Source organism: Hydrogenophaga bisanensis, assembly GCF_042665135.1.
GTDB lineage: Bacteria > Pseudomonadota > Gammaproteobacteria > Burkholderiales > Burkholderiaceae_C > Hydrogenophaga > Hydrogenophaga bisanensis.
The window spans coordinates 1-111,290 of record NZ_JBHTBX010000002.1; the positions used below are offsets into that span (position 1 = coordinate 1).

The 111,290-nt window shown below is 65.7% G+C and carries 108 protein-coding genes, 1 other RNA gene and 3 pseudogenes (1 of these 112 running past the window's edge); 73 read left to right on the forward strand and 39 right to left on the reverse strand.

Features of this window, described 5'->3' with window-relative positions; genetic code table 11:
- Positions 1-135 precede the first annotated feature (135 nt).
- Positions 136-333: pseudogene (locus ACFQNJ_RS02630) on the reverse strand (phage integrase N-terminal SAM-like domain-containing protein); the annotation flags it as partial.
- Positions 334-468: 135 nt separating this feature from the next.
- Between ACFQNJ_RS02630 and ACFQNJ_RS02635 the strand changes: the two are divergent.
- From ACFQNJ_RS02635 to ACFQNJ_RS02710, 16 genes are all read left to right on the forward strand, one after another.
- Positions 469-786, forward strand: a complete 318-nt coding sequence (locus tag ACFQNJ_RS02635) for a hypothetical protein (protein WP_382253635.1) — start codon at positions 469-471, stop codon at positions 784-786.
- An 86-nt stretch (positions 787-872) separates the two neighbouring features.
- Positions 873-1,280, forward strand: coding sequence for a hypothetical protein (locus ACFQNJ_RS02640; protein ID WP_382253637.1), 408 nt, complete (start codon positions 873-875; stop codon positions 1,278-1,280).
- Between the two features lie 155 nt (positions 1,281-1,435).
- On the forward strand, positions 1,436-2,083 hold the full coding sequence (locus ACFQNJ_RS02645) for a hypothetical protein (RefSeq protein ID WP_382253639.1): 648 nt from the start codon (positions 1,436-1,438) through the stop codon (positions 2,081-2,083).
- 733 nt (positions 2,084-2,816) lie between these two features.
- Positions 2,817-3,377 carry a GNAT family N-acetyltransferase gene (locus ACFQNJ_RS02650; RefSeq protein ID WP_382253640.1) on the forward strand — a complete coding sequence of 187 codons (561 nt, stop codon included), beginning with the start codon at positions 2,817-2,819 and terminating at the stop codon, positions 3,375-3,377.
- Positions 3,378-3,978: 601 nt separating this feature from the next.
- On the forward strand, positions 3,979-4,512 hold the full coding sequence (locus ACFQNJ_RS02655; RefSeq protein ID WP_382253642.1) for a DUF1579 domain-containing protein: 534 nt from the start codon (positions 3,979-3,981) through the stop codon (positions 4,510-4,512).
- A 588-nt stretch (positions 4,513-5,100) separates the two neighbouring features.
- Positions 5,101-5,541, forward strand: coding sequence for an SRPBCC family protein (locus ACFQNJ_RS02660; RefSeq protein ID WP_382253644.1), 441 nt, complete (start codon positions 5,101-5,103; stop codon positions 5,539-5,541).
- Positions 5,542-5,611: 70 nt separating this feature from the next.
- The gene (locus tag ACFQNJ_RS02665) at positions 5,612-6,463 is read left to right on the forward strand and encodes an arginase family protein (protein ID WP_382253646.1); all 852 of its coding nucleotides are present in this window, start codon (positions 5,612-5,614) and stop codon (positions 6,461-6,463) included.
- A gap of 23 nt (positions 6,464-6,486) precedes the next feature.
- On the forward strand, positions 6,487-6,825 hold the full coding sequence (locus tag ACFQNJ_RS02670; protein ID WP_382253648.1) for an ankyrin repeat domain-containing protein: 339 nt from the start codon (positions 6,487-6,489) through the stop codon (positions 6,823-6,825).
- Positions 6,826-6,891: 66 nt separating this feature from the next.
- Positions 6,892-7,341 carry a hypothetical protein gene (locus tag ACFQNJ_RS02675; protein WP_382253649.1) on the forward strand — a complete coding sequence of 150 codons (450 nt, stop codon included), beginning with the start codon at positions 6,892-6,894 and terminating at the stop codon, positions 7,339-7,341.
- Complete coding sequence (locus tag ACFQNJ_RS02680) at positions 7,338-7,982, forward strand: SMI1/KNR4 family protein (protein WP_382253651.1); 645 nt, start codon at positions 7,338-7,340, stop codon at positions 7,980-7,982. The genes ACFQNJ_RS02675 and ACFQNJ_RS02680 overlap by 4 nt, the downstream gene beginning before the upstream one ends.
- A 29-nt stretch (positions 7,983-8,011) precedes the next feature.
- Positions 8,012-8,290 (forward strand): hypothetical protein, encoded by a 279-nt coding sequence (locus ACFQNJ_RS02685; RefSeq protein WP_382253652.1) that lies wholly within the window; start codon positions 8,012-8,014, stop codon positions 8,288-8,290.
- 61 nt (positions 8,291-8,351) lie between these two features.
- Positions 8,352-8,903, forward strand: a complete 552-nt coding sequence (locus ACFQNJ_RS02690; protein ID WP_382253654.1) for a dihydrofolate reductase family protein — start codon at positions 8,352-8,354, stop codon at positions 8,901-8,903.
- Positions 8,900-9,205 (forward strand): hypothetical protein, encoded by a 306-nt coding sequence (locus ACFQNJ_RS02695; RefSeq protein ID WP_382253656.1) that lies wholly within the window; start codon positions 8,900-8,902, stop codon positions 9,203-9,205. Before ACFQNJ_RS02690 ends, ACFQNJ_RS02695 begins: the two co-directional genes overlap by 4 nt.
- Positions 9,205-9,672 (forward strand): methyltransferase family protein, encoded by a 468-nt coding sequence (locus ACFQNJ_RS02700; RefSeq protein ID WP_382253658.1) that lies wholly within the window; start codon positions 9,205-9,207, stop codon positions 9,670-9,672. Before ACFQNJ_RS02695 ends, ACFQNJ_RS02700 begins: the two co-directional genes overlap by 1 nt.
- Positions 9,673-9,731: 59 nt before the next feature.
- On the forward strand, positions 9,732-9,914 hold the full coding sequence (locus tag ACFQNJ_RS02705; protein ID WP_382253659.1) for a hypothetical protein: 183 nt from the start codon (positions 9,732-9,734) through the stop codon (positions 9,912-9,914).
- 128 nt (positions 9,915-10,042) lie between these two features.
- A complete protein-coding gene (locus ACFQNJ_RS02710; RefSeq protein WP_382253661.1) occupies positions 10,043-10,333 on the forward strand; it encodes a hypothetical protein in 291 nt (96 codons plus the stop codon).
- Between the two features lie 18 nt (positions 10,334-10,351).
- On the opposite strand, the gene ACFQNJ_RS02715 is transcribed toward ACFQNJ_RS02710, so the two are convergent.
- Positions 10,352-11,101, reverse strand: coding sequence for a type 1 glutamine amidotransferase (locus ACFQNJ_RS02715; protein ID WP_382253663.1), 750 nt, complete (start codon positions 11,099-11,101; stop codon positions 10,352-10,354).
- A gap of 87 nt (positions 11,102-11,188) precedes the next feature.
- Positions 11,189-11,992, reverse strand: a complete 804-nt coding sequence (locus ACFQNJ_RS02720; RefSeq protein ID WP_382253664.1) for a crotonase/enoyl-CoA hydratase family protein — start codon at positions 11,990-11,992, stop codon at positions 11,189-11,191.
- Positions 11,993-12,144: 152 nt separating this feature from the next.
- On the opposite strand from ACFQNJ_RS02720, the gene ACFQNJ_RS02725 reads away from it, so the two are divergent.
- From ACFQNJ_RS02725 to ACFQNJ_RS02750, 6 genes are read left to right on the forward strand one after another with little or no spacing between them, the layout of a single operon-like run.
- The gene (locus ACFQNJ_RS02725; RefSeq protein ID WP_382253666.1) at positions 12,145-13,020 is read left to right on the forward strand and encodes a branched-chain amino acid ABC transporter permease; all 876 of its coding nucleotides are present in this window, start codon (positions 12,145-12,147) and stop codon (positions 13,018-13,020) included.
- Positions 13,021-13,031: 11 nt separating this feature from the next.
- Entirely contained in the window at positions 13,032-14,108 is a 1,077-nt protein-coding gene (locus tag ACFQNJ_RS02730) for a branched-chain amino acid ABC transporter permease (RefSeq protein WP_382253668.1), read from the forward strand.
- Positions 14,105-14,953, forward strand: a complete 849-nt coding sequence (locus ACFQNJ_RS02735; protein ID WP_382253670.1) for an ABC transporter ATP-binding protein — start codon at positions 14,105-14,107, stop codon at positions 14,951-14,953. The genes ACFQNJ_RS02730 and ACFQNJ_RS02735 overlap by 4 nt, the downstream gene beginning before the upstream one ends.
- Positions 14,950-15,738: an ABC transporter ATP-binding protein gene (locus ACFQNJ_RS02740; protein WP_374640933.1), complete on the forward strand. Its 789-nt coding sequence runs from the start codon at positions 14,950-14,952 to the stop codon at positions 15,736-15,738. Before ACFQNJ_RS02735 ends, ACFQNJ_RS02740 begins: the two co-directional genes overlap by 4 nt.
- Positions 15,739-15,742: 4 nt before the next feature.
- Positions 15,743-17,599, forward strand: coding sequence for an AMP-dependent synthetase/ligase (locus tag ACFQNJ_RS02745; RefSeq protein ID WP_382253673.1), 1,857 nt, complete (start codon positions 15,743-15,745; stop codon positions 17,597-17,599).
- A gap of 43 nt (positions 17,600-17,642) precedes the next feature.
- On the forward strand, positions 17,643-18,809 hold the full coding sequence (locus ACFQNJ_RS02750; protein WP_382253675.1) for an ABC transporter substrate-binding protein: 1,167 nt from the start codon (positions 17,643-17,645) through the stop codon (positions 18,807-18,809).
- A gap of 95 nt (positions 18,810-18,904) precedes the next feature.
- Here the strand turns inward: ACFQNJ_RS02750 and ACFQNJ_RS02755 are convergent, their stop codons facing one another.
- Genes ACFQNJ_RS02755 through ACFQNJ_RS02765 form a run of 3 tightly spaced genes read right to left on the reverse strand, consistent with a single transcriptional unit; the run spans position 18,905 to position 21,301 of the window.
- Positions 18,905-19,390 (reverse strand): thioesterase family protein, encoded by a 486-nt coding sequence (locus ACFQNJ_RS02755; RefSeq protein WP_374640936.1) that lies wholly within the window; start codon positions 19,388-19,390, stop codon positions 18,905-18,907.
- A 27-nt stretch (positions 19,391-19,417) separates the two neighbouring features.
- On the reverse strand, positions 19,418-20,590 hold the full coding sequence (locus ACFQNJ_RS02760; RefSeq protein ID WP_382253677.1) for an acyl-CoA dehydrogenase family protein: 1,173 nt from the start codon (positions 20,588-20,590) through the stop codon (positions 19,418-19,420).
- 12 nt (positions 20,591-20,602) lie between these two features.
- Entirely contained in the window at positions 20,603-21,301 is a 699-nt protein-coding gene (locus ACFQNJ_RS02765; RefSeq protein WP_382253679.1) for a TetR/AcrR family transcriptional regulator, read from the reverse strand.
- 203 nt (positions 21,302-21,504) lie between these two features.
- Here ACFQNJ_RS02765 and ACFQNJ_RS02770 point away from each other — a divergent pair, with 203 nt between their 5' ends.
- Positions 21,505-22,416, forward strand: coding sequence for a Tim44 domain-containing protein (locus tag ACFQNJ_RS02770; protein WP_382253680.1), 912 nt, complete (start codon positions 21,505-21,507; stop codon positions 22,414-22,416).
- A gap of 127 nt (positions 22,417-22,543) precedes the next feature.
- Positions 22,544-23,149, forward strand: coding sequence for a hypothetical protein (locus tag ACFQNJ_RS02775; protein WP_382253682.1), 606 nt, complete (start codon positions 22,544-22,546; stop codon positions 23,147-23,149).
- 5 nt (positions 23,150-23,154) lie between these two features.
- On the opposite strand, the gene ACFQNJ_RS02780 is transcribed toward ACFQNJ_RS02775, so the two are convergent.
- Both ACFQNJ_RS02780 and ACFQNJ_RS02785 read right to left on the reverse strand, forming a co-directional pair.
- Positions 23,155-24,360, reverse strand: coding sequence for a tetratricopeptide repeat protein (locus ACFQNJ_RS02780; RefSeq protein WP_382253684.1), 1,206 nt, complete (start codon positions 24,358-24,360; stop codon positions 23,155-23,157).
- 8 nt (positions 24,361-24,368) lie between these two features.
- The gene (locus tag ACFQNJ_RS02785) at positions 24,369-25,133 is read right to left on the reverse strand and encodes an enoyl-CoA hydratase (RefSeq protein WP_374640942.1); all 765 of its coding nucleotides are present in this window, start codon (positions 25,131-25,133) and stop codon (positions 24,369-24,371) included.
- A 164-nt stretch (positions 25,134-25,297) separates the two neighbouring features.
- On the opposite strand from ACFQNJ_RS02785, the gene ACFQNJ_RS02790 reads away from it, so the two are divergent.
- Positions 25,298-27,574, forward strand: coding sequence for a patatin-like phospholipase family protein (locus ACFQNJ_RS02790; RefSeq protein ID WP_382253687.1), 2,277 nt, complete (start codon positions 25,298-25,300; stop codon positions 27,572-27,574).
- 3 nt (positions 27,575-27,577) lie between these two features.
- Here the strand turns inward: ACFQNJ_RS02790 and ACFQNJ_RS02795 are convergent, their stop codons facing one another.
- The 11 genes from ACFQNJ_RS02795 to ACFQNJ_RS02845 all read right to left on the reverse strand — a co-directional run bounded on the left by ACFQNJ_RS02795 (position 27,578) and on the right by ACFQNJ_RS02845 (position 41,281).
- A complete protein-coding gene (locus ACFQNJ_RS02795) occupies positions 27,578-28,399 on the reverse strand; it encodes an acyl-CoA thioesterase (protein ID WP_382253688.1) in 822 nt (273 codons plus the stop codon).
- Positions 28,400-28,545: 146 nt separating this feature from the next.
- Entirely contained in the window at positions 28,546-29,751 is a 1,206-nt protein-coding gene (locus ACFQNJ_RS02800; protein ID WP_382253689.1) for an acetyl-CoA C-acyltransferase, read from the reverse strand.
- 10 nt (positions 29,752-29,761) lie between these two features.
- Positions 29,762-32,161, reverse strand: a complete 2,400-nt coding sequence (locus ACFQNJ_RS02805) for a 3-hydroxyacyl-CoA dehydrogenase/enoyl-CoA hydratase family protein (protein ID WP_382253690.1) — start codon at positions 32,159-32,161, stop codon at positions 29,762-29,764.
- A 31-nt stretch (positions 32,162-32,192) separates the two neighbouring features.
- Positions 32,193-32,624, reverse strand: a complete 432-nt coding sequence (locus tag ACFQNJ_RS02810) for a DUF2147 domain-containing protein (protein WP_374640947.1) — start codon at positions 32,622-32,624, stop codon at positions 32,193-32,195.
- Between the two features lie 27 nt (positions 32,625-32,651).
- The gene (locus ACFQNJ_RS02815) at positions 32,652-34,448 is read right to left on the reverse strand and encodes an acyl-CoA dehydrogenase C-terminal domain-containing protein (protein WP_374640948.1); all 1,797 of its coding nucleotides are present in this window, start codon (positions 34,446-34,448) and stop codon (positions 32,652-32,654) included.
- 52 nt (positions 34,449-34,500) lie between these two features.
- Entirely contained in the window at positions 34,501-35,190 is a 690-nt protein-coding gene (locus tag ACFQNJ_RS02820) for a TetR/AcrR family transcriptional regulator (RefSeq protein WP_382253693.1), read from the reverse strand.
- A gap of 147 nt (positions 35,191-35,337) precedes the next feature.
- Positions 35,338-36,021, reverse strand: a complete 684-nt coding sequence (slmA, locus tag ACFQNJ_RS02825; protein ID WP_382253694.1) for a nucleoid occlusion factor SlmA — start codon at positions 36,019-36,021, stop codon at positions 35,338-35,340.
- Positions 36,022-36,123: 102 nt separating this feature from the next.
- Complete coding sequence (locus ACFQNJ_RS02830; RefSeq protein WP_374640951.1) at positions 36,124-37,602, reverse strand: sensor histidine kinase; 1,479 nt, start codon at positions 37,600-37,602, stop codon at positions 36,124-36,126.
- 1 nt (position 37,603) lies between these two features.
- Entirely contained in the window at positions 37,604-38,278 is a 675-nt protein-coding gene (locus ACFQNJ_RS02835) for a response regulator transcription factor (protein ID WP_374640952.1), read from the reverse strand.
- A 27-nt stretch (positions 38,279-38,305) separates the two neighbouring features.
- Entirely contained in the window at positions 38,306-39,214 is a 909-nt protein-coding gene (argB, locus tag ACFQNJ_RS02840) for an acetylglutamate kinase (protein WP_374640953.1), read from the reverse strand.
- 72 nt (positions 39,215-39,286) lie between these two features.
- Entirely contained in the window at positions 39,287-41,281 is a 1,995-nt protein-coding gene (locus tag ACFQNJ_RS02845; protein WP_382253697.1) for an SDR family oxidoreductase, read from the reverse strand.
- 205 nt (positions 41,282-41,486) lie between these two features.
- Between ACFQNJ_RS02845 and ACFQNJ_RS02850 the strand changes: the two genes are divergently transcribed.
- The 8 genes from ACFQNJ_RS02850 to htpX all read left to right on the forward strand — a co-directional run bounded on the left by ACFQNJ_RS02850 (position 41,487) and on the right by htpX (position 48,761).
- Positions 41,487-42,065 carry a phasin family protein gene (locus ACFQNJ_RS02850; protein WP_382254584.1) on the forward strand — a complete coding sequence of 193 codons (579 nt, stop codon included), beginning with the start codon at positions 41,487-41,489 and terminating at the stop codon, positions 42,063-42,065.
- Positions 42,066-42,190: 125 nt separating this feature from the next.
- Complete coding sequence (locus ACFQNJ_RS02855; RefSeq protein WP_382253699.1) at positions 42,191-43,429, forward strand: patatin-like phospholipase family protein; 1,239 nt, start codon at positions 42,191-42,193, stop codon at positions 43,427-43,429.
- A gap of 2 nt (positions 43,430-43,431) precedes the next feature.
- Complete coding sequence (locus ACFQNJ_RS02860; protein ID WP_374640956.1) at positions 43,432-44,091, forward strand: TetR/AcrR family transcriptional regulator; 660 nt, start codon at positions 43,432-43,434, stop codon at positions 44,089-44,091.
- 10 nt (positions 44,092-44,101) lie between these two features.
- Complete coding sequence (locus tag ACFQNJ_RS02865; protein WP_382253701.1) at positions 44,102-44,878, forward strand: hypothetical protein; 777 nt, start codon at positions 44,102-44,104, stop codon at positions 44,876-44,878.
- A gap of 31 nt (positions 44,879-44,909) precedes the next feature.
- Entirely contained in the window at positions 44,910-45,848 is a 939-nt protein-coding gene (locus tag ACFQNJ_RS02870) for a LysR substrate-binding domain-containing protein (RefSeq protein WP_382253702.1), read from the forward strand.
- Between the two features lie 35 nt (positions 45,849-45,883).
- Complete coding sequence (pyrC, locus tag ACFQNJ_RS02875; protein ID WP_382253704.1) at positions 45,884-46,930, forward strand: dihydroorotase; 1,047 nt, start codon at positions 45,884-45,886, stop codon at positions 46,928-46,930.
- A 6-nt stretch (positions 46,931-46,936) separates the two neighbouring features.
- Positions 46,937-47,737, forward strand: a complete 801-nt coding sequence (locus ACFQNJ_RS02880; protein WP_382253706.1) for a DUF3025 domain-containing protein — start codon at positions 46,937-46,939, stop codon at positions 47,735-47,737.
- 154 nt (positions 47,738-47,891) lie between these two features.
- Positions 47,892-48,761 carry a protease HtpX gene (gene htpX, locus ACFQNJ_RS02885; RefSeq protein ID WP_382253708.1) on the forward strand — a complete coding sequence of 290 codons (870 nt, stop codon included), beginning with the start codon at positions 47,892-47,894 and terminating at the stop codon, positions 48,759-48,761.
- 78 nt (positions 48,762-48,839) lie between these two features.
- Here the strand turns inward: htpX and ACFQNJ_RS02890 are convergent, their stop codons facing one another.
- Both ACFQNJ_RS02890 and ACFQNJ_RS02895 read right to left on the reverse strand, forming a co-directional pair.
- Positions 48,840-49,352 carry a glycine zipper 2TM domain-containing protein gene (locus tag ACFQNJ_RS02890; protein WP_382253710.1) on the reverse strand — a complete coding sequence of 171 codons (513 nt, stop codon included), beginning with the start codon at positions 49,350-49,352 and terminating at the stop codon, positions 48,840-48,842.
- A 110-nt stretch (positions 49,353-49,462) separates the two neighbouring features.
- Positions 49,463-51,289 carry an NAD(P)/FAD-dependent oxidoreductase gene (locus ACFQNJ_RS02895; protein ID WP_382253711.1) on the reverse strand — a complete coding sequence of 609 codons (1,827 nt, stop codon included), beginning with the start codon at positions 51,287-51,289 and terminating at the stop codon, positions 49,463-49,465.
- Between the two features lie 77 nt (positions 51,290-51,366).
- On the opposite strand from ACFQNJ_RS02895, the gene rnpB reads away from it, so the two are divergent.
- Positions 51,367-51,733: RNase P RNA component class A (rnpB, locus tag ACFQNJ_RS02900), an RNA gene on the forward strand.
- Positions 51,734-51,738: 5 nt separating this feature from the next.
- Here rnpB and ACFQNJ_RS02905 read toward each other — a convergent pair.
- The 5 genes and pseudogenes from ACFQNJ_RS02905 to ACFQNJ_RS02925 form a co-directional block, all read right to left on the reverse strand.
- Positions 51,739-51,960 carry a hypothetical protein gene (locus ACFQNJ_RS02905; protein WP_382254623.1) on the reverse strand — a complete coding sequence of 74 codons (222 nt, stop codon included), beginning with the start codon at positions 51,958-51,960 and terminating at the stop codon, positions 51,739-51,741.
- A 45-nt stretch (positions 51,961-52,005) separates the two neighbouring features.
- Positions 52,006-52,170: pseudogene (locus ACFQNJ_RS02910) on the reverse strand (hypothetical protein); the annotation flags it as partial.
- Positions 52,154-52,300: pseudogene (locus tag ACFQNJ_RS02915) on the reverse strand (metallophosphoesterase family protein); the annotation flags it as partial. The pseudogenes ACFQNJ_RS02910 and ACFQNJ_RS02915, both read right to left, overlap by 17 nt.
- A gap of 8 nt (positions 52,301-52,308) precedes the next feature.
- The gene (locus tag ACFQNJ_RS02920; protein WP_382253713.1) at positions 52,309-52,623 is read right to left on the reverse strand and encodes a c-type cytochrome; all 315 of its coding nucleotides are present in this window, start codon (positions 52,621-52,623) and stop codon (positions 52,309-52,311) included.
- A 4-nt stretch (positions 52,624-52,627) separates the two neighbouring features.
- Positions 52,628-54,349, reverse strand: coding sequence for an MBL fold metallo-hydrolase (locus tag ACFQNJ_RS02925; protein ID WP_382253714.1), 1,722 nt, complete (start codon positions 54,347-54,349; stop codon positions 52,628-52,630).
- A 68-nt stretch (positions 54,350-54,417) separates the two neighbouring features.
- Here ACFQNJ_RS02925 and dapF point away from each other — a divergent pair, with 68 nt between their 5' ends.
- The 27 genes from dapF to ACFQNJ_RS03060 all read left to right on the forward strand — a co-directional run bounded on the left by dapF (position 54,418) and on the right by ACFQNJ_RS03060 (position 84,121).
- Complete coding sequence (gene dapF, locus ACFQNJ_RS02930) at positions 54,418-55,296, forward strand: diaminopimelate epimerase (RefSeq protein ID WP_382253716.1); 879 nt, start codon at positions 54,418-54,420, stop codon at positions 55,294-55,296.
- Between the two features lie 21 nt (positions 55,297-55,317).
- Positions 55,318-56,001 carry a DUF484 family protein gene (locus ACFQNJ_RS02935; protein WP_374640968.1) on the forward strand — a complete coding sequence of 228 codons (684 nt, stop codon included), beginning with the start codon at positions 55,318-55,320 and terminating at the stop codon, positions 55,999-56,001.
- Between the two features lie 20 nt (positions 56,002-56,021).
- Positions 56,022-56,972: a tyrosine recombinase XerC gene (locus tag ACFQNJ_RS02940; RefSeq protein WP_382253718.1), complete on the forward strand. Its 951-nt coding sequence runs from the start codon at positions 56,022-56,024 to the stop codon at positions 56,970-56,972.
- 65 nt (positions 56,973-57,037) lie between these two features.
- Positions 57,038-57,475: a DsrE family protein gene (locus tag ACFQNJ_RS02945; protein WP_382253720.1), complete on the forward strand. Its 438-nt coding sequence runs from the start codon at positions 57,038-57,040 to the stop codon at positions 57,473-57,475.
- Between the two features lie 24 nt (positions 57,476-57,499).
- Complete coding sequence (locus ACFQNJ_RS02950) at positions 57,500-58,684, forward strand: class I SAM-dependent rRNA methyltransferase (RefSeq protein WP_382253722.1); 1,185 nt, start codon at positions 57,500-57,502, stop codon at positions 58,682-58,684.
- 77 nt (positions 58,685-58,761) lie between these two features.
- Positions 58,762-59,847 (forward strand): CobW family GTP-binding protein, encoded by a 1,086-nt coding sequence (locus ACFQNJ_RS02955; RefSeq protein ID WP_382253724.1) that lies wholly within the window; start codon positions 58,762-58,764, stop codon positions 59,845-59,847.
- Between the two features lie 318 nt (positions 59,848-60,165).
- Positions 60,166-61,206 (forward strand): RNA polymerase-binding protein DksA, encoded by a 1,041-nt coding sequence (gene dksA, locus ACFQNJ_RS02960; RefSeq protein ID WP_382253726.1) that lies wholly within the window; start codon positions 60,166-60,168, stop codon positions 61,204-61,206.
- Positions 61,207-61,240: 34 nt separating this feature from the next.
- Complete coding sequence (locus tag ACFQNJ_RS02965) at positions 61,241-63,112, forward strand: hypothetical protein (RefSeq protein ID WP_382253727.1); 1,872 nt, start codon at positions 61,241-61,243, stop codon at positions 63,110-63,112.
- An 87-nt stretch (positions 63,113-63,199) separates the two neighbouring features.
- Positions 63,200-63,745: an ATP-dependent protease subunit HslV gene (gene hslV, locus ACFQNJ_RS02970; RefSeq protein ID WP_374640975.1), complete on the forward strand. Its 546-nt coding sequence runs from the start codon at positions 63,200-63,202 to the stop codon at positions 63,743-63,745.
- A 3-nt stretch (positions 63,746-63,748) separates the two neighbouring features.
- Positions 63,749-65,077, forward strand: a complete 1,329-nt coding sequence (gene hslU / locus ACFQNJ_RS02975) for an ATP-dependent protease ATPase subunit HslU (protein ID WP_382253729.1) — start codon at positions 63,749-63,751, stop codon at positions 65,075-65,077.
- 316 nt (positions 65,078-65,393) lie between these two features.
- Positions 65,394-65,819, forward strand: a complete 426-nt coding sequence (gene mraZ, locus ACFQNJ_RS02980; RefSeq protein ID WP_382253730.1) for a division/cell wall cluster transcriptional repressor MraZ — start codon at positions 65,394-65,396, stop codon at positions 65,817-65,819.
- Between the two features lie 8 nt (positions 65,820-65,827).
- Complete coding sequence (rsmH, locus tag ACFQNJ_RS02985; RefSeq protein ID WP_382254586.1) at positions 65,828-66,751, forward strand: 16S rRNA (cytosine(1402)-N(4))-methyltransferase RsmH; 924 nt, start codon at positions 65,828-65,830, stop codon at positions 66,749-66,751.
- Positions 66,748-67,044, forward strand: a complete 297-nt coding sequence (ftsL, locus tag ACFQNJ_RS02990; RefSeq protein ID WP_374640979.1) for a cell division protein FtsL — start codon at positions 66,748-66,750, stop codon at positions 67,042-67,044. The genes rsmH and ftsL overlap by 4 nt, the downstream gene beginning before the upstream one ends.
- Positions 67,041-68,774, forward strand: coding sequence for a peptidoglycan D,D-transpeptidase FtsI family protein (locus tag ACFQNJ_RS02995; protein ID WP_382253733.1), 1,734 nt, complete (start codon positions 67,041-67,043; stop codon positions 68,772-68,774). The genes ftsL and ACFQNJ_RS02995 overlap by 4 nt, the downstream gene beginning before the upstream one ends.
- Complete coding sequence (locus tag ACFQNJ_RS03000) at positions 68,774-70,309, forward strand: UDP-N-acetylmuramoyl-L-alanyl-D-glutamate--2,6-diaminopimelate ligase (RefSeq protein ID WP_382253734.1); 1,536 nt, start codon at positions 68,774-68,776, stop codon at positions 70,307-70,309. Before ACFQNJ_RS02995 ends, ACFQNJ_RS03000 begins: the two co-directional genes overlap by 1 nt.
- Positions 70,306-71,724 carry a UDP-N-acetylmuramoyl-tripeptide--D-alanyl-D-alanine ligase gene (locus ACFQNJ_RS03005; protein WP_382253735.1) on the forward strand — a complete coding sequence of 473 codons (1,419 nt, stop codon included), beginning with the start codon at positions 70,306-70,308 and terminating at the stop codon, positions 71,722-71,724. Before ACFQNJ_RS03000 ends, ACFQNJ_RS03005 begins: the two co-directional genes overlap by 4 nt.
- Positions 71,714-72,892, forward strand: a complete 1,179-nt coding sequence (mraY, locus tag ACFQNJ_RS03010; RefSeq protein ID WP_374640983.1) for a phospho-N-acetylmuramoyl-pentapeptide-transferase — start codon at positions 71,714-71,716, stop codon at positions 72,890-72,892. Before ACFQNJ_RS03005 ends, mraY begins: the two co-directional genes overlap by 11 nt.
- Positions 72,889-74,655: a UDP-N-acetylmuramoyl-L-alanine--D-glutamate ligase gene (gene murD, locus ACFQNJ_RS03015; protein ID WP_382253737.1), complete on the forward strand. Its 1,767-nt coding sequence runs from the start codon at positions 72,889-72,891 to the stop codon at positions 74,653-74,655. Before mraY ends, murD begins: the two co-directional genes overlap by 4 nt.
- The gene (gene ftsW / locus ACFQNJ_RS03020; RefSeq protein WP_374640985.1) at positions 74,655-75,914 is read left to right on the forward strand and encodes a putative lipid II flippase FtsW; all 1,260 of its coding nucleotides are present in this window, start codon (positions 74,655-74,657) and stop codon (positions 75,912-75,914) included. Before murD ends, ftsW begins: the two co-directional genes overlap by 1 nt.
- Positions 75,911-77,017, forward strand: coding sequence for an undecaprenyldiphospho-muramoylpentapeptide beta-N-acetylglucosaminyltransferase (murG, locus tag ACFQNJ_RS03025; RefSeq protein WP_382253738.1), 1,107 nt, complete (start codon positions 75,911-75,913; stop codon positions 77,015-77,017). The genes ftsW and murG overlap by 4 nt, the downstream gene beginning before the upstream one ends.
- A complete protein-coding gene (gene murC / locus ACFQNJ_RS03030; protein ID WP_382253739.1) occupies positions 77,014-78,429 on the forward strand; it encodes a UDP-N-acetylmuramate--L-alanine ligase in 1,416 nt (471 codons plus the stop codon). The genes murG and murC overlap by 4 nt, the downstream gene beginning before the upstream one ends.
- 4 nt (positions 78,430-78,433) lie before the next feature.
- The gene (locus ACFQNJ_RS03035; RefSeq protein WP_382253740.1) at positions 78,434-79,408 is read left to right on the forward strand and encodes a D-alanine--D-alanine ligase; all 975 of its coding nucleotides are present in this window, start codon (positions 78,434-78,436) and stop codon (positions 79,406-79,408) included.
- Positions 79,409-79,410: 2 nt separating this feature from the next.
- Entirely contained in the window at positions 79,411-80,211 is an 801-nt protein-coding gene (locus ACFQNJ_RS03040; protein WP_374640989.1) for a cell division protein FtsQ/DivIB, read from the forward strand.
- Between the two features lie 13 nt (positions 80,212-80,224).
- Entirely contained in the window at positions 80,225-81,454 is a 1,230-nt protein-coding gene (ftsA, locus tag ACFQNJ_RS03045; RefSeq protein WP_374640990.1) for a cell division protein FtsA, read from the forward strand.
- Positions 81,455-81,639: 185 nt separating this feature from the next.
- Positions 81,640-82,860, forward strand: coding sequence for a cell division protein FtsZ (ftsZ, locus tag ACFQNJ_RS03050; protein ID WP_382253742.1), 1,221 nt, complete (start codon positions 81,640-81,642; stop codon positions 82,858-82,860).
- 145 nt (positions 82,861-83,005) lie between these two features.
- The gene (lpxC, locus tag ACFQNJ_RS03055; RefSeq protein WP_382253744.1) at positions 83,006-83,929 is read left to right on the forward strand and encodes a UDP-3-O-acyl-N-acetylglucosamine deacetylase; all 924 of its coding nucleotides are present in this window, start codon (positions 83,006-83,008) and stop codon (positions 83,927-83,929) included.
- A gap of 15 nt (positions 83,930-83,944) precedes the next feature.
- Positions 83,945-84,121 carry a hypothetical protein gene (locus ACFQNJ_RS03060; RefSeq protein ID WP_374641858.1) on the forward strand — a complete coding sequence of 59 codons (177 nt, stop codon included), beginning with the start codon at positions 83,945-83,947 and terminating at the stop codon, positions 84,119-84,121.
- 15 nt (positions 84,122-84,136) lie between these two features.
- Here the strand turns inward: ACFQNJ_RS03060 and ruvC are convergent, their stop codons facing one another.
- From ruvC to ACFQNJ_RS03095, 7 genes are read right to left on the reverse strand one after another with little or no spacing between them, the layout of a single operon-like run.
- Positions 84,137-84,685: a crossover junction endodeoxyribonuclease RuvC gene (ruvC, locus tag ACFQNJ_RS03065; protein ID WP_382253745.1), complete on the reverse strand. Its 549-nt coding sequence runs from the start codon at positions 84,683-84,685 to the stop codon at positions 84,137-84,139.
- 12 nt (positions 84,686-84,697) lie between these two features.
- Positions 84,698-85,684: a phosphatidate cytidylyltransferase gene (locus tag ACFQNJ_RS03070; RefSeq protein ID WP_382253746.1), complete on the reverse strand. Its 987-nt coding sequence runs from the start codon at positions 85,682-85,684 to the stop codon at positions 84,698-84,700.
- Positions 85,684-86,301: a lysophospholipid acyltransferase family protein gene (locus tag ACFQNJ_RS03075; protein WP_382253748.1), complete on the reverse strand. Its 618-nt coding sequence runs from the start codon at positions 86,299-86,301 to the stop codon at positions 85,684-85,686. Before ACFQNJ_RS03075 ends, ACFQNJ_RS03070 begins: the two co-directional genes overlap by 1 nt.
- 1 nt (position 86,302) lies before the next feature.
- Positions 86,303-87,079 carry a transglycosylase domain-containing protein gene (locus ACFQNJ_RS03080; protein WP_374641942.1) on the reverse strand — a complete coding sequence of 259 codons (777 nt, stop codon included), beginning with the start codon at positions 87,077-87,079 and terminating at the stop codon, positions 86,303-86,305.
- A 14-nt stretch (positions 87,080-87,093) separates the two neighbouring features.
- Positions 87,094-87,951 (reverse strand): energy transducer TonB, encoded by an 858-nt coding sequence (locus ACFQNJ_RS03085; RefSeq protein WP_382254589.1) that lies wholly within the window; start codon positions 87,949-87,951, stop codon positions 87,094-87,096.
- Between the two features lie 19 nt (positions 87,952-87,970).
- On the reverse strand, positions 87,971-90,046 hold the full coding sequence (locus tag ACFQNJ_RS03090; RefSeq protein WP_382253750.1) for a ribonuclease catalytic domain-containing protein: 2,076 nt from the start codon (positions 90,044-90,046) through the stop codon (positions 87,971-87,973).
- A gap of 27 nt (positions 90,047-90,073) precedes the next feature.
- A complete protein-coding gene (locus ACFQNJ_RS03095) occupies positions 90,074-90,673 on the reverse strand; it encodes a YqiA/YcfP family alpha/beta fold hydrolase (RefSeq protein WP_382253751.1) in 600 nt (199 codons plus the stop codon).
- Between the two features lie 20 nt (positions 90,674-90,693).
- Between ACFQNJ_RS03095 and rodA the strand changes: the two genes are divergently transcribed.
- The 5 genes from rodA to ACFQNJ_RS03120 all read left to right on the forward strand — a co-directional run bounded on the left by rodA (position 90,694) and on the right by ACFQNJ_RS03120 (position 96,294).
- Complete coding sequence (gene rodA / locus ACFQNJ_RS03100; RefSeq protein ID WP_382253752.1) at positions 90,694-91,848, forward strand: rod shape-determining protein RodA; 1,155 nt, start codon at positions 90,694-90,696, stop codon at positions 91,846-91,848.
- Positions 91,849-91,919: 71 nt separating this feature from the next.
- Positions 91,920-93,380: a metalloprotease TldD gene (tldD, locus tag ACFQNJ_RS03105; RefSeq protein ID WP_382253754.1), complete on the forward strand. Its 1,461-nt coding sequence runs from the start codon at positions 91,920-91,922 to the stop codon at positions 93,378-93,380.
- A 223-nt stretch (positions 93,381-93,603) separates the two neighbouring features.
- Positions 93,604-94,734 (forward strand): 3-deoxy-7-phosphoheptulonate synthase, encoded by a 1,131-nt coding sequence (locus ACFQNJ_RS03110; protein ID WP_374641873.1) that lies wholly within the window; start codon positions 93,604-93,606, stop codon positions 94,732-94,734.
- A gap of 149 nt (positions 94,735-94,883) precedes the next feature.
- Positions 94,884-95,960 carry a hypothetical protein gene (locus tag ACFQNJ_RS03115; RefSeq protein WP_374641875.1) on the forward strand — a complete coding sequence of 359 codons (1,077 nt, stop codon included), beginning with the start codon at positions 94,884-94,886 and terminating at the stop codon, positions 95,958-95,960.
- A 13-nt stretch (positions 95,961-95,973) separates the two neighbouring features.
- Positions 95,974-96,294: a hypothetical protein gene (locus ACFQNJ_RS03120; protein ID WP_374641877.1), complete on the forward strand. Its 321-nt coding sequence runs from the start codon at positions 95,974-95,976 to the stop codon at positions 96,292-96,294.
- Here the strand turns inward: ACFQNJ_RS03120 and mpl are convergent.
- The gene (mpl, locus tag ACFQNJ_RS03125; RefSeq protein ID WP_382253757.1) at positions 96,288-97,685 is read right to left on the reverse strand and encodes a UDP-N-acetylmuramate:L-alanyl-gamma-D-glutamyl-meso-diaminopimelate ligase; all 1,398 of its coding nucleotides are present in this window, start codon (positions 97,683-97,685) and stop codon (positions 96,288-96,290) included. The two genes, ACFQNJ_RS03120 and mpl, sit on opposite strands and share 7 nt — an antisense overlap.
- An 85-nt stretch (positions 97,686-97,770) precedes the next feature.
- Between mpl and ACFQNJ_RS03130 the strand changes: the two genes are divergently transcribed.
- The 7 genes from ACFQNJ_RS03130 (at position 97,771) to ACFQNJ_RS03160 (ending at position 104,011) form a co-directional block, all read left to right on the forward strand.
- Positions 97,771-98,385, forward strand: a complete 615-nt coding sequence (locus ACFQNJ_RS03130; RefSeq protein WP_382253758.1) for a hypothetical protein — start codon at positions 97,771-97,773, stop codon at positions 98,383-98,385.
- Positions 98,382-98,900, forward strand: a complete 519-nt coding sequence (locus ACFQNJ_RS03135) for a TlpA family protein disulfide reductase (protein WP_382253759.1) — start codon at positions 98,382-98,384, stop codon at positions 98,898-98,900. Before ACFQNJ_RS03130 ends, ACFQNJ_RS03135 begins: the two co-directional genes overlap by 4 nt.
- 226 nt (positions 98,901-99,126) lie before the next feature.
- Positions 99,127-99,594: an acetyl-CoA carboxylase biotin carboxyl carrier protein gene (accB, locus tag ACFQNJ_RS03140; RefSeq protein ID WP_374641885.1), complete on the forward strand. Its 468-nt coding sequence runs from the start codon at positions 99,127-99,129 to the stop codon at positions 99,592-99,594.
- Positions 99,595-99,607: 13 nt separating this feature from the next.
- Positions 99,608-100,957: an acetyl-CoA carboxylase biotin carboxylase subunit gene (accC, locus tag ACFQNJ_RS03145; RefSeq protein ID WP_374641887.1), complete on the forward strand. Its 1,350-nt coding sequence runs from the start codon at positions 99,608-99,610 to the stop codon at positions 100,955-100,957.
- Positions 100,958-100,965: 8 nt separating this feature from the next.
- A complete protein-coding gene (gene prmA / locus ACFQNJ_RS03150) occupies positions 100,966-101,847 on the forward strand; it encodes a 50S ribosomal protein L11 methyltransferase (protein WP_382254592.1) in 882 nt (293 codons plus the stop codon).
- Positions 101,848-101,909: 62 nt separating this feature from the next.
- On the forward strand, positions 101,910-103,112 hold the full coding sequence (locus ACFQNJ_RS03155) for a zinc-ribbon and DUF3426 domain-containing protein (RefSeq protein ID WP_382253760.1): 1,203 nt from the start codon (positions 101,910-101,912) through the stop codon (positions 103,110-103,112).
- Between the two features lie 14 nt (positions 103,113-103,126).
- The gene (locus ACFQNJ_RS03160; RefSeq protein ID WP_374641891.1) at positions 103,127-104,011 is read left to right on the forward strand and encodes a carbohydrate kinase family protein; all 885 of its coding nucleotides are present in this window, start codon (positions 103,127-103,129) and stop codon (positions 104,009-104,011) included.
- Positions 104,012-104,075: 64 nt separating this feature from the next.
- Here ACFQNJ_RS03160 and ACFQNJ_RS03165 read toward each other — a convergent pair whose 3' ends face one another.
- From ACFQNJ_RS03165 to ACFQNJ_RS03185, 5 genes are all read right to left on the reverse strand, one after another.
- Positions 104,076-104,615: a histone gene (locus ACFQNJ_RS03165; protein ID WP_382253762.1), complete on the reverse strand. Its 540-nt coding sequence runs from the start codon at positions 104,613-104,615 to the stop codon at positions 104,076-104,078.
- A 194-nt stretch (positions 104,616-104,809) separates the two neighbouring features.
- Positions 104,810-105,967: a ribonucleotide-diphosphate reductase subunit beta gene (locus tag ACFQNJ_RS03170; RefSeq protein WP_382253764.1), complete on the reverse strand. Its 1,158-nt coding sequence runs from the start codon at positions 105,965-105,967 to the stop codon at positions 104,810-104,812.
- Between the two features lie 143 nt (positions 105,968-106,110).
- Positions 106,111-108,990 carry a ribonucleoside-diphosphate reductase subunit alpha gene (locus tag ACFQNJ_RS03175; RefSeq protein ID WP_382253765.1) on the reverse strand — a complete coding sequence of 960 codons (2,880 nt, stop codon included), beginning with the start codon at positions 108,988-108,990 and terminating at the stop codon, positions 106,111-106,113.
- Positions 108,991-109,349: 359 nt separating this feature from the next.
- Positions 109,350-109,955, reverse strand: coding sequence for a 1,6-anhydro-N-acetylmuramyl-L-alanine amidase AmpD (ampD, locus tag ACFQNJ_RS03180; protein WP_382253767.1), 606 nt, complete (start codon positions 109,953-109,955; stop codon positions 109,350-109,352).
- Positions 109,945-111,290 carry the 3' portion of a sigma-54-dependent transcriptional regulator gene (locus tag ACFQNJ_RS03185; RefSeq protein ID WP_382253769.1) on the reverse strand. 145 nt of this gene lie beyond the right edge of the window, so 1,346 of the gene's 1,491 nt are visible here — the last part of the coding sequence; its start codon lies beyond the right edge, outside the window; the stop codon is at positions 109,945-109,947. The genes ampD and ACFQNJ_RS03185 overlap by 11 nt, the downstream gene beginning before the upstream one ends.

The following is a 111,290-nucleotide window of genomic DNA, read 5'->3' on the forward strand; positions in this document are numbered from 1 at the left end:
TAGTCGCCTCGGTGCTCCTGCACCATGCGCACGGCGCGCTCGCGGACCTCGGGTGAGAACTTGTTTGACTTTGTCATGGCTCCATATTCTCAGACGTTGGAGCCTCCTCAATTCCCGGGGCGGTTCAGCCTGCCCCAACAAGCGCGGGTGCCGAAAGCCCTGGCTGCCCTGTCGTGCTGTCCACAACACAAAGGCCTTGGTCCAGTGGACGTAGGCCTTCTCCGTCTGTAAGCTGTAGTGCAAATACCGTATACGCTCGCGCACCTGATCGAGCAACCGCTGGGACCGGGGAGGGGTCCAGTCGGGTTTGTCGGTTCTGTTATACCTGTTCATGCATACAGCATGACACGATAAGACGATGATTCAAAACAGATTTTTGGTATGTGCCGACCGTTGTTATCCGACTTCGGTTGTGGGTATCCGACTTTTTGTCGTGTAAATCAAAGTTAGGAGTTAACGGGAGAAGCAATGGAAAGCTTCATGAATCGGCTAACCGACATGGATTGGGGATGGTGGCCTTTTGTTTCGCTTCGCCCCGCCAAGAACGAAGAAATGACTAGCGCCCGGGTAGCCAAGATGGCCGTCTTTTTCGGAGGCTTCTATGGCGTGCTTCTTTATCTTGCGCTAGTTTTTCCAAGACATGGCTTTAGCTACTTCGACGCGGTTGCTTGTATCCTGTTCTTCGTGGTTTTCTTCTTTGTCTTTTATAAGTTTAGTTTTGCTAATTTCTGGAATAGACGTGCCAAGCGTATGCAAATCGATATGAGTGGAACGAATGACTCCTAACAATTCACTCCAGCCGACCGGCTACGCCGGCGGCTGAGTTCCAACGTTAGGCGTCACCAATGCCGAGCATCAGTAGGCCACGCTACTTGCGCGCTTCCACTCTGACAGCGTGCTTCGCCTTAGCCCTTCCGGTCACATTCTTCTTCCTGGCCTACCTCGACTTCGCCTCGCCCAGTTGGAACCCTCAGGAAGACTCAGGCGCGATCCAAGGCTACATGTTCATTGGCTTGGTCACTGCGCTCATCGCTGGGTTTGTCATCGCCGTCTTTCCAGCAGTTGGGGCGCACCTCCACCGGAAAGGCAAGCTCAACACCACTTCCCTAGTCAAGGTGCTCGCCATCGTCCTAGCCTGCGCCAGCTTTGCGCTCGCGTTGGCCGCGTCACTGGCCTCGGACGGCGTGGGCGATGTTCTGCTTCTCGCAGTGCTGGTCTTCTCCATGTCGGCTCCGTTTCTCCTGCCTCTTGCACCGCTATGGCTGTGGCTGGCGCAGTGACGCCTAACCCTTCGCTGGAGCGGGGACCTCCACCGGCAAGTCGCCTGTCCCGCGAGGCGCTCGCTGTCTATCATTCGCCTCGCGGGCCAGTCGCCTTCCCGGCGGCGGCCCCTCAGCTCAAACGTTAGACGTCACATTAAGTAATCGACAGACTCATGGCGACATCCAATAAATCGAAGGCGCCCACTGCACCGGCGGGAACCACACCTACACCTGCACCGAGCGACGAAAAGAAGACAGACGATCCTGAACGCCTCGAGGTGTTTAAGGCGTTCGTGATGGAGTTCGCAAAGGAGTCGGACAGGGCGTGCGTCATACTGGGTGCGGCCCGCCTTGACATCCTTTTAAAGCAGTTGATTACTGCTGTTCTTCTGCCATCCACATCCTCTTCAGACGAGCTGTTGGATGGCGATTCACCGCTTGGCACATTCAGCGCCAGAATTCAAATGAGCTACAGACTCGGGCTGCTGGATGCGGAATTCACGCGAGCGCTGAACCTGATTCGACGCATCCGCAACGAGTTCGCGCATGAGGCATCGTCTGTGTCCTTGGCGCATGCCTCCCATCGCGACCGCATAAAGCAGTTGATCGCACCACTGAAGGACATCAAGATCTTCGGCACGTTTCGAGAGATGGACCTCCTGAAACCGCACGAAGGCTCCGCCCGGGACTTCCGCGCGATCCTTGCGTTCCTCTGCGCCAGGCTCGAGGGCGCTGTCCATAGGGCTGCGCCCGTGAAATCTGAGCGTACGTGTGCACTCGTGGCCAAGAAGTGGCTGGAGAAACCGAGCAGTGACGGCTAACAGGGCGTTCCACCAGACCGCCTCCGGCGGCCGGTGAATTCAAACGTTAGGCCTTCTACATCCTTCCACCCGGCAACATCATGGTCGCACATTGCTATCTCTTTAAAAGAAGCTACGAATTCGTAGCACGTGAAAATATTAGCTCCATTCCTTCCCTCGTTAGAGGCATCTATGTTCTATACGAAGAAGTGTCTACGGCTCGAGGAAAAAGCCAGATGAACGTTGTATATGTTGGAATGGCTCGTGGAGACAAGACGGGTGTGAAGGGAAGACTAAAGAGTCACAATTCCAGCAAAGCAGACCTATGGACTCATTGCTCAGTGTTCGAAGTGTGGGACAACATTCCACCTAGTCAAGTTGTCGAACTAGAGGGGCTGTTCAGGCACATCTTCCGAAAAGATGCTGCTGCCAATAAACTGAACAAGCAAAAGGCGTACACCCCATTAAATAGACTTGCAAAAGAAACGAAGGCATGACTTAAATAATAATTGCAACGCCGTGTAGTACCCCACCCATCCAAGCATCTATTCCCCACGCGGATTGATATTTGAAGTGCAACACTCAAAATGCAGGCAGCCGCACCATAAAAACCTTCCACTTCGCGCCTCAGCCTAACTGTCAGGTCAACGCGGACGCAACCAAGGGCCATGCCTTCGGCATTCTCATGGCCCTTGGTTGTACCCTCCGCCCTGGCGGGCTCCGGCGCCGGTTACCTTGGTAGTTAGACCGCACTATGGGCAACTTTCCTGAACTCCAGACCCAGAACCTCGTTCTGCGGGAGATTGCTGATGCTGACGCTGAGGATTTGCTGAGAATCCATGGCGACGCCGAACATATGAAGTGGTTTGGCTCGGATCCCCTGACAGACATCGAAGCGGCGATAACGCTGGTCCATACGTTTGCGAAGTGGCGTCAGGAACCTGCGTCCGGCACACGGTGGGGCATCCAGCTGAAAAGGGCGCCTGGCCTCATCGGAACGTGCGGGCTGTTCCGCTGGAATCCGAGGTGGAGAACGTGCGTCATCGGCTATGAGATCTCTCGGTTGCACCAGGGGCGCGGGTACATGACGGAGGCGTTGGCGGCGGTTCTTGGTTGGGGATTTGCCGAGATGGCGTTGAACCGCGTGGAAGCGCAGGTGCATCCCGACAACCGACCGTCCCTGGCATTGCTCGGGAAGTTTGGTTTCGTCGAGGAAGGGCTCTTGCGAGAAGCTGGTTACTGGGCGGGCTTGCACCACGACTTGATGCTGCATTCCCTTCTGAAGCGAGACTGGGGGAGCGGCCGTGCGGTCTAACAGGTCGTTCGACGCGGACACGCAGCGGCATTGCGCCGCAAAGCGTGCAGGTGAGCATACGCCTCGCGGCGCAATGCCGCTGCGTGCGGGTCAACTCCGACGTTGGCTGCACTAAATGCTTGTCGCGCTCCGAGTCTTGACAAGCTGTACTGGCATTGGGGTACTCCTTCTCGCCAGCGGCACTGTCACTTTGACGTACGACGCTATCGTTGCGGTCACGCAAGGTAGCGCAACGGGAGTTGTTCGCTCGTGCACGCCTGGATCCGAACCTGGATTTTCCGCGCCCTCATTGCCTCCTGAAGCACCCCAACGCTTTCTGCGATGCACAGTCGACCTCGAGGTTGGGGGTGCACAGATTGGCCCTGCCGAGGTGTCGTACAAGCATTCCGATCCGTTCACCCATCAGATTCGCCCTGGAAAATCTGTCGATATCGTCGGCTCCACGATCGGTCCATGGAGACACTTTCGACCGATCGGGTACCCCAGGGATCCTGGAACCATGCAACTTGGCGTGGTTCTCATGGGGTTCGGGCTGGCAATCAAGCTGCTCTGCCGCGCGGCCTGACATGTCGTATGTGGACTCCACTTCCTTGTGTGCAGCTTGCTTGCGCTGTATTTCATTCCGCTCGTGGTCAAGGTGCCTATGTCTATCCCGGATCCAGCCAATCCCCCAACGGACTTCGACTTCATCATTGGTGACTGGCGCGTGCGTCACCGCCGGTTGAACTCTCGCCTCACCGGGTGTACCGAGTGGACCGAATTCCATGGCACGTCTTCCACGCGGAAGATCCTCGGAGGGTTTGGCAACGTTGAAGACAACCTCCTGTGCTTTCCCCGGGAGCAGGTCCGCGCTGCGGCATTCCGCTCCTTCGACACCAAGTCACGGTCGTGGTCCATCTGGTGGCTCGATGGACGTGCGCCTCACAACCTCGACGTCCCGGTCGTTGGCGCCTTTGCCAACAACGTCGGCCTCTTCTACGCCAACGACACCCTCGATGGGCGGCCCATCAAGGTGCGCTTCACCTGGCATGCCAACCCGCGTGGCAATCCGCAATGGGCGCAGGCGTTCTCGGCTGACGGCGGCAGTACGTGGGAAACGAACTGGACGATGGAGTTCCATCGCAGTGAGATCTAGCCCATCGCCCGTGGCGGAACTCCATCGCCGTGAGACCTGGGCTGCGAAGCGCTCATGGTCTATGCTGCGCATCAAGGCTTCCCCCTTGTTCTGCTTTTGCCCATGAAAATTCATCTGCTAACCGCTCTGTTGCTGGCGCCGCTGATGGTCAGTCCTGTTGCATTGGCAAGCGACACGACGTGCACCGCCAATCGTGAGGGGCGGCTCGTCTGCCCAGCGCCCGATTCCACTTGCCTGAAAGATCGATACGGCGATGTCATCTGTTCGACGCCGGGTGGCGGGATCGCAATCGATCGATACGGCAGTCCCGTTTGTGGCCCTGGCTACTGCACGAAGGACCTCAGAGGCGACTTGTTCTGCTCGAATGCGCCTCGTGGGGCGTCGTCGACAGACCGAGCAGGCAATGCTGTCTGCGCTGGTGAGTGCGTTCCCGCAAAGGCTCAAGCCTGCGTCAAACCCCAACCCGCCAGGTGAATCGCGTCGGCGAATGCGGCGGCTACCCCTTTCGCTGGAGCGCGCCAAGCGCCATGCCGGTTCCGACCCCTCAGTTCAGACCTTGGGCGTCAAGGTCGGTCATAGGAGACGTGAATGTCGTTCCAGTCAGAGCCAGGCACCATAAGATGGAAAGTCCACTTCAGGTCATCACCCGAAATGGTCTTTGACGCGCTGGCCACCGATGCCGGAAGAGCGCGCTTCTGGGCAGAGACCGCGCCGGAAGTTGACGGGGTCGTCACCTTCTGTATCCTCAACTATGAGCCATTCGCTGGTCGCATCTTGCTCAGGCGAGCGCCTGAAATCTTGAAGCTTGAGTATTTCGGAACAGTGGTCGAGTTCTCGCTAGCCGGTGATGGTCGCGGGGGCACCGATCTTTCTCTGCTGGCCACGGAGGTTGATGAGTCCATTCGTATGGAAATGGTCGCTGGTTGGGTATCGGTCCTCATGGCGATGAAGGCCGCGGTGGATCACCGCATCGACCTTCGAAATCACGACGAAACGCGGGCCTGGGGGACAGGCTTCGTCGACAACTGATGGTCAACTGAACTGCGACCCGCAAACTACTACCCGTGTCAGCACCTGTATCTTGAACCTTGCAATCCCCATGCCCATCGCTCTGACCGCCTACCAGGGACGCGCCGGCGACCGCAATGACCTGGCCTGGCCAGGTGCCCAGATGGTGATGGAAGCCATCGCTGCTCACCTGTGCTTGCCTTTCACCACCGTGGGGTGCCGGCCACAGACCCCGCTCAATCAGGGGTGGGCGGCGGAGCTGGCGGCGGCGCAGCCGGGTCTCACCCAGTTGGCGGATCACCTTCGGTCGGTGCTGTCCGGCGGTGGCACGCCGATCACCGCGCTCAACCGCTGTGCCGCAGCGCTGGCCACGCTGCCGGTGGTGGCCCAGGCGCATCCTGAGGCGACGATTGTCTGGTTCGATGCCCACGCCGATCTGAACACGCCCACTTCGACAGCCAGCGGCTACCTGGGGGGTATGGCCATCTCTGGTCCCGCAGGGCTGTGGCACACCGGCTTCGGGGATGCGGTGGATCTGGCCCGGGTGGTGCTGGTGGGGTCGCGCGATCTGGATCCGTTCGAAGCGCAGCTCATCGGATCCGGCCCGGTGACCCTCATCCGCGCCGATGAGCCCGATCTGTCTGGGGCCCTGCTCAGGCGCTTGCAGGGCCAGCCGGTGTATGTGCACCTGGACTGCGATGTGCTGGAGCCTGGGCTGGTGCCCACCGACTTCCAGGTCCCCGGTGGCCTGAGCCTTGAGCGCCTGGCAACAGCGATGGAGGCGCTGGCAACGCACCCCATCGTCGGACTGGAGGTGGCGGAGTTCCAGACAGGCTGGTCACCCGATGAGCAGGGGGCTGCGATGGCCGGGTTGCTGCAGGCCATGCTCCCCCTTTTGAACGCCGTGCGCGACGCCCGCCAGACAACGCCGCGCAATCCCTGAACCGACGACAGGCAAGGAGCGATATGTCCGCAGGAGATTGGAAAAGCCTCTACCAGGCCGCCGAGGAGGGTAACCTGTCCGTCGTCCGGTACCACCTGGCGGAAGGGGCCGATCCCAACCATCAGCACCCCGAGATTCTTCGAACGCCGCTCGTGGCCAGCGTGATCGAGGGTCACCTGGCGGTGGCGGACTGCTTGCTGGCACACGGTGCAGATCCCAACCTGGTGTCGGTGATGGACAACCTGTCGCCGCTGGAGGCCGCCATCAGGCATGGCCACCACGCCCTGGCCCAACGGCTGCGTCAGCTGGGTGCACGCGAGCAGGCTCGCGAGCCGTTCTGGTGGCGCTGGTTGCCTGTGTAGCCGCTGGTGCGCAGGTATCATCCCAAGCGCCATCAGGCGTCTCAAATTTGCACGGGAGGGGAACACATGAAAAAGCTCATGGTCAGCAGTCTGGCCGCATTGTCCATCGGCGTCGGCGCTCTGGCGCCGTTGGCTGCCAACGCCCAGAGTCTGGGTACCTGTCTGGTGGATTCGCTCTCGGGCAAGGAGCGCAAGGAACTGGCCAAATGGATCTACTTCGCCATGGCCGCCCATCCGGACATCACCGCCTACGCCAAGGTGACGGAGTCGGATCGACTGAACACGGACAAGTACATCGGGAGCTTGATCACCCGGTTGCTGGTGGAGAACTGCCCGGCCGAACTGAATGCGGCCCAGAAGGCCGACCCGCTGGCCATGAAGAAGGCGTTTGAACTGGTAGGTCAGGTGGCCATGCAGGAGCTGATGACCAACGGCAACGTCGTCTCGGCCATCAGCGGCTACGTCCGGCACGCCGACCAGAAAAAAATCAGTTCGGTGATGGCCGACCGGCAATGAGTCCGTCATCGATCGACACGCTCATGGCGGTGCTGGACCGCTATGCCGGGCTTCTCCAGACGTTGGACGATCCCGCTCGGCAGATGGGTCCTCAGATCGTCTGGACGGGGCCGGACGACCTCGCCACGGTCCAGGCCTTGGAGCGGGCATCGGGGTTCCCTTTGCCGGGTGATCTGACCGCGTTTTACCTGGCACACGGGGGGATCGATGTCGGGCAGGGCTGGGGCGCTTTGAGCCTGTTCAGTGCCGGGAGGCTGCTGGCCAACACCACGCAGGCGTCGCCGGAGCGCTACCCGCTTCGCCATGGTCTGCTGGACTTCATCCATGGCGTGTGGGAAGGCCGGCCCGAGTTCGATGAGGCCTTCTCTGCAGAGCAGACCGCGCAACTGAATCGGGCCTACCTCGTGATCGGCATGACCGCTCTGGATGATGATACCCACCGCTACCTCTTCCTTGACCGGGCTGGCCGCTGTGGGGCGCTGTGGTTCAACCAGGACTGCATTGATGACGAGCACCTGGAGACCTTGCACCAGATGTTGCAGACCAGCCCGGCTCGCAGTGATTTCTGCACCGCCTTGGCCGCCGAGGTCCAGGTCGCGATCGAGCGCTTGCACCCACGACATGTGACCGTGCGGGCGTGAGTATCCACGTCACCAGCATCCGATCCGCCATGCCCAAAACTGCTGTCGTTGCCGCTCTGGTCGGTGCCGCCGTCACCACCGCCGCCTTCGTGTTCAACCCGTCGCCCGAGCAACACCGGGCGGAGATCAGGGAAACCATTGCCGAGCGCAGCCCGATCGCCGGTGCGCTGGGCGTGGGGGCTTTGACGGCTTTCGTGTCCACCTATCACCCGCTGGGGGTCGCGTCCTACACCACGGTCAATGGGCGCACTGCTTCGGTCGGTGCCTTTGGTATGGTGTTTGTCCTGTCGTTTACCCAGACCAAGTAGCGCTTCTCTGCCCAGTGGTGAGTGACCGCGCGGGCTTGAGACACAGAGAGCACGACCGATCATGAAGATCCAGTACTACGTGGCTTCTTCGCTCGATGGCTTCATTGCCACCGAAGACGATTCTCTGGACTGGCTGTTTCCCTTGGGCAGTGTGCAGGATTCCAGCTACCCGGACTTCATCGGCCAGGTGGGTGCGCTGGCCATGGGGTCGGCCACCTACGACTGGATTCGCACACACTCGGATGAGGTGGCGGCCGAGACGGGCGCTGCCTGGCCGTACACACAACCCACCTGGGTGTTCACCCATCGGGATCTGCCGGTGGTGGCGGGAGCCGATGTCCGCTGGGCACGGGGGAATGTGGTCGATGTCGTCGAAGACATGCGCGCGGCGGCGAATGGCAAGAACATCTGGGTGGTGGGCGGGGGTGACCTGGCCGGGCAGTTCCACGACGCCGGCCTCCTTGATGAGCTCATCGTGCAGGTCGGATCGGCCACCCTGGGGCGCGGCAAACCGCTCTTGCCCCGCCAGATCCTCGGTCCGGTGCTGCGCCTGGTCTCCACCCGGCAGATGGGGACTGGCATGGTGGAGTTGCGATATGAGGTTGGCCAATGAACACCAGGCTGCCCTTGACCCTGCCCGCGAAGCTGTCGATTGCAGCCCTGTGCCTGCTGGGTTTGCTGGGTGGCTCTCTGGTCGTGGCTTATGCGGGGTTTGAGACCTCTCCGCGCCGCGGCGGCACACCGACGTTCGTCCCCGCGCCGCAGGCGTACGTCATGGCGGTCGTCATGTACCTGATGTCATGCCTGGCATTGCTGGCTTTGCTGCGTGACCGTGGTTCGTCGATCGGCGCCACCGTCGGGGCGTTTGGCGTGTACGGATTGTTGGCCTGGCTGCTGGTGGAGGTGCTGGTTTGATGTCGCTGCGCTGGCTGGAACACAAGGTGCCGCCGCCCCTGGTGGGTGCGCTGGTCGGTCTGGGCATGTGGTGGCTGGCATCGCCGGGACCGGCCATCGCACTGAATGACACGGTCCGGCTGGTGCTGGCGGGTGGACTTGTGCTGGTCGCGCTGACGTTTGATCTGGCCGGTCTGCTGGCCTTCCGGGCTTCCCGCACCACCATCAACCCCCTGGCGCCGCAGCGCGCATCGACACTGGTGACCGGCGGTGTCTACCGCATCACCCGAAATCCCATGTACGTGGGCATGGGCTTCATGTTGTCGGCCTGGGCCGTGTACCTGGCGGCCCTGTGGCCTTTTCTGGGCCCGCTGATGTTCGTGCTGTACATCACCCGTTTCCAGATCCTGCCCGAGGAGCGGGCCCTGCAGCAGCTGTTCGGCGATGCCTACACGCAGTACACCGCGAGGGTGCGGCGCTGGTTGTGAGGGCATTGGCCGCCAGATGCTGTATCGTGGGCGGTATTCAAACGATCACAAGGACGCCCATGGCCAAACCCAATTACCAGTTCGAGAAGCGTCAGCGGGAGCTGGAGAAGAAGCGCAAGAAGGAAGAAAAGGCCCAGCGCAAGGCGCAGGGCGGCCAGGACCGCTCCCCCGAAGACGAGAACGCCGATCCGCAGGCCCCGGCCTCGCCCGACGCCACAGACGAGCAGGCTCCTTCCGCCTGAGACCGTCCTTCCCACGGGGAGCCTGGGGTTTCCAGCTTGGCAGTCGGCTGCCTTGCCCCTATGATGATTTTCAGACCGGAAGCATCCGGCCAGTGACGATCATGTAGGCAAGCGTCAGGAGACAACACATGGCTCCCCTCGTGGACGAACTCCCCAGCATTCGGCGTGGCAGGTGGCTGTACGCCGGGGTCACGCCCTGCGATGTGCGCATCATCCGCCACGACACCCTGTACGGCTCGGGTGACACCGAAGATCCGCCGGAACTGGCCGGCAACCGTGCCGTCGAGTGTTACTACATCCGCTACCACACACCAGCCGTGACGCCGCCCTGGCACGACGGCGGCATCGCGCTGTCCCTGCGCGAAGCCATGTTCATGGCCGAGCGCAAGCTGGGGCCGGTGGTGCACTGGGTCGACTGATCCTGCCTGTCATCGTTTTCACCGCCAGCGCGAACGCCAGCACTGGTAGATGTGGTCGGCCAGCGCCTGGCTGCCCGCCTGGTGCTGCTGCGTGGACTGGCGCATGATCTCAGGGGATTCCACGGTGCTCAGGCCGGCGGCCACCGCGGCGGGATAGACCGTGCCAGGGTGCGCCAGCCAGGTGTCGATCTTGGCGGGCGTGATCTCGACATGGAACTGCATCGCCAGGTGCGGACCGATGGCAAAGGCCTGATGGGCACAGGCGGCCGAGCGGGCCAGCACCTGGGCACCGGGTGGCAGACCTGTGAAGCTGTCGTAGTGCCACTGGTAGACCAAGACATCCCGGATGTCACCCAGCCATTCGCGGGCCTGGGAAAGGTCCGACACCTGCATCGGCAGCCAGCCGATCTCGGGCTGGGGCAGACGCTCGACGCGCCCGCCAAAGGCCCGCGCCATCAGCTGGCCACCCAGGCAATGGCCGATCACCGGGATGCCCAGGGCATCGGCTTCGCGGATCAGCGCTTCGGCTTGCCGCAGCGAGGGCCGGTCATCGTTCGCCCCCCATTCACCGCCGAGCACCGCCAGCGCACGGTAACCGGCGACAGAGGAGGGGTAAGGATCACCGGCTTCGGCGCAGAACACGTCCCAGCGAACGCCCGCGCGGTCCAGCCAGTGGCCCAGATAGGCCGGGGTGTCTTCGATGGTGTGCTGGAGCACCAGCACCTCGGCAGCAGGGGTGCGCGGCGTGGGGACGGTGGGAGCGGACATGCTGTCGATGATAGGCAGCGCTGAGCGCCATCCGGAGCCATTCCCCGCGTCGCGGATGAGGCCGCTCGCCGCCCGGTGTCCGCGGTGTCAGAACTGGCCGTGGCGTCCGTGCCCGGCGGCAAAACGCTGTGCGCCGGCCAGCGCGTCCGGGATGCGGGCCTTGCCGCGCTGCCATTCCTGCTGCAGGGCCCGACCGAACGGCAGGTCCCACTGGGTGTAGGCGCTTTCGCGGTCCGCCAGCATGGTGGCCTGGGGAAAGCCCGCCAGCTGGCGGGCCAGGGTCACCGCGGCATCGCGCGCCATGCCCGGGGCGACCACCCGGTTGGCCAGGCCCATGGCCAGGGCTTCGCCAGCCTCCACCTTGCGGCCTGTCAGGATCAGGTCCATGGCATGACCCATGCCGATCAGGCGGGGCAGGCGCACCGTGCCACCGTCGATGAGCGGGACGCCGAAACGCCGGCAGTACACACCGAAGTAGGCGTCTTCCTCCATCACCCGCAAATCGCACCAGAGCGCCAGCTCCATGCCGCCTGCGACAGCGGCGCCGCTGACGGCGGCGATCACGGGTTTGGACAGGCGCAGACGCGACGGCCCCATGGGTCCGGGGGCGCGACGATCCTCGCTGTCGAAATCCAGCTGCGCCAGGCCACCGGCTTCGCCCGCGGCGGCCAGCCGTGCGCCGTGCTGCAGGTCCCAGCCCGCACAGAAATGGCCGTGTGCGCCATGGAACACGGCCACGCGGGCGCGGTCGTCGTCCTCGAAAGCCAGAAAGGCCGCATGCAGGGCACGCGCGGTGTCTCCATCGACGGCGTTGCGCACGTCGGGCCGGTCCAGCGTGATGACCATGATGTCGTCGAGGTGTTCGATGCGGACCGGGTGTGGGTGCGTCATGGCGGTGCGTGTCTTGCGGGTGTGAGGTGATCTTGGTGACACCCGCGCGACTTCGGATGGGGGACAACCCCTAGCGTCAGTCTCGTGCAAGACAGCTATAACCAGCGCAAACCAAACGGGCGACACCGATTGCCCATGCCAGGAGACAACGCGTGCAAGTGCTGCAACTGCTCATCAGCGGTGTGGCCCAGGGGTGCATCTACGGTCTGATTGCCCTGGGCTTCGTGCTGATCTACAAGGCCACCGAAACGGTGAGCTTCGCCCAGGGCGACCTGATGATGGTCGGCGCCTTCGGCGGGCTGCTCACCATGACCCTGCTGGGTTTTCCCTTCTGGCTGTCCATCCTCGCGGCCGTGATCGGTATGGCGCTGTTCGGCATCCTGCTCGAACGACTGGTCATCCGTCCCATCCTGGGGCAACCGGCCTTCTCGATCGTGATGCTGACCATCGGGGTGGGCTATGTGCTGCGCGGGCTGATCACCATGATCCCCAACATCGGCACCGAGACCCACACCCTGCCGGTGCCCTACGCCGGGCAGGTGATCAACCTGGGGTCGCTGGTCATCTCGGCCGATCAGCTGGTGGTGATCGGTGCGACAGCGTTGCTGTGCGCCCTGCTGTTTGCGATGTTCCGCTACAGCAAGCTGGGCATCGCCATGCAGGCCTCGTCGCAGAACCAGTTGGCGGCCTACTACATGGGCATTCCGGTCAAGCGGCTCAACGGCCTGGTCTGGGGGCTGGCCGCAGGCGTGGCGGCCATTGCCGGTCTGCTGTTGGCGCCCATCACCTTCGTGCACGCCAACATGGGCTTCATCGGTCTCAAGGCCTTCCCGGCGGCGGTGGTGGGTGGCTTCGGCAGCCTGCCCGGGGCCATCGTGGGCGGCCTGGTGATCGGCATCGTCGAGGCCTTGTCCGGCTTCTACCTGCCCGAGGGCTTCAAGGACATCGCTCCCTACATCGTGGTGCTGATCATGCTGGTGCTCAAGCCCAATGGCCTGTTCGGTGAAAAGCTTCGCAAGAAAGTCTGACCGGAGATCCCATGCGCTTCATCTTCAAAACCGATTACGACCAGGACATCCGGCTGGCCAAGCACGGCGGGCATGTGTTCTGGTACAGCCTGCTGTGCCTGGGCCTGCTGGTGGCCCCGTGGGCGATTCCCGAGTACTGGCTGGCCCAGCTGACCTTCGTGCTGATTTACGCCGTCGTGGGCCTGGGGCTGATGCTGCTGGCGGGTTTCACCGGCCTGTTCTCGCTGGGCCATGCGGCTTTCCTGGGGGTGGGTGCTTATACCCAGGCGGTCATGGTCAATGCCGGGCTGCCGTTCCCGCTGGCCATCTTGTCCGCCGCCCTGCTGTCGGCCGCCGTCGGCGTGGTGGTGGGACTGCCGGCGCTGCGCGTCAAGGGGATCTACCTGGGTATGGCCACGCTGGCCTTCGGCTTCATCGTCGAGGAAGGCCTGGCGCGCTGGGAGGGCATGACCGGTGGCAATTCGGGCCTGATGGTCAACTACCCGGCCATGTTCGGCTGGGAGCTGGATTCGACCAACGAGTTCTACTTCCTGTGTCTGGTGGTGACGGTGATCGCCACGCTGGCCATCGTGAACCTGCTGCGCTCGCCCACCGGTCGCGCGTTCGTGGCCATCCGCGATTCCGAGATCTCCGCACAGAGCATGGGCATCCATCTGGCCCGCTACAAGACGCTGTCCTTCGCGCTGTCGGCCGCGCTGGCCGGGGTGGGCGGGGCGTTGTATGCGCACAAGATCCAGTTCCTCTCGCCCGAGCAGTTCTCCATCATCCAGTCGATCGACCTGCTGCTGATGGTGGTGATCGGTGGCCTGGGGTCGGTGCACGGGGCGTTCCTGGGCGCCATCTTCCTGATCGTGATGCCGCAGTTGATTGCCATGGGCAAGGACTTCCTGCCGACGGCCATCGGTCAGTCCACCGGGCTGCAGGGCACGGTCTACGGTCTGGTGCTGATCGCCTTCGTGCTGTTCGAGCCCATGGGCCTGTACGGCCGCTGGCTCAAGGTGCGGGCCTGGTTCCAGCTTTTCCCCTTCTACCGGCGGGGCATGTTCAAGCGCCAGAAGTCCTTCCAGAAATCGGATCGCCTCAAATGAGCCATATCCAACCCGATTCCTCCGAGGTGCTGCTGTCCGCACGCAACCTGAGCGTGCGCTTCGGCGGCGTGCTGGCGGTCAATAACGTCAGTTTCGATGTCCGCAAAGGTGAGGTATTCACCCTGATCGGTCCCAACGGCGCCGGCAAGACCACGGTGTTCAACCTGATCAGCCGCATCTACACGCCGACCACTGGCACCATCGACTATCTGGGGCCCCAGGGCATGCTGCGCCTGACCGAGCAGCCCCCGCACCGCATCGCCGGCCTGGGCATTGCGCGCACCTTCCAGAACATCGAGCTGTTCGAGCACGCCACCGTGCTGCAGAACCTGCTGATCGGCCGCCACACCCACCGCAAGACCGGTCTGTGGAGCGAGATGTTCTTCACCAGTCGAACCCGAAGGGCCGAGATCGAGGCGCGTGAAAAGGTCGAGCAGGTCATCGATTTCCTGGACCTGCAGCACCACCGCGAAAGCATGGTGGCTGGCCTCCCGTATGGCGTGCGCAAGGTGGTGGAGCTGGCGCGCGCGCTGTGCACCGAGCCGCGCCTGCTGCTGCTGGACGAACCATCGTCGGGCCTGAACGTGGAGGAAACCGAAGACATGGCGTTCTGGATCAGTGACATCAAGAACGAGCTGGGCATCACCGTGCTGATGGTCGAGCACGACATGAGCCTGGTCTCCAAGGTGTCCGACCGCGTGCTGGCCATGAGCATGGGCGCCGAGCTGGCCACCGGCACACCCTCGGAGGTGCAAAGCCACCCCGGCGTGATCGAGGCCTACCTGGGCACGGTCGACGATGTCTCCAGTTTGCGACGCGAGCACGCGCAAGGAGTGTCCGCATGACCGCGCCCGTGACCGACAACGCGGTTCTCAAGCTGCTCAACGTCGAGAGCGCCTACGGACCCATCAAGGCGATCCGGGGCGTGAGCCTGCAGGTGCGCCGTGGCGAGATCGCCACCGTGTTGGGCTCCAATGGCGCCGGCAAGACCACCATCCTCAAGACCATCAGCGGCATCATCGATCCGCGCAAGGGATCGGTCGAGTTCAAGGGCGAGAACATCACCGCCCAAGACCCGGCCTACATCGTGCAGCAGGGTCTGATGCACGTGCCCGAGGGGCGGGAGGTGTTCCCGCTGCTGTCCGTGCGCGACAACCTGCTGATGGGTGCCTACACCCGCAAGGACCGCGACGGCGTGGCGCGCGACATGGAGGCGGTGTTCAACTATTTCCCGATCCTGCGCGAGCGCGCCGCCCAGGACGCGGGGCTGCTCTCGGGCGGCCAGCAGCAGATGCTGGCCATCAGTCGTGCGCTTATGGCCAACCCCGACCTGATCCTGCTGGACGAACCCAGCCTGGGCCTGAGCCCGAAGCTGACCAAGGAGATCTTCGAGATCGTCGTGCGCATCAACCGTGAGCGCGGCACCACGATCCTGCTGGTCGAGCAGAACGCCAACATGGCGCTCAATGCGTCGGACTACGGCTACGTGCTGGAGAACGGCCGCATCGTGATGGAAGACACCTGTGCCCGCCTGCGCGAGAAGGAGGACATCAAGGAGTTCTATCTGGGCATGAAGGAAGAGGGCGTGCGCGCCGACCGTCGCTGGAAGAAGAAGAAAACCTGGAGATGAGTGCATGAGCTACCTGTGGGACCTCTCCAACATCCAGCCGCGGACCGAAGTGGTGCTGCCCGGCGACACCATCCCCGCCATGTTCTGGCAGGCGGTGGAGCGGCGTGGCCCGAACGTGTGGCTTCGTCAGAAGGACCTGGGCATCTGGCGCAGCTGGACCTGGACTCAAGTGGGCCAGGCGGTGCGCGAGATCGGCCACGGCCTGCTGGCCATCGGATTCGGCAGCCGCGAGACAGCCTCCATCCTGTCCAACACCAACATCGAATGGGTTCTTAGCGACCTGGCGGTGCTCAGCGCCAACGGCGTGGCCAACGGCATCTACCCAACCGATGCGGCCGAGCAGGTGCACTACCTGTGCGAGGACTCGCGCACCACGGTGCTGTTCGTCGAGGACGACGAGCAACTGGACAAGGCGCTGGAGGTTCGCAAGGGTCTGCCGCAGTTGCGCAAGATCGTGGTCTTCGACATGGAAGGCCTGCGCGACTTCCGCGACGACCAGGTGATCAGTCTGGACGAGTTGCGCGCCCTGGGCCGCGAGCACGCCAAGACCCATCCCAAGGCACTGGACGAACGCGTGGCCGCGGTCAGTCCCGACGACCTGGCCATCCTGGTCTACACCTCGGGCACCACCGGCAAGCCCAAGGGTGCCATGCATGCGCACAAGGGGCTGGTCTACACCGTGCGGGGCTACAACACCCTGATTGCCCGCGACGACAACGACGAGTGCATGTGCTTCCTGCCGCTGTGCCACATAGCCGAGCGCATGGGCGGCGAGTACTTCTCGCTCTACACCGGGGCCAAACTGAACTTCGTCGAGAACCCCGAGACGGTGCCCGAGAACGTGCGCGAGATCGCGCCCACGGTGTTCACCGCGGTGCCGCGGGTGTGGGAGAAGTTCTATTCCGGCGTGATGATCGCGCTCAAGGAGGCCAGCCGCACCCAGCAGGCCGCCTACGCGTGGGCCATCGGTGTTGGGCAGCGTGTGGCCGACCTCGTGCTGAAGGGGCAGGAGGTGCCGGGGAGCCTGAAGCTGCAGTTCAGGCTGGCGCGGGTGCTGGTGCTCGACAACGTGCGCAAGCTCATCGGCATTCACCGCTCACGCTTTCTGGTCACGGGCGCGGCGCCCATCTCGCCCGATCTGGTGCGCTGGTACCTGGCCTTGGGGGTGCCCATGCTGGAAGTCTGGGGCATGACCGAGACCTGCGGGGCCTCGACCGGTGTGCCGGCCGAACGCATCAAGCCCGGGTCGATCGGTCCGGCGGCCCAGTACAACGAGGTCAAGCTGGACCCCACCACGGGCGAGATCATGGTGCGGGGTCCCAACGTGTTCATGGGCTACCTGAACCTGCCCGAGAAAACGGCCGAGACGATTGACCCCGACGGCTGGCTGCACACGGGGGATGTGGGCGTGGTTGATGAGGAAGGGTTTTTCCGCATCACCGACCGGATGAAAGACATCATCATCACCGCCGGGGGCAAGAACATCACCCCCAGCGAGATCGAGAACGAGCTGAAGTTCTCGCCCTACATCACCGATGCGGTGGTGATTGGCGACAAGCGGCCCTACCTCACCGTCATCATCATGATCGATCAGGAGAACGTGGAGAAGTTCGCGCAGGACAACGACGTGCCGTTCTCCAACTACGCCAGCCTCACCCGCACGGCCGAGGTGCAGCAACTGATCCAGGACGTGATCGATGCCGTCAACAAGAAATTTGCGCGGGTCGAACAGGTCAAGAAGTTCTGGCTGCTGGAGACCCAGCTGACGGCCGAGGACGAGGAACTGACGCCGACCATGAAGCTCAAACGCAAGCTGGTGCAGCAGAAGTACGCCGAGCAGATCGAAGCCATGTACCGCTGAGCATGGCCGACCCTTTCGTTTCAACCACAAGGAGACAAGACCCATGAAAGCCAGACTCACTGTGACCGCCGCCGCCACCCTGGCGCTGGCGGCCGGCGCCGCCATGGCCCAGACGCAGGGCGTGAGCAAGGACGAAATCACGCTGGGCTCGATTCAGGACCTGTCGGGGCCGCTGGCGGGCTTTGGCAAGCAGGTGCGTCTGGGCATGATGCTGCGCGTGGACGAGGCCAACGAACAGGGCGGCGTCAACGGCCGCAAGCTGACGATGACCGTGGAAGACTCGGGTTACGATCCGCGCCGCGCCGTGCTGGCCGCGCAGAAGCTGGTCAACCAGGACAAGATCTTCGCCATGATCGGCCACATCGGCACCGCCCAGAACATGGCCGCCATGCCGGTGCAGTTCCAGAAGAACGTGATCAACTTCTTCCCGGTGACGGCCGCGCGCCAGATGTACGAGCCTTTCCACAAGCTCAAGTACTCGTTCGCGGCCACCTACTACGACCAGATGAAGCTGGCCACGCCCAAGCTGGTCAAGGAAAAGGGCGCCAAGAAGGTCTGTGCCATGTACCAGGACGACGAGTTCGGCCTGGAGGTGTTCCGCGGTGCCGAGGATGGCCTGAAGTCCATGAACATGGCCTTTGCCGAGGTCACCACCTTCAAGCGGGGCGCCACCGACTTCTCGTCCCAGATGCAGAAGCTGGCATCGTCGCAGTGCGACTTCGTCGTGCTGGGCACCATCATCCGCGAGACCATCGGCGGCATCGGCACTGCGCGCAAGCTCGGCTTCAACCCGACCTTCCTGGGATCGAGCGCGGCCTATACCGACCTGATCCACAAGCTCGGTGGCGCGCCCATGAACGGGCTGTACGCGACCATGACCGTGCAGCACCCGTACCTGGACGAGGCCGCACAGCCCATCCGCTTCTGGGCCAACAAGTACAAGACCAAGTTCAACGAAGACCCGACGGTATTCTCGGTCTACGGTTACAGCGCGGTCGATGCCTTCATCCGCGCGGCCACCAAGGCCGACAGCAACCTGACGACCGACAGCTTCATCAAGGCCATGGACAGCATGACCATCCCGCCGGACATCTTCGGCAGCGCCGAGATGACCTTCGGTCCGCAAAAGCGCCTGGGCAGCAACGCCACCCGGCTGTCGCAGATCCAGGATGGCCGCTGGAAAGTGGTGTCCGACTACATGAAGTTCTGATCAGCCCTGCACAGGGTGCGTCTGCCTCAGATCGTCCGGCAGACGCCTTGGCCACCGCGCGCAAGCCGGTGGCTTTTTCATGGCCGGTGGGACGATCAGGACACGATGTACGCGCCGGAGCCGGCCGACAGCAGTTTGCCGTCCGGCCCCCGGAACTCCATGCGGGTGGAGGCCACCCGGGAGCCCAGGCGCAGCACCTCGGCGCTGAGTTCGAAGTGCGAGCCGATGCCGGGACGCAGGTAGTCGATGCGCAGGTCGATGGTGCCCAGCTTGGCAAACCGGTGCAGGCGTTGCTCGGGTGCCTCGTCCATGTGGCGCGCGCCGATGGCGGCCATCACGGCCAGGCCACCCATGGCGTCCAGACCGGCGCTGATGACGCCGCCATGGATTCGGTTGTAGGCATAGTGGCCGACCAGCTCGGGCCGCATGTCGATGCGGGCCAGCACCCGCTCGGGCAGCAGGCTGGTGATCTTCAGCCCCAGCACCTGGTTGAAGACGATTCTCTCCTCGAAGATCTGCTTCAGACCAGTCACGAACTCGGGTTCGAATTCGGCGGGTGCGGGTGGGTTCTTGTGACTCATGAGGTATCTTGATGTTGGCGAAGGGGTTCAGCGGGGTGGCCGTTTGGCGAGGCCCATGGTCTTGCTCAGAATGCCCAGCATGACCTCGTCGGCGCCGCCACCAATGGAAGCCAGGCGGCCATCCCGGAACATGCGCGAGACGCGGTTCTCCCAGGTAAAGCCCATGCCGCCCCAGAATTGCAGGCAGGTGTCCGGCACCACACGGTTCAGGCGCCCGGCCTTGAGCTTGGCCATCGTGGCCCATTCGGTGACATCCTCGCCGGCCACGTAGCGCTCGCAGGCCTGATAGGTAAGGGCGCGCAGGCTTTCAACCTCGGTCTTGAGTTCGGCCAGCTTGAACTGGACCCACTGCTGATCGGCCAGGGCCGCACCGAAGAGCTTGCGCTCCTGTGCCCACTCCACCGTCCAGGTGATGCAGTTGCTCAGGCTTTCCAGGCAGCTGGCGGCGCACCACAGGCGCTCCTCCTGGAACTGCTGCATCTGGTACACGAAGCCGTGGCCTTCCTCGCCGATGCGGTAGCGCTGGGGCACCCGCACCTCGTCGAAGTACAGCAGGCCGGTGTCGCTGCTGTTCATGCCGATTTTCCGGATCTTCTTGCCCACCTCGAAGCCCTTGACCGGCTTGCCGTTCTCGCGCAGGGGCACGATCACCAGGCTCTTGTTGCGGTGGGCCGGGCCATCGCCGGTGTTGACCAGCATGCACATCCAGTCGGCCTGCAGGCTGTTGGTGATCCACATTTTCTGGCCGCTGATGACGTAGTCGTCGCCGTCCTTGCGGGCATGGGTGCGGATGGCCGCCACATCGCTGCCGGCGCCGGGTTCGCTCACGCCGATGCAGGCCACCACCTCGCCGGCGATGGCCGGTGCCAGGAACTCGCGCTGAAGCTCCTCGCTGCCGAAGCGGGCCAGCGCGGGCGTGGCCATGTCGGTCTGCACGCCGATGCCCATGGGCACCCCCCCGCAGTGGATGTGACCGAGCGTCTCGGCCATGGCCATGCTGTACGAATATTCCAGACCGGCGCCGCCGTGGGCCTCGGGTTTGGTCAGCCCGAGCAGGCCCAGCCGGCCCAGATCACGGAAGACCTCGTGGGCCGGGAACATGCCCGCCTCTTCCCACTCATCCACCTGCGGGTTGATCTGCTCATCGATGTAGCGCCGCAGGGTGTGCTGGATCTCGCGATGCTCGTGGGTGTACTGCATGGGGAAATCTCCTCAGGGTGACGTCGGCTCGTGAAGGAACAGCAGCAGGGCGTTGTCGGCCAGATCGTCCAGGCTGGCGCCGCCACTGGCGGCCCGCGCCGGGTCGTACCACTGCACCGACCAGTTGAGCGCCCCGAAGATCATCAGCCGGCTGATGGGCAGCGAGCCGCGCAGGGCACCCTCCTGGTGCAGGGTGTGCAGCACAGGCACCCAGGCGGCCTCGTAGTCGGCCTTCAGGCTGCTGATTTCCCCGCGCTGCTCTTCCGACAGGTAGCGCCATTCATACAGCATCACCGGGATGAAGTCGCTGTCCGGCCCCAGCAGCACATCGAACTGGTTGCGTACCAGGGTGCGCAGCAACTGGCGCGCGGAGGGCGTGGTGTGGCTGGCCGCGGCGGCCGATGTGGTGGCCTCCAGGGCCGCTTTTTGCCGGACCACGGCGCGCTGCATGCCTTCGCGCATGACCGCTGCCAGCAGGGCTTCCTTGTTCTCGAAGTGATAGAAAGGTGAGCCGGCCTGCATGCCTGCCGCGGTCGCAATGTCGCGCGTACTGGTGCCGGCAAAGCCCTTGATGCGAAACAGGCGGGCGGCGGCCTTCAGCAGGTCTTGCCGGCGGTTGCCGTCGTCGCGCTCGTCGGCGGTCTTGCGGGGCCGGCCCCGCGATCGGCGCACCGGCACGGCAGCAGACAGCTCGGAAGCGGTAAGGGTCATGGTCTAGACCTTATCAGGGGCAGTTATTTTCAGCAAGCGACTGCTTGGCAAAAAAGTGGCTGAGCTGTCGCTCTGCCGACAACTCAGCCCTCAAAGGAATTCATTCAGATTTAATCGGAGTGTTGTTCAATTTTCATCTGGTTTTTGGTGATGAAAGAACCGGTTACCCTTCACAGGTCCCAATTTCCTTTCAGGAGACATCCATGAAAAAATTCCTTTCCCTGCTGGCCGTGGTGCTGACTCTGGGTCTGACCACGGTCGCCTTTGATGCCGAGGCCAAGCGCCTGGGTGGCAACAAGTCCCTGGGCATGAAGCGTGACGCGACGCCCGCCCAGTCGCCCAACACGCCTGCTGCCACGCCCAACGCCGCACCCGCGGCCGCAGGCGCTGCGGGTGCCGCCGCCGCGGCGGGTCGCAGCAAGTGGATGGGCCCTCTGGCCGGCATCGCTGCGGGTCTGGGTCTGGCTGCCCTGGCCTCCTACCTCGGTTTCGGCGAAGAGTTCGCCACCATGCTGCTGATCGGCCTGGCCGTGATGGTGGCGCTGGCGGTGATCGGCATGATCATGCGCAAGCGCGCCGCGCAGCAGGGCGGCGGCATGGCCTACGCCGGTGCGGGCGCTGGCGCGGGATCCGCCCAGCCGCAGACGGGCATGTTCCGCACGGGCGCTCAGGCGCAGTTTCCTGCCGCTGGTGGCGCATCGGGCGGTTCGATGATCGGTGCCAACCTGCAGGGCGGTGCTCCGCGCATCCCGGCCGATTTCGACGTGGGCAACTTCGTGCGCAACGCCAAGATCAACTTCATCCGCCTGCAGGCCGCCAACGACGCTGGCAACCTGGATGACCTGCGCGAGTTCACCACGCCCGAAATGTTCGCCGAGCTGCAGATGGACATCCGTGAGCGTGGCGCCGCTGCCCAGAAGACCGAGGTGCTGGACCTGGACGGCGACGTGCTGGAAGTGGTCGAGGAAGCCAACCGCTACATCGTCAGCGTGCGCTTCACCGGCTCGCTGCGCGAAGACGGCGAAGTGACCTCGGTCGACGAGATCTGGCACCTGACCAAGCCCCGTCAGGGCGCGGGCGGCTGGGTGCTGGCCGGCATTCAGCAGACCAGCTGATTAAAGGTTGTTGTCGGACGGACTGTCCGTGTGAGCGATCGCGCCGCACGGCGGAACGCCTCTTGAACCCCGGTGCCTCGCGGCCCGGGGTTTTTTTGCGTCTGGCGCCCGCGGCGACAATACCCGGATGGATATCTTTTTCATGGCCCTGGTGGTCGCCCTGGTCCTGACGGTCCTGAAGAACCACGAACAGCGCCAGCGCATCGCCCTGTTGGGCGCCCATCTCCAGCGCTTTCAGCTGGAGAAGCTGATCGAGGGACTGACCGAGGGCTACCTGCGGGCCTTTGGTGAAGCCGATGCGCAGCGGCGCGAGTCGGTGCTGGGCATGCTGGAGACCACCGAGCGCCTGCTGTCGGCCCAGCTGGACGATCTGTCGCGTGCCCTTCAGGGGCTGGATCCCGTTCAGGCGCGCATCAGCCACCTGCCCATCGCGCTGCCCTGGGCCACCCGCTGGCTGCCCTCGGCCACCTTTGACCTGCGCGAGATGGTGCGCCTGCATGCGACCGGGGTAGCGCAGGCGATCGCGAACGCCGATGGACTGTCACGCCGTGATCAGGCCTTCCGGGTGTCGGCCGAATTGCTGCTGTTCCAGCACACCTGCCACTGGTATTGCCGGTCCCGTGGAGTGGCGTCGGCACGGTTGCTGGCGCGTCACCGGACCAGCCACGAACAGGTGGTGGCGGCCGTGTCGCCCGCCACGCGGCAGGCCTACCTTCAACTGATCGGTGGCTGACGGGGCTAAGTCAGCGCGGGCTGAAGGTGCACGTACCAGCCCATGACCGGCCGGCCCTGATCCTTCCGCAGCGGGGCTTCCCACAGGCGGTCGATCCGCCAGCCGTGGGCTTGTGCCAGCTGTTCGATGTAGTGGCGCGAATGCGCGTAGCGCAGGTTCTCCTGCAGGCGCAGATCGTGACCCGGTGGGGCCTGTTCCACGGAGAACGCAAAGCAGCCCCCACGGGCGATGCAGGCCCGCGCGGCGGCCATCACCTCATCCAGGGCACCGACGTAGATGAACACATCGGCCGCCACGATCAGGTCTACCGGCATCGACGCCTGCTGTTGCAGGGCGCTCAGCAGATCGCCCTGGCTGACTCGCCGGTACAGGCCACTGGCCTGGGCCTGCGCCACCATCTGCGCCGACAGGTCCACCCCGTCGATGCGTGCGACGCGGCCCTGCAGGCGCCGGGCACACAGTCCGGTGCCGCAGCCCAGGTCCAGCATGTGCGAAAACTGGCGATCGCCCTCGCACAGCGGGTCCAGCAGAACCTCATGGGCCCGGTACTTCAGGGCGCGGACCAGGTGTGACTGGAACTCGGCGGCATAGTCGTCGAACAGGTTTTGCACGTAGCTGGCGGGCGGGTGGTCCAGCGTTTCACCCCGCACCGAGGCCAGGTAGAAGCGGTGCAGGGCCTCGTCGGCGCCATGGGCGAGGGCCTGTTCGAAGCTGTGGGCGGCCTCGGCCGGACGGCCCAGTTCGCGCAGCAGGCTGCCACGCTGGCTCCAGGCCTCGGCCAGCGTGGGATCCAGGTCCAGGGCCTGGTCCAGTGCGGCGACCGCGGCTTGCAGCTGCCCGGTGCGCCCGAGGCAATGGCCCAGGCTCAGCCACAGCGGCGCAGCCACCTGCGGGTGACGGCGTGTGCCTTCGCCCAGCGCCTGCGCGGCGAGCTCCCACTGACCCAGCGCCTCGGCGCTGAGGCCCAGCGCGAGCCAGGCCTCTGGCTGCTCAGGGTCCGCCTGGACGGTTTGCTGCAGTGGGCCGACGGCCTCGGCCTGCCGGTCCTGGCGCCAGAGCGTGATGCCCAGGTTCGCCAGGATCGAGGGGCGACCCGGTGCCAGCGCGAGGGCCTGCCGGTAGGCCTGTTCAGCCTGGGCCAGTCGCCCGGCCTGGGCATGCTCGTTGCCCTGGAGGAACAGGTCCCGGGCCTGGGCGAGCGCGTCGCTCATGCGATTGCTCAGACGGCCGAAAAGTCCGGCTTGCGGCGTTCCATGAAGGCGGTGAAGGCTTCGCGGGCAGCGGGCTCGCGCAGCATCCGGCCAAAGCTCTGGCCCTCTTCGGCGATGGTCTTCATCACCAGACCCGCCTGACCCTGCTTCATGAGGCGCTTGGTCTCCACCAGTGAGCTCAGGGGCTTGGCGGCCAGCTTGCGCGCCACGCCCTGGGCATAGGCAGCCGCTTCGCTGGGGGGCAGCACGCGGTTGACCAGGCCCACTTCCAGGGCGGCCTCGGCCATGAACGGGTCGCCCAGCAGCAGGGCCTCGGCCGCACGGTGATAGCCCATCATCTGCGGCACCAGCAGGCTGGACGCCGCCTCGGGGCACAGGCCCAGGTTCACGAAGGGCATGGAAAACGCCGCGTTGTCTCCGGCGTAGACCAGGTCGCAATGGAACAGCAGGGTCGTGCCGATGCCCACGGCCGGGCCGCAGACCGCCGCCAGCACGGGCTTGGGGAAGCTGGCAATGGCGCGCAGGAATCGGAACACCGGCGAGTCTTCGGTGGCGGGCGGGTTGTTCAGGAAGTCGGCGATGTCGTTGCCGGCGCTGAACACGGTCTCGTGGCCCTGGAACACGATGCAGCGCACCGAGCTGTCGTTCGCGGCGGCTTCCAGCGCGTCCGCCAGCGCGGCGTACATGGCGGCGGTGATGGAGTTCTTCTTGTCGGGGCGGTTGAAGGTCAGCGTGGTGACGCCGGCCTCGTGGTGGGTCAGGATGTCGCTCATGGTGTGGTCGTTGGATGTGGTCGTGCCGGAGGGCACGGTGACGGGCGAGCGCAAAGGTATCACGACCCGGGGGCGCCTGTCTGGAGAGTCCTGCCCAACCGGCGACAGTGCACGGGTCCGCCCCTACACTGCGTGTCATCCGATTCCGTCCACAGGCTGGTGCCATGCCCTTGAGCCGTCATCTCGTTGTTTTGTTTCTGCTGCTCGGTGTCTGTCTGTCCGTCTCCCGGGCGCAGCAGGCTGGCACGGCCAACGCCGCCGCCACGCCTGCCCGGCCCAAGGTGGCCCTGGTGCTCTCGGGTGGGGGCGCGCGGGGGCTGGCCCATGTGGGCGTGCTCAAGGTGCTGGAGCAGTCCCGGGTGCCGGTGGACATGGTGGTGGGCACCTCGATGGGGGCCATCATCGGCGGGCTGTATGCGGCGGGCATGAGCCCCGATGAGCTGGAGCGGCAGGTCGCGCAGCTGGACTGGGGAGGGCTCTTCGAGCGCCGCGAACCCCGGCAACTGCTGTCGCAGCGCAGCAAGGAGGAGGACTTCGAGCTGGCGCCCCTGATGCAGCTGGGCTTTCGGGATGGCGAGTTCCGCCTGCCAACAGGCGCGGTGTCCACCCGCTCCCTGGAGATGCTGCTGCGTCGCCACACCCTTCCGGTGCGGCATCTGGCCAGCTTTGATGGCCTGCCATTGCCGTTTCGCGCGGTCGCCACCGACATGGAGACCGGTGAGGCGGTCGTGCTCGACCACGGCGATCTGGCCGCGGCCTTGCGCGCCAGCATGTCGGTGCCAGGGGTCTTCTCGCCCCTGGAGATCAATGGCCGCATCCTCGGGGATGGCGGCCTGGTGGACAACCTGCCGGTGGAGGTGGCGCGCCGGATGGGGGCGGACGTCGTCATCGCGGTGAACATCGGCACCCCCCTGGCCGGCCGGGAGACACTCGGGACGCTGCTGGGCATCACGGCCCAGATGGTCAATATCCTGACCGAGCAGAACGTCCGACGCAGCATCGACCTGTTGACTACCCGCGACCTGCTGCTGCAGCCGCCGCTGGGCGAGTTGACTTCAGCGGACTTCGACAAGGCCTCTGACCTGGTGGCGCTGGGCGAGCGGTACGCCGAGTCGGTGCGAGTGGCCATCGAGCGCTTCTCGCAGGAGCCGATGGTCTACGCCCAATGGAAGTTGCAGCGCGATGCCCACCTGGCCCTCTTGACCGAGCGGGGTGGACGCCTGGGGCAGGTCCGGTTCGAGGGCGTGCAGGGCGAGCGGCTGCGTCAGCTGGAGCGGCTGGTCGAATCCCGGCCCGGTCAAGCGCTGGATGTCGATCGCATCGAACGCGACGTTCGCCAACTGGCGGCCACGGGCGACTACGAGCGGGTGGACTACCGCCTGGAGCGCCTGCCGGAGCAGGCCGACGAGGCCCTGGTGGTGCAGCTGCGCGAGAACGGGTGGGGGCCCAACTACCTGGGGTTGGGCCTGGATCTGCGCACCGACTTTGACGGTCAGTCGGCCTTCAACCTCCGGCTGCACCACACGCGCCGCTGGCTGAGCGAGGGTGGGTCGGAGTGGCGCTCCAGGGTCCAGCTGGGGAGCAACCTGCAGGCATCGTCCGAAATCTATCAGCCGATCGATGCGGCCGAGGGTCGCTTCGTGTCGGCCTACGGTGCAGCGGGCCTGCGCCGGGCCGACATCTTCGATGAGAACGGGGAGGCGGCGGCCATCATCAAGCGCCGCAGTGTGGACGTGGGGGTGGACTATGGCATGCCGTTCGGCGTGCTGGGCCGCATCGGCGAGTTGCGGGTGGGCTGGTTCGAGTCGTGGCGCCACACGCGGCCCGAACTGGTGGGGGGCTCGATTGCTGGCTATGACCATCTGCTGGTCCAGCGCTGGAGAGAGTCGGGACTGCGGCTGGCGCTGGTGGCCGACCAGCTGGACTACGCCAACTTTCCCTCGGAAGGCTATCGCCTCAAGACCGAGCTGATGACCGGCCGGCGGCGTGTGGAGGGCCTGCCGCGTGAACGCCTGCACCGGGTCGAGGCCTCGGCCGTCTACGCCCACAGCTGGGGACGTCACACCGTCAACCTGGGGACCCGACTGGCGCGGGTGAACCAGTTGCCGGTGGGGGCATTGGACGAGTACTCGCTGGGGGGCTTCCAGCAACTCTCGGGCTATCGCATCGGGCAGGTGATTGGCAGCCGCCTGGCCTTTGGCCGCCTGACCTACTACCACCGGCAGGACTGGGTCACGGGCGTGGCGCGGGCGGTGTTCCTGGGTGGCTCGATCGAGGCAGGGAATGCCTGGCAAAGCGGTGAGGACGTGAGCCTGCGCAAGCTGCGCTGGGGGAGCAGCCTGTTCGTCGGCGCGGACACCGCCCTGGGCCCCCTGTATCTGGGTCTGGTCAGTGCGCCCAAGGGCTACACGGGCCTGTATCTGTTCCTGGGCAGGCCGTAGCCCTCACTCCTTGTAGTACACGACCTGATGGCTGGTGGCCAGCAGGTGGCCGCTCTCGCTCCAGAGCTGCGCGGTCTGGTCGAAGAAGCCGTTGCGAAAAGCCTGGGCGCGTGCCTGGCCCAGCACCCAGCCGTGTCCGCATTCGGCCAGCTGCGCCGAACCCGCGTGGAAATACACCGTCATCGACACCGTGCCCGCCGGTACCCAGGTGGCCCGGCGCAGCCAGATGCGCGGGAAGAACACATCGGCCAGCGCGGCCAGGCTGCACAGGTCGATGGCGCGGGCAGGGGTATCCCGCATCCACAGGCGCGAGAGACTGTGGCTGCCGCTGCCGTCCCACTGCGACGGAATGGCGCCCTCAATGGGCCGCATCTCGTACCGCTTGATCCACTCCACCGGACTTGGCACGGCGTAGGGCGGCACATCGCCGGGCGAAGGCACGGCGGGCATGGGCTCGTCGTCCACGCTCCAGGTATCCCGCCGTGCGGCGGTCACTGCGGAGGCCGTGACCACGGTTTGCACCGCACCGGCTGCGTCGGGCTGGGTGATGCTCATGACCCAGTGCTGGGTCGACCGGTTGGTACGAACTGGCTCGACGCGCAGATCGAACGGACCATCGTTCAGCGCCGCGGCATAGTTCACCGTGAGCGACAGCGGCTCGCCCAGCAGCGCCGGGTGCTGCATGACCCCGTGAAGCACCGTGGCGGCGGTGATGCCACCGTAGGGCCCGATCATGTTGGCGTAGGCGGGTGAGGTGGCACCGCTGTAGGTGCCCTCACCCGTGGCGGTCAGCGCGATGGCCTGGTCGAAGACGTGTTTGCTCATGTCCCTAGTGTGCAGATAGCGTCTGTAAATCCCAGTCGTCTGGGTGACGATGTGTCTCGATCCAGGGCACCGCGGAACCGGCTTTGCCGGGCCGCCAGTGCCGCCCCCTTTCAGGGGGTGACGCGAAGCGGCGCGGGGGTGGGTCGTCAGACCCTTTCAAAAATACCGGCGGCGCCCTGGCCCATGCCCACGCACATGGTCACCATGCCGTACTTCTTGTTGTGGCGCTTGAGGGCATGCACCACGGTGGCCGAACGGATGGCGCCAGTGGCGCCCAGCGGATGACCCAGCGCGATGGCGCCGCCCATGGGGTTGACCTTGGCCGGGTCCAGGCCCAGGGTGTTCATGACCGCCAGCGACTGCGCCGCGAAGGCCTCGTTCAGTTCGAACCAGTCGATGTCGTCCTGCTTGAGGCCCGCGTACTTCAGTGCGGCCGGAATCGCCTCGACCGGGCCGATGCCCATGATGTGCGGCGGCACACCACGGCTGGCGTAGCTGACGAATCGGGCCAGTGGCGTGAGGTTGTAGCGCTTGAGCGCGGCCTCGCTCACCAGGATCAGCGCGCCGGCGCCATCGCTGGTCTGCGAGCTGTTGCCGGCCGTCACCGAGCCGCGAGCGGCGAACACGGTGCGCAGCTTGGCCAGGCCTTCGAGCGTGGTGTCGGGGCGCGCGCCTTCGTCCAGGCTGACGGTGCGGGTGCGGGTGCTGATCTCGGCCGAGGCCAGGTCGACGCTGCGCTCGATGACTTCGACGGGGGTGATTTCGTCGGTGAACTCACCGGCCTTCATGGCGGCCACCGCGCGGGCGTGCGACTGCACAGCGAATGCGTCCTGTGCGTCGCGGCTGACCTTCCATTGCTGGGCCACCTTCTCCGCCGTCAGGCCCATGCCGTAGGCGATGCCATAGCTCTCGATGTCGTCGGTGTTGCGGAAGATGGTGGGCGAGAGGCTGGGGCTGTTGCCCATCATGGGCACCATGCTCATGCTCTCGGTACCGGCGGCGATCATCACGTCGGCCTCACCGACGCGGATGCGGTCGGCCGCCATCGCCACCGCCGACAGGCCCGAGGCGCAGAAGCGGTTGACGGTGATGCCGCCCACGGTGTTGGGCAGACCGGCCAGGATGGCACCGATGCGCGCCACGTTCAGGCCCTGCTGGGCTTCGGGGATGGCGCAGCCGGCGATCACGTCTTCCACAGCCTTGGGGTCCAGGTTCGGTACCTGGGCCATGGCCGAGCGCAGCGCATGGGCCAGCAGGTCGTCCGGACGCAGGTGCTTGAACGAGCCCTTGTGCGAACGGCCGATGGGCGTGCGGGTGGCGGCGACGATGTAAGCGTCTTGAATCTGTTTCATGTTCGGTTCCTCAGTTGCGCACGGGCTTGCCGGTGTTGAGCATGCCCAGGATGCGCTCGTGGGTCTTCGGGTGTTCGATCAGGGCGCAGAAGGCCTGACGTTCCAGCGTCATCAGGTACTCCTCGCTCACCAGGGTGCCGGACTCGACATCGCCGCCAGTCACCACGTTGGCGATCAGGCTGGCAATGTGGAAGTCGTGCTGGCTGATGAATCCGCCGTCGCGCATGTTGACCAGCTGGCCCAGGATGGTGGCCTTGCCGTCACGTCCCGCCACCGGGAACAGGCGCTTGTGCGGTGCGCGGTAGCCACCCTTGAACAGGGACTTGGCTTCGTTGATGGCCACATGCAGCACCTCGTCCTTGTGCGGGACGATCAGGTCCGAATCGAGCAGGTAGCCGATGGCGCGCGACTCGATGGCGCTGGTGCCGACCTTGGCCATGGCCGCGGCGGTGAATCCCTCAGTCAGGAAAGGCAGCAGGTCCTTGCCGGTGGAGGTCTTCGCATTCTCGGCCGCACGGCGGGCAATGTAGGTCAGGCCGCCGGCACCCGGGATCAGGCCCACGCCCACTTCCACCAGACCGACATAGGTTTCCATGTGGGCCACGCGGCGGGCGCTGTGCACCGCCAGTTCGCAGCCACCACCCAGCGCCAGGCCACGCATGGCGCTGATGACGGGCACGTTGGCGTAGCGCAGGCGCAGCATCATCTGCTGCATGAAGCCTTCGGCGTCTTCCACCGCGGCCACGCCCACCGCCATGAAGGCGGGCAGCAGGGCCTGCAGGTCGGCGCCGGCGCTGAACGGCTCGTCGCCCGACCAGATCACCAGGCCCTGGTACTCGGCCTCGGCCAGATCGATGGCGGCCATCAGGCCTTCACAGACTTCTGGGCTGAGGGTATGCATCTTGGTCTTGATGCTGGCGATCAGCACCTCACCATCCAGCGTCCAGGTGCGCAGGTTGCGGTCTTCGCTGACTGTCGTGCCGGCGGTCTCGAACTTCGGACCGGCTTCGCCCAGCAGCAACTCGGGGAAGTGCTGGCGCTCGTAGACCGGCAGGCTGCGGCGCGCTTCGAACACGCCCTTGGACGGGTTCCACGAACCCTGGGCGGTGTGCACGCCACCGGCCTCGGCCACCGGGCCCTTGAACACCCAGTCAGGCAGCGGGGCCTTGCACAGCGCCTTGCCTGCGTCGATGTCCTCCTGGATCATCTTCGCCACTTCCAGCCAGCCGGCTTCCTGCCAGAGCTCGAAGGGGCCCTGCTTCATGCCGAAGCCCCAGCGCATGGCCTGGTCGACATCACGCGCGGTCTCGGCGATCGAGGCCAGGTGCACCGCGGCGTAGTGGAAGCCGTTGCGCAGGATGGCCCACAGGAACTGGCCCTGCGGTCCTTCGCTGTTGCGCAGCAGTTTCAGGCGTTCGGCAGCCGGCTTCTTCAGCATGCGGCCGTACACCTCGTCGGCCTTCTGGCCGCCCGGCACGTATTCGCCACTCTCCAGCTCAAAACGCAGCACGTCACGGCCGACCTTCTTGTAGAAGCCCGCCTTGGTCTTCTGGCCCAGGTGGCCTTTCTCGATCAGGGTCTTGAGCACCTCGGGCGTACCGAAGCTGCCGTAGAACGGATCGGTCTGCTCGTTCAGGTTGTCCTGCAGCGTCTTGATGACGTGGGCCATGGTGTCCAGGCCGACCACGTCCGCGGTGCGGAAGGTGCCGCTGGAGGCGCGTCCCAGGCGTTTGCCGGTCAGGTCGTCGACCACGTCGTAGGTCAGGCCGAAGTTCTCGACCTCTTTCATCGTCGCCAGCATGCCGGCGATGCCGATGCGGTTGGCGATGAAGTTGGGCGTGTCCTTGGCGCGCACCACACCCTTGCCCACACCGCTGGTCACAAAGGACTCCAGGTCGTCCAGGATCTGCGGCTGCGTGGTCGGCGTGGCAATCAGCTCCACCAGCGTCATGTAGCGCGGCGGGTTGAAGAAGTGGATGCCGCAGAAGCGCGGCTTGATCGACGCGGGCAGCGCCTCGGACAGCTTGGTGATCGACAGCCCCGAGGTGTTCGACGCGACGATGGCGTGTTCCGCGACGAAGGGCGCGATCTTCTGGTACAGGTCCAGCTTCCAGTCCATGCGCTCGGCAATCGCCTCGATGATGAGGTCGCACTCGCGCAGCTGCTCCATGTGCTCTTCGTAGTTGGCCTGGCCGATCAGATCGGCGTCGGCCGCCACGCCCAGGGGCGAGGGCTTGAGCTTCTTGAGGTTGTCGATGGCGCGCGTGACGATGCCGTTCTTCGGGCCTTCCTTGGCGGGCAGGTCGAACAGAACCACCGGCACCTTGACGTTGACCAGGTGCGCAGCAATCTGCGCGCCCATCACGCCAGCGCCGAGCACGGCGACTTTCTTCACTTGGAATCGTTTCATGGGTGTTCCGTATTGGCAGTGGGCAGCGGCGTCACTGGACGCGCTGCCAGATCTGGGTCCGGTAGAAAGGGCCGATGTAGCCGCGTACCTGCAGCTTGCGGCCCTCTTCCAGCGGTGTCATGCGCAAGGTGTATTCCTTGCCGTTCTCGGGGTCGAGGATCTTGCCGCTCTCCCACAGGTTGCCGTCACCGGATTTCTTCGCGCCGCGAATGATCTCCATGCCGACCTTGGGTTTGTCCTTGCGGTCGTCGGTGCAGGCGGTGCAGTTGGGTTCGCTGCTGGTGATCAGCGATCGCTCGATCTTTCCGGTCAACACCCCCTGGGGGCTGGACACGATGCGGATCTCGGCCTTGGCCTGTCCGGTGCTGTCGTCGATGTTGCGCCACAGGCCCTCGGGCGTCATCTGCGCCAGCGCCCAGGCGGGCATCAGGCTCAGTCCAATGATCGTCAGTGTTGTTTTCATCGTGTCTGTCTCCTCAGGGGTGCGCGATCAGGCCAGGGCTGCGTCGGTGTCCATCAGCGCCTTGCTGCCGGCGCGTGCGGTGCGCATCAGCGTCGCGGTCTCGGGGAACAGCTTGGCGAAGTAGAAGCGGGCCGTCTGCAGCTTGGCCACGTAGAACGGGTCGGTGTTGCCGGCCGCAATCTGGCGCAGCGCCACCTGGGCCATGCGGGCGAAGAAGTAGCCGAACACCAGGTGGCCGGCCACGCGCAGGTAGTCCACCGCAGCGGCACCGACCTCATCGGCGTTGCGCATGCCCTTGAAGCCGATCTCCATGGTGAACTTGGTGATCTGGTCGCCCAGCACCGCCAGCGGGTTGATGAACTCGGCCATCTTCTCGTTGACGCCTTCTTCTTCCACCAGTGCGCCCACCAGCTTGCCGAACTTCTTGAGCGTGGCGCCCTGGTTGCCCAGCACCTTGCGGCCCAGCAGGTCCAGCGATTGCACGGTGTTCGTGCCTTCGTAGATCATGTTGATGCGGGCATCGCGCACGAACTGCTCCATGCCCCACTCCTTGATGTAGCCATGGCCGCCGAAGACCTGCTGGCACATCACGGTCGCTTCAAAGCCGTTGTCGGTCAGGAAGGCCTTGATGATCGGGGTCAGCAGAGCCAGCATTTCGCCGGAGTCCTTGCGCACCTTCTCGTCCGGGTGGTTCAGTTCCTTGTCCAGCAGCAGCGCGCAGTAGATGGCCAGCGCGCGGCCACCTTCGGCGTAGGCCTTGGCGGTCAGCAGCATCTTGCGCACGTCGGGGTGCACGATGATGGGGTCGGCATCCTTGTCCTTGGCCTTGGTGCCCGAGAGGCTGCGCATCTGGATGCGGTCCTTGGCGTAGGCCAGGGCGTTCTGGTAGGCCACCTCGGTCAGGCCCAGCGACTGGTTGCCCACGCCCAGACGCGCGGCGTTCATCATCACGAACATGGCGGCCAGACCCTTGTTGGGCTCGCCGACCATGGTGCCGACGGCGCCGTCCAGGATCATCTGGCAGGTGGCGTTGCCATGGATGCCCATCTTGTGCTCCAGGCCGCCGCAGTAAATGGCGTTGCGCTCACCGACGCTGCCGTCGGCGTTGACCTTGAACTTGGGGACCAGGAACAGGCTGATGCCCTTGCTGCCCTTGGGGGCGTCAGGCAGTCGGGCCAGCACCAGGTGCACGATGTTCTCGGTGAAGTCGTGTTCGCCGGCGGAGATGAAGATCTTCTGGCCGGTGATCTTGTAGCTGCCATCGGCCTGGGGTTCGGCCTTGGTGCGCAGCATGCCCAGGTCGGTGCCGCAGTGCGGCTCGGTCAGGCACATGGTGCCGGTCCACTCGCCGCTGGTCAGTTTGGGCAGGTACAGGGCTTTCTGCTCGGGGGTGCCGTGGGCGTGCAGGCACTCGTAGGCGCCGTGGCTCAGGCCCGGGTACATCGTCCAGGCCTGGTTGGCCGAGTTCATCATCTCGTAGAAGCACTGGTTGACCACGAAAGGCAGACCCTGGCCGCCGTACTCGGGGTCGCAGGACAGCGCGGCCCAGCCACCTTCCAGGTATTTGGCATAGGCTTCCTTGAACCCGGTCGGCGTCTTGACCTCGTGGGTTGCCTTGTCGAGCTGGCAACCCTCGGCATCACCGCTGATGTTCAGCGGGAACACGATCTCGGCCGCGAACTTGCCGCCTTCCTCCAGCACGGCGTTGATGGTGTCGGCGTCGGTCTCGGCGTGCGAGGGCAGGGCCTTGAGCTCGGCCTCGACATTGAGCACCTCGTGCATCACAAACTGCATGTCGCGCAGGGGCGGGTTGTAGACGGGCATGGGTTGACTCCTGTGGTGGTCTGTGAAGAAACGAAAAGGAAAAGCGCGCGGCTCAGGCAGTTTTGCTGCTGCGGCGGCGCACGGAGGGGTGGTCAGCCTGCGAGGGCGGGCTGTAGCGGGAAACGATGCCGTCGAAAGCCACGACGGCCCGCTTGAGCGACTGCGGGCTGCGCAGGAAGCGGGCCTCGTAGTGGAGGGCGAGGATCAGCGCGTGGATCTCGAATCCCATTTGCGCCGCATCCGTGTCGGGACGCAAGTGACCTTCTTCGACGGCGATGTCGATGGCCCGGTGCATGGCCGAGAGCCAGGTGTTGACCGACCCGGCCAGTGCGTCCCGCACGGGGCCCGGCCGGTCGTCGAATTCAACCGCGCCGCTGATGTAGATACAGCCCGAGTCGATTTCCACCGAGGTGCGCTTCATCCAGTTGTCGAACAGCGCACGCAAACGGGGCAGGCCACGCGGAAACGACATGGCCGGGTAAAACACCTCTTCCTCGAAGCGTGTGTGGTACTCGCGGACCACGGAGATCTGGAGCTCCTCGCGCGAGCCGAAGTGGGCGAACACGCCCGACTTGCTCATCTGCATCACCTCGGCCAGCGCGCCGATGGACAGGCCCTCCAGGCCGATCTGCGTGGCCAGGCCCAGCGCGGCGTCAACGATGGCAGCCTTGGTCTGCTGGCCTTTCTGCAGCGGCTTGCTGTCCTGGCGTGCGAGGCGGCGCGGGCTGGGGGAGACGCTCATGGGTGTCGGATGGCAGGGTGAGAACAGGTGGACCGATGAAATCGAACGGTCGTGCTATTTTTACCCAAATTCCGTCACCTGTGTGACGCCACGCGCCAATGTAGGGAAATTGTCTAGAGCCGCCTCCCTAATCGGCGGCATTGGCCGTCACAGGCGGCCCTGGGGCATCAGCAGGTTCAGCGCGTGCTCCAGATGCTCTCCCGGCAGGCGCCGGAAGCCGCTGCGGGCATAGCGCAGCAGCCGACCGACACAAAAGGCGGTGATGGCCGACGCATCGGCCTGGACATCGACCGAGGGGGTGGACGAGGTGGTGAGTACCGAGGCTTCGCGCAGGTTCTGGCGCAGGCTGGCTTCGATCTTGTCGAAAAACAGGTTCATGCGCTGTTGCAGGCGTTCGTTCTCGTACACCAGCGCATCCCCCACCATCACGCGGGTCATGCCGGGGTTCTTTTCGCCGAACTGCAACAGCAGGGCCACCAGGCGCCGGCAGCGCTGCAAGGGATCGGCCTCGCGGTCATTGACCTGCTGAACCAGGCCGAAGACCGACTGCTCGATGAAGTCGATCAGGGCTTCGAACATCTGCGCCTTGCTGGCGAAGTGGCGGTACAGGGCTGCCTCGCTGACGTCCAGGCGGGCGGCCAGGGCCGCCGTCGTGATTCTTTCGGTGCCCGGTTGTTCGAGCATGCTGGCCAGGGTCTGCAGGATCTGCACACGGCGCTCTCCCGGACGAGGACGCTTGCGCGCCGGGGATTCCGAGCCTGGAGTCTCCGCACCTGTGGTCGAGAGTTCGGGTTCGGCAGTCGTCGAAGGCTCGGGTGCGCTGGAAGTCATGGTGAGCAATCCGTGGTCTGTGACGGGTGGCCGGCCCGCGGCCCGGGTATCGGTATCCCCTGAAACATTTTCGCACAGGCCTTCGGGCACCCGATCCGGTCCTCAGTGAGCGCCCTCCAGCCTGACCCGTATGCACAGCCCGCGCCCTTGCGCGCCAGGCCGCAGGTTCAGTTGCGTGTGGTGGGTGCGCGCGATCTCGTCGGCAATGGCCAGCCCCAACCCGTTGCCCTCGCCGGCCGTACCCGGCACCCGGTAGAAGCGCTGCAGTGCCTTGTCGATTTCGTGTGCGGGAATGCCGGGACCGTCGTCCTCCACCTCCAGCCAGGCCTCCCGGGCCCCGCTGGCGCTCAGGCTCTGCCCGCAGCGCAGGGTCACGCTGCCGCCACACGGGGTGTACTTGATGGCGTTGTCCACCAGGTTGATGAGCAGTTCCCGAAGCAGCCACGCATGACCGCGTGCCAGGGCGGGCAAAGCCTCCAGCCCCAGGTCGATCTGCTTGTCCGCCGCCTGGTCCAGATACAGCGCCAGAATGTTCTCGGACAGCTCGCGCAGGTCCACCTGCTGCAGCGGCTGCGTGTCCGCGCTGGCCGCATCGGCGCGGGACAGCGCCAGCAACTGGTTGGCCAGCTGGGAGGTGCGCCGGGTGGCATCCCTCAGGCGACGGACCTGCTCCACGGGCAAGGCAATCGAGTCCCCCGCCGTGGCGCTGCGCGAAGCCTGGGCCCAGGCCTCGACCTGGGACTGCAGGCCCGCCAGCGGGGTGCGCAACTGGTGTGCCGCGTCGGCCACGAAACGCCGCTGGGCTTCGCTCTGCGCATTGACCAGACCGAACAGCCGGTTCAGGGCCAGCACCAGCGGGCGCACTTCGGCCGGTGCGTGTTCACCATCGATCGGGCTGAGGTCACGCGGTGAGCGCCGCTCCACCGCCAGCTTCAGGTCCAGCAGCGGCCGCATCGCCCGTGACACGGCCCAGGTCACGCCGACACCCGCCACCAGCAGCAGGAGCAAATTGGGTAGAAGCACCCTGAGCAGGACCGAATGGAGCCATTGCTGCCGGGCATCCGAGCCGTCGGCCAGCATCAGGATCAGGTCTCCCGCCGCCGATCCGCTGCGCTGGGCCACCACCCGGTAGGTGATGCCTCCCTCGACCACGCTCAGGAACTCCGGTTCCGTCGTCGAAGGCAGGACGGTGGGCAACCAGGTGTCACCCAGCAGCGGCACCCCGTTGGCATCCAGAATGGCATAGGCCGCGTAGCCCTCCTGCTCCTTCAGGAACTCCTCCACCGGGGGCGCCAGCAGCAGGACCAGGCCGGGCCGCTGTGCCTCGATCGGCTCGCCATTTTCGCGACCCGCCAGTCGCTCGCCGGCGCGGGCGGTCACCACCACGGAGTCCGCCAGCAGCGGGATGAGCTTCTGCAGGCGCTGGTCCTGTTGCTGGGCGATGTTGCCGGCGCTCTGGTAGTGCAGCACGCCGCTGAGCAGTCCGAGCATGCCCAGGGGCAGCAACAGCAGGAGCAGCAGGCGTCGCTGCAGGCCCCACAGCACGCCGCGCTGGGCGTCGGCCTGGTCAGGTGCCTGCATGTCAGCTGCCGGCAGCCAGTTCCAGCCGGTAGCCGAAACCCCGGATCGAGCGCAGCGCCACGCCGGCGGGATCAAGCTTGGCGCGAAGCCGGGAGATGTACACCTCGATGGCGTTGGGCGTGATCTCCTTGTCCCATCCGGTGAGGGCCGCCAGCAGCTTGTCCTTGGCGGCCGGTTTGGGCGCCTGCAGCAGCAGGTACTCCAGCACGGACCATTCGCGCGGCCCCAGTTCCATGAGCTGTCCGGCCAGGGTGACCCGCCGGTGCGCGGTGTCCATCTCCAGCGGCCCGAAGCTGAGGACAGCCGACGTGGCGGCCTGTGACCGACGCAGCAGGGCCCTCAGGCGGGCCAGCAACTCGGGCAGCTCAAAGGGTTTGAGCATGTAGTCATCGGCCCCCAGGTCCAGCCCCTGCACGCGGTCCTGCAAGGCATCTCGCGCCGTGAGGATGAGGACCGGCATGGTGCAGCCGCTGGCACGGATGCGCTGTGTCAGCTGCAGGCCGTCCATACCGGGCAACCCGATGTCGACGATGGCCAGGTCGAAGCTCTCGGCCTCCAGGGCCTGCACGGCGCGCTCACCGCTGCCGACCCAGTCTACCGTGTAGCCGGCATCGCACAGCCCCAGCTTCATGCCGCTGGCCACCATCACATCGTCTTCAACCAGAAGGAGTCGCATGGCGTCAGCGCTGACGTTTTGGTGCCATCATCCCTTGATCATGGTGCCGAACGGCTGGTCGCCCAGCACCTCCAGCAGCAGCGCATGCGGCACCCGGCCGTCGATGATGTGCACAGCGTGCACGCCACTCTTGGCCGCGTCCAGCGCACCGGCAATCTTGGGAATCATGCCGCCACTGATGGTGCCGTCGGCACAGAGTTCGTCGATGCGGCGGGCCGTCAGCTCGGTCAGCAGCTCACCGGCCTTGTCCAGCACGCCGCGGATGTTGGTCAGCATCAGCAGCTTTTCGGCCTGCAGCACGGTCGCCAGCTTGGCCGCCACCACGTCGGCGTTGATGTTGTAGCTCTCGTTGTGCTCGCCGAAACCGATGGGGCTGACCACCGGAATGAATTGGTCGTCCTGCAGGGCCTTGACCACCGAGGGGTCGATCGACACGATGTCGCCCACCTGGCCGACATCGTGTTCGACGGACGGGTTCTGCTGATCCGACAGGCGCAGCTTGCGCGCGCGGATCATGGCGCCATCGCGGCCCGTCAGGCCCACCGCCTTGCCGCCGGCCGCGTTGATCAGGCCGACGATGTCCTGCTGCACCTCGCCGCCCAGCACCCATTCGACCACTTCCATGGTTTCGGCATCGGTCACCCGCATGCCCTGGATGAACTGCCCCTTCTTGCCCAGGCGCTGCAGCAACGTCTCGATCTGCGGGCCACCGCCATGCACCACCACCGGGTTGATGCCCACCAGCTTGAGCAGCACCACGTCCTCGGCAAAGGCCTGCTGCAGGGCGGGGTCGGTCATGGCGTTGCCGCCGTACTTGATGACCATCGTCTTGCCGTGGTACTTGCGGATGTACGGCAGAGCCTGGGCCAGGATCTCGGCCTTCTCCATGGGCTGGACATGGGACAGATCGACGGGCGTGTGGTTCGGGCTGGTCATGGTGGGTGGGCGTGTGTAGGTTGGATGCCCGAAATTGTAGGAGGACAAGCCCACCCCGCCGGGCTGGCGGCCTCAGAAGTGAATGCCGCGCATCATCTGCTGCATGGCAATCGCCTCGGGCGACAGCTGCGGCCGGGCGCCCTTCTCGCCTTTGGCGGCCGACGAGTCCGGGAACATGCGAAAGCTCGTGTTCATGATGATCTGCGCGATTCTCGGCACGAAGGCGTGCAGCACCTGGCCGGTCACGCCCAGGCGGGTGGCGATGCGCACCGGTTTGTAGATGCAGGCCTGCGCAATCATGTCTGCGGCCTCATCCGGGCTGAGGGTCGGGACGTTCTTGTAGATCTGTGTCGGTGCGATCATGGGCGTGCGCACCAGTGGCATGTTGATGGTCGTGAACGAGATGCCCTGGTCGGCAAACTCCGACGATGCGCAGCGTGTCCAGGCATCCAGCGCCGCCTTGCTGGCCACATAGGCCGAGAAGCGCGGCGCATTGGTAAGCACCCCGATCGAGCTGATGTTGACGATGTGCCCCTTGCGCTTGGTCACCATGCCCGGCAGCAGCCCCATGGTCACACGCAGGCAGCCGAAGTAGTTCAGCTGCATGGTGCGCTCGAAATCGTGGAAACGGTCGTAGCTGCTCTCGATGGCGCGGCGGATGGACCGTCCGGCGTTGTTGATGAGGAAGTCGACCCCGCCGTGGTTGGCGATCAGCAGCTGGATGAACCGGTCACAGTCGGCCATGTCGGCCAGATCGACCGGATAGGCGATGAACGCGTGCCCACGCCCCTTGGCATCGGCGCAGGCCTCGTCGAGCTTGTCCTGATCGCGCCCACAGATGATGGTGACGGCGCCGGCCTCGGCGAACTTGTGGGCCGCGGCCAGGCCGATGCCCGAACTGCCCCCGGTCACCAGCACCACCTTGCCGGCCACTGTGCCACGCAGGCTGCGGTCGATGTGCAGGTCCGGATCGAGGTGCCGTTCCCAGTAGTCCCACAGCCGCCAGGCGTAGTCCTTGAGGTTGGGGCAGGTGATGCCGCTGCCCTTGAGGGCGGCCGTGGTTTCCCGGCAGTCGAAGCGCGTCGGGTAGTTGACGAAGCTCATCATGTCCTCGGGCAGCCCGAGGTCCTGCATGATGGCCCGGTAGACGCGCCTGACCGGCGCCACGGCCATCAGCCCCTTCTTCACGCTCTTGGGAATGAAGCCGAGCAGGGCGGCGTTGACGAACAGGTTCATCCGCGGTGCGTGTGCGGCCTTGCTCAGGATGTCCAGCACGTCGCCCACCCGGTAGCCGACCGGATCGACCAGGTGAAAGCACTCGCCACCCTCGCGCCGGCCGTGGCTGATGTGATCGAGTGCCGCAACCACATAGTCCACCGGCACGATGTTGATGCGCCCGCCCTCCAGCCCCACGCTGGGCATCCACGGCGGCAGGATCTGCCGCAGGCGCTGGATCAGTTTGAAGAAGTAGTAGATGCCGTCGATCTTGTCCATCTCGCCGGTCTGGCTGTCGCCCACCACCACCGCCGGGCGGTAGACGGTCCAGGGCAGCTTGCATTCGGTGCGCACGATCTTCTCGCTCTCGTGCTTGGTGCTGAAGTAGGGGTGGTCGAGCCCCTCGGCCTCGCTGAACATGTCCTCGCGGAACACGCCCTCGTAGAGCCCCGCGGCGGCGATCGACGAGACATGGTGGAAGTGGCCCGCCCCCACCGCCTTGGCGAAATCCACGGCATGGCGGGTGCCTTCGATGTTGACCGCGACCTGGCTTTCTTCGTCGGCCTCCAGATCGTAGACCGCCGCCAGGTGGTACACATGATCGATCTGGCCCTTGAGTTGCCGCTGCACCTCGGCCGTGACGCCCAGTCGCTTGGCGGTGAGGTCCCCGAACACCGGCACGGCACGGTTGGCTGCGCTGCCCTTGAGTCCCCAGTACTCGCGCAGGCCCGCCACCTTGCCCTCGCTTTCCGGCCGGATCAGGAAATGGACCACCGACCCTTTCCGCTCCAGCAGTTTCCTGACGAGCCGCTTGCCAATGAAGCCGGTAGCACCGGTAACGAAGTACTGCATGGGAACTCTCCTGATGGCCTGGTTTGTAGGCAGCATTCTTGACGATGTCGCCGTCGATCGCCTTCCAGAGAAACCCGTGATCAAGCTTGCGAACGGTCGTACTCTTTAGTTGCGTGACCCTACAAACCCCGGGACGCTCGGCATACATTGATAAAAGCACGCAGCTGCTCAGTTGCTTTCCGCCCGTCTGTTCATGGAGCCCACGATGGTCAAGAAGATCCAGAAATCCACCGCCGCGAAGAAGTCCGCCAAATCCACCGCCACCGCTGCCGCAGGCAACGGTGCCCTCAGTGGCGCCATCCGCGAGTCGGCCCAGCAGATCTGGCTGGCGGGTCTGGGTGCTTTTTCCAAGGCGCAGGAGGAGGGCGGGAAAGTGTTCGAGACCCTGGTCAAGGAAGGCCTGACCATCCAGCGCAAGACGCAGTCGGTGGCCGAGGAACGCATCAATGAGGCCACCAGCCGCGTCAGCCACATGGCCAGCGACATCTCGTCCAAGGCCGCCGGTCAGTGGGACAAGCTGGAAACGCTGTTCGAGGAGCGGGTGGCCAAGGCGCTGGGCAAGCTCGGGGTTCCGTCAGCGCGTGACATCGAGGGCCTGCTCGAGCGCATCGACAGCCTCACCAGTCAGGTGCAGTCCCTGGGTGGTCAGCCGGCTCCTGTGCGCAAGACGGCCAAGCGCCCTGCCAGGGCAGCGGCCAAGACGCCCGTCAAGGCCGCTTCCAGTTCCGCCCCCAAGGCGGCTCCGCGCAAGGCGCCGGCCAGGAAGGTGGCCAAGCCTGCCTGAGGAAGGCCGGGTCCGCCGGGACCCGAGGAACCACCACGAAGGGGCGCCATGCGCCCCTTCGTGCATTCTGAAGCTCTGCTGCATCGCAGCATCTGCTGATCTGACAGCGCACTACACTTGACCTCATGCCCCGTACACGCCCAGGCCATCGTCCCTCTGCCGCTGCACGCCGCACGACGCCGGCGACACGGGTGGCGCTGGCTTTTGCCGGCGGCGGACCATTGGGTGCCATCTATGAGATCGGGGCGCTGTGCGCGCTCGACGACTGCCTGTCAGGTCTGCAGGTCAACCATTGCAGCCACTACGTGGGCGTGTCGGCTGGCGGATTCATCGCGGCGGGGCTGGCCAATGGGCTGACGCCCCGGCAGATGTGCCGTGCCTTCATCGACGCCAGCGATCCTGACGATCGTTTTGACCCTGCACGACTGATGACCCCGGCCTGGGGCGAGTTCTGCGCCAGAACGGCACGCCTGCCTTCGCTGCTGGGTGACGCTGCATGGGACTGGATGGTCCGCGGTCGCACGATGACGCAGGCGTTCGAGCGGCTGGGTGCTGCAATGCCCACCGGTGTGCTGGACAACGAAGACATCCACCGTCAGATCCAGGAGATGTTCAGCCGGGATGGGCGAACCAACGATTTTCGGGAGTTGCGCGCCCGCCTGACCCTGGTGGCGACCGAACTCGATACCGGAGAACCGGTGCCCTTCGGTCGGCCGGGCTGGGATCATGTGCCCATCTCCAGGGCCATTCAGGCCAGCGCGGCGCTGCCGGGCCTGTTCCCACCCGTCGAGATCAACGGCAGGCATTACGTGGATGGCGCGCTCAAGAAGACGGTTCATGCCACCGTGGCCCTGGATGAGGGGGTGGATCTGCTGATCTGCCTCAATCCCCTGGTTCCCTTCCATGCCGATCCCGCGGCCCGTGAAGAGCACCGCATTCCCTCACTGGTCGAAGGCGGCCTGCCAGCGGTCATGAGCCAGACCTTCCGCTCGATGATCCATTCGCGGCTGGCGCTGGGCTTCAAGCAGTACGAGCGCAGCTACCCGGGCACCGACTTCGTGCTGATTGAGCCGGACCACCGGGACGCCAAGCTGTTCCTGGCCAACACCTTCAGCTACCGCCAGCGGCGCGAGATGGCCGAGCATGCTTACCAGCAGACACGTCGCTGGCTTCGCCACCATCAGGCCGCGCTGCAGCCCCGGCTGGACCGGCACGGCATCGGGATGGACGAGGCGGCGCTGCGGGATCCCCACCGCTACCTGATCGACCTGGGCCCCCGGCGCACACCGGGGCCGGTCGAGCGTCTGCACGCCACCCTGGATGAACTGCAGCATCGCCTGCACGCCATGGGAGGGGCCGCCTGAGCATGCCCCGCAAAGCCCCCCGTCGCACCGCCGAACGCATTCTGGAAGTCACCCTGGAGCTGTTCAACCGCTTCGGTGAACCGAACGTGTCGACGACACTGATTTCGTCGGAATTGGGCATCAGCCCAGGCAATCTCTACTACCACTATCCCGCCAAGGATGAGCTCATCAACTCGCTGTTCGAGAAGTATGAGAAGTCCCTGGTGGACCTGCTCAACGCCAGCGATGGCGTCCGCAATGTCGAGGACGCCTGGTTCTTTCTCCATTCGCTGTTCGAGATCATCTGGGACTACCGCTTCCTGTACCGTGACCTGAACGATCTGCTGTCCAAGAACCGCTTGCTGGAGACGCGCTTTCAGGCCGTGCTGCGGCACAAGACGCGCGCCATCCGCACCATGCTGGCGGCCATGAGCCGCGCCGGGACGGTTGACATCGGTGCCAGCGAGCTGGAGCCCACCGCCAACGGCATGGTGGTGCTCCTGACCTACTGGCTCAGCTTCGAATACGTGCGCGACCCGCGCCACGCCCTGGAACCCGCCAACGCCCAGCAGGCGCTGATGCGCGGCGCGCACCACGTGCTCAACCTGCTGGCGCCCTATCTGGTGGGGGAGCAGCGCGCCCACATGCTCAAGCTGGCCGGTGCCTACCGGGCCGAGGGCTGAGGAGCGAAAGGTGAGTGCCCCCTGGACGCCCACACCCGAGGCGATTGTCGGTCGTCTGGACCCGGTCGATGTCGAACGTCGCTGGTCGCGCCTGCACGCCGGCGACGCCCTGGACAGGCCCACCGACGCAGCCTTGCTGGAGGGCTGGACCGATTACCACAATGGCCACTTCCAGCGCGCCCGTGATGCGGGGCTGCGTGCTGGCTCGGCCGGCTGGTCGCTGGCCCAGAAGGCCACCTGTGTGTATGCGGTGTATGTCGAGCCCCATGAGTCCACGCGTCTGATCCTGCTGTCCGATGTGGCCGAGCGTGCCCTGGAGCACCAGGCGCTGGATCGCCGCCAGGCGGCCGCCTGGTATTGGCAGGGTTATGCCCTGGGACGTTTCAGCCAGGGCATCAGCGTGGCCAAGGCGCTGGCGCAGGGCATCGGTGCCCGCGTGAAGGCGGCCCTGGAGCAGACAGTCACCCTGCAGCCCGCGCACGCCGACGGACATCTGGCACTGGCCTCCTTTCATGCCGAGGTCATCGACAAGGTGGGGGAGCTCATCGGGGGCATGACCTATGGCGCGCGCCGGACGGTCGGTCTGGATCACTATGAGCGTGCCGTCAGTCTGGTGCCCGACTCCCCGGTGTTTCTCTATGAACAGGCCAGCGGGCTGCTCAAGCTCGACGGCGATGGCGCCCAGGAACGGTCGATGCGGCTGCTGGAAGCCGCCGGCCAACGGGAGCCCGCCGATGCCATGGAGCGCCTGTACGTCTGCCTGGCACGGGCGGACCTGGATGCCTGACGGACAGCTTGTCACCGCATAATCGCGCGCCATGGACACCAAATGGCTGGAAGATTTCGTCAGTCTGGCTGAGACCCGCAGTTTCAGCCGCTCGGCACAATTGCGCCATGTGACGCAACCGGCGTTTTCACGGCGCATCCAGTCGCTGGAGGCCTGGGCCGGCACCGACCTGGTCGACCGTTCCTCGTACCCCACGCGCCTGACCCCCGCCGGGCAGACGCTGTACGAACAGTCCCTGGAAATGCTGCAGGCCCTGCAGAACACCCGGGCCATGCTGCGGGCCCACACGGCCGCCGCCCAGGACGTGATCGAGTTCGCCGTGCCGCACACGCTGGCCTTCACCTTCTTTCCCTCCTGGCTCTCCGAGCTGCGCGAGACCTGCGGTCCCGTCAAGACCCGGCTGATCGCGCTGAACGTGCACGACGCCGTGATGCGCCTGGTCGAAGGCAGCTGTGATCTGCTGATCGCCTATCACCATCCTGCGCAGCCCATTCAGCTGGACGCGCAGCGCTACGAGATGCTGCCGCTGGGCCAGGAAAGTCTGGCCCCGTACGTGCGTCCCGACGGCGATGGCGAGCCCCTGTTTCGCCTGCCGGGCACGCCCGCCCATCCCTTGCCTTACCTGGCCTATGCGCCAGGTGCCTACCTCGGCCGGGTGGTGGACGACATGCTGCGCCAGACCGGCACGCCCGCCCATCTGGACCGCCAGTACGAAACCGACATGGCCGAGGGGCTGAAAGCCATGGCCCTGGAAGGTCATGGCGTGGCCTTCCTGCCGTCGAGCGCCGTGCGCCGGGAATTGCGTTCGCGGCGCCTGGTGTCTGCCGGCGCGGACTTCTCCACCACCCTGGACATCCGCCTCTACCGCCAGATCAGCCCGACAGGGTCCTCGCGCCAGAAGCGGGCCGTCGACCAGTTCTGGCAGCAGCTGCAGAGGCGTCTGGCGCCGGCCGCGCCCACGCGATCCTGAGGGCCTTACCGCCCGGTATTTGCGACAATCAGGGCATGAACGCCCCTGCCGCCCAGACCCTGACCCTCGCCCGCCCCGACGACTGGCACCTGCACGTGCGCGACGGTGCCGCCCTGCACACCGTCGTGCCGCACACCGCCGCCCAGTTCGGTCGCGCCATCATCATGCCCAACCTCAAGCCGCCGGTGACCACCGCGGCCCAGGCCATGGCCTACGCCGAGCGCATCCGCGCCGCCGTGCCCGCGGGCATGAGCTTCGAGCCGCTGATGACGCTGTACCTGACCGACAACCTGCCGGCCGACGAAATCGCGCGGGCCAAGGACGCCGGCGTGGTGGCCTGCAAGCTCTACCCGGCCGGCGCCACCACCAACAGCGACGCGGGCGTGACCGACATCCGCAAGACCTACCGGACGCTGGAAGCCATGCAGAAGGCTGGTGTGCTGCTGCTGGTGCACGGCGAAGTGACCAGCCCGGATATCGACCTGTTCGACCGAGAGGCGGTGTTCATCGAACAGCAGCTGGCGCCGCTGCGCAAGGACTTTCCGGGCCTGAAGATCGTGATGGAGCACATCACGACCAAAGAAGCCGCGCAGTACTTGGCCGAGGCCGACGCCCACCTGGGGGCCACCATCACCGCCCACCACCTGCTCTACAACCGCAACGCCATCTTCACCGGCGGCATCCGCCCGCATTTCTACTGCCTGCCCGTACTCAAGCGCGAGACTCACCGGCAGGCGCTGGTCGCTGCAGCCACCAGCGGCAACCCCAAGTTCTTTCTGGGCACCGACAGCGCGCCGCATCCGGCCCACCTGAAAGAACACGCCACCGGCTGTGCCGGCTGCTACACCGCACACGCGGCGATCGAGATGTATGCCGAGGCCTTCGAGGCCGCCGGCGCGCTCGACAAGCTCGAGGGCTTTGCCAGCTTCTTTGGTGCCGACTTCTACGGCTTGCCGCGCAACACCGGCACCATCACCCTGCGCAAGGAAAGCTGGACCCCGCCCGAGAGCTTTGCTTTCGGCGATGCGGAGCTCAAGCCATTGCGGGCCGGCGAGGCATTGCCCTGGCGGCTGGTGGGCTGAGCGCGCATGTGCGCCGTCGACACTGCCGTCGCCGGCTGGCCAACGCCTGACTGGGCCCAACCCTGGAATGCGCCTTTTGCGCAGGAGGGTGCCGCGGTGCGCGCCGCCTGTGAGGCGGGAGCCGGGCTGCCGCAGGCGCTGACGCAGCTCGCCGGCGCGACCGGGCCCCGCTTCGTGCCGCAGGCCGACTTGCCCGCTGGCATGGCCTATGAGCAGTTCATTTTCGAGACCGGCAGCGTGCCCACCCGCGAAGGCCTTCACGACTTCTTCAACGGGCTGGTCTGGATGCGCTTTCCCGCCACCAAGCGCCTGCTCAACCGCTTGCAGGCCGCCGAGATTGCCCAGGCCGGCGTCGGGCAGGTGAGGGGGCCGGTGCGCGACGCCATCACCCTGTTCGATGAGAACGCCGTCCTCCTGCAGGCGCCCGACGAGATCTGGCAGGCCCTGCTGGCGCGCCAATGGCAACAGTTGTTCGTGACCTTGCGGCCGCTGTGGTCAGAGGCGCGGCTGGTGTTGTTTGGCCATGCCCTGCTGGAAAAGCTGGTTCTGCCCTACAAGTCCATCACCGGACACGTCTTCCGGGAGCCGGTGCCGCCCGGGCTGGGTGGCGATCCGGCCGCCTGGGACCCCTGGCTGGCGTCCCGTCTGACGGCGCCTGGCCTGGCGGCCAAACCGTTCACGCCGCTGCCCGTCTTGGGGGTGCCTGGCTGGTGGCCGGCCAACCAGGATCCTGACTTCTACGACGATGCTGATGTCTTTCGGCCTCAACGGATTCGGCCGGTAGGCCAGCGACACGCCAGCGCCTGAACCCTTCGCAGGAAAGGTCTTGTTTTTTCGAAATCTGCACACACCTGTTTCCCGTTAATATTGTCGGTCCCGGGGCGGCGACGGAACCTCCGTCCAGGCGAAGGGTCCGATCACCACCACACGGATCCACCCATCCGGGAACACTGGAGTCACCATGAAACGCATTTTTCTGTTTGTTCTGACCAACGTCGCCGTGATGGCGGTGCTGCTGGTCACCACCCGCCTGCTGGGGGTTGACCGGTTCCTGACGGCCAACGGCCTGAACATGGGCGCGCTGGCCGTGTTCTCCCTGGTCATGGGCTTTGGTGGCGCGACCATCTCGCTGCTGATGAGCAAGACCATGGCCAAGATGAGCACGGGTGCGCGCGTCATCAGCCAGCCGCAGACCGCCGACGAAGCCTGGATCGTCCAGACCGTCCAGAAGTTTGCCGAGAAGGCCGGCATCGGCATGCCCGAGGTCGCCATCTACGAGGGTGAGCCCAACGCCTTTGCGACCGGCGCCTTCAAGAACTCGGCGCTGGTGGCGGTGTCCACGGGCCTGCTGCAGAACATGACGCGTGAAGAGGTCGAGGCGGTGATCGGCCATGAGGTGGCCCACGTCGCCAACGGCGACATGGTCACCATGACCTTGATCCAGGGCGTGATGAACACCTTCGTCGTGTTCTTCAGCCGAATCATCGGCTACGCGGTGGACAGCTTCCTGCGCCGGGGCGACAGCGAGAACAGCGGCCCTGGCATCGGCTACATGGTCACCACCATCGTGATGGACATCATCCTGGGCTTCCTGGCTGCCATCATCGTGGCCTGGTTCAGCCGCCAGCGTGAGTTCCGAGCCGACGCCGGTGCCGCCCAGCTGATGGGTCGCAAGCAGCCGATGATCAACGCCCTGGCCCGCCTGGGCGGCCTGACCCCGGGCGAGTTGCCCAAGACCATGCAGGCCATGGGCATCGCCGGCGGTCTGGGCAAGCTGTTCTCGACCCACCCGCCGATGGAAGAGCGCATCGCCGCCTTGCAGAAGCTGTGATTGCCCACCCGCTCAGCGGGCAAGGTAAAGGGCGCCTGTTCAGGCGCCCTTTCTTTTTTGTGTGGGGGAGGCGGGTCTTCAGCGCCAGCCGTTTTCCCAGTGGCCGTGGCCACCTCCGATGCGCACGAAGCGGCCGGGGTCGTGGTCCATGCGGGTGGTGTGGTGGCGACCCCGGTACCGGTAGGTCACGTCGTAGCCGACGGTGCGCGTCTCGTAGCGGGTTTGGGTGTGGCAGCGGGTCACCGTCTCGGCGCCGTGGCGCTGATGACGCCCCTCGATGTGGTTGCCCAGCACGGCACCCCCCACCAGGCCCACCGCGGTGGCGATGGCGCGGCCGCTGCCATCACCGACGGTGTTGCCGATGGCGCCGCCCGCCAGTCCACCGATCAGGGCGCCGGCCCCGCTGGTGCGGGCCGGCCGGCTGACCACATGGTCCTGACACACCTGATGAGGCACCGCCACCTGCTGCACCACGGGCACGCTGCGGATCACGCGGGCGCGGTCATTCCCTGCGTGGGCCAGCCCGGCCGTGCCCAAGGCCAGAGAGCCCAGCAGGATCGTGGCAAGAGAGGTCTGGATGCGTCGTGACATGAAAGTCTCCTGGATGGAAAGGAGCCTCCAGCATGCCGACCGTCCGTCAACGCCGAACCCAGGCCGGGTAAAGCTGAGCGGCAGCTTGTAACCAGCCGTGTGGTGGGCCTTCAGGCCTGGGCCAGGATGCTGCGCGCCACGGCCTCGGCCACCTTGATGCCATCGACGCCGGCCGACAGGATGCCGCCGGCATAGCCGGCGCCTTCGCCCGCCGGATACAGGCCGGCGGTGTTCAGGCTCTGGTAGTCATCACCCCGGGTGATGCGCAGGGGTGACGAGGTCCGGGTTTCGACGCCGGTGAGTACGGCGCCGGGCATGTCGTAACCGCGGATCTTGCGACCGAACACCGGCAGGGCTTCCCGCATCGCCTCGATGGCGTAATCGGGCAGCGAAGGCGCGAGATCACCCAGGTGGACACCGGGACGGTAGGACGGCTGAACCTCGGCCAGGGCGGTGGAGGGACGGCCGGCCAGGAAGTCACCCACCAGTTGTCCGGGGGCTTCGTAGGTGCCACCGCCCAGCTGGTAGGCGCGAGACTCCAGCTCCCGTTGCAGCACGATGCCGGCCAGCGGATGGACCTGCCCCTGTGCCTTGAGCGCCTGGGCCTGCTCGGCGTAGCGAGGGCCGTCGGATTCACCGAAAGCCGCGACCCACAAGGGCAAGTCCTGCGGAAACCGGGTGGGGAAGTCGACCGGCTCGATGCCCACCACCATGCCGGCATTGGCATTGCGTTCGGCGCGCGAGTACTGGCTCATGCCGTTGGTCACGACACGGCCGGGTTCGGACGTGGCCGCGACCACGGTGCCGCCCGGGCACATGCAGAAGCTGTAGACGGCACGGCCGTTCTTCGCGTGATGCACCAGCTTGTAGTCGGCCGCGCCCAGCAGCGGGTGGCCGGCGTGCCGTCCCCAGCGCGCCCGGTCGATCACGCTCTGCGGGTGCTCGATGCGAAAGCCCACCGAAAAGGGTTTGGCCTCCAGGAAGACGCCGGCGTCGTGCAACAGGGCGAAGGTGTCGCGCGAACTGTGACCGAGCGCGAACACCGCGCGCTTGGCCGGAAGTTCGAGCGTCTCGCCCGTGTCCAGCCGCTGCACGCGCAGGCCGGTCAGGCGCTGCTGGCCGTCGGCTTCTGGCGCCAGCGACACGCCCACCACCTGCTGCTGGAATCGGATCTCACCACCGAGGGCGACGATTTTCTCGCGCATGGCTTCAACCACCTTCACCAGCTTGAAGGTGCCGATGTGCGGGTGGGCCTGGTACAGGATCTCGGGCGGTGCGCCGGCGTCGACGAACTCCTGCATCACCTTGCGGCCGAGAAAGCGCGGATCCTTGATCTGGCTGTAGAGCTTGCCGTCAGAGAACAGCCCGGCGCCGCCTTCGCCATATTGCACGTTGCTCTGCGGGTTGAGCACCTTCTTGCGCCACAGACCCCAGGTGTCCTTGGTGCGTTCACGCACCGGCTTGCCCCGCTCCAGCACGATGGGGCGCATACCCATCTGGGCCAGCGCCAGTGCAGTGAACAGCCCGCAGGGTCCCAGTCCCACGACCACTGGGCGGTCGGCTTCGTCGGCCGGCCAGCCCTCGGGGGCATGCCCGGGTGGTTGCCAGGTCATGTCGGGGGTGGGCTGGACGTGAGGGTGCTTCTCGTGTCGGGCCAGCAGTGCGGGCTCCTGCCCGGGGTCGGCCAGCGTGACATCGACGATGTAGACGGCCAGAAGATCGGCCTTGCGAGCGTCAAAGCTGCGTTTGAACACCTGCAGGTCGGCAATCGCCTCGGGCCCGATGCCCAGGGCCTGCGCGGCCAGACGGCGCAAGGCTTCGACCGGGTGCGGGGGCGGCAGCCGGTCCTCGTCGGTTTCGGTGGGGGCGTCGGCGGCGCGGCGGTGCTCGAAGGGCACCTCGCCCAGGGGAAGTTTGAGTTCTGCGATGCGGATCATGGTCGTGGGGCTTGTGGTGATCAAGCAAGGACGTCCGGTTCTGCGGCCGGATCGGCAAACACCGATAATACTGGTGTGAAGCGTGCCAGGCCGTCGCTGGTGCAACCTCGCAAGAGGACCCGAAAGGGAGCACTGGAGGAACGTCCGGACTGCACAGGACAGCGTAGGAGGTAACACCTCTCCACCGACAAGTCGCAAGACCCTAAGGTGAGGATCAGAGCAACAGAGACGAGTCCGGTGGGAGTGCCGCAAGGCAGACCAGCCGGGGTGAAACGGGCAATCTCTACGCGCAGCAATACCAAATAGGCCAGCGTTGACGTGGCTCCGCGGAGCTGGCGGGTAGGTAGCACCGAGCCGGGTGGGTGACCCCCGGCCCAGAGGAATGACGGTCACATCCGGGGCGACCCGGATGCACAGAATCCGGCGTATCGGCGCGCTTCACACTTTATTCATCGCAGCGCGTAACCGGTGGACAGGGGCACGGCCCAGTCATCCCGGCCATGGCGGTGCGCCAGTTCCGCCATGGATCGAAAGTCGTAGGACACGGCCAGGAGTTCGGCGGACCAGTCGCCTTCATCACCCCGCTCGGCGATCGCGTAGCGTGCGTCCGGACTGCCGTTGTCCACCCAGTGCGGGTAAGGGTGATCGTCGTCGTAGCCGGGCAGGCCCACACTGCCGGGGTTGATCAGCAGGCAGCCGTCCGGCGCGCGCAGGGCGCGTGGAACGTGGCTGTGCCCGCAGGCGATCAGGCGGGCAGGGGTGTCGCCTCGTCGTTCGGCAATCTCCTGAGCTGAGGCCAGCCGGATCCAGCAGTTGCCGCTCGTGGTTGCCGCCCAGGTGCAGCCAGTCCTGTTCCATGAGGAACCGCGCCGTCTCCTCAGGTTGCAGAGGGCCGCTGAGGCTGTCGCCCAGGTTGATGACCCGGTCCACGCGGCGCCGCGCGATGTCTGCCACTACCGCCTGCAGCGCGGGCAGATTGCCGTGGATGTCAGAGACGAAGGCGATGCGCATCACAGTCCTTACCGGCCGCCGTCGACGAGCCAGCGAACGAAGTGTTCGGCCTCCTCGGCGCTGAGTCGCTCGTGGGCGGGTACACCGCCGAAGAGATGGTGTTCTCGCAGATGGGCGGACAGGCGCAGGATCTCGGTTTCCTGGCCCCGGAATTTCGCGTACTCCCTGGCCAAATCGGGGATGGTTGGTGCTCGCCCACGTGGCGGGTTCCCATGGCAGGTCAGACACCCCTTGTCCAGCGCCAGGTTCATGCTGGCATGGGCAGGCAGCGATGGGCTTCCGATGAGCAGGACGCTGCACAAGGCGGCCAGCGCGTGTTTCATGGGATCAGCCGTTGAACGCACCCAGACTCTGGATGCGTTCGACATGCGCCAGCATCGAGCGCTTGGCCACCGGCCACAGCCGCTCAGGCACGTCGTCATAGGCCAGGGCCACCCAATCGTCCATGGTGCCGTCCGGGCGCGTGCGCATGGCGGCAGCGACCTTGGCTTCGCGCGCCAGCCGGTGTGCCTTCAGGTGCGCGATCGCGGCGCGGGCACCGCCGTGCAACGGCGCGCTCGGGTTGTCCGCACTTCGCGGCAGGTCACCGAGCACATACCCGTGGGCAGGCAGGATGAAGTTCACGTCGTGCTGCTCGCACAGGCGGTCGAGCTTGTCCAGGGACTCCAGGTAGTCGCCCATGTGTCCGTCGGGTGGGTCGATGACGGTGGTGCTGCCGTTGAGGATGTGGTCGCCCGAGAACAGCAGGCCGTCTTCCTCGAGGATCAGGCACAGGTGGTTGGCGGCATGGCCGGGGGTGTGGACCACCCGAAGCGTGTGACGGACTTCGCCCTCACCCGACGTGCCCACCAGTTCGATGCGCTCGCCGTCGGCCAGCACTCGCTCCGGCACGAAATGGCTGTGCACGCGCGCGGTGCTCGCGCTGGGCAGGCCCAGTATCGGCGGTGGCGGCGAGCCGGCGCGTGTGCACAGGGACTGCAGCCGTGGCGCCCCCGGGGAATGGTCCGGATGCGAGTGGGTGCAGACGATGGCGCGGATGTCACCACCGGTGGCCCGCCACAGCCGCTCGATGTGCTCGGGTTCATCCGGCCCGGGGTCGATCACGACATGGCCGCAGGCCGGATCGCCCACCACATAGCTGTTGGTGCCGGGGCCGGTCATCATGCCCGGGTTGGGGGCCGTCAGTCGCTGGACATGGCGCAGCAAGGGGACTGGCCGCTCGGTCTGCCAGGCCAGTTCGTGCACGATGCGGCCGTCCGGGCAGACCAGCGCGAGCTCGCCAAAGGGCTGCTCGTGCTCCATGTGGCGCGATTCCTTGCCGTGCATCAGACCCGCGCGCGGACAACTGGTGAACAGCGGTTCGTCGTTGACCGCACAGGCATCGAGCACCGATTGCACGCTGGGGTAAGCCTGAAGCCGTTCCAGGGTGCGGATCGTCGGGAAGATGATGAAGAAGTTGCCCGCCGCGTGCCTGGCCAGGGCCTCGGCCGGGCGGATCCAGACGGGTTCAAACTGCTCCGATTCGTCGGCCACCGGCTCTTGCCCTTCGGGCATCCGCGCCACCAGGAAGGGCACATCAAAGCGCCGGGGCAGGTCGCGGTCGGTGATCCAGTGGGCCAGCACGAACACCTCGTCGGCGGCCAGCTGCAGGCCCTGGGAGCTGCACTGGGCGGCGAACGGTGCCTGGCGGTCGAGCCGGGCCACATCGCTGACGTCGGCCATCCGGCCATCGCTTCGCCGGGCCAGCAGGACGCCCAGCTCCTCGAAGCTCTCGCGGATGGCGGCAATCGCCTGGGTGAGATGCAGGTCCGATTGCGACGGGCGTCGCCGGGCGAGGGCGTGCGACTGACTGTCTGCCGCGTCGATGCCCCCTCCGGGGAACACATAGGCGCCGGGTGCGAAGCTGGCGGTCATCGATCGGCGCGTCATCAGCACCTCGATGCCCGGATGGGCTGGGTCGGCGCTGTCGCGCAGCAGCAGGACGGTGGCGGCCGGGCGTACCGGGGCCACCGGACGGGTTTCGTGAAGGAGTTGGGCGGGGCGGACCATGCAGCCATTGTGCGACAGGCCTGGCAGGGGTGTGCAGCACCTGGGCGACGCTGGCCGATAATCCCGCCATGCGGATCCGATTTACCAAGATGCAAGGCGCGGGCAACGATTTTGTCGTGCTCGACGAAACCCGCGGCCGCCTGGGCCTGAGCGCGGCGCAGTACCGCTGGCTGGCCGATCGCCATTTCGGGGTGGGTGCCGACCAGATCCTGACCGTCCGCCCCTCGCCGGCCCCGGGGCTGGATTTCGAATACGTCATCCACAACGCCGATGGTGGCGAGGTCGAGCACTGCGGCAATGGCGCGCGCTGCTTCGTGCGCTATGTGACGGACAAGCGCCTGACCGACCGCAATCCGGTGCGGGTCAAGGTCCGCAATGGCCAGATCAGCCTGGCCCTGGATCCGGACGGCCGGGTGACCGTGGACATGGGGGCACCTGTGTTCGATCACGCACGCGTGCCGTTTGACGGCAGCGGGCTCACCCCGGATCGCAAGCTGGCCTGGGAACGCTGGCCATTGCCGCTGGCCGGTGCCGAGTCCGCGCCGGTCGCGGTGGTGTCCATGGGCAATCCCCATGCGGTGCTGCTGGTGGACGATGTGGACCTGGCGCCGGTGGCATCCTGGGGCCCCCAGATCGAGCGACACGTCCGTTTTCCGGCCCGCGTGAATGCGGGCTTCCTTCAGGTGGTCTCCCGTCGCGAGGTCAGGCTTCGCGTGTTCGAGCGCGGCGTGGGCGAAACCCTGGCCTGTGGCACCGGTGCCTGCGCGGCCGTGGTGGCCGGCATCCGCCTGGGTCTGCTGGATGCACGCGTGGATGTGCACACGCGGGGCGGCGTGCTGACCATCGCCTGGCAGGATACACCCGCTCACGATGCGCCGGTCATGATGACCGGCCCGGCCACCACCGTATTCGAGGGTGAGGTCGATGTGCCCGACGACCTGGCCTGAACCTTCACACCGGACTGATCCATGACCGCTGCTTCCATTCCTCCGATCACCGAAGACGACATCGCCAATTACCTGCTGAACACGCCGGATTTCTTCGAGCGCCATGCCACGGTGCTGGCGGCGGTTCAGCTGACCAGTCCGCATGGCAACCGGGCGGTTGGCCTGCAGGAACGCCAGGCCGAGCTGCTGCGCGAGAAGATCAAGGGGTTGGAACTCAAGGCGGCCGAGATGATCCGGCACGGACAGGAGAACTCGGCCATTGCGGACCGTCTGCAGCGCTGGACCCTTCAGCTGCTTTGGACCCGCGACACCCGTGAGTTGCCCGAGGTGGTGGTGCGGGAGATCTCGTCGCAGTTCGGCGTGCCCCAGGTGGCCATCCGTCTGTGGGGGGTATTGCCCGATTTCGCCGGCGAAGCCTATGCCCAGGGCGCGTCGGAGGACGCACAGACGTTCGCCGCCTCTTTGAGCAAACCTTACTGTGGCGCCAACCCGGGACTGGAAGCGGCCCAGTGGCTGGTCCAGCCTCAGGCGGCGCAGTCGCTTGCGCTCATCCCCCTGCGGGCAGAGGCGGGAGCGCCGGTGTTCGGTCTGCTGGTGCTGGCCTCCGATGATCCCGGGCGCTTCGTCGCCCACATGGGCACCGAGTTTCTGGAGCGCATTGGCGAACTGACCAGTGCCTCCCTGTCGCGTCTGCTGCCGGCCTGATGGCCGGAGGGCCCGCTGTCATGGCAACGGGACAGGCCCCTGATGACGATGACACGGCGCTGATCCAGGCTTACCTGTCGCATCTGCGCGTCCACAAGCGGCTGGCCGATCGCACGCTGGCCCTGTACACCGCCGACATGGAGCGTCTGCGCCAGCAGGTGCAGGCACAGGGCATCGGTCTGCGTGATGTCGGCAGCCACCATGTGCGCCAGTGGGTGGCCCGCATGCACGCTGGCGGGCGATCACCGCGGGGGATCGCGCTGATCCTGTCTGGCTGGCGTGGCTTCTATGCCTGGCTGGGCCGTGAAGGGCTGGTCAAGGTCAATCCGGTGGTCGATGTGCGGGCGCCCAAGGCCCCCAAGCCCTTGCCCAAGGCACTCGGCGTCGACGATGCCGTCCGGCTGGCGTCCCATGCCGACACCGACGAGGACCCGGTCCGCGAGGCCAGGGATGCCTGCATCACCGAACTGCTGTACGGGTGCGGCTTGCGCATCGGCGAACTGGTGGGGCTGGACATCAGCGCGGCGGGAGACGCCCGCGGGTGGATCGATCTGGATGACGCGGTGGCCCATGTGCTGGGCAAGGGGTCCAAGCGCCGCAGCGTCCCGGTGGGCACGGCGGCCCTGGCGGCGGTGCGGCAGTGGCTGCTCGCGCGAGAAGCATGGGCGGCGGGCGATCCGGCGATGTTCATTAACCCCCGCGGTGGCCGTCTGACGCCCCAGCACATCCGCTTGCGCCTGCGCCGCCGGTCTGCACAGGCCGGGTTGGCCACGCCGGTGCATCCCCACATGCTGCGTCACTCCTATGCCAGCCATGTGCTGCAATCCAGCGGGGACCTGCGGGCCGTGCAGGAGCTGCTGGGGCACGCCAGTATCAGCACCACGCAGGTCTATACCCGACTGGACTACCAGCACCTGGCCCGCGTGTACGATGCCGCCCACCCGCGCGCCGGTCGTCGGAACAAGGGATAACCCCGGTGCCGAAACGGCGCAGTCTGCAAAATCATTTCATAAGCAATTACTTTTCGGAGATGACCATGTCCCGTTTTCTGCTGGCCTGCAAGGCCGTAATCCTGTCCTTTTTTGTTGTCTCGGCGATGCCATCGGTGGCGGCCGATGACGTCATCAAGACCGTCTATCACATGAGCGAGGGCATTCCCCAGGCCTCGCGCGCGATGAACAACATCCGCAACCACCTGGCGGCCGACCCCAAGGCCAAGATCGTGGTCGTGACTCATGGCCTGGGCATCGACTTCCTGCTCGAAGGCGCGACCAACCAGATGGAGCAACCGTTTGCCGGCGCCATCGCCGATCTGGCCAGCAAGGGCGTGGAGTTCCGGGTCTGCAACAACACCCTGGTCTCGCGCAAGATCGACGCCAGCAAGGTGGCCATGGAAGCCAAGGTGGTGCCCTCGGGCGTGGCCGAGGTCGCCAAGCTGCAGGCCAGGGAAGGCTTCGTCTACCTGCGTCCCTGAACGCCGTGGGGGCACAATCCCCCCATGAAATCCATTCGACTCAAGCCCGGCAAGGAGAGATCGCTCCTGCGCCGGCACCCCTGGGTGTTCGACGGTGCGGTGGCGCGCGGCTCGGCCGATCCCGGTGAGACTGTCCGCATCGACAGCCACGAAGGCGAGTTTCTCGCCTGGGGTGCGTACTCGCCGGCCTCGAAGATCCGGGTGCGCGCCTGGAGCTTCGAGCAGGCCCAGCGCATCGACGCCGCCTTCTTTCGCGACACCTTGCGCCGGGCCATCGCCTTGCGGGAGCGCATGGGCATCGCCAGCAACGGCCTGCGTCTGGTTCATGGCGAGAGCGATGGCCTGCCCGGTCTGGTGGTCGATCGTTACGGCGATACCCTGGTCGCGCAGTTCGGTGCTGCCGGTGTCGAGCGCTGGAAGGACGTGATCGCCGATGCGCTGCTGGACATCACCGGCTGTCCGCGCCTTTACGAGCGATCCGACGCGAGCGCCCGGGCGCTGGAAGGTCTGCCCGAGGTCACCGGCTGGTTGCGCGGCGACGGTCCGACCGCCTTCGAGCTGCAGGAACACGGCTGGCGGCTGGGGCTGGACATTGCGCTGGGCCACAAGACCGGCTACTACCTCGACCAGCGGGACAGCCGCCTGGCCCTGCACGAGTACACCCGCCGCCTGGGCTTTGGTCAGGTGCTCAACTGTTTCAGCTACACCGGCGGCTTCTCGGTGGCCGCGCTGGCCGGCGGTGCTGGGCACGTCACCTCCATCGATTCCTCCGGCCCGGCGCTCGAGCAGGCCCGGGTCAACCTGACGCTCAACGGTCTGGACGAGTCCCGGGCCACCTTCCTGGACGCCGACGTCAATGCCAGTCTGCGCCGCTTTGTCGCCGAAGGCCGGCAGTTCGATGCCATCGTGCTGGACCCGCCCAAGCTGGCCCCCACCGCCGCCCACGCCGAGCGCGCCGCGCGGGCCTACAAGGACATCAACCGGCTGGCCTTCAAGCTGCTGCCACCGGGCGGGGTGCTGTTCACTTTCTCCTGTTCCGGGGGCATCGGGGTGGAGCTGTTCCACAAGATCGTGGCTTCCGCCGGCGTCGACGCGGGGGTGGATGCCGCCATTCTGGGGCGTCTGGGGGGCGCCTGCGATCACCCGATGACGGTCACGTTCCCCGAGGGTGAATACCTCAAGGGACTGATCCTGATGAGGAAGCTCTGACGCACCCGTCACGCGTTTGGTCTACACTCGCCGGCTTCTGTCCGGACCGCCGGGCACACTGACGAAAAGCTCCGACCATGGCCCTGATTCCCGCCACCATCCTCACCGGTTTTCTTGGCTCGGGCAAGACCACGCTGCTCAAGCGTGTGTTGTCCGAGGCGCACGGCCAGAAGATCGCCGTGGTCGAGAACGAGTTCGGTGAAGAGAACATCGATAACGAGATCCTCGTCGCCGACACGCAGGAAAACATCATCCAGATGAGCAATGGCTGCATCTGCTGCACCATTCGCGACGACCTGCGCGCCACCCTGGCCGATCTGGCCCAGAAGAAGCGCAAGGGCGAACTGGACTTCGAGCGCGTGGTGATCGAGACCACCGGCCTGGCCGACCCCGGCCCAGTCGCCCAGACCTTCTTCATGGACGACGAGGTGGCCGAGCAATACCTGCTCGATTCCATCCTGACCCTGGTGGACGCCAAGCATGCAGCCCAGCAGCTCAACGACCGCCAGGAAGCCCGGCGCCAGGTGGGTTTTGCTGACCAGTTGTTCATCAGCAAGGCCGATCTGGTGAGTCAGGAGGAGGTGGATGCCCTGATCCACCGGCTCAAGCACATGAACCCGCGGGCGCCGGTGCGCACGGTGCATTTCGGTGAAGTGCCCATCAAGGATGTCTTCGACCTGCGCGGCTTCAACCTCAATGCCAAGCTGGACATCGATCCGGACTTTCTCAAGGTGGACGATCACGGGCATGACCACGACCACCACCATGGCCATGACCACCACGATCACGACCATGAGCATGGCGAGCACTGCAACCACCCCTCGCACCGCCACGGGCATGACCACGGGCACCATCACCATCACGATGACGACGTCAAGAGCTTCGTCTACCGTGCCGATCGCCCCTTCGATCCCGCCAGGCTCGAGGACTTCCTGGGCGCCATCGTGCAGGTCTACGGTCCCCGCATGCTGCGCTACAAGGGTGTGCTGAACATGCAGGGCACCGACCGGAAGGTGATTTTCCAGGGTGTGCATCAGCTGATGGGCAGCGATCTGGGGCCCCAATGGGCCGATGGCGAGCCCCGGGTCAGCAAGATGGTGTTCATCGGCATCGACCTGCCGCGGGACATTCTGGAGCAGGGGCTGGCGCAGTCGCTGGTCTGAGCGGGCAGGGGGACCGGACGGCCATGAACGATCAAGGGGTCTGATGTGCTGTTTGTCTCACTTCTCCAACGCCTCGGGTTTCCCTCATCCCCGGCGAAAGCCCCGAATGAGCGGGCGTCGTTACAATCGCGCCCCGAACCGGCCGGCAAGGCCAGCCGGTCAGACAAAGCCGGTGCTCCGAAAACACCGGTCACCAAAGCGGGTATAACAACAACAGCGTCGGCTCGTCCGACGACAGGCGTCGGCAAGGATCCTGAGGGATCCGGCCAGGCGCGCCCCGACGTCCGATCATCTTCAGGATCAGAGAGGAGACCTGTTGTGAAAGCCACGGCCACCAAGCCAGCGACGACCCGGCAGCCTGCCACCAAGGCTGCCACCGCCAAGTCGTCTGCGACGCGGCCGGCGGCCAAGGACAAAACCGCGACAGCGGCGGCGCGCAAACCGGAGGTCGCCCGGCCTGCGGTCGTGAAGAAGACGGTCGCCAAGCCGTTGAAAGCGGCAGCCAAGGAGGTGCCAGCGAAAAAGGCAGCGCCGGTGGCCGCCGGATCCAGAAAGGCGACCAAGGCCTCCGAAACCGTGACCGCAGTGCCTGACAAGAAGGCGGTCAGTCCGGTCAAGTCTTCGTCCAAGCCGGCTTCTTCGCCCGCGAAAGCGTCCAAGCCTGCAGTTTCTTCCACACCGGCGCCCAAACCGGAGAGAATGGCAAAAAATGCGACGGTGACCCCGCCGGCCGCGCCAGTTTCGCCCGTTGTGCCGCGTGTGTCGGCCAAAGCGGCTGCGAAGGCGGCGGCCTTGGCGGTGGCGCCGGTGGCGGCTGTCCCGACGCACGCACCCGATGCCGCCAAGGCGACTTTTACCCCTATCAGTGAACGAGTGATGACCCCTTCCGTGACCATGCCCCTCCAGAAAGACCCCAAGCGGGCCAACAACTGGAAGTCCGTGCCTTTGGACCAGCTGACCGATGCGGACGTGCTGGCCATGCCGGACGGCGAATACATGAACGACGTGCAGCTGGCTTTCTTCCGCCGCAAGCTGCAGCTGCTCAAGGCCGACATGCTGGCCAACGCCGGTGAAACCACCGAGCACCTGCGTGAAGACACTGTGGTGGTGCCTGATCCGGCCGATCGCGCCACCATCGAGGAGGAGCACGCGCTGGAGCTGCGCACGCGTGACCGGGAACGCAAACTGCTCAAGAAGATTGAACAGGCCATTGCCCGCATCGATTCGGGTGACTACGGCTATTGCGAGGAAACGGGCGAGCCGATCGGTGTCGGTCGCCTGATGGCGCGCCCGACGGCCAGCCTGTCGCTGGAAGCCCAGCAGCGCCGCGAGCTCAAGCAGAAAATGTTCGGCGACTGAAGCGCCGCTGTATCGAACCCGATCCTGCGCATTCATGTCCAAGGACGACTCCAACGGCGGTTTTCTCTCCAAGGTGGTCAAGTTCGTGCGTCATCCGACCACGAGCTGGTCGGACCTGGACACGCGTACCTCTGACCGCGACAGCGAGTACAGCAAGGCAGCGCTCAAGGAGATGATCGAGCGCAAGCGGCGCAACGACTTCGTGCGCAAGCGCGAGTTCGACATGCTTCGCAAGATCCGCAGCCGCGAGAGCACCGGCAGCGATGGACCGGGCCTGCGTCCGTCCTTCTTCCAGAGCAGCATGCCTTCCAAGCCCGATGACCGGGCCGAGACGCTCAAGAAGATCGACGAGATCGAGGCCCAGATGTCCATGCAGTGGTGGAAGACCAAAGGGCCGGACTCGGGCGCCACAGGCAGCGGCCAGACCGTGCCGGCTGCCAGCGCCGCCCGCCGGGAGCGGGAAGCGGAGGTGGCTGCCAGGCATGCCGAAGCCCAGCAGCGCAAGGCCTACGGCGAAACCGAGGGCTCACCGCTGGACCCCGCCGTGACGGCGGACATGGCGACCTTGCCGATGTCGCCCACAGAACCGATGCCCTTGTCTGCATCGGCCGCACCCGCGGATGCCTCTGCAGGCCACAGTGCGCGCCGCCAGCCTCAGCCCCGGCAGGATGCGCAGATGTCTGCTCAGTCGCCCTTGCCTGAGGCTCACAGCGCCTCGTCCCACGGACGCACGGGCCTGATGGCGCCCCGGTCGGGCAGCGGGGCGCATTCGTTTTCGGCCTCTCATTTCTACGCGCTCGATGTGCAGGAGATTGCACAGGATCCCGAGGTCGAAGAGGCGGCCATCCGCTTCGCGAACGGAGACGATGCCGGTGCCGAGCAAGGGCTGCTGGAGGTCATCAGTGACGGCGGCCCCAAATGCGACGTCATTGAAGACTGGCTCGCCCTGTTCGATCTGTATCGGGCGTCCGGGCAGCTCGTGCCGTTCGAGAGCCGGGCGGTGGATTTCGTCAACCGCTTCGGTCGCTCGGCGCCGCAATGGGTCGACATGCCCGGGGAGGTCAGCAAGCTGGCTGGCAAGCCGGTGCCGGTCGCCACTGGCCCGTCCCGCGCCGCATGGGTCTGCGATGCCGAACTGGATGCCCATTCGGTGGGTACGCTGCAGAATGTGCTGCTTCGCGTGCCCCAGCCCTGGGTACTGGACTGGACCGCGGTGGAGACCATCGACGTCAAGGCAGCCAGGGCCTTGCTGGGGGTCTTCACCTTGTGGGGTGACCAGGATGTGTCCCTGCGCTTTGCGGGCGGTTCCCGGCTTCGGGAGGTGCTCAAGGAGCTGACCCCCTCGGGTCGCCGCGATGTCGAGCAACTCTGGTGGGAGTTGCGGATGGCATTGCTGCGGCTGATGAACCGCCCGGACGAGTTCGAGCTGACGGCACTGGATTTCTGCGTCACCTACGAGGTGTCGCCCCCGGGTTGGGAGCGTCCGCGCTGCCAGTATGCGTCGGTGGCCGAAGACGACGCCGAGAACGGATCGGTCTCGGTGCTGGGCGAATCGGTCATGGAGTCGGTGCCTTCCAGCTATCACGGGGAGTCGGCATTCGACTCGCAGGGGGCTGAGCTCAACCAGCTGGGTCTCGTCGAGCTCTCCGGCGAGATCAGGGGCGATCCACAAGCCATTCTTGATCAGATGGAAGTGCGCCTGAAAGGCGCCGACGTCATGATCATTTCCTGCCGCAACCTCATTCGCGTGGATTTTTCTGCCGCCGGAACCCTGCTCAACTGGGTGTCCGCGCACCACGCTGAGCGCCGTCTGGTGCAGTTTGTGGATGTCCACCGGCTGGTCTCGGCCTTCTTCCATGTGATCGGCATCACCGAGTACGCCAAGGTGGTCCTGCGCAACGACTGAGCCCGCGCGGCCTGCCCCCAGGCTTTTCGCGCGGTCCCTTGCCATCCGGGCTTGAGTCCGGTCCGGTCGCCCCCATCTCCTCCCACTATGGAATCTTTTCACGGAACCACCATTGTCTGTGTGCGCCGCCAGACACCCGATGGTGTGCAGGTCGCCATCGGCGGCGACGGGCAGGTCACCCTGGGCCACATCGTGGTCAAGGGCACAGCCCGCAAGGTGCGCAAGCTCTACCATGGCAAGGTGCTGGCCGGTTTTGCTGGCGCCACGGCCGATGCCTTCACCCTGTTCGAGCGCTTTGAAGCCAAGCTGGAAAAGCACCAGGGACACCTGACGCGGGCCGCCATCGAGCTGACGCGCGACTGGCGCACCGACCGCGTGTTGCGCCGCCTGGAAGCCATGCTGGCGGTGGCCGACCACACGGCCAGCCTGATCATCACCGGCAACGGGGATGTGCTGGAACCCGAGCATGGCATCGTGGCGATCGGTTCCGGCGGTGCCTACGCGCAGGCGGCCGCCAAGGCGCTGGTGGACCACACGCAGCTCAGCGCCGAGGAGGTGGTGCGCCAGTCGCTTGCAATTGCGGGTGAGCTGTGCATCTACACCAACATGAATCACACGGTCGAGGTGCTTTGAGCCATGTCTTCCATGACGCCCCAGGAAATCGTTTCCGAGCTGGATCGCTTCATCATCGGACAGGCCGGCGCCAAGCGCGCGGTGGCCATTGCCTTGCGCAACCGCTGGCGCCGTCAGCAGGTCGACGAGAAGTTGCGGCCCGAGATCACGCCCAAGAACATCCTGATGATCGGTCCCACCGGTGTGGGCAAGACCGAGATCGCCCGCCGCCTGGCCCGTCTGGCCGATGCCCCCTTCATCAAGGTCGAAGCCACCAAGTTCACCGAGGTGGGCTATGTTGGCAAGGATGTCGACAGCATCATTCGTGATCTGGTCGAGATGGCGGTCAAGCAGGTGCGAGAGGCCGACATGCGCAAGCAGCGCATGCGCGCCGAGGACGCGGCGGAAGACCGCATTCTGGATGTGCTGCTGCCTCCGCCGCGAGGGGTCTCCGGCGAGCCGCAGCCCAATCCGGACAGCACGGCCCGGCAGGCGTTTCGCAAGAAGCTGCGCGAAGGTCAGCTCGATGACCGGGAGATCGAGATCGATCTGGCCGAGCCCCGGCCGGCCATGGAGATCATGGGCCCGGCCGGCATGGAGGACATGGCCGAGCAGTTGCGAGGCATGTTCAGCCAGCTGGGTCAGGGTCGGCGCAGCAAGCGCAAGCTCAAGATCCGCGAGGCCATGCAGCTGCTGATCGACGAGGAGGCGGGCAAGCTGGTCAACGAGGAAGACATCAAGGCCCGCGCCCTGCAGGCGACCGAGCAGAACGGCATCGTCTTCATCGACGAGATCGACAAGGTGGCCTCGCGCAGTGAGGGCAGTGGCGCCGAGGTTTCTCGCCAGGGCGTGCAGCGCGACCTGCTGCCGCTGGTCGAGGGCACGACGGTGTCGACGAAGTACGGCATGGTCAAGACCGACCACATCCTCTTCATTGCCTCGGGCGCGTTCCACCTGTCCAAGCCGAGCGACCTGATTCCCGAGCTGCAGGGGCGCTTTCCCATCCGCGTCGAACTGCAGTCGCTGTCGGTGGACGATTTCGAGGCCATCCTCACCAGCACGCATGCCAGCCTGGTCAAGCAATACCAGGCGCTGCTGGCCACCGAGGGCGTGACGCTGGTGTTTACGCCCGAGGGCATTCGCCGTCTGGCGCAGATTGCCTGCGACGTGAACGAACGTACCGAGAACATCGGTGCCCGCCGCTTGGCGACCGTGATGGAGCACCTGCTGGACGAGGTCAGTTTCGGCGCTGCCCGTCTGCAGGATCAGACCATCACCATTGATGCCCCCTACGTGGACGAGCGCCTGGGGGAGCTCAGCCGCAACGAGGATCTCTCGCGCTACATCCTCTGAGCGACTCCCTGCCAGGCAGACCGGCCGCGCATCCGTCAGGGTGCGCGGCCGGTCTGCTTGTGCGGCCCGACGGTACCGGTCATCGGCCAGTTACAAAGACTTGCGGGTCGAAGGGTTTTGAAGCTTCACATTCAGTGCCCTTCCTAAGTGCTTGCTTTTGCTTCACTTTTTGCGCTCGCTTACTCTTGGTTTCGCTTCTAAGTGGTTGATTTCATTACAAAAAAAGCGAGTCCGCACCCTTGCGGTGCCTGCATTTCCTGATACAGTGGGAGAAAGTGCAATTAAGTGGTGAAAAGTGTCTTTTTAAGGCGGTTGCGTGTTCCAGGGTGCTACCTCTCTCAGTCTCGATGCCAAGGGTCGGCTGTCCGTGCCGACCCGGCTTCGTGACGCCCTGGGCGAGTCCAGCGGTCAGCTGACCATCACCAAACACCCCCACGGCTGCCTGATGATTTTCCCCCGCAGCGAATGGGAGCGCTTTCGGGAGCGGATTGCCGCGCTGCCCATGCAGGCGCAATGGTGGAAGCGCATCTTCCTGGGCAACGCCATGGATGTGGACATGGACGCCACCGGTCGTGTGCTGATTTCTCCCGAGTTGCGGGCCGCCGGTGGCCTGACCAAGGAAGCGGTGCTGCTGGGCATGGGCTCCTACCTGGAGCTGTGGGATGCCCAGGCCTACGCCGTCCAGGAGGCGGAAGCCATGAAGGGCGAGATGCCTGACGTCTTCAAGGACTTTTCCTTCTGAGGCGCATGGTGGACAGCACATGGACACACCAGACCGTCATGCTGGAGGAGGCCGTCGATGCACTGGCTGTCCGGGCGGATGGCTGCTACGTCGACGCCACCTTCGGGCGCGGGGGGCACTCGCGCCGCATCCTGTCGCAGCTGTCACCCCAAGGTCAGCTCACGGTGTTCGACAAGGATCCGCTGGCGGTGGCCGAGGCGCAGCGACTGGCGGCCGGGGATCCCCGGCTGGTGGTGCGGCACGAGGGCTTTCGGCACCTGGGGGAGCTTGGCGGCGGCTGTGCCGACGGGATCCTGATGGATCTTGGCGTCAGCTCTCCCCAGATCGACGACCCCGCCCGGGGTTTTTCTTTTCGCAACGATGGCCCGCTGGACATGCGCATGGACACCACCCGTGGGCAGAGCGTGGCGCAATGGCTCGAGACGGTCGAGGTTTCAACCCTGGCGGAGGTCATCCGTGACTATGGCGAAGAACGGTTTGCTCAACAGGTTGCAAAGGCGATTGATCGTCGCCGACAGGAACGGGGCCCTATTCGAACCACCGGCGAACTGGCCGAAGTCGTGGCTGGCGCGGTCAAAACCCGCGAGCCGGGCAAGGACCCTGCAACGCGCACATTTCAGGCTCTTCGGATTTTCATCAACGCCGAGCTTGAAGAGCTGCAGCAGGCGCTAGAGGCGAGTCTGCAGGTGTTGCGTCCCGGGGGGCGGCTGGTGGTGATCAGTTTCCATTCGCTGGAAGACCGCATGGTCAAGCATTTCATGGCGCTGCATTCGCGCGCCGTGGTGGACCGCCGTGCGCCGTTCGCAGAGCCTCGCCCCATGCCCCTGACCGACGTGGGCCGCGTGATGCCGTCCACGGCCGAGGTGGCGGCCAACCCGCGCGCCCGCAGTGCGGTGATGCGTGTGGCCACGCGCACGGAGGCGGCCGCATGATCCGGTTGAACCTGATGCTGCTGGCTGCCGTGCTGGCCAGCGCGTTCTACCTGGTGCATACCCAGTATGAGTCGCGCCGTCTGTATGCCGCGGTGGACAAGGCGCAGGCCCAGTCCAAGCGACTGGCGGCCGACCACGAGCAACTGGTGGTGCAAAAGCGCGCCCAGGCGGCTGCCGCCCGGGTGCAGCTGATTGCCACGCGTCGTCTGAAGATGCGGCCGGTCACGCCGGGCATCACGCAGTATGTGCAGACGGCCGAGGCCACCCCGACCGGCCAGGGGGCTCGCCCATGAGCCGCAGCATCAACTACAGCGCCAGCCCGCTGCTGGCCAGCAAGACGCCCGCCTGGCGCAGCAAGTTCGTGGTGGCTGCCCTGGCTGCCGCGTTTCTGGGGCTGGCCGGCCGTGCCGCCTACGTGCAGGTGTTTGGCAACGACTTCTTCCAGCGGCAGGGCGAGGTGCGTTATGCCCGCACACTGGAACTGCCGGCCAACCGGGGCAAGATCTTCGATCGCAATGGGTTGCTGCTGGCGTCCAGCGTGGTGGCGCAGAGCATCTGGGCCATCCCCGAGGATGTGGACAAGGCCGACCCCAAACTGCGCGAGCTGGCCAAGCTGCTGGAGATGCCGCTGGCCGAGCTCAGAAAACGCTTGTCGAACGAGGACAAGACCTTTGTCTGGATCAAGCGCCAGGTGGATGAGCCTGTGGCCCGCAAGATTGCCGAACTGGGCATCAAGGGTGTCTACCAGCGGCGCGAGTACAAGCGGCAGTATCCCGAGGGTGAGGCCGCGGCACATGTGGTCGGCTTCACCAACGTGGAGGACCGCGGGCAGGAGGGCGTCGAGCTGGCCTTCAACCAGCAGCTGGCTGGCAAGAACGGGTCGCGCCGCGTGATCAAGGACCGGCTTGGGCGTGTGGTCGAGGACGTGCGCGATGTGGTGCCGCCAGTCGACGGCCCGGATCTGCAGCTGTCCATCGATGCCAAGGTGCAGTACTTCGCGTACCAGAAACTGCGTGAGGCGGTGCAGACGCACAAGGCCAAGGCCGGCAGTGCCGTGGTGCTGGATGTGCAGACCGGCGAGGTGCTGGCCCTGGCGAACTACCCCAGCTACGACCCGAACCGCCGGCAGAACCTCAGCGGTGAACAGCTGCGCAACCGGGCGCTGACCGACAGTTTTGAGCCGGGTTCGACGATGAAGCCGTTCATTGCGGCGCTGGCGCTGGAAAAAGGGCTGGTCCGGCCCACCACCGTGATCCAGACCGCGCCCGGGCGCATCACGATCGGTGGATCGAGCATTTCCGACTCTCACCCCAACGGCGCGCTGACCGTCGAAGAGGTCATCCAGAAGTCGAGCAACGTAGGCACGGTCAAGATGGCCATGCAGATGCATCCGAGGGAAATGTGGGAGATCTTCGCCCAGGCCGGTTTCGGGCAGAAGCCTCAGCTGCCCTTCCCGGGGGCCGTGGGTGGTCGTTTGCGCCCCTACAAGACCTGGCGTCCGATCGAACAGGCCACCATGAGCTATGGCTATGGGCTGTCGACGTCGCTGTTTCAGCTCGCGCAGGCCTACACGATCTTTGCCCGCGATGGCGAGTACATCCCGGTGACGATGTTCAAGGCAGAGGGTCCCAGCGCCGGTATCCAGGTGTTCAGCCCGGAGCATGCCCGTGCCGTGCGCAAGATGTTGGGCATGGCCGCAGCGCCGGGGGGCACGGCCACCCGGGCCCAGACGGTCGGCTATTCGGTGGGGGGCAAGACCGGTACCGCGCGCAAGCAGGAGGGCAAGGGCTACGCCATCGGCAAGTACAGGTCGTTCTTTGTTGGCCTCGCACCGGTGGAGCAGCCTCGCGTGGTCGTGGCGGTCATGGTGGATGAGCCGTCGAATGGCCAGTTCTATGGTGGCCTGGTGGCGGCCCCGGTGTTCAGCGAGACGGTGCAACAGACGCTGCGCATCCTGGGTGTGCAGCCGGATGTGACGGTTCAGCCCCGCATCGTGACCGACTTTGTCGAGGAGTCCTTCTGATGAGCAGGATTCTTCGGGACCCCATCGAGATCGCCGCCTGGCTGCGTACCCGAGTCACTGGCGCCCTGCGGTGCGACAGCCGGCAGATCGCCCCCGGCGATGGTTTTGTCGCGTGGCCGGGTGCGGCCACGGACGGGCGGCGGTTTGTGAACGCGGCTCTTCAGGCCGGTGCAGCCGCGGTGCTGGTCGAGCTTGATGGCGCGGAAGCGTTCGGTTTTGACGACCAGCGGATTCTGTTGGTGCCCTCGCTCAAGGCAAATGCCGGCCCGGTGGCCAGCGCTTTTCACGCCCACCCCAGCGCGGCGCTCGATGTGGTGGCCTTTACCGGCACCAATGGCAAGACCTCGTCGGCCTGGTGGATGGGCCAGTTGCTGTCGGCCGCTGGCAAGCCCTGCGCCGTGGTCGGGACGCTGGGCATTGGTCGCCCGCCGTTGGCGGGCGATCGCGGCCATGCTCTGGTACCCACGGGTTTGACCACCCCCGATCCGGTCTTGCTTCAGTCGAGCCTGCGCGACATGGTCGATCAGGGCATGAAAGCCTGTGCGATGGAGGCCTCGTCCATCGGTCTGGTGGAGGGCCGTCTGAATGCCACACAGGTACACACCGCGGTCTTTACCAATTTCACCCAGGATCACCTCGACTTCCACGGCAGCATGGAGGCGTACTGGCGGGCCAAGCGCGAGCTGTTCGACTGGCCTTGCCTGTCGGCTGCCGTGGTCAACCTGGACGATACCGTCGGAGCGACACTGGCCGGTGAGCTCGCGGAGCGTGGCGGTCTGGATCTGTGGACCATCGCCATTGATGCGCCAGCCCGGCTGTCGGCCCATGCCCTGACCATGACGCACGACGGCTTGTCGATGCACGTGGTTGAACGTGACCGTGCCGGCGATCTGCGGGCGGATCTGCCGGTCAGTCTGCCCCTGGTGGGCCGTTACAACGTGTCGAATCTGCTGGGCGTGATCGCGGCGGCGCGTTCGCTGGGGGTCCCCCTGGTGGAGGCTGTCAAGGCACTCGATGGATTGACGCCGGTGCCCGGTCGGATGGAGCGCGCGAAAGCAGAAGCTGGCAAACCTCTGGCCCTGGTGGACTACGCTCACACGCCCGATGCGCTGGAAAAAGCACTGCAGGCGATCCAGCCCCTGGCGCGGCACCGTGGAGGACGCCTGTGGGTGGTGATGGGTTGCGGTGGCGATCGCGATCCGGTCAAACGCCCGCTGATGGCGGCGGTGGCCGAGCGCGAGGCCGACAGGGTGGTGCTGACGAGCGACAACCCGCGCAGTGAAGATCCTCTGGTCATTCTGGCGCAGATGCAGCGTGGGCTGCAGCACCCCGAACAGGCGGTGGTTGAGCCCGATCGCGCGCGGGCGATCGCCCGCGCCGTGGGTTCGGCCGGTGCGGACGATGTTGTGCTCGTGGCCGGCAAAGGACACGAGGACTATCAGGAGATCCAGGGCGTTCGCCGTCCGTTTTCGGATCTGGTGCAGGTGGGCGAGGCACTGGCTCGCTGGCCGGCACCGTCGGAGGTGATGGCATGAGCAGCCTGCACGAGCTGTTGCCCTTGCTCCAGGGTGCACGCCAGGTCGGCGAGTTGCCCCGGGAGATCCGCCGCGTCAACACGGACAGCCGCAGCATCCAGGCGGGTGATCTGTTCGTGGCCCTGCGCGGTGAACGCTTCGATGCCCACGATTTTCTGGCACAGGCCAGGCAGTCCGGCGCGGTCGCGGGCCTGGCCGAGCATGGTCTGGCCGACGCCGGCCTGCCGGGTGTGGAAGTGCCCGACAGCCGGTTGGCGTTGGGAAGGCTTGCCCGCCTGTGGCGCGAGTCGATGGACCTGCCGCTGGTAGCGGTGACCGGCAGCAACGGCAAGACCACGGTGACGCAGATGATCGCGGCGATCCTGCGTCAGGCGGCTGGAGATGCTGCGCACGCCACGCAGGGCAACCTCAACAACGACATCGGGGTGCCCCTGACCTTGTTGCGCTTGCAGCCGTCGCACCGGTTGTCGGTCATTGAACTGGGTATGAATCACCCTGGCGAGATCGCTTATCTGGCGGGCCTGGTGCAGCCGACGGTGGCGCTGGTGAACAACGCCCAGCGCGAGCATCAGGAGTTCATGGCAACGGTCGAGGCGGTGGCACGCGAGAACGCCGACGTCTTCCGCTTCCTGCGGTCCGGTGGCGTGGCCGTGTTTCCCAGTGACGACCCTTCGCACACGCCGATCTGGCGGGGGCTGGCAGGCAGCCACCGGACGATCACTTTCAGCGACGTTGACCCGCAGGCGGACGTGCACCTGATGTCGGCCCAATGGACGGACGGGGCCTGGACCATGCGCTGGCAATCGCCGGCCGGTGAGGGCGCTGCGCGCCTGCACATCGCTGGCAGGCACAACCTGCGCAATGCCATGGCCGCCGTGGCTTGCGCCCTGTCTGCGGGCGTGCCGATGGAGGCTATCGAGCGGGGGCTCTCGGCCTTTGAGCCGGTGGGGGGGCGCTCACGCGCCCTGGCCCTGCGGGTCGCCGGTCGGCAGGTCACCCTGGTGGATGACACCTACAACGCCAATCCCGATTCCATGATTGCTGCCGTGAATGTCCTGACCGAGTTGCCGGGCCCCCGTCTGCTGGTGCTCGGCGACATGGGCGAGGTCGGAGAGCAGGGGTTGGCCTTCCATCTGGAGGTGCTGCGGCATGCGCAGGCCAGCGGCATCAACGAGGTGCATTGCGCCGGTGACTGGATGCGGCAGGCGGTCGAGGCGCTGAGGCAGGCGGGTGAATCCTCGCCCCGCCACTGGGACGATGTGGATGCCCTGTCGCAGGCCATGGCCAGCAGCCTGTCCGATCCGGCAGGCCCGGCCAGCGTGCTGGTCAAGGGTTCCCGTTTCATGCGCATGGAGCGTGTGGCCAAGGCCTTGCAGGCCGTACAAGAAGAAGAGGGGAAGCGTCATGCTGCTTAGCCTGACCCAGTGGCTCCAGGGGCTGGGCCCCGAGTTCGGTTTTCTGCGGGTGTTCCAGTACCTGACCTTCCGCGCCGTCATGGCGGCGCTGACGGCGCTGCTGGTGGGCCTGGTGGCGGGGCCGTTCGTCATTCGCCGCCTGGCGGCACTCAAGATCGGTCAGCCGATCCGCGAGTACGCCATGCAGACCCACCTGAGCAAGGGTGGTACGCCGACCATGGGCGGTGTGCTGATCCTGTTTGCCATTGCGCTGTCGACCTTCCTGTGGTTTGACCTCACCAACCGGTTTGTCTGGATTGTTCTCCTGGTCACCCTGGGCTTCGGTGCGATCGGCTGGGTGGATGACTGGCGCAAGGTTGTGCGCAAGGATCCCGAGGGCATGCGTTCCCGCGAGAAGTATTTCTGGCAGTCGGTCATCGGCCTCATCGCCGCCTTCTACCTCGCGTTCAGCGTGTCGGAGTCGAGCAACCTGAAGGTGCTCGAACTCTTCTACGACTGGGTGGCGTCCGGCTTCACGCTCGAACTGCCGCCGCGTGCCGGCCTGATGGTGCCCTTCTTCAAGGAAGTGGCGTACCCGCTGGGGGTCTTCGGCTTTGTGGTCATGACTTACCTGGTGATTGTCGGAGCCAGCAACGCGGTGAACCTGACCGACGGCCTGGACGGACTGGCCATCATGCCGGTGGTGATGGTGGGCTCGGCGCTGGGCGTGTTCGCGTATGTGACCGGCAACGCCGTGTTTGCCCGCTATCTGCTGGTGCCCCACATTCCGGGCGCCGGTGAGTTGCTGATCTTCTGCGCTGCCATGGCCGGTGCCGGCCTGGCTTTTCTGTGGTTCAACACCCATCCGGCCCAGGTGTTCATGGGGGACGTGGGTGCGCTGGCCCTGGGCGGAGCCCTGGGCACCATCGCGGTCATCGTCCGGCAGGAAATCGTGCTGGCCATCATGGGCGGCATCTTCGTCGTCGAGGCCCTGTCGGTCATGCTGCAGGTGAGCTACTTCAAGTACACAAAGCGCCGTTTTGGCCAAGGGCGTCGCCTGTTCCAGATGGCGCCCCTGCACCACCATTTCGAGAAGAAGGGCTGGAAGGAGACCCAGGTGGTGGTGCGGTTCTGGATCATCACCATGTTGCTGTGTCTGGTGGGCCTGTCCACCTTGAAGCTGCGATGAACGACCTCAAGGATCAAGACGTTCTGATTCTGGGCCTGGGCATCTCGGGTCTGGCGATGGCACGCTGGTGCACGCGCCAGGGTGCGCGCGTGGTGGTGGCCGATACGCGCGAGCAGCCGCCCCACCTGCCGGCCTTGCGCAGCGAGTGCACGCAAGCGGCATTTGTGCATGGCGCCTTTGATGAGGCGCTGCTGGGGCAGCGCGAGTGGCACCTGATCGCTCGCAGCCCGGGCTTGCCGCCACAACAGCTGGAGCGGGTGCACCATCATGCCCAGTCAACGGGCACCCCTCTGGTCGGCGAGCTCGATCTGTTTGCCCGTGCGCTGGCCGATCTGTCCAAGCGGGAGGCTTGGCCCTATCGTCCCAAGGTCCTGGCCATCACCGGGACCAACGGGAAGACCACCGTCACGTCCCTGACCGGACTGCTGATGGAGCGCTGTGGATGGCGAACCGCCGTCGCCGGCAACATCGGTCCGGCCTTGCTCGACGTGTTGACCCAGGCCCTGGATCACGAGGCCTGCGCGACCGCCGAAGACGAGCGCCGGCAGGCTGCCGAGGCTGCAGAGGCACCAAAGACTGACGAGGCGCCTGCCAACGTCGATCAGGAGGGACCCCTCGCGCCATTGGAAGGCGAAGCCGCCGATACGCTGGCCGAGGTGGAAGCCCTGCTGGAAGATGAGGGGCCGACCCCCATCGCACCGCCTCCGCCGGAGCCGCCGCAGCCACCCCATTTGCCGCAGGTCTGGGTGCTGGAGCTGTCCAGCTTCCAGCTCGATGGCACGTCCGGTGGCCCCTGGGAAACGGTCCCCACCGCGGCGACCGTCCTGAACGTGACCGAGGACCATCTGGATTGGCACGGTTCGATGGAGGCGTACACGCAGGCCAAGCGCGCCATCTTCGGCAGCGCCGCCCTCATGGTGCTCAACCGGGACGACCCGAAGGTCATGGCCATGAAGCCCGGACTGGTCACCGTCAAGATCGGTGGCCGCAACCGGCAGGTCCCGGCCCGTGCCTGGACCAGTTTCGGGCTGGATACGCCTCGCAGGCCGGGAGAGTGGGGCGTCGAGTCGGTCAACGGGATGGAATGGCTGGTGCGGGCTGTGGCGCTGGACGAAACCCGAAAGCGGGGCCGCGCGGCCGACGACGAGGAAGAGATCTGGCTGCAACGGCTCATGCCCGCCGACGCCCTGCGCATCCGGGGACGCCACAACGCCGCCAATGCGCTGGCTGCCCTGGCACTGGCCACCTCCACCGGCGCCCAACTGGCGCCCATGCTGCACGGCCTGCGGGAGTACCGCGGTGAGCCGCACCGGGTCGAGCCGGTGGGCATCATCGACGAGGTCGAGTACTTCGACGACAGCAAGGGCACCAACGTGGGGGCGACGCTGGCAGCGGTCGAGGGGCTGGGGGCGGAGCGTCGGCTGGTGGTCATCCTGGGCGGAGACGGCAAGGGGCAGGATTTCGAGCCGCTGGCCCAGCCACTGGCGCGCCATGCCCGCGCCGTGGTCCTCATCGGACGGGACGCGCCCCGCATCCGCGCTCAGGTGGAGCAACCCGGTCTCACCTTGCTGGATGCCTCGACACTGCCCGAGGCGGTTCGCCTGTGTGCCAGCCAGGCCCGGCCGGGTGATGCCGTGCTGCTGTCGCCGGCCTGCGCCAGCCTGGACATGTTCGACAACTACGTGCACCGCGCCAAGGTGTTTGTGGACTCGGTGGCCGAGCTCGCCGCCGAGCGCGGACAGGACCTGGGAGGAGCCCTTTGATGGCACACGCCCTTGCGCCGCTGCAACGTCTGAAGGCCATGCTGGGCCTGGGCGGTGGTGCCGATGGTCTGCCGGTCCGCCTGTCCAGCCGCCGCTTTGACGGCCGTCAGCAGGCGCCGGTCAGCGAACTGGGTTTCGACCAGCCTTTGCTGTGGGTGGTGGTGGCGCTGATCAGCTGGGGCCTGGTGATGGTCTACTCGGCCTCGATTGCCTTGCCAGACAACCCGCGCTTTGCCAACTATGCGCAAACCCACTTCGTGTTGCGACATGGTCTGGCCATCGCGATGGGTTTCGTGGCGGCGCTGGTGGCTTTCCAGTTTCCCATGCGCACCTGGGAGCGCATGGCGCCCTGGCTGTTCACGCTGGCCCTGCTCCTGCTGATCCTCGTGCTGGTGCCCTTCATCGGCAAGGGGGTCAATGGGGCCCGACGCTGGTTCTCGTTGGGCATCATCAACTTCCAGCCCTCCGAGCTGGCCAAGCTGGCGGTGCTGCTGTATGCGGCCGACTACATGGTTCGCAAGATGGAGGTCAAGGAGCGCTTCTTCCGTGCCGTCATGCCGATGGCCATTGCCGTTGGCGTGGTGGGCATGCTCCTGCTGGCCGAACCCGACATGGGGGCTTTCATGGTGATCGTCGTGATCGCCATGGGCATCCTGTTCCTGGGTGGTGTGAACGCCCGCATGTTCTTCCTGATCGCCCTGGTCGTGATCGCGGCGTTTGCGCTCATGGTCATGATGAGCGAATGGCGACGCGAACGGATCTTTGCCTACCTTGACCCCTGGAGTGAAGAACATGCCCTGGGCAAGGGCTACCAGTTGTCGCATTCCCTGATTGCATTCGGGCGTGGCGAGATTTTCGGGGTCGGTCTGGGTGGCAGTGTCGAGAAGCTGCACTGGCTGCCTGAGGCGCACACCGATTTTCTGCTGGCCGTGCTGGGTGAGGAGTTCGGTCTGGTGGGCGTGCTGACCATCACCGTCCTGTTCTTCTGGCTCACCCGGCGCATCATGCATATCGGGCGCCAGGCCATTGCCCTCGACCAGGTGTTCTCGGGTCTCGTGGCACAGGGTGTGGGGCTGTGGATCGGTTTCCAGGCCTTCATCAACATCGGCGTGAACCTGGGCGCCCTGCCGACCAAGGGCCTGACCCTGCCGTTGATGAGTTACGGGGGGTCGGCCATCCTGATGAACCTGGTGGCCTTGGCGGTGGTGCTCCGGGTCGACTACGAGAACCGCCAGCTGATGCGGGGAGGTCGGGCATGAGCAATGTCAACAGCCGTGCTCCGTTCACGAGGACCCCTTGTGCGCTCGTGATGGCCGGCGGTACCGGCGGGCATATTTTCCCCGGCCTGGCCGTGGCCGAAGCCCTGCGTGAGCGGGGTTGGCGCGTTCACTGGCTCGGTGCTCCCGGCAGCATGGAAAGCCGGCTGGTACCGCCGCGCGGCATCCCGCTGGAAACCATTGACTTCGGGGGCGTTCGCGGCAAGGGGCCTCTCACGCTGGCGCTGCTGCCACTGAAGCTGCTGCGGGCCTTCTGGCAGGCGCTGCAGGTCGTTCGGCGCGTCAAGCCCGATGTGGTGGTGGGCCTGGGCGGCTACATCACCTTCCCGGGCGGGATGATGGGGACGCTGCTGGGCAAGCCGCTGGTGCTGCACGAACAGAACTCGGTGGCCGGCATGGCCAACAAGGTCCTGGCGGGGATCGCCGACCGCATCTTCACGGCCTTCCCGGGTGCCTTGTCCAAGGGTGACTGGGTCGGCAATCCGCTGCGCAGCGCCTTCCTGCGCCAGGGCGCGCCGGCCGAACGTTTCGCCGGTCGCACCGGGCCGCTGCGCCTGCTGGTGGTCGGTGGCAGCCTGGGCGCCAAGGCGTTGAACGATACCGTGCCCCAAGCGCTGGCCCTGATTCCCGAAGCCGAGCGCCCGCAGGTGATCCACCAGAGCGGAGAGAAGCAGATCGATGCCTTGCGTGCCAGCTACCTGGCCGCGGGGGTCCAGGCCGAGCTCACCCCGTTCATCGATGACACCGCCAAGGCCTTCGCACAGGCCGATCTGGTCATCGGCCGTGCGGGGGCCAGCACGGTGACCGAGATTGCCGCCGTGGGTGCGGCCGCGCTGTTCGTGCCCTTCCCGCACGCGGTCGACGATCACCAGACCGCCAACGCCCGCTTCCTGGTGGATGCCGGTGCCGCGTGGCTGGTGCCCCAGGCCGAGCTGACCCCGGCGACGCTGGCCCAGCGTCTGCGAGAGCTGCGGCGCGAACAACTCATGGAGATGGCCATCAAGGCCAAGCAGATGGAAAAGACGGAAGCGGTGCAGGCGGTCGTGACGGCCTGCGAACAACTGGCGGGAGTGAACGCACGATGAAACACGCGATCCGTCACATTCATTTTGTCGGCATCGGTGGTGCGGGCATGAGCGGCATTGCCGAGGTGCTGCTCAACCAGGGTTATGTGGTCTCCGGCAGCGATCTGGGCGAAAACGCGGCCACCCGCCGCCTGGCGGCGCTGGGAGCGAAGGTCTGCAAGGGACACGAGGCCGCCTTCATCGAAGGAGCCGATGCCATCGTCACCTCGACCGCCGTCAAGGACGACAACCCCGAGGTGGTCGCCGCCCACGCGCGGCTGATTCCCGTGGTGCCTCGCGCCGTGATGCTGGCCGAGCTGATGCGCATGCGCAAAGGCATCGCGATTGCCGGTACCCACGGCAAGACCACGACCACCAGCCTGGTCGCCAGCGTGCTGGCGGCCGCAGACCTGGACCCCACCTTTGTCATCGGCGGGCGCCTGAACAGCGCGGGGGCCAATGCCCAGCTGGGATCGGGCGAGTACATCGTGGTCGAGGCCGACGAATCCGATGCCTCCTTCCTGAACCTGTTGCCCGTGTTGTCGGTGGTCACGAACATCGATGCCGATCACATGGACACCTACGGCCACGACTTCGGCCGGCTCAAGGCCGCCTTCGTGGACTTCCTGCACAAGATGCCGTTCTACGGTGCCGCCGTGGTCTGCGTGGACGATCCGGCGATCCGCGAACTGCTGCCCCAGATCGCACGGCCGATCACCAGCTACGGACTGAGCGAGGATGCGCAGATCCGCGCGGTCAACGTGCGGGCGGTCGGCGGACAGATGCACTTCACGGTGCAACGCCGCAACGGCGAGGTCCTGCCCGATCTGGATGTGGTGCTCAACCTGCCAGGTCAGCACAACGTGCTCAACGCCCTGGCGGCGATCGGTATCGCGGTGGAGATTGGTGTCCCCGATGCCGCTGTGCTTCAGGCCCTGGCCGAGTTCAAGGGCGTCGGGCGTCGCTTCCAGCGGTACGGCGAGGCGGCGCTGCCCTCCGGCGGACACGCCACCATCGTCGACGACTACGGACACCATCCGGTCGAGATGGCGGCCACGCTGGCCGCCGCACGCGGCGCTTTCCCCGGACGGCGTCTGGTGCTGGCTTTCCAGCCGCACCGCTACAGCCGCACGCGTGACTGTTTTGAAGATTTCGTGAAGGTCATCGGTCAGGCGGATGCGGTGTTGCTGGCCGAGGTGTATGCCGCCGGCGAGGCGCCCATCGTGGCGGCCGATGGTCGGTCACTGGCGCGCGCCCTCCGGGTGGCCGGCAAGGTGGAGCCGGTGTTCGTCGACGACATCGCGGCCATGCCCCAGGCGGTGATGGAGAACGCGCGCGACGGTGACGTTGTCCTGTGCATGGGCGCCGGTTCGATCGGCTCCGTGCCCGGACAGGTGATGGAGCTGGCCCGGCAAGGTCAGGCAGGGAATTGAGGCCATGGTGGACCAAATGATCGATGTGAAGGCGCTGGGCAAGGTGGCTGTCCTGATGGGAGGCCGCTCGGCCGAGCGCGAGGTGTCGCTGATGTCGGGCAACGGCGTGCTGGCGGCCCTGCGTGCCCGGGGGGTGGATGCCCATGCTTTCGACCCTGCCGAGCGCAGATTGGACGAGCTGGCCCGGGAGGGGTTTGACCGCTGCTTCATCGCATTGCACGGACGCTTTGGCGAAGACGGCACGGTGCAGGGTGCGCTGGAGCTGCTCGGCATTCCGTACACCGGTCCTGGGGTCATGGCCTCCTCGGTGGCGATGGACAAGCTGATGACCAAGCGCATCTGGCTGGCCGAGGGTCTGCCGACCCCGGCCTGGCGCCAGGTGCACAGTGCCGAGGAAACCCTTGCGGCTTTCGAGGCGCTGGGAGCGCCGATGATCGTCAAGCCCGTGCGCGAGGGGTCCACCATTGGCCTGACCAAGGTGATGACGGCCGAGCAGTGCGAAGCGGCCTACGCCCTGGCATCGAGTCAGGACCCGATGGTGATGTGCGAGCAGTTCATCGATGGGGACGAGGTGACCTGTCCGGTGCTCGGAACCGATGCGCAGGCCAGGGCGTTGCCGGTGATCCGCATCGTGGCACCCGATGGCAACTACGACTACCAGAACAAGTACTTCACCGACGACACCAAGTATCTGGTGCCCTGTGGCCTGCCCGCCGGCGAGGAAGAGGCCATCCAGGCCATCGTGCTCAAGGCCTACCGGACGCTGGGCTGCCGGGGCTGGGCCCGTGCCGATGTGATGATCGATCGTCGAACCCGCAGGCCCTGGCTGCTGGAAATCAACACTTCGCCGGGCATGACCGGTCATTCGCTGGTGCCGATGTCGGCCCGAGCCACTGGCCTGTCCTACGAGGATCTGTGCGTGCAGGTGCTGGCCGGCGCTGCCCTGGACAACCCGTCCGCCATCCGTTCGGGAGCCTGACCTTGACCGATGCCGCCGACCTGCCCCTGGATATCCGCCTGATGAGCGCGGCTACGCATGCGCTGGCTGTGCTGGCGGCCGTCCTGTGCCTGGGCGCGGTCGGCACCTGGCTGTCGCGGCATCCGGTGTGGTCGGTGCAAGGCATCACGGTCGATGGCGACCTGTCGCACCAGAGTGCGGTGACCCTGCGCGCCCAGCTGGCCTCGCAGCTGCGAACGGCCCTGGCGCCCGGCTTCCTGGCGGTGGATCTCCAGCGCGTTCGTCAGCTGTTCGAGTCCGCACCCTGGGTGCGGCAGGCGGTGGTGCAGCGCGAGTTTCCCAACCGGCTGCGTGTGACCCTGACGGAGCACGAAGCGGTCGCGTGGTGGGGGGAGGCGGGCTCCGGCCACCTGCTCAGTCGCCTGGGCGAGGTCTTCGAAGCCACGCCGGACGATGGCGAAGGCCTGCCGGAGCTCGCGGGCCCCAAGGAGCAGGCGGTGTTGGTCTGGGAGGCCTATCAGCAGCTCAAGACCGAATTCGCCCGGCTGGAGATGGATGTGGCGCGCCTGGAGCTGGACGAGCGCGGCAGCTGGCGCACCGAGCTGGACAGTGGCGCCCGCCTCGAGCTTGGCCGCGGCACGGTGGACGAGATCATGACCCGGGTGCGCCGTTACACGACCACGCTGTCGCAGCTGACCCAGCGCTACCCGGGCGCCATCGAGTCGGTGGACCTGCGCTATCCCAACGGATATGCCTTGCGCATGCGCGGCGTGACCACGCTTGAAGACGGCGAGCAACCCAAGAAAACACCCAGCAAACGCTAGAGAAAACACGAACATGGCCAAGGAATACAAAGATCTGGTTGTCGGCCTGGACATCGGCACCGCCAAGATCATGGTGGTGGTGGCGGAAGTGCAAGGCAATGGCGAGCTCAAGCTCGCCGGCCTGGGCGTTTCTTCCAGCCATGGCCTCAAGCGCGGCGTGGTCGTCAACATCGATGCCACCGTCCAGAGCATCCAGCAGGCGCTCAAGGAGGCCGAACTGATGGCCGACTGCCGGATTGCCCGCGTCTACACGGGCATCACCGGCAGCCACATCCGCGGCATCAACAGCAGCGGCATGGTGGCCATCAAGGACCGCGAAGTGACCCCCGCCGACGTGGCGCGCGTGATCGAAACCGCCAAGGCCATCAACATCTCGACCGACCAGCGCCTGTTGCTGGTGGAGCCGCAGGAGTTCGTGATCGACGGACAGGAGGTCAAGGAGCCAATCGGCATGAGCGGTATCCGCCTCGAGGCCAAGGTACACATCGTCACTGGCGCGCAGAGCGCCGCCGAGAACATCATCAAGTGCGTGCGCCGCTGCGGTCTCGAGGTCGACCAGCTGATGCTCAATCCCCTGGCATCGAGTCAGGCCATCCTGACCGATGACGAGAAGGAACTGGGTGTGGCGCTGGTGGACATCGGTGCCGGCACCACGGATGTGGCCATCTTCTCCGGTGGCGCCATCCGGCACACGGCCGTGATCCCGATCGCCGGCGACCTGATCACCAGCGACATCGCGATGGCGCTGCGAACCCCCACCAAGGACGCCGAAGACATCAAGGTCGAGAGCGGTTGCGCCAAGCAGCTGCTGGCCGACCCGGATCAGCAGGTCGAGGTGCCGGGCCTGGGCGACCGTGGCCCCCGGATGCTCAGCCGCCAGGCGCTGTCGGGCGTGATTGAACCCCGCGTCGAGGAAATCTTCTCGCTGGTGCAGCAGGTGATCCGCGAATCGGGACACGAAGAGGTGCTGTCGTCGGGCATCGTGCTCACGGGCGGCAGCGCCATGATGCCGGGCATGGTCGAGCTGGGCGAGGACATCTTCCTCAAGCCGGTTCGCCGCGGCATCCCGCACTACACCAGCGCGCTGTCCGACATGGTGGCCCAGCCCAGGGCCTCCACCGTCATGGGCCTGCTGGAAGAGGCTCGGCTCGCCCGTGTCCGGGGTCACAAGGTGGCCCAGAAGGCTGGACCGATGCAGGGGGTGCTTGAGCGCATGAAGAACTGGTTCGTGGGGACTTTTTGATGAACACACGCCCCGAACCCGCCGCCTGCTGGCCACCCCCTCGGCCACCCTGCGTCCGATGTCGGACCTGGTTCGCTCACCCCGACTGAACCACGCCGAACCGGCAGTCAAAGAACACAAGCAACAACCGTTTTCAAATCAGCAGCGCCCACGAGCACGAGGCGGGCAAACCACAGGAGGTCAGCATGAGCATCGAAATGATCGAAGTCGAAGAATTCAACATGGGCACCCAGATCAAGGTGATCGGTGTCGGTGGCGGCGGCGGCAACGCTGTCGAGCACATGATCGCGCGCAGCGTGCAGGGCGTGGAGTTCATCTGCGCCAACACCGATGCCCAGGCGCTGCAGCGCAGTTCGGCCCATCGGACGATCCAGCTCGGCAACACCGGTCTGGGCGCCGGCAGCAAACCCGAAAAAGCCCGCGAAGCTGCCGAGGCCGCCGAGAACAACATCCGTGAAGCGATCCAGGGTGCCCACATGCTGTTCATCACCGCCGGCATGGGTGGCGGGACCGGCACCGGCGCGGCTCCCGTGATTGCCCGGGTGGCCAAGGAGATGGGCATTCTGACCGTCGGCGTGGTCACCAAACCCTTCGACTGGGAGGGCGGCCGTCGCATGCAGAACGCCGACAGCGGCCTGGCTGAGCTGGAAGCCAACGTCGACTCGCTGATCGTGGTGCTCAACGAAAAGCTGCTGGAGGTGCTGGGTGACGACATCACCCAGGACGAGGCCTTTGCGCACGCCAATGACGTGCTCAAGAACGCCGTTGGCGGTATCGCCGAGATCATCAACGAGTACGGCAACGTCAACGTCGACTTCGAGGACGTCCGCACCGTGATGGGAGAGCCTGGCAAGGCCATGATGGGCACGGCCACCGCCAGCGGCCCGGACCGCGCCCGCATCGCCGCCGAGCAGGCCGTGGCCTGCCCGCTGCTGGAAGGCGTGGACCTGTCCGGCGCCAAGGGTGTGCTGGTGCTGGTGACGGCGTCCAAGGGCAGCCTCAAGCTCAAGGAGTCGAAGGAGGCCATGAACGCGATCAAGGCCTACGCCGCACCCGACGCCCATGTCATCTACGGCGCTGCCTACGACGACAGCCTGGGCGACGAAATGCGCGTCACCGTCGTGGCCACCGGCCTCTCGCGCCAGGGGGCCGCACGCCGCACCGCGCCGCCGCTGCAGGTGCTGCGCACCGGCACCGACAACGTCCCCTTCAACGTCCCGACGGTCAACCAGGCCGTGGGTGGCCAGACTTCCGTGGGTTCGGCGCAGCCCAACTACGACAGCATGGCCGTGCCCAGTGTCTGGCGCACCAACCGCACCCAGGCGGCCGCCAAGGTCGACGCCCTGGCCTCGGGCGGGATGGACGACTTCGAGATCCCGGCCTTCCTGCGCAAGCAAGCCGATTGACGGGGTCCCCCCTCCCGCGCCGCCTGCGGCCCGGCATGGCCGGTCCCGCAGTGCGCCGTCCGGGGGCGCTGGCCTTGGCGAGCCACAATCGGCGGCATAGTTATTTATGCCAGCAAGAAATGGTCACAAAAAATAAAATACAGGGATGCTTGCCCAACGTACCCTCAAATCCCTGACCAAGGCGGTCGGGGTCGGTCTGCACAGCGGTCAGCGGGTGGAGTTGACGCTTCGCCCGGCTGCGCCGGACACCGGCATCGTGTTCCGCCGGGTGGACCTGCCAGAGCCGGTAGACATTCCCGTCAATGCCGACGCCGTGTCGGACACCCGTCTGGCCTCCACGATTTCCAACGGCGGAGTCAAGGTGCACACGATCGAGCACCTGATGAGCGCCTGTGCCGGTCTGGGCCTGGACAACCTCTACATCGACATCACCGCCGAAGAAGTACCCATTCTGGATGGGTCATCGGCCTCTTTCGTGTACCTGCTGCAGAGCGCTGGCATCGTGATGCAGAACGCGCCCAAGCGCTTCATCCGTGTGAAGAAGCCGGTGGAGGTGCGCGATGGCGAGGGCAAGAGCCTGAAGTGGGCACGGCTGGAACCTTTTCACGGTTACACCCTGAGTTTCGAAATCGAGTTCGATCATCCGGCCGTCAATTCGACGGGCCAGCGGGTATTTTTCGACATGGGCAGCGGCCGCTACGCGCGAGAGATCGCCCGCGCCCGGACCTTCGGTTTCACCCGGGATGTCGAGATGATGCGTTCACATGGGCTGGCGCTCGGCGGTGGCCTGGACAACGCGATCGTGATGGACGATGTGAAGGTGCTCAACGCCGAAGGGCTGCGCTATCAGGATGAATTCGTCAAGCACAAGATCCTGGACGCCATTGGCGATCTCTACATCGTGGGCAAACCCCTGCTGGCCGCGTACAGCGCTTTCCGCAGCGGCCACGCCATGAACAACCAGCTCCTGCGGGCCCTCATGGCCCAGCCTGATGCCTGGGAGATCGTCAGCTTCGATCGTGACCGGGATGCGCCCCAGGGGTTCGCCCAGCTTGCGCCTGCCTGGTAAGGTCACGCCGCCGTCATGCTCCTGTTTCGCTGGACCATCTTCTTCCTGCTGCTGGCGGCAGGTGCCTGCTTTGCCTTCTACATCGGCACCGGGCAGGCGCGCTACCGCCAGTGGGGCCTGGTCATCCTGAAATGGACCGTGCTGGCGGCACTGGGGTTCTTCGGGGTGCTGGTGCTCGAACGCATCGTCTGATCCCCCCGCCTTCGTTCAGTAGTGCCGCCCGCCCTTGTACGCGGCATGGGTGCGGGCCTGCAAGGAGGTCACGCGGTTGATGGCGGTCGTGGTGCGGCTGACCTGGGCGTGGGTGATCGCCAAGCCCAGCGCATCGGCGGCATCCTTGCCAGGCAGTCCGGGCAACTGCAGCAGCCGGCGCACCATCTCCTGGATCTGCGGTTTGGTCGCCCGGCCGTGTCCGGCCACGGCCTTCTTGAGCTGCAGCGCGGTGTACTCGGCCACGGGCAACCCCTGGGCCACCAGCGCGGTCAGGCAGCATCCACGCGCCTGACCCAGCAGCAGCGTGGCCTGCGGGTTGACGTTGACGAAGACGATTTCGCACACCGACACCTCAGGCTGGTACCGGCGTGCGACCTCGCCAATGCCGTCGAACAGCACCTTCAGTCGCTCGGGCAGCAGGGCCCCGTCCTTGGGGCTGGTCTGGATGGTGCCGCTGGCCACATAGTGCATGGACGCACCTTCGGTGTCGATGACGCCGAAGCCGGTGCACTGGAGTCCGGGATCGATGCCCAGGATGCGCATGCCTGTCTCCGCTCAGAGGTCGAAGGTCCATCGGACCGAATGGAAAAACACCGGGGCGGCGAAGCACAGGGCATCCACGCGGTCGAGTAGGCCACTGGCGCCGGTGACCGCCCGCCCGCCCAGTCCCCAGTGGGTCACCCCCCGGTCCCGTTTGATCCCCTTCATCACCAGATGCCCCAGCGACCCGGCCGCGCAGGCAATGAGCGCCATCCCCAGTCCTCGCCCCGGATTGAACGGCGTGATCCCCGTGAGGAGCACACCGGTGAGTCCCCCGGCCAGAAGCCCCGCCCCCAGTCCTTTCCAGTGAAAGGCCAGGCTGATCTGTGGCGCCACCGGCTTTGACAGCCGCCGGTTGACGAGGTGTTGCACCAGCATGCAGGTTTGCACCACCACCACCAGGTAGAACACCAGAAAGGCCGACTTGCCGACAAAGCCCGGAAATTCCAGCAGCATGAGCGCCGGCACATGACTCATGCCGTAGACGCAAACCATCACGCCCCATTGAAGCTTGGCGTTTCGCTCCAGGAAGCGCTCGGGATCGTTGCCCAGCGCACTGGCCACCGGCAGGGCCAGAAACGCATAGACCGGGATGAAGACCGTCAACAGGTCGAGTCGGTGCTGCCACACCAGGACGTACTGCAGGGGCAGCACGGCAAAGAAGACCAGCAAAAGGCTGCGGTGGTCGCCCCGGCGCGTGGGAGACAGACTGATGAACTCGCGCAGGATGAAGAAGGAGACCAGACCGAACAACAGGTTGGCGACACCAGGACCCGCGGCCCAGCCGATCCAGAACACCAGTGCCATGAGCCAGGAGTTGCGCAGCACCTGGTGATAGCCTTGCAAGCGCGAACTGGCGCCGGGGTCGGTCTCCCCCTGGCGCCGCTCACGCAGAGACATTAGCAGACCGCCTAGGGACGCCAGCGCCAGCAGGCCGAACAGCAGCACGAACAGCAGGCCCACCTGCTCGTAGGGGTTGAGATTGCGCAGGAACTGGCGCATCAGACGTCCCTCAATGCCATGACCGCCTGGCGTACCCGCACCAGGAATTCGCTGCGCTCCTCGCCGTCTTCCAGCCGGACAGGCTCGCCGAAGGTCACCGAACAGAGCACCGGGACGGGCACCACCTCCCCTTTGGGCATCACGCGCTGCACGTTGTGGATCCACGCTGGAACGAGGACCACGTCGGGAAAGCGGCGGGCCAGGTTGTACAAGCCCGACTTGAACGGTTGAGGGTCCTCGGCGAAGCCCCGTGTACCCTCGGGAAACAGGATCAGCGAGTCACCGCTGGCCAGGGCATCGATCAGCGGCTGCAGCGGGTCCTCGTCACCCTTGCGTTCACGATCCACATAGACGGCGTTGAACACCGCCGACGTGATCCAGCGCTTGAGTCGCGATGTCGTCCAGTAGTCACGCGCGGCGATCGGCCGGGTGATGCTGCGCAACTCCTGTGGCAGGGCGGCCCAGATCAGCACCAGGTCCGCATGGCTCTGGTGGTTGGCGAAATAGATGCGCTGCTCGGCTTTGGGAGGACAGCCGTGCCACCGGGCTTGGGCACCCGTGAGCAGGCGCACCAGACCCAGCAGGAGCCATCCGGTCAGACGTGCCCGCCAGTCCATGTCACGGCGCCTGCACCGCGCCCATCCGGGCCACGATGAGGTTGGTGCGCTGGGCCAGGTAGGAAGACCCCTGGCGCGCTTCAAAGTACTTCGGGGAGGGCAGCATCACGGCCAGGCGCGCCGCCTCGTGGGGCGCCAGCCGGGACGCCGACTTGCCGAAGTAACGCTGGGCGGCCGCCTCGGCGCCGAAAATGCCTTCGCCCCACTCCACACTGTTGAGATAGATCTCCAGAATGCGGCGCTTGTCCAGCAGCGCTTCCAGCATGAGGGTGAGCACCAGTTCCTGGCCCTTGCGCAGCAGGGTCCGCTCCCCCGACAGCAGCAGGTTCTTCGCCAGCTGCTGGGTGATGGTCGACCCTCCCAGGATCTTGGGTGGCTTGACGGCCGAAGGCCTTGCCTCGGCCTGGGTCCCCTGACGCTTGGCCAGGGCCTGGGCGCGTTTCTCGGCCTGGGCCTGGCGCCGCTCGTTCTTCTTCCAGGCCGATTCGATGGCGTCCCAGTCGACACCGCCGTGATCGGCAAACCCGGAATCCTCGGAGGCCATGACGGCGCGCTTGAGGGTCGGATTGATGCTGTCGTAGTCGATCCAGCGGGCTGACCAGCGCCAGTCCTTCCGATCGGTCACTGAGGCTTGCGCGATGCGCCAGGCCTCGGATCGCATGAAGGCCGTGCTTTGCGGGTCCACCACGGCCATCAATGCGATGCGGCCCAGAAAGAACAGCTGCAGGCAGACGCCGGCCAGAAGAACCCACAGCAGCCAGTGCCAGAGTGACCTGATCATGCCGTCTGTCGCTATTGGGCGCTCAGCTGTGTCTGCAGCGTGGCATCCCGTGTGAAGCGGAAGCGGGAGACCACGACGATCTGGTCGGCACGGCGGCGCATGGCTTCGTTGAAACGGGAGAAGGACAGGCTGCGCACGATCGCCTCGGCTCGGCGGTCCAGCACCGGGGTGCCGGATGACTGGACGACCTCGGTGTCGATGACCGCACCGGTGTGATTCACGGTGATGACCATGGTCAGGTCGCCGTAGAGCTTGCGACCACCCGCTTCGGGGAAATTGGTGGTGCCTCGGTCCTCGATTTTGCGCCGAAGCTCGTCGTAGTAGACCGCGTAGACCTCTTCCCGGGTGGCGGGGCTGATGTAGCGTTTGCGGGGCCGGGCGTTTTCTTCGTTGATCCGCTTCTCGATCTCGGCCAGGATCTTGATCCGCGCCTGGCGCTTGCGCTCGCGCTCCGCCGCCGACTGGGACTGGTCGTCGGCGGCCGGGTCGGGGGCCGACAGGTTGGCCAGCTGGCGCCGCACCTGGGCCAGCAGCAGGTTCTGCCGCTGTTTGAGGGTCTCGATGCGCTGTTCTTCGTCTTCCAGCGCCTCGCCCAGTCTCGCCAAGGTGGTCGGGGGCAGGGGGGAGGTCGCGCGCCGGTTGTCGCTGGCCTCTCCACCGCCGGCCAGGGAAGCCTGGGCGATGGCGGCCGCCTTGTCCGGCTTCTCGTCGCTGCGGGCGTTGACCAGAATCACCTCCAGCGGGGTGTCCTGGAACACGCGGTTGAAGCCCTCCGGGTTCACAAACCGGATCGTCAGCAGGGCGGCGTGGAAGACCAGCGAGACGCCCAGGGCGATCTGCAGGGTCGACAGCCGGCCAAGAAGGGCCATGAACGATTTCACGCGGCGATTATCCCTGCTTGGTGGCACCGCCTGTCGCCTCTGGAGAGTCGGCTGGCGTGCCATCCTCCTCCGCGATGTCGATGGCCAGGTGCAGCGGACTGCCCAGGTCCTCCTCGTCCTCGCCCTCTGCCGGGGCCTCGTCCTGCGGGGTCACGGGCAAGTCCAGCCGCTCGATCACCGTGCCGGATACTTCGAGCGTGATCTCGTCGATCGCACCCAGTCGCACCCGAACGTGGGCACCGCGCGGCAGACCGTCGGCCCCCATGACTGGCATGACCAGCGGCAGGGTGTCGGCGCGCACCAGGTTGTCCTTGATCAGCGTAGCCGTCAGTTCGGTGATGCCCGCCTGCTGCACATGGCGCAGCGTCCAGAACCGTTCCATGCCGTTCTGGAAGCTGTTGTAGGCGGTGTAGGCGGCATCGAAGGCGCTGATGACCGACAGGATGCCCGCGTCCTTGGGCTTGAAGGGGGCCGCCAGTGCGGCGGTCCGGCCGTGTCGTGCACAGGCGATGATCTGCCATTGGTTGACCAGATCCACATAGCGGCGCAAGGGCGAGGTGCTCCAGGCATAGGCCTTGACGCCGATGCCGGCGTGCGGCAGCGCCTTGCTGCCCATGCGCACCTTGATGCCGGGGGCCAGGCTGGCCTGGCTGCGGTAGATGCCCGGCACGCCCGTGTCGGCCAGCCACAGGCCCCAGGTGCTGTTGGCCAGAATCATGGCCTCGGCCACCATCAGGTCCAACGGTGCGCCACGAGAGCGGGTGCCGATGACCACCGTCTCGCTGCCGTCCGGCTCTCGGCCCGTCACGCCCTCGAGCTTGAAGGTGTAGTCCGGGCGGGTGAAGGTCTCGGGTTTGCCGCGCACGACTTCACGCTGCGCCTTCAGGTGCCTGGCCAGACGGAAGATGAAGGCCAGCTGCGGCTGCAGGGCCGCGACCTCGGCACTGGCTGTGTCCACCGGCGTTTCGCCGGTCAGCCAGCCTTCGGTGATGACGCTGTCGAGCTGGTCATGGCGCAGGTTGTGGGCAATCGGCACCCGCTCAAGGGCGGTGCGGCTGTCCTTGATCTGCAGCGACGCCTCGTCAATGTTCACGTACAGGGAAACGGCCGGACAGTCGCGCCCCGCTTCCAGCGTGTAGGCCTGGACCACTGCATCGGGCAGCATGGTGATCTTGTGACCCGGCATGTAGACCGTCGACAGGCGCGCGCGGGCCAGTTCATCGAGCGGGCTGTCGGGCGCAATGGCCAGACCCGGCGCGGCGATATGGATGCCCAGCGTCACCGTGCCACTGCCCAGACCCTGCAGCGACAGGGCGTCGTCGATTTCGGTCGTGTGCGAGTCGTCGATCGAAAAGGCCTGCACCGTGGCCAGCGGAAGCTCGTCGGCAACGGCCGGTGCCTCGACCGCCGGAAAGCCGGTGCCGCGCGGAAACTGGTCAAACAGGAAACGCTGCCAGTGAAACTGGTACGCACTCGTGATGGCACCCGCCTTCTGCAGCAGCGCCAGCGGCGCGGTGTGGCTCTGGCGTGCGGCCTCGACCACCGCCTTGTACTCGGGGGCATTCTTGTCGGGACGGAACAGGATGCGGTAGAGCTGCTGGCGCACAGCATCCGGGCACTGTCCTGCCTGGAGGTCGGCCGCCCAGGCATCGATCTGTGCCTGGATCTGCTTCTTCTTCTCGATGGCCGCCAGGGCTTGCGCGACGATCTCGGGTGGCGCCTTGCGGTAGCGGCCCTTGCCGCTGCGGCGGAAGTAATGCGGCGCGCCCTGCAGGCAGATCAGCGCGGCCACCTGCTGCTCGGTGCTGGCGTTGTCGCTGAAGTAGTCTCGGGCCAGATCGGCAAAGCCGAACTCCTCGTCGGGGGCGAATTCGTAGGCAAGCTCCAACTCCATCGACTCGGCCAGGGCGGTGGCGGCGGGCATGAGCGCGGCGGGGGCGGGCTTGTCAAAGCGCAGCAGGGTGTTGGCCAGCTTGACCTTCACCCGCTTGCCCGATTCGAGCTCCACCTGAAGGGAGCTCTCGGCTTCGGACATGAGGCGACCGGTCATCAGTTTGCCGGCTTCGTCGAACAGGATATGCATGGGCCGGATTGTCCCATGCGGGCGGTGTCACTCCGCCAGGTCGAGGAATCCGAACACCGCATCCATGTGCTCGGGAAAGTCGCTGATCGCATGGTCACTGCCCGGCAGCAGGCGGATATCGCCCGATGAGCAGAAAGCCTGCATCTCGCGCCAGTCCAGCACCTCATCCCCTTGCGCGATGACCGCCATTTGTCGGGGAGCGGGTCGATCCGACCGCTGGCGGATGTCCTCTTCCAGTGCCTGCAGTTCGTCCACGAAGGACGGTTCGAAGAAAAAGCGCTCGGCCGGATCGTGCCAGGCGGTCTGTTCACCGATGTACCTGGCCAGGTCGCGAGCCGGATACACGGCGGGGTTGAGCAGAACAGTCGCGCAGCCCAGGCGAAGCGACAGCCAGCGGGCATAGAAGCCGCCCAGCGAGGAGCCCATCACCACCATCCGATCGGTGGGCCAGTCGCTCAAGCCGTTGATCACCATGTCCATGGCCGCCGCGGGCGATCGCGGAAGTTGCGGGCACCACCAGGTCACGGCGGGGTGCCGGGTCTTCACCCGTTCGGCGACCAAACGTGCCTTGACCGACTGCGGGGACGACCGGAATCCGTGGAGGTAAAGCAGATGGGTGTTGCTCATGCACAGAGGATAATCTGCGGATGGCCGCCGTGATCGACAGACCCAACCTGCTGCAGCGCATCAAACCCGTGTTCCAGGGGTTCGACGTGCTGCTGGTGCTGGCCATTGTCCTGCTGGCAGCCATCGGTCTGATCACCATGTATTCGGTCGGGTTCGATCACGGCACCCGGTTTGCCAACCACGCCCGCAACATGCTGCTGGCGGCCGGGGTGCTGTTCATCGTCTCGCAGGTGCCTCCGCAGCGGCTGATGATGCTGGCCGTGCCCATTTACGTGGTGGGGGTGGTGCTCCTGCTGGGTGTGGAGTTCTTCGGTATCGCCAAAAAGGGCGCCCAGCGCTGGCTCAACGTGGGGGTGGTGATCCAGCCCAGTGAAATCATGAAGATCGCCATGCCGCTGATGCTGGCCTGGTGGTTCCAGCGCCGCGAGGGGCAGCTCACCGCCACCGACTTCCTGGTGGCCGGGCTCATCCTGGCCATTCCGGCGGCCCTCATCCTCAAGCAGCCAGATCTGGGGACCACCTTGCTGGTGGTGGCCTCCGGCCTCTTCGTCATTTTCTTTGCTGGCCTGAGCTGGAAGCTCATCATTCCCCCGGTCGTTCTGGGGGTGGTCGGCATCGCGGTGCTCATCGTCATGGAGCCCGAGTGGTGTGCGCCCGGGGTGGACTGGCAGGTGTTGCACGAGTACCAGCGCCAGCGCGTCTGCACGCTGCTGGACCCGTTCAAGGACCCGCTGGGCAAGGGCTTCCACATCATCCAGGGCATGATCGCCATCGGCTCCGGCGGCGTGTGGGGCAAGGGCTTCATGCAGGGCACCCAGACCCACCTGGAGTTCATTCCGGAGCGCACGACCGACTTCATCTATGCCGCGTTCTCCGAGGAGTTCGGCCTGGCCGGCGTGATCGGCCTGATCCTGGCCTTCCTGTTCCTGATCTTCCGGGGGCTGGCCATTGCGGTGGAGGCGCCCACCCTGTTCACCCGCCTGCTGGCCGGCGCGCTGACCCTCAACATCTTCGTCTACGCCTTTGTGAACATGGGCATGGTCAGCGGCATCCTGCCGGTGGTGGGGGTGCCACTGCCGTTTGTGAGCTACGGTGGTACGGCCATGGTGACCATGGGCATCGGGCTCGGCATGCTTCTGTCGATCGCCAAGGCCAAGCGGCTGATGCAGTCCTGAAGACCCTGATCCCATCCCCGGACGGGGGCGGCCGGCCAGCACAAAGCGGCCGCTGTCCCTACAATCCGGTCATGATTGCCCGCGAACCCACCCTGGCCCGTCTGGCCACTGCCGAGAGCGTCCTGCTCCAGCCCTTTGGCCTGACCACCGATCATCTCCAGCGCGCCCTGGGCGAGATCATGTCGCACGGCGCCGACGATGCCGACCTGTACTTCCAGACCACCCGCAGTGAAGGCTGGAGCCTGGAGGAGGGCATCGTCAAGACCGGCAGCTTCAGCATCGACCAGGGGGTCGGCGTGAGGGCGGTCAGCGGCGAAAAGACCGCCTTTGCCTATTCCGACGACCTGTCCTGGGACTCTCTGCTGGACGCTGCGCGCACCGTGCGGGCGATCTCCGGTCAGGGGCAGAGCCGTCGCGTGCGGGCGAGGGCTGCCAAGGTGGCGAAATCCCGTTCCCTGTACCCGGGGGTGGATCCGATCGGCACGCTGGACAGCACGGCCAAGGTCGCGCTCCTGGAAAAAGTCGAAAAGCTGGCCAAGGCCAAGGATCCGCGCGTTGTGCAGGTCATGGCCGGGCTGGCGGCCGAACACGACGTGGTGCTGGTGGCCCGTGCCGACGGCACCCTGGCGGCCGATGTCCGCCCGCTGATCCGCCTGTCGGTGACCGTGATCGCCGAGCAGAATGGCCGCCGCGAGATCGGCTCCTCGGGCGGCGGTGGCCGGTTCGGCCTGGCCTATTTCGATGAGGCCATGGTGCAGTCGTATGTGGATGAAGCGGTCGCCGCGGCGCTGACCAACCTGGAGGCGCGTCCGGCGCCGGCGGGCGAAATGACGGTGGTCCTGGGGCCGGGCTGGCCGGGTGTCCTGTTGCATGAGGCGGTGGGCCACGGGCTGGAGGGTGACTTCAACCGCAAGGGGTCGAGCGCTTTCTCGGGCCGCATCGGCCAGCGGGTGGCGGCCAAGGGCGTCACCGTGCTTGATGACGGCACCATTGCCGACCGCCGTGGTTCGCTCAATGTGGACGATGAAGGGCAGCCCAGCCAGAAGAATGTGCTCATTGAGGACGGCATCCTGCGCGGTTACATCCAGGACGCGATGAATGCGCGCCTGATGGGTGTCAAGCCGACTGGCAACGGTCGCCGCGAAAGTTACGCCCATGTGCCCATGCCGCGCATGACCAACACCTACATGCTCGGTGGCGACAAGTCGCCCGACGAGATCGTGGCCAGCATCAGGAAAGGCCTGTATGCCACCAACTTCGGCGGTGGACAGGTGGACATCACCAGCGGCAAGTTCGTGTTCTCGGCCAGCCAGGCCTTCTGGGTCGAGAACGGCCAGATCCAGTACCCGGTCAAGGGCGCCACCATCATCGGCAACGGCCCCGATGCGCTGACCCGGGTCAGCATGATCGGCAACGACATGCGGCTCGACAGCGGCGTGGGTACTTGCGGCAAGGAGGGCCAGAGCGTGCCGGTCGGGGTGGGGCAGCCCACCTTGCGCATCGATGGCCTGACCGTGGGCGGTACCGCCTGATCCTGATGCTGTAAGACACGCGTCATGTCTGCTGTGCTACATTCAAGTCTTATGCAAACGCGCCACGCCACCTTTTTTGGCTTTTACTTTTGGTTCTCAGTCCCCGGCGGACGAGAGGCAGCGGTGTAAGCGCGCAAAGCAGACCGAACCCTCAAGGAACCGCCGGGCCCCCAGCCCGGCGGTTTTTTTTTACCCGATCCCAACCCGAAGCGAGGAGCTCCCGATGACCGCGAAGACGACCAACGCCACCGATGCCTGGTATGCCCGGCCTGTTGACAAGACCAGCCAGACCGACGACCAGCGCATCAAGGACATCACCGTGCTTCCGCCGCCCGAACACCTCATCCGCTTCTTCCCCATCGCCGGCACACCGGTCGAGGCCCTGATCAAGCAGACCCGCAAGCGCATCCATGACATCCTGCACGGCCAGGATGACCGTCTGCTGGTCGTCATCGGCCCCTGCTCGATCCACGACCCGGCTGCGGCCCTGGACTACGCCCGGCGCCTGCAGCCGCTGCGCGAGAAGTACGCCGACACACTCGAGATCGTCATGCGGGTCTACTTCGAGAAGCCGCGCACCACGGTAGGCTGGAAGGGGCTGATCAACGACCCTTACCTGGACGAAAGCTACCGCATCGACGAAGGTCTGCGCATCGCGCGCCAGTTGCTCATCGAGATCAACCGGCTGGGACTGCCGGCCGGCAGCGAGTTCCTGGACGTGATCTCGCCGCAGTACATCGGTGACCTGATCAGCTGGGGCGCCATCGGTGCCCGCACGACCGAAAGTCAGGTCCACCGCGAGCTGGCTTCGGGTCTGTCGGCACCCATCGGTTTCAAGAACGGCACCGATGGCAACCTCAAGATCGCGATCGACGCCATCCAGGCGGCCGCGCGAGGTCACCATTTCCTGTCGGTTCACAAGAACGGGCAGGTGGCCATCGTGCAGACCAACGGCAACAAGGATTGCCATGTCATTCTGCGCGGCGGCAAGGCGCCCAACTACGATGCGGAAAGTGTCGCCGCCGCTGTCAAGGAACTGGAGGCGGCCAAGCTGCCGGCGCGCCTGATGGTCGACTGCAGCCACGCCAACAGCAGCAAGCAACATGAACGCCAGCTGGTGGTGGCCAAGGACATCGCCGCGCAGGTCGAGGGTGGCTCCCGCAGCATCTTCGGGGTCATGATCGAGAGCCACATCGAGGCCGGTGCCCAGAAGTTCACCCCGGGCAAGGACGATGTCCGCAAGCTGGAGTACGGCAAGAGCATCACCGACGCCTGCCTGGGCTGGGGGGACTCGCTGGAGTCGCTGGATGTGCTGTCGGCGGCGGTGGCCAGCGCCCGTGCGCGCCGCCGTTGAGTCGGTGGATTCGACCGGCTGGCACGGCCGGTCCCGGGTGTGACGAATGTCACTCGGGTGTGCGTTGTGGGTAACCGCTGCCCTTGATATGCTCCCGCTCCGGCTGCCATCCAGCGACGCGCTGACGGGTCCGGCTGCCGGGAGCAAATTTGGAACACCCCGTTCTTCGCCTGGGTTTGCTGGGCTTTTCAGACAGCGCCTTCGAGCGGCTGCGTGGATGGACAGAGCGCGATGCGGTCGGCTGGCCCAGCTGGCGGCTGGGCGACCCCCATCTGGCCGATGCTTGGTTGCTTGATGGTGAAGCGGTCGAGGTCGTCGATCGGGATGCGCTGCACGTCGAGCACCCTCGGGGCAGTCACGTGCGCCTGACGCTGCACCGTGCGGAGGTGGACCGGCCATTGGCGTTTGCCATGCCGCTGCCCAAGGGCTTTGCGTCGGCGGAATCCTTTGATGCCGGCGACGAGTCCAGCCTGCGACAACGGCTGCAGCGCTTCGAGGCCTGGCTCAGGCCCCTGCGTTCCCAGTTCGCGCTGGGTGAGCAACTGGTGGCCAAGTGGGCCGAGTACCAGGGCGACGTGGTGCACCTCATGCACGAAGGGCGACTGCTGGCCGTGATCGATTTTCCGCGCTGGCAGTGCGGCCTGCTGATCCCCGCTCGTCCCGTGGACCTGGGGGCGGCGCAATGGGTGAGAAGGCCGGCTTTGGCCAACGACATCCCGTCCGCCTTCCTCAAGCTCAAACTGCACCAGGTGATGTGGACCTACGCCGCCCGCACCGGGCGCGACATCCTGCCCGCGCGCTACCGGGCGAGCACCATCTACCTGCGTCGCGTGCCTCACCTGCCGCCGCGCTGGTTCGATCCGGCCCATTTGCTGATCATGCAGGAGCTGTCCACGCAGCCAGGGACTTTTGAGGACCTGCGGGCCCGAACGGGTCTGGAGGAGCCTGTGCTGGCCAGCCGGTTGGCGGCGCTGTATTACGGCGCCGGACTCACCACCGACGCGGACAGCGCACGCCGTGCCCAGCCCACCATGCGGCAGAGCGTGCTGTCCCTGTGCATGGGCGCCGCCGATCGCGATCGCGAGGCGATCGCCCGGGAGGCCAGTCAGTCCGACCTGATGGCGCCGTCGAGCATCCTGCGGGAGGCGTCGCATTCGCCACTGCGCGTCGCCGGCGGCGAGCCAAGGCACAATGGAGCAGGGCCTCATCGCCCGGATTCAGAATGAAAGAGAGAAGCCGATGCGCAGCCAAGTGACCGTGACCTGGGGTGGAGCGTCCACCTTCCGTTTTGATCTGGAGGAAGTCCAGCCCATGCCTCACGATCAGGCACGGGCCTGGCTGGATGACCAGTTCAATTTCTTCGGTTGTGACCCCATCCGCCTGACCGGCAAGGTGCTGACCGCCGACAAGGTGATCGCGGTGGCGCAGGCCGCTGGCCAGGAGCGGTTCAGCGATGAATCCCACCGTCCCTGGGCGATGGCCTTCGTTCGCGCGGCGAGTGCGGCACTGGGCAAGCCGTCGATCACGGTCGACGTGCCGACCATGACCATCGGTTACTGAGCCAGGGCCTGCAGCAGGCGGCCATGGATGCCGCCGAAGCCACCGTTGCTCATGCAGACCACGTGGTCGCCCGGGCGTGCGGCTGTGCGCACGCTGGCCACCAGGGTGTCGATGTCGCGAGCCACCACGGCCCGTGAACCCATGGGCGCCAACGCCTCGGTGGCATCCCAATCCAGTCCCCCGGCATGGCAGAAGGCCAGATCGGCCTGCTCCAGGCTCCAGGGCAACTGGGACTTCATGGTCCCCAGTTTCATCGTGTTGCTGCGTGGCTCGAAGACCGCCAGGATGCGGCCGTCGTCGCCAGCCGCCGCCAGGCGTCGGCGCAGGCCGTCCAGCGTGGTGCGAATGGCCGTGGGATGGTGGGCAAAGTCGTCGTAGACCGTGACGGGTGAGCCCTGACCAGCCAGCCGGACCTGTCCCCGCGTTTCGAGGCGGCGACGCACATTCTCGAATCGACCCAGGGCATGGGCGGCGTCGGCAGGGGCAATGCCGACGTGTTCTGCGGCAGCGATGGCGGCCAGCCCGTTGAGCTGGTTGTGGGTGCCCGACAGCGTCCAGCTCACACGGCCCACCGGGGTGCCTCGCAGCAGCACCTCGAAATCGTGTGGCTCGCCCCTGGCGGTAAAGTCGCTCACGGCCGAGCCAAAGCTGCGCAATTCGCTCCACAGGCCCTGATGGATCACGCGGTCCAGGCTCTCCTCCAGACCGTTGGTCACCACGCGCCCGCTGGCGGGCACGGTGCGCAGCAGGTGGTGGAACTGGCGTTCGATCGCCGCCAGGTCGTCGAAGATGTCGGCGTGATCGAACTCCAGGTTGTTCAGGATGGCCGTTCGGGGACGGTAGTGGACAAACTTGCTGCGCTTGTCGAAAAAGGCGGTGTCGTACTCGTCCGCCTCGATCACAAAGGTCTTGCCCTGTCCCAGCCGGGCGGAAACCCCGAAGTTCATGGGGACGCCGCCGACCAGGAAGCCCGGCTGCAATCCACCGGCCTCCAGGATCCACGCCAGCATCGAGGTGGTGGTGGTCTTGCCGTGCGTTCCCGCCACGGCGAGCACGTGACGTCCTTGCAGCACGTTTTCCGACAGCCACTGGGGTCCGCTGGTGTAGGGGGCGCCCGCATCCAGGATCGCCTCCATCAAGGGAAACTTGGGGCTGCCGTCGGGCAGCCGGGCGCGACTGACCACGTTGCCAACCACGAACATGTCCGGGCGCAGGGCCATCTGGTCGGCGCCGTAACCTTCGATCAGGTCGATGCCCAGTGCCCGCAACTGGTCGCTCATGGGGGGGTAGACACCGGCATCGCAGCCGGTGACCTTGTGGCCGGCCTCCCGGGCCAAGGCCGCCAGTCCGCCCATGAACGTGCCGCAGATTCCCAGAATATGTATGTGCATGCCGGGATTCTAGGTGCGTCAGGCGGTCTGTCCGGGAATGGGGATGACGGGTGCAGGTTCCCGCGCCCGAAGGCACAATGCGGACATGAAAGCCCTCAGAGATGATGCCGCCGCCGACCTGCTGGCCGTGGCCGCAAGGTTGGTGGTGGAAGATGGTCTGGAGTACGGTCCGGCCAAACAGCGGGCCGCCCGCCAACTGGGGCTGGGGGCTCGCGTGGCGCTGCCCGACAACCTGGCGCTGGAAGAGGCGGTGCGCGAGCACATTGCCATTTTCTGTCCCGAAGAGCAGGCGCGTGCCTTGCAGGCCTTGCGGGAAGTCGCCCTGAAATGGATGGAGCGCGTGGCCGATTTCCGGCCCATGGTGGGGGGCGCCGTGTGGCACGGCACCGCCACCGAACACAGCGACATCTATCTTCAGCTCTTCTGTGACGATCCCAAGGCCGCCGAGTGGCGCTTGCTGGACCGTCGGGTCGACTACCATCCCGGCACGGTCACCGGTTGGCGGGGCGAACCCGTGGATGCCCTGACGGTGCGTGACCGCCACCCTGACCTGGTCCATCCTGTTCTGTTGCACCTCATGATCCACGATCGAGACGATGACCGGGGCGCCTTGCGCCCCGATGCCCTGGGGCGGGCACCCCGGGGTGATGCGGCCGCCCTTCGGGCCCGGATGGCCGCGCCAGCAGGGGCATCCTCATGAATCGCCGGGCGCTGATGGCGCTGGTCGGGGCCGGCGCCGGCCTGGGTGGCGCCGCGCTGGCCTGGTGGCGCTTTCGTCCGGGGCCCGTGCTGTCCGGGGCGGAAGCGGCTTTCTGGGCGGGCCGTTTTGAGCAGCCGCAAGGTGGAGAGCTGCTCATGGCGGGCCTCAAGGGCCAGCCGGTGCTGGTCAATTTCTGGGCCACGTGGTGTCCGCCCTGTGTCGAAGAACTGCCCCTGCTCAACGCTTTCTCCCGCGAGCAGGCGGGCCGGGGTTGGCGGGTGGTCGGCCTTGCGGTGGACCGGGTGGAGCCGGTGCGCAGTTTCCTGCAGCGGCTGCCGCTGGACTTCCCGGTGGGCATGGCCGGTTTGGCCGGCACCGAGATCAGCCGGTCCCTGGGCAACACGGCGGGCGGTCTCCCTTTCACGGTGGTCTTCGGGTCTTCGGGGCAGATTCTTCACCGCAAGATCGGCAAAGTCAGTCCTTCGGATCTGGCGCAGTGGGCGCAACTCGCCTGACATGGTCAATCTGCGCATCGCAGCGATAAATGCGCCCATTTGCGGGTAAAGTGCTGAATCGGCACGTGCACTAGGCCTGCTGATGGCGGGCAGCGCCCGCCGATGACCGGTCATCCCGCGGAGGCCGCTTCGTGTACACTGCGACACCCCAAACTGGCGGGGTGTGTGGTTTTCGCGGAAAAAGCGCTCAGATCCCGCCAGTTGCCCGAAATTCGTTGGAGAAATCATGGATCTGAGAAAACTCAAGACACTGATCGACCTGGTGTCTGAATCGAACGTGTCCGAACTCGAAATCACCGAAGCAGAGGGCAAGGTCCGGATCGTCAAGAGCGCGCCGGCCGGTGCGGCGGCAGCACCAGTGGCCTACGTGGCGGCGCCCGCTCCGGCGGCAGCGCCGGCGGTCGTGGCGGCACCGGCGGCCGAAGCCGCGGTGCCTGCGGCGGCGCCCGCAGCGGTTACCGGCCACACGGTGAAATCGCCCATGGTCGGCACTTTCTACCGTGCGTCTTCGCCGGGAGCCAAGCCTTTCGCCGAAGTCGGGCAGGTGGTCAAGGAAGGCGAGACCATCTGCATCGTCGAGGCCATGAAGATCCTCAACGAGATCGAGGCCGACAAGTCCGGCACCATCACCCAGGTCCTGGCCGAAAACGGTCAGGCGGTCGAATACGGCCAACCCCTGTTCGTCATCGAATAAGGCGTCGCGCCCCATGTTCAAGAAAATCCTGATCGCCAACCGCGGCGAGATTGCGCTGCGCATTCAGCGTGCGTGTCGCGAGATGGGCATCAAGGCGGTGATGGTCTATTCCGAGGCCGACCGCGATGCCAAGTACGTGCGCCTGGCCGATGAGGCGGTCTGCATCGGCCCCGCTGCATCGGGCCAGAGCTACCTCAACATGCCGGCCATCATTTCCGCCGCCGAGGTGACCGATGCCGAGGCCATTCACCCCGGGTACGGCTTCCTCTCGGAAAACGCCGACTTTGCCGAGCGCGTCGAGCGCAGCGGCTTCACCTTCATCGGCCCGACCCCCGAGTCCATCCGCCTGATGGGCGACAAGGTGTCGGCCAAGCAGGCCATGATCCGTGCCGGCGTGCCTTGCGTGCCCGGTTCGGAGGGGGCACTGCCCGACGATCCCGTCCAGATCAAGCGGATTGCCAAGAGCATTGGTTATCCGGTGATCATCAAGGCCGCTGGCGGCGGTGGCGGGCGCGGCATGCGGGTGGTGCATACCGAGGCGGCCCTGCTGCACGCTGTGCAGACGACCAAGGCAGAAGCCGGTGCCGCTTTCGGCAATCCCGAGGTGTACATGGAGAAATTTCTCCAGAACCCGCGGCACATCGAGATCCAGGTGCTGGCCGACACCCACCGCAACGCGGTGTACCTGGGCGAGCGTGACTGCTCGATGCAGCGTCGCCACCAGAAGGTGATCGAGGAAGCGCCTGCGCCGGGCATTGCGCGTCGGCTGATCGAGAAAATCGGGGACCGCTGTGCCGCCGCCTGCAAGAAGATCGGCTACCGCGGCGCGGGCACCTTCGAGTTCCTGTACGAGAACGGCGAGTTCTACTTCATCGAGATGAACACGCGCGTGCAGGTCGAGCACCCGGTGACCGAACTGATCACCGGCATCGACATCGTGCGCACGCAGATCGCGGTGGCCGCTGGCGAAAAGCTGCCGTTCACCCAGCGCCAGATCCAGCTGCGCGGTCATGCCATCGAGTGCCGCGTCAACGCCGAGGATCCCTACAAGTTCACGCCGTCACCGGGGCGCATCACCACCTGGCACGCGCCTGGGGGCCCGGGCGTGCGGGTCGATTCGCATGTCTACACCAACTACTTCGTGCCGCCCAACTACGACAGCATGATCGGCAAGATCATCGTGCACGGCGACACCCGCGAGCAGGCCCTGGCCCGCATGCGCACCGCGCTGGCAGAAACGGTGGTCGAAGGCATCAAGACCAACATCCCGCTGCACCGCGAACTGATGGTCGATGCGAGCTTCATGACCGGCGGCACCAACATCCACTACCTGGAAGAGTGGCTCTCCCAGCACCAGCGCTGATCATGGCCATGCACGAACTGGTGCTGCTGGCACCTGAAACAGCGATCGAAGACCTGAGCGATGCGCTCGATGCGCTGGATGCGCTGAGCGTCTCGGTGGAGGACGCGGACGCCCTGACGCCTGCCGAGCAGGCGCTGTTTGGCGAGCCTGGCATGCCGCCGCCCAAAGAAGGTTGGCAGCGTTCGCGTGTCGTTGCACTGTTTCAGGAGGAGTCCGCTGCCCGCGAAGCGGCGGTTCTGTTGCAGGCGCAGGATTTCTTCAGCGGCTGTCAGGTGATCGGTGTGCAGCCGGTGGCCGATCAGGACTGGGTCCGGTTGACGCAGTCCCAGTTCGACCCGGTCGAGATCACGCCCACGTTCTGGATCGTGCCGAGCTGGCACGAGCCGCCTTCGGTGGCGCGCCAGGTGATCCGGCTCGATCCCGGGCTGGCGTTTGGCACCGGTACCCATCCGACCACCCGCATGTGCCTGCGCTGGACGGCCAATCGCGGGGCGCAGGGGCTGCGCGTGCTCGACTATGGCTGTGGTTCCGGCATTCTGGCCATCGGTGCGGCCAAGTTTGGTGCGACCTCGATTGACGCGGTCGACATTGATCCGGCGGCGGTGGAAGCCGCGCGACTGAATGCGGTGGCCAATCATGTGGAACTCAACACCGGGCTGCCCGAGGCGGCGCAGGGCGAATACGACCTGGTGCTGGCCAACATCCTGGCCACCCCGCTGAAGGTGCTGGCACCGCTGTTGTGTGCCCATGTGCGGTCGGGTGGACATCTGGTGCTGGCCGGCATCCTCGAGCGCCAGGCCGACGAGCTGCGTGAAGCCTATGCCCCATGGCTCTCGTTGTCGGTCAGCGACCGGGAGGATGGCTGGATCCTGATGACCGCCTCGCGTTGAGGTGATGCCGATCGGCCCTTCGCGGCCGCTGACCGGTACGAGCGTCCTGCAATAATTCGCGCATGACCTACACCACCCGATGTCCCGCGTGTGGCACGACCTTTCGGGTTGTGCCAGACCAGCTCAAGATTTCGGACGGGTGGGTGCGCTGCGGGTATTGTTCCGACGTCTTTGACGCCACCCTGAACCTGCAGCCTTGGTCGGGCGACTCGGCAGAGGTGGCTAGCCAGGCCCCCAGGCCTCCGGTCAACCCGCCGGCACCGGCCGGTGATCCCACCATGCCGGGAGAAACACGCCCTGTTGAAAGGACCAAGACCGACGAGCTGCCCGCGACGGTGACCGCGGCGCCGCCGGCTGCACCGGTGGCGGTCGCCGCGCCTGCGGTGGCCGCTTCTCCGGACATCAGGGTCCCCGACCCCGGGCTGGACAGTCCGACCGACGACGAGCCGATGGCGTCCGGATGGGAAGACTCGGATTTCATGGCCGAGCTCCAGCGCTATGCCCGGCAAGTGCGCGCTGGTGACCCATCGGAATCCCCGGAGCCTTCAGACAGGACGCCGTCGCCCGCCGAGTCGCTGGCATCGGCGTCGGCGAATTTGCTGGCCAAGGCCGCCATGCCCCCCGGTGCCGATGCGGTGGCCGAGCATCAGGCGCAGACGGGAGACCGGTCGGGTCCACCGCCGTTGCAAAGAGCGACTGAGCCCGCGCCGATGCCCGAGGCCGAGCCCGTGGCGGACCCTGAGGTGGAACCCGGTTTCGTGGTGCAGGCCCGTCGCCGCGCCTTCTGGTCATCGGCGGGGGTGCGCGCCGTGATGCTGGTTCTGGTGCTCCTGCTCGGTACCACGCTGGTGGGGCAGTGGGCCCTGCACGAGCGAGATGCCGTGGCGGCGCGTTGGCCCGCTGCGCGCCCGGCGCTTGAGCAGGCCTGTGAGCACTTGGGTTGCACGGTGGCTGCCCTGCAGCGCATCGATGATGTCGTGATCGACAGCTCCAGCCTGCAGCGCAAGCTGGGCAATTTCTACGCGTTCGACCTGGTTCTGAAGAACCGTGCCGATGTCCCTCTGGCAGCGCCCGCGCTGGAGCTGACCCTCACTGACCTGCGCGATCAGGTGATCGCCCGCCGGGTGTTCCTGCCTCAGGAAATGCCTGGCATGCCGGACGAACTGCCGGCCAGGGAATCGGTGAGCACCAGTCTGCGGCTGTCGATTGCCCTGGGCAACGACGCCACCATGTCGGGGTTCCGTGCCCTGGTTTTCTATCCCTGAAGTCATTCCTCACCATGTCCATCCTCATCTGCGGCTCTCTGGCCTTCGACACCATCATGACCTTCGAGGGGCGGTTCGCCGAGCAGATCCTGCCCAGCCAGCTGCACATCCTGAACGTGTCCTTTTTGGTGCCGGGCATGAGGCGCGAATACGGCGGCTGCGCCGGCAACATTGCCTACGGACTGCGTCAGCTGGGTTCGCCGGCCGTGCCCCTGGCCATGATCGGCAACGACGCGAGCGACTACCTTGCGCGTTTGCAGGCGCTGGGCGTGGACACGCGTTTCATCGGTACCACGGCAGACAACTACACGGCGCAGGCCATGATCATGACCGATCGGGACAACAACCAGATCACGGCCTTCCATCCGGGCGCGATGGCTCAGGCCCATGAGAACCGCGTACCCACCGCGGCGGGCATTCAGCTGGCGATCGTGGCGCCCGACGGACGCGATGCCATGATCGAGCACGCGCAGCAGCTGGCCGAGGCCGGCATTCCCTTCGTTTTCGATCCGGGACAAGGGCTGCCGATGTTCAACGGCGAGGAACTGCGTCGCTTCATTGACCAGGCCAGCTGGGTGGCGGTCAATGACTATGAAGGCAAGATGCTCAGCGACCGGACCGGCCTGTCGCTGGAGCAGATTGCCGCCAAGGTCAAGGGACTGGTGGTGACGCTGGCGGAGCACGGTTGCGATGTCTATGAGGGAGGGGCGGTCAAGCGCGTGCCCGGGGTCAAGGCGACCGAAGTGGTCGACCCCACCGGTTGCGGTGACGCGTTCCGTGCGGCGCTGCTGCATGGTCTGTCCCAGGCGTGGACCCTGGAGCGTTGCGCGGAGCTGGGCAACCGCATGGGTGCCCTGAAGATCGCTCGGCGAGGCGGTCAGAACTACCAGCTGACCTGATCGGCCGCCCCAGAAAAAAAGCCCGGGGCTTGCGCACCGGGCTTGGGGCTCAGTCGGACTGAACTCAGGGCTTGCTGGACGTCGGGAACGGCCAGGCTGCCTGCGGATTCAGTTTGGTCTGTGCTGCAGGGGCCGCAGGGGCTGCCGGCTTTTTAGCCGGCGCGGCTTTTTTTGCGGGGGCTGCCTTCTTGGGGGCAGCAGCCTTCTTGGCAGGTGCAGCGGCCTTCTTAGCCGGAGCCGCCTTCTTGGCAGGTGCAGCGGCCTTCTTAGCCGGAGCCGCCTTTTTGGCGGGTGCAGCGGCCTTCTTGGCCGGAGCCGCCTTCTTGGCGGGTGCAGCGGCCTTCTTGGCCGGAGCCGCCTTCTTGGCGGGTGCAGCGGCCTTCTTCGCCGGAGCAGCCTTCTTGGCGGGTGCAGCGGCCTTCTTCGCCGGAGCAGCCTTCTTGGCGGGTGCAGCGGCCTTCTTCGCCGGAGCAGCCTTCTTGGCGGGCGCAGCGGCCTTCTTCGCCGGAGCAGCCTTCTTGGCGGGTGCAGCGGCCTTCTTGGCCGGAGCGGCCTTCTTCGCCACGGCGGCCTTCTTGGCCGGGGCTTTTTTCGCAGTTGCCATTGTTTTCTCCTTGATCAAGTTGCAAAGAGCACTTCAGGCGACAGGGGCTCGCCGAAGTGATTCAAGTCCCTGCCGGTGGTCGGCTGCAGCCGCTTCCATCCGCAAGGCTTTGAATCCATGGACAAAACCCTGCCCCGGACGCCAGGGCGCCGGAGGCAGGGTTTTGGGTGAGAGATGTTCATGAAGGGCAGGACTCAGTCCCAGGACAGCGCTCCCCCCGACTGGTACTCGATGACGCGCGTCTCGAAGAAGTTGCGCTCCTTCTTCAGGTCGATCATCTCGCTCATCCAGGGGAAAGGATTCTCTTCGTTGGGGAACAGGGGTTCCAGACCGATCTGCGTGGCACGCCGGTTGGCGATGTAGCGCAGATAGCCCTTGAACATGGACGCGTTGAGGCCAAGCACGCCACGCGGCATCGTGTCCTCGGCGTAGCGGTACTCCAGATCGACGGCCTTGAGGAACAGCTCCTTGATCTCGGCCTTGAACTGCGAGGTCCACAGGTGCGGGTTTTCGAGCTTGATCGCATTGATCAGGTCGATGCCGAAGTTGCAGTGCATCGACTCGTCGCGCAGGATGTACTGGTACTGCTCGGCGGCACCGGTCATCTTGTTCTGGCGGCCCAGCGCCAGGATCTGCGTGAAGCCGACGTAGAAGAACAAGCCTTCCATCAGGCAGGCAAAGACGATGATCGACTTGAGCAGCGTCTGGTCGGCCTCCGGCGTGCCGGTCTTGAAGTTCGGGTCCATGATCGCGTCGATGAACGGGATCAGGAACTCGTCCTTGTCCCGGATCGACGACACCTCATGGTAGGCGTTGAAGATCTCGCCCTCATCCAGACCCAGCGATTCGACGATGTACTGGTAGGCGTGGGTGTGGATGGCTTCCTCGAACGCCTGGCGCAGCAGGAACTGGCGGCACTCGGGCGCCGTGATGTGGCGGTAGGTGCCCAGGGTGATGTTGTTGGCGGCCAGCGAGTCGGCGGTCACGAAGAAGCCGAGGTTGCGCTTGACGATGCGGCGCTCGTCTTCGGTCAGGCCGTTGGGATCTTTCCAGAGCGCGATGTCGCGGCTCATGTTCACCTCTTGCGGCATCCAGTGGTTGGCGCAGGTGGCGAGGTATTTTTCCCAGGCCCACTTGTACTTGAACGGCACCAGCTGGTTGACGTCGGTCTGGCCGTTGATGATGCGCTTGTCGGCCACGTTGACCCGGCGGTCCTGAGCCGCAGCGGAACTCGGAGGCGTGATGGGTGATGCGGTGGAAGACAGTGAAGCTGACACACCCGGCGCAACATTGGCGGTGGGCATCGGAGCGGGTTTGGCGGCGGGCGTGACGTGATCGTCCCAGGTCAGCATAGGTGAATCCAGTTCAATGAATTATCGAAGTGTCGACGTGAAAAGCAAAGGACCATGAGCACTGCGGTGCGCTTTGTGTTGCTGTGTCGCATCGTGAAGGTGCATTCACAGTCACACATGGCACATCCGCAGTGCCTGTGGTCTTATTGGCAGGCTTCGCAGCCGGGATCGTCAATGGCGCAGAACTTGATGTCCGTGGCGGGCTCGGTGACCGACACCGCGGCCATCGAGACCTCGGGCGCATTGACCGCAACGGCATTGAGTTGTCCCGCACGCCCTGTCGATTTCTCGGCCTGCGTGGCCGACGTGGTGCGCAGGTAGTAGGTGGTCTTGAGGCCGCGCAGCCAGGCGAGCTTGTAGGTTTCGTCCAGCTTTTTGCCCGAGGCACCGGCCATGTAGATGTTCAGGCTCTGCGCCTGATCGATCCACTTCTGACGGCGTGCGGCGGCTTCGACCAGCCACACCGGCTCCACTTCGAAAGCGGTGGCGTACAGGGCCTTGATGTCCTGCGGCACACGGTCGATGGGACGCAGCGAACCGTCGAAGTGCTTGAGGTCCATGACCATGACGTCATCCCACAAGCCCAGGCGCTTGAGGTCCTTGACCAGATAGCTGTTGATGACGGTGAACTCACCCGACAGGTTGGACTTGACCGACAGGTTGCCGAAGCAGGGCTCGATGGAGGCGTCCACGCCGATGATGTTGGAGATGGTCGCCGTGGGTGCGATGGCCACGCAGTTGGAGTTGCGCATGCCGTCCTGCGCGATCTTGCGGCGCAGCGCGTCCCAGTCGAGGCTCATCGAGCGGTCGACGTCCACATAACCGCCGCGTTCACGGCCCAGCAGGTCCACGGTGTCCGGGGGCAGGATGCCCTGATCCCACAGCGAGCCGCGGAAGCTGCTGTAGCGGCCGCGCTCGCGAGCCAACTCTGTCGAGGCCCAGTAGGCGTAGTAGCAGACGGCTTCCATGGAGCGGTCGGCGAAGTCCACGGCGGCGTCCGAGGCGTAGGGCACACGCAGTTCGTACAGGGCGTCCTGGAAGCCCATGATGCCCAGGCCCACCGGTCGGTGACGCAGGTTCGAGTCACGGGCCTTCTTGACGGCGTAGTAGTTGATGTCGATCACGTTGTCGAGCATGCGCATCGCCGTGTTGATCGTCTTCTGCAGCTTGGCATGGTCCAGCTGGCCGTCCTTGAGGTGGCGGTGCAGGTTGACCGAACCCAGGTTGCAGACCGCGGTTTCGGTATCGCTGGTGTTGAGCGTGATCTCGGTGCACAGGTTGGAGCTGTGGACCACGCCGGCGTGCTGCTGCGGTGAGCGGACATTGCAGGCGTCCTTGAAGGTGATCCAGGGATGGCCGGTCTCGAACAGCATCGACAGCATCTTGCGCCACAGATCCACCGCCGGCACTTTCTTGTAGGGCTTGATCTCGCCACGGGCCGCCTTCTCTTCGTAGGCGACATAAGCGCGTTCGAAGTCGGCACCGAAGCGGTCGTGCAGGTCGGGCACGTCGTTGGGCGAGAACAGGCTCCAGTCGCCTTTTTCCATCACGCGCTTCATGAACAGGTCGGGAATCCAGTTGGCCGTGTTCATGTCGTGGGTCCGACGGCGATCATCACCGGTGTTCTTGCGCAGCTCCAAGAACTCTTCGATGTCCAGGTGCCAGGTCTCCAGGTAGGTGCAGACCGCGCCCTTGCGCTTGCCGCCCTGGTTGACCGCGACGGCGGTGTCGTTCACCACTTTGAGGAACGGCACGACGCCCTGCGACTCGCCGTTGGTGCCCTTGATGTGGGCGCCCAGGGCGCGCACGCGGGTCCAGTCGTTGCCCAGCCCACCGGCGAACTTGGACAGCAGTGCGTTCTCCTTGATGGACTCGTAGATGCCGTCCAGGTCGTCGGGCACGGTGGTCAGGTAGCAGCTGGAGAGCTGCGAGCGGCGGGTGCCGCTGTTGAACAGCGTGGGCGTGGACGACATGAAGTCGAACGAGGACAGCACCTCGTAGAACTCGATGGCGCGTGCTTCGCGGTCGATCTCATTGAGGGACAGGCCCATGGCCACGCGCATGAAGAAGATCTGCGGCAGTTCGATGCGGGTCTTGCGCACGTGCAGGAAGTAGCGGTCGTACAGGGTTTGCAGACCCAGATAGTCGAACTGCAGGTCGCGCTCGGGCTTGAGGGCGGCAGCCAGTCGTGGCAGGTCGAACTGCAGCAGCTTGTCGTCCAGCAGCTCGGCCTCCACGCCCTTCTTGATGGCCTGGGGGAAGAAGTCGGCGTAACGCTGGGCCAGTTCGCTGGCAGGGACTTCGCCACCGAGCACTTCCTTGGTGATGGTGTGCAGCAGCAGGCGGGCGGTGGCGTAGGTGTAGTCCGGGTCTTTCTCGATCAGGGTACGAGCGGCCAGGATGGCGGCCTTGTAGACCTCTTCGATCGGCACACCGTCGTACAGGTTGCGCTTGGTTTCGGCCACGATGGGGTCGGCCTTGACGTCATGGCCGAGGCCGGCGCAGGCGGCGGTGATCAGGGCCGTCAGCTGGTTGACGTCCAGCGGGACACGTTGTCCACCGTCGGTGACGTGCAGTGTCGCTTCGGCCGGTTGTGCCGCGACCGCCTGGGCGGCGCGTTCCTGGGCGCGACGCTCCCGGTAGAGCACATAGGCCCGGGCCACTTCGTGATGACCGCTGCGCATCAGGCCCAGTTCGACCTGATCCTGCACGTCTTCAATGTGGAAGGTGCCGCCGCCCGGGCGCGAGCGCATCAGCGCCCGCACCACGTTCTGCGTCAGCGCGTCCACCGTTTCGCGCACGCTGGCCGACGCCGCACCCTGGGTGCCGTGGACCGCCAGAAAGGCTTTCATCAGGGCCACCGCGATCTTGCTGGGCTCGAAGTGCACCACCGCGCCATTGCGGCGGATGATCTGGTAGTGATTGAAGGCGGCGCTGGCGCCATCGGTGCCCGAGGGGGCGCCGAATGGCGTCGACAGGGGGGACGCGACGGTCGAAGGCTGGGTGGACTGGGCGGTCAGCATGGTTCCTCTTTCGTTTGTTCTGGGGTGTCGGGCACGACCGGGTTCCCTGCAGGCGACCACAGAGTCACTGCAGGCAGTGCCGGTGGGTGTCGGGATCGGATTTGTCGCGCAGGGCACACTATATCTGGTGTGCCAGGGGGGTTCAAGCCACTAGGGGTAGTGTCCTGAGGTTTTTTTGCTGATGGCCCCGGGCGACGTTTCGTGTCGCAAAAAATGCACGCCGGCCAACAGATCCGGGAGTTTCGGACGCTCCCGCACAGAGACTGAATCGGTGCAGGCGAGTCCGCATGAAGACAGGGTGTCCAGCCGGTTTTGCCTCGCCAGGCCGCATGGCTTCTGACGACCGGGTGGCGATGAAGTCAGCCAGCCAAGCCGCCTGAGCCGGTCACGTCGCCCTGTTGGGGAAAACACGCATGGGCCCATCCAAGGGACTGTTGCAGGCGCGACCAGTCGAAACCGGGGCCTGGGTCCCGCTTTCGTCCCGGGGCAATGTGCTCATGCCCCGCCACCCAGGCAATTGGGTAACGCTCGGCAATCTCGGTACACAGCCTGGTCAGACTGTCGTACTGGGCTTTTTCGAACAGTCCACCCTCCAGTCCTTCGAGTTCGATACCAACAGAGTGGTCGTTGCAGTTCTCGCGTCCTTGCCAGCAGGAGGCGCCGGCGTGCCAGGCGCGGTCGTCCATGTTCACGAACTGGACCACGCCGCCGTCGCGGCGGATCAGGAAGTGGGCGGAGACCTCGGCCCCACGGATCTGCTGGAAGTAGGGGTGGGCATCCCAGTCAAGGCGGTTGGTGAACAGCCGCTCGATCTCATCCCCTCCGAACACCCCGGGCGGCAGGCTGATCGAGTGGATCACGATCAGGTCGATGGCGGTGCCGGCCGGGCGCACACCGAAGTTGGGCGATGCGCACTGTCGCGCCCAGCCCAGGGTCCCTCGGCTCAGGCCTGACTCAGATGGCATCGTCGTCGCCAGGCATCATGATGCCCAGTCGCTGGATCCGGTATCGCATCTGGCGCAGGTTCAGGCCCAGGCGCTGTGCCGCTGCCGTCCGGTTGAAGTCGCATTCGCGCAAGGCCTTGAGCAGGACCTGGCGCTCCTGTTCGTCCAGAAACTGCTGGAGGTCATTCGGAATGTCGGGTGCAGGTGCTGCCACCGCAGGCGCGGTGGCTGGCCCCGCGGGTGCCTGGTCAGGTGCCGTCTCCACGCCCGACAGCTTCAGGGGTTCGCCGAAATCCTCGGGCATGAGCTGATCGCCGGAACTCAGTGCCAACGCGCGTTGCAGCAGGTTCTCCAGCTCGCGCACGTTGCCGGGCAGGTCATGCTGCGCCAGCCATTGAAGGGATTCTGGACTGACCTCCGGCATCACCTGTCCCGACTCGGCGCACAGTCGCTGCAGGAGCGACTGCACCAGCGGCCCGAGATCTTCACGCCGCTCCCTCAGGGCCGGTATGCGAAGTTCGATCACATTGAGGCGGTAGTACAGGTCCTGACGAAACTCGCCGTTGCGCACCATGGCGGCGAGGTCCCGGTGCGTGGCACTGACGATGCGCACATCGACCGATTCCTCCTGCACACCACCCAGTGGTCGAACCCGTCGCTCCTGGATGACACGCAGCAGCTTGGCCTGCATGGCCAGCGGAAGGTCACCGATCTCATCCAGGAACAGCGTGCCGCCGCTGGCGGCCTGGAAGTAACCTTCGCGGTCATGGCTGGCCCCCGTGTAGGCGCCTTTTCGGGCCCCGAAGAACTCGGCTTCGATCAGGTTCTCCGGGATGGCGCCGCAGTTGACCGCCACGAAGGGGCCGGCGGCGCGGTGGCTGCACTCATGCACGGCGCGTGCCACCAGTTCCTTGCCGGTGCCGGACTCGCCCTGGATGAGTACCGGGGCCATGCTGGTGGCCACCTTCTCGATCCGGGCCTTGATCTGGCCCATGACGGTCGAGGATCCGACAATGCGCGCGAGGGCCTGGATCCCGCCAGGGGGCGGCGGAGCGGCCTGCAGCGACGTCCCCTGGCGACCGTTCGCGCCCTCCGGCCCGCTGCCAGGCAACTGGCGCTGGCTCTGCAGCGCCTCGACCACGGCCGCTCGGAGCTGACGCAGGTCCACTGGTTTCGTCAGGTAATCGAAGGCACCGGACTTCAGGGCTTCCACCGCGTTCTCGGCCGACCCGTAGGCGGTGATCACGATGCATTTCTCGGCCCGCTGTGCCTGCGCGAGTTCCCGCAGCAGTTCCAGGCCAAGCCCGTCGGGCAGGCGCATGTCGGAGATGAGCACATCAAAGCGTTGGCGCGAGA

What these genes read in the sequence shown, in the direction of transcription:
- ACFQNJ_RS02635 (WP_382253635.1), top strand. Translation starts at nt 469, where the DNA reads ATGGAAAGCTTCATGAATCGGCTAACCGACATGGATTGGGGATGGTGG.
- ACFQNJ_RS02645 (WP_382253639.1), top strand. Translation starts at nt 1,436, where the DNA reads ATGGCGACATCCAATAAATCGAAGGCGCCCACTGCACCGGCGGGAACC.
- ACFQNJ_RS02650 (WP_382253640.1), top strand. Translation starts at nt 2,817, where the DNA reads ATGGGCAACTTTCCTGAACTCCAGACCCAGAACCTCGTTCTGCGGGAG.
- ACFQNJ_RS02660 (WP_382253644.1), top strand. Translation starts at nt 5,101, where the DNA reads ATGTCGTTCCAGTCAGAGCCAGGCACCATAAGATGGAAAGTCCACTTC.
- ACFQNJ_RS02665 (WP_382253646.1), top strand. Translation starts at nt 5,612, where the DNA reads ATGCCCATCGCTCTGACCGCCTACCAGGGACGCGCCGGCGACCGCAAT.
- ACFQNJ_RS02670 (WP_382253648.1), top strand. Translation starts at nt 6,487, where the DNA reads ATGTCCGCAGGAGATTGGAAAAGCCTCTACCAGGCCGCCGAGGAGGGT.
- ACFQNJ_RS02675 (WP_382253649.1), top strand. Translation starts at nt 6,892, where the DNA reads ATGAAAAAGCTCATGGTCAGCAGTCTGGCCGCATTGTCCATCGGCGTC.
- ACFQNJ_RS02680 (WP_382253651.1), top strand. Translation starts at nt 7,338, where the DNA reads ATGAGTCCGTCATCGATCGACACGCTCATGGCGGTGCTGGACCGCTAT.
- ACFQNJ_RS02685 (WP_382253652.1), top strand. Translation starts at nt 8,012, where the DNA reads ATGCCCAAAACTGCTGTCGTTGCCGCTCTGGTCGGTGCCGCCGTCACC.
- ACFQNJ_RS02690 (WP_382253654.1), top strand. Translation starts at nt 8,352, where the DNA reads ATGAAGATCCAGTACTACGTGGCTTCTTCGCTCGATGGCTTCATTGCC.
- ACFQNJ_RS02695 (WP_382253656.1), top strand. Translation starts at nt 8,900, where the DNA reads ATGAACACCAGGCTGCCCTTGACCCTGCCCGCGAAGCTGTCGATTGCA.
- ACFQNJ_RS02700 (WP_382253658.1), top strand. Translation starts at nt 9,205, where the DNA reads ATGTCGCTGCGCTGGCTGGAACACAAGGTGCCGCCGCCCCTGGTGGGT.
- ACFQNJ_RS02705 (WP_382253659.1), top strand. Translation starts at nt 9,732, where the DNA reads ATGGCCAAACCCAATTACCAGTTCGAGAAGCGTCAGCGGGAGCTGGAG.
- ACFQNJ_RS02710 (WP_382253661.1), top strand. Translation starts at nt 10,043, where the DNA reads ATGGCTCCCCTCGTGGACGAACTCCCCAGCATTCGGCGTGGCAGGTGG.
- ACFQNJ_RS02715 (WP_382253663.1), bottom strand. Translation starts at nt 11,101, where the DNA reads ATGTCCGCTCCCACCGTCCCCACGCCGCGCACCCCTGCTGCCGAGGTG.
- ACFQNJ_RS02720 (WP_382253664.1), bottom strand. Translation starts at nt 11,992, where the DNA reads ATGACGCACCCACACCCGGTCCGCATCGAACACCTCGACGACATCATG.
- ACFQNJ_RS02730 (WP_382253668.1), top strand. Translation starts at nt 13,032, where the DNA reads ATGCGCTTCATCTTCAAAACCGATTACGACCAGGACATCCGGCTGGCC.
- ACFQNJ_RS02735 (WP_382253670.1), top strand. Translation starts at nt 14,105, where the DNA reads ATGAGCCATATCCAACCCGATTCCTCCGAGGTGCTGCTGTCCGCACGC.
- ACFQNJ_RS02740 (WP_374640933.1), top strand. Translation starts at nt 14,950, where the DNA reads ATGACCGCGCCCGTGACCGACAACGCGGTTCTCAAGCTGCTCAACGTC.
- ACFQNJ_RS02745 (WP_382253673.1), top strand. Translation starts at nt 15,743, where the DNA reads ATGAGCTACCTGTGGGACCTCTCCAACATCCAGCCGCGGACCGAAGTG.
- ACFQNJ_RS02750 (WP_382253675.1), top strand. Translation starts at nt 17,643, where the DNA reads ATGAAAGCCAGACTCACTGTGACCGCCGCCGCCACCCTGGCGCTGGCG.
- ACFQNJ_RS02755 (WP_374640936.1), bottom strand. Translation starts at nt 19,390, where the DNA reads ATGAGTCACAAGAACCCACCCGCACCCGCCGAATTCGAACCCGAGTTC.
- ACFQNJ_RS02760 (WP_382253677.1), bottom strand. Translation starts at nt 20,590, where the DNA reads ATGCAGTACACCCACGAGCATCGCGAGATCCAGCACACCCTGCGGCGC.
- ACFQNJ_RS02765 (WP_382253679.1), bottom strand. Translation starts at nt 21,301, where the DNA reads ATGACCCTTACCGCTTCCGAGCTGTCTGCTGCCGTGCCGGTGCGCCGA.
- ACFQNJ_RS02770 (WP_382253680.1), top strand. Translation starts at nt 21,505, where the DNA reads ATGAAAAAATTCCTTTCCCTGCTGGCCGTGGTGCTGACTCTGGGTCTG.
- ACFQNJ_RS02775 (WP_382253682.1), top strand. Translation starts at nt 22,544, where the DNA reads ATGGATATCTTTTTCATGGCCCTGGTGGTCGCCCTGGTCCTGACGGTC.
- ACFQNJ_RS02780 (WP_382253684.1), bottom strand. Translation starts at nt 24,360, where the DNA reads ATGAGCGACGCGCTCGCCCAGGCCCGGGACCTGTTCCTCCAGGGCAAC.
- ACFQNJ_RS02785 (WP_374640942.1), bottom strand. Translation starts at nt 25,133, where the DNA reads ATGAGCGACATCCTGACCCACCACGAGGCCGGCGTCACCACGCTGACC.
- ACFQNJ_RS02790 (WP_382253687.1), top strand. Translation starts at nt 25,298, where the DNA reads ATGCCCTTGAGCCGTCATCTCGTTGTTTTGTTTCTGCTGCTCGGTGTC.
- ACFQNJ_RS02795 (WP_382253688.1), bottom strand. Translation starts at nt 28,399, where the DNA reads ATGAGCAAACACGTCTTCGACCAGGCCATCGCGCTGACCGCCACGGGT.
- ACFQNJ_RS02800 (WP_382253689.1), bottom strand. Translation starts at nt 29,751, where the DNA reads ATGAAACAGATTCAAGACGCTTACATCGTCGCCGCCACCCGCACGCCC.
- ACFQNJ_RS02805 (WP_382253690.1), bottom strand. Translation starts at nt 32,161, where the DNA reads ATGAAACGATTCCAAGTGAAGAAAGTCGCCGTGCTCGGCGCTGGCGTG.
- ACFQNJ_RS02810 (WP_374640947.1), bottom strand. Translation starts at nt 32,624, where the DNA reads ATGAAAACAACACTGACGATCATTGGACTGAGCCTGATGCCCGCCTGG.
- ACFQNJ_RS02815 (WP_374640948.1), bottom strand. Translation starts at nt 34,448, where the DNA reads ATGCCCGTCTACAACCCGCCCCTGCGCGACATGCAGTTTGTGATGCAC.
- ACFQNJ_RS02820 (WP_382253693.1), bottom strand. Translation starts at nt 35,190, where the DNA reads ATGAGCGTCTCCCCCAGCCCGCGCCGCCTCGCACGCCAGGACAGCAAG.
- slmA (WP_382253694.1), bottom strand. Translation starts at nt 36,021, where the DNA reads ATGACTTCCAGCGCACCCGAGCCTTCGACGACTGCCGAACCCGAACTC.
- ACFQNJ_RS02830 (WP_374640951.1), bottom strand. Translation starts at nt 37,602, where the DNA reads ATGCAGGCACCTGACCAGGCCGACGCCCAGCGCGGCGTGCTGTGGGGC.
- ACFQNJ_RS02835 (WP_374640952.1), bottom strand. Translation starts at nt 38,278, where the DNA reads ATGCGACTCCTTCTGGTTGAAGACGATGTGATGGTGGCCAGCGGCATG.
- argB (WP_374640953.1), bottom strand. Translation starts at nt 39,214, where the DNA reads ATGACCAGCCCGAACCACACGCCCGTCGATCTGTCCCATGTCCAGCCC.
- ACFQNJ_RS02845 (WP_382253697.1), bottom strand. Translation starts at nt 41,281, where the DNA reads ATGCAGTACTTCGTTACCGGTGCTACCGGCTTCATTGGCAAGCGGCTC.
- ACFQNJ_RS02850 (WP_382254584.1), top strand. Translation starts at nt 41,487, where the DNA reads ATGGTCAAGAAGATCCAGAAATCCACCGCCGCGAAGAAGTCCGCCAAA.
- ACFQNJ_RS02855 (WP_382253699.1), top strand. Translation starts at nt 42,191, where the DNA reads ATGCCCCGTACACGCCCAGGCCATCGTCCCTCTGCCGCTGCACGCCGC.
- ACFQNJ_RS02860 (WP_374640956.1), top strand. Translation starts at nt 43,432, where the DNA reads ATGCCCCGCAAAGCCCCCCGTCGCACCGCCGAACGCATTCTGGAAGTC.
- ACFQNJ_RS02870 (WP_382253702.1), top strand. Translation starts at nt 44,910, where the DNA reads ATGGACACCAAATGGCTGGAAGATTTCGTCAGTCTGGCTGAGACCCGC.
- pyrC (WP_382253704.1), top strand. Translation starts at nt 45,884, where the DNA reads ATGAACGCCCCTGCCGCCCAGACCCTGACCCTCGCCCGCCCCGACGAC.
- ACFQNJ_RS02880 (WP_382253706.1), top strand. Translation starts at nt 46,937, where the DNA reads ATGTGCGCCGTCGACACTGCCGTCGCCGGCTGGCCAACGCCTGACTGG.
- htpX (WP_382253708.1), top strand. Translation starts at nt 47,892, where the DNA reads ATGAAACGCATTTTTCTGTTTGTTCTGACCAACGTCGCCGTGATGGCG.
- ACFQNJ_RS02890 (WP_382253710.1), bottom strand. Translation starts at nt 49,352, where the DNA reads ATGTCACGACGCATCCAGACCTCTCTTGCCACGATCCTGCTGGGCTCT.
- ACFQNJ_RS02895 (WP_382253711.1), bottom strand. Translation starts at nt 51,289, where the DNA reads ATGATCCGCATCGCAGAACTCAAACTTCCCCTGGGCGAGGTGCCCTTC.
- ACFQNJ_RS02920 (WP_382253713.1), bottom strand. Translation starts at nt 52,623, where the DNA reads ATGAAACACGCGCTGGCCGCCTTGTGCAGCGTCCTGCTCATCGGAAGC.
- ACFQNJ_RS02925 (WP_382253714.1), bottom strand. Translation starts at nt 54,349, where the DNA reads ATGGTCCGCCCCGCCCAACTCCTTCACGAAACCCGTCCGGTGGCCCCG.
- dapF (WP_382253716.1), top strand. Translation starts at nt 54,418, where the DNA reads ATGCGGATCCGATTTACCAAGATGCAAGGCGCGGGCAACGATTTTGTC.
- ACFQNJ_RS02935 (WP_374640968.1), top strand. Translation starts at nt 55,318, where the DNA reads ATGACCGCTGCTTCCATTCCTCCGATCACCGAAGACGACATCGCCAAT.
- ACFQNJ_RS02940 (WP_382253718.1), top strand. Translation starts at nt 56,022, where the DNA reads ATGGCAACGGGACAGGCCCCTGATGACGATGACACGGCGCTGATCCAG.
- ACFQNJ_RS02945 (WP_382253720.1), top strand. Translation starts at nt 57,038, where the DNA reads ATGTCCCGTTTTCTGCTGGCCTGCAAGGCCGTAATCCTGTCCTTTTTT.
- ACFQNJ_RS02950 (WP_382253722.1), top strand. Translation starts at nt 57,500, where the DNA reads ATGAAATCCATTCGACTCAAGCCCGGCAAGGAGAGATCGCTCCTGCGC.
- ACFQNJ_RS02955 (WP_382253724.1), top strand. Translation starts at nt 58,762, where the DNA reads ATGGCCCTGATTCCCGCCACCATCCTCACCGGTTTTCTTGGCTCGGGC.
- ACFQNJ_RS02965 (WP_382253727.1), top strand. Translation starts at nt 61,241, where the DNA reads ATGTCCAAGGACGACTCCAACGGCGGTTTTCTCTCCAAGGTGGTCAAG.
- hslV (WP_374640975.1), top strand. Translation starts at nt 63,200, where the DNA reads ATGGAATCTTTTCACGGAACCACCATTGTCTGTGTGCGCCGCCAGACA.
- hslU (WP_382253729.1), top strand. Translation starts at nt 63,749, where the DNA reads ATGTCTTCCATGACGCCCCAGGAAATCGTTTCCGAGCTGGATCGCTTC.
- ftsL (WP_374640979.1), top strand. Translation starts at nt 66,748, where the DNA reads ATGATCCGGTTGAACCTGATGCTGCTGGCTGCCGTGCTGGCCAGCGCG.
- ACFQNJ_RS02995 (WP_382253733.1), top strand. Translation starts at nt 67,041, where the DNA reads ATGAGCCGCAGCATCAACTACAGCGCCAGCCCGCTGCTGGCCAGCAAG.
- ACFQNJ_RS03000 (WP_382253734.1), top strand. Translation starts at nt 68,774, where the DNA reads ATGAGCAGGATTCTTCGGGACCCCATCGAGATCGCCGCCTGGCTGCGT.
- ACFQNJ_RS03005 (WP_382253735.1), top strand. Translation starts at nt 70,306, where the DNA reads ATGAGCAGCCTGCACGAGCTGTTGCCCTTGCTCCAGGGTGCACGCCAG.
- mraY (WP_374640983.1), top strand. Translation starts at nt 71,714, where the DNA reads ATGCTGCTTAGCCTGACCCAGTGGCTCCAGGGGCTGGGCCCCGAGTTC.
- murD (WP_382253737.1), top strand. Translation starts at nt 72,889, where the DNA reads ATGAACGACCTCAAGGATCAAGACGTTCTGATTCTGGGCCTGGGCATC.
- ftsW (WP_374640985.1), top strand. Translation starts at nt 74,655, where the DNA reads ATGGCACACGCCCTTGCGCCGCTGCAACGTCTGAAGGCCATGCTGGGC.
- murG (WP_382253738.1), top strand. Translation starts at nt 75,911, where the DNA reads ATGAGCAATGTCAACAGCCGTGCTCCGTTCACGAGGACCCCTTGTGCG.
- murC (WP_382253739.1), top strand. Translation starts at nt 77,014, where the DNA reads ATGAAACACGCGATCCGTCACATTCATTTTGTCGGCATCGGTGGTGCG.
- ACFQNJ_RS03035 (WP_382253740.1), top strand. Translation starts at nt 78,434, where the DNA reads ATGGTGGACCAAATGATCGATGTGAAGGCGCTGGGCAAGGTGGCTGTC.
- ftsA (WP_374640990.1), top strand. Translation starts at nt 80,225, where the DNA reads ATGGCCAAGGAATACAAAGATCTGGTTGTCGGCCTGGACATCGGCACC.
- ftsZ (WP_382253742.1), top strand. Translation starts at nt 81,640, where the DNA reads ATGAGCATCGAAATGATCGAAGTCGAAGAATTCAACATGGGCACCCAG.
- lpxC (WP_382253744.1), top strand. Translation starts at nt 83,006, where the DNA reads ATGCTTGCCCAACGTACCCTCAAATCCCTGACCAAGGCGGTCGGGGTC.
- ACFQNJ_RS03060 (WP_374641858.1), top strand. Translation starts at nt 83,945, where the DNA reads ATGCTCCTGTTTCGCTGGACCATCTTCTTCCTGCTGCTGGCGGCAGGT.
- ruvC (WP_382253745.1), bottom strand. Translation starts at nt 84,685, where the DNA reads ATGCGCATCCTGGGCATCGATCCCGGACTCCAGTGCACCGGCTTCGGC.
- ACFQNJ_RS03070 (WP_382253746.1), bottom strand. Translation starts at nt 85,684, where the DNA reads ATGCGCCAGTTCCTGCGCAATCTCAACCCCTACGAGCAGGTGGGCCTG.
- ACFQNJ_RS03075 (WP_382253748.1), bottom strand. Translation starts at nt 86,301, where the DNA reads ATGGACTGGCGGGCACGTCTGACCGGATGGCTCCTGCTGGGTCTGGTG.
- ACFQNJ_RS03085 (WP_382254589.1), bottom strand. Translation starts at nt 87,951, where the DNA reads ATGGCCCTTCTTGGCCGGCTGTCGACCCTGCAGATCGCCCTGGGCGTC.
- ACFQNJ_RS03090 (WP_382253750.1), bottom strand. Translation starts at nt 90,046, where the DNA reads ATGCATATCCTGTTCGACGAAGCCGGCAAACTGATGACCGGTCGCCTC.
- ACFQNJ_RS03095 (WP_382253751.1), bottom strand. Translation starts at nt 90,673, where the DNA reads ATGAGCAACACCCATCTGCTTTACCTCCACGGATTCCGGTCGTCCCCG.
- rodA (WP_382253752.1), top strand. Translation starts at nt 90,694, where the DNA reads ATGGCCGCCGTGATCGACAGACCCAACCTGCTGCAGCGCATCAAACCC.
- tldD (WP_382253754.1), top strand. Translation starts at nt 91,920, where the DNA reads ATGATTGCCCGCGAACCCACCCTGGCCCGTCTGGCCACTGCCGAGAGC.
- ACFQNJ_RS03110 (WP_374641873.1), top strand. Translation starts at nt 93,604, where the DNA reads ATGACCGCGAAGACGACCAACGCCACCGATGCCTGGTATGCCCGGCCT.
- ACFQNJ_RS03120 (WP_374641877.1), top strand. Translation starts at nt 95,974, where the DNA reads ATGCGCAGCCAAGTGACCGTGACCTGGGGTGGAGCGTCCACCTTCCGT.
- mpl (WP_382253757.1), bottom strand. Translation starts at nt 97,685, where the DNA reads ATGCACATACATATTCTGGGAATCTGCGGCACGTTCATGGGCGGACTG.
- ACFQNJ_RS03130 (WP_382253758.1), top strand. Translation starts at nt 97,771, where the DNA reads ATGAAAGCCCTCAGAGATGATGCCGCCGCCGACCTGCTGGCCGTGGCC.
- ACFQNJ_RS03135 (WP_382253759.1), top strand. Translation starts at nt 98,382, where the DNA reads ATGAATCGCCGGGCGCTGATGGCGCTGGTCGGGGCCGGCGCCGGCCTG.
- accB (WP_374641885.1), top strand. Translation starts at nt 99,127, where the DNA reads ATGGATCTGAGAAAACTCAAGACACTGATCGACCTGGTGTCTGAATCG.
- accC (WP_374641887.1), top strand. Translation starts at nt 99,608, where the DNA reads ATGTTCAAGAAAATCCTGATCGCCAACCGCGGCGAGATTGCGCTGCGC.
- prmA (WP_382254592.1), top strand. Translation starts at nt 100,966, where the DNA reads ATGCACGAACTGGTGCTGCTGGCACCTGAAACAGCGATCGAAGACCTG.
- ACFQNJ_RS03155 (WP_382253760.1), top strand. Translation starts at nt 101,910, where the DNA reads ATGACCTACACCACCCGATGTCCCGCGTGTGGCACGACCTTTCGGGTT.
- ACFQNJ_RS03160 (WP_374641891.1), top strand. Translation starts at nt 103,127, where the DNA reads ATGTCCATCCTCATCTGCGGCTCTCTGGCCTTCGACACCATCATGACC.
- ACFQNJ_RS03165 (WP_382253762.1), bottom strand. Translation starts at nt 104,615, where the DNA reads ATGGCAACTGCGAAAAAAGCCCCGGCCAAGAAGGCCGCCGTGGCGAAG.
- ACFQNJ_RS03170 (WP_382253764.1), bottom strand. Translation starts at nt 105,967, where the DNA reads ATGCTGACCTGGGACGATCACGTCACGCCCGCCGCCAAACCCGCTCCG.
- ACFQNJ_RS03175 (WP_382253765.1), bottom strand. Translation starts at nt 108,990, where the DNA reads ATGCTGACCGCCCAGTCCACCCAGCCTTCGACCGTCGCGTCCCCCCTG.
- ampD (WP_382253767.1), bottom strand. Translation starts at nt 109,955, where the DNA reads ATGCCATCTGAGTCAGGCCTGAGCCGAGGGACCCTGGGCTGGGCGCGA.